Annotated in this window: 61 protein-coding genes, 1 tRNA gene and 1 pseudogene; 50 read left to right on the plus strand and 13 right to left on the minus strand. The window is 43.1% G+C overall.

The window, feature by feature from the left end; all coding sequences use genetic code 11:
* Positions 1–230: 230 nt before the first annotated feature.
* The 3 genes from bamE to ACKPQ5_RS02985 all read right to left on the minus strand — a co-directional run bounded on the left by bamE (position 231) and on the right by ACKPQ5_RS02985 (position 3,291).
* Positions 231–764, minus strand: a complete 534-nt coding sequence (gene bamE, locus ACKPQ5_RS02975) for an outer membrane protein assembly factor BamE domain-containing protein (protein ID WP_407677608.1) — start codon at positions 762–764, stop codon at positions 231–233.
* A 92-nt stretch (positions 765–856) separates the two neighbouring features.
* Positions 857–1,951 carry a DNA polymerase III subunit delta gene (holA, locus tag ACKPQ5_RS02980; protein ID WP_407677609.1) on the minus strand — a complete coding sequence of 365 codons (1,095 nt, stop codon included), beginning with the start codon at positions 1,949–1,951 and terminating at the stop codon, positions 857–859.
* 41 nt (positions 1,952–1,992) lie between these two features.
* Positions 1,993–3,291 carry a competence/damage-inducible protein A gene (locus tag ACKPQ5_RS02985; protein ID WP_407677610.1) on the minus strand — a complete coding sequence of 433 codons (1,299 nt, stop codon included), beginning with the start codon at positions 3,289–3,291 and terminating at the stop codon, positions 1,993–1,995.
* An 80-nt stretch (positions 3,292–3,371) separates the two neighbouring features.
* Between ACKPQ5_RS02985 and ACKPQ5_RS02990 the strand changes: the two genes are divergently transcribed.
* The 15 genes from ACKPQ5_RS02990 (at position 3,372) to ACKPQ5_RS03060 (ending at position 27,922) form a co-directional block, all read left to right on the plus strand.
* On the plus strand, positions 3,372–4,853 hold the full coding sequence (locus tag ACKPQ5_RS02990) for an excinuclease ABC subunit UvrC (protein WP_407677611.1): 1,482 nt from the start codon (positions 3,372–3,374) through the stop codon (positions 4,851–4,853).
* A complete protein-coding gene (locus ACKPQ5_RS02995) occupies positions 4,846–6,123 on the plus strand; it encodes an outer membrane protein assembly factor BamB family protein (RefSeq protein ID WP_407677612.1) in 1,278 nt (425 codons plus the stop codon). Before ACKPQ5_RS02990 ends, ACKPQ5_RS02995 begins: the two co-directional genes overlap by 8 nt.
* A 33-nt stretch (positions 6,124–6,156) precedes the next feature.
* On the plus strand, positions 6,157–6,993 hold the full coding sequence (locus tag ACKPQ5_RS03000; protein WP_407677613.1) for a fumarylacetoacetate hydrolase family protein: 837 nt from the start codon (positions 6,157–6,159) through the stop codon (positions 6,991–6,993).
* A gap of 27 nt (positions 6,994–7,020) precedes the next feature.
* Positions 7,021–8,586, plus strand: coding sequence for an aldehyde dehydrogenase (NADP(+)) (locus ACKPQ5_RS03005; RefSeq protein ID WP_407677614.1), 1,566 nt, complete (start codon positions 7,021–7,023; stop codon positions 8,584–8,586).
* 171 nt (positions 8,587–8,757) lie between these two features.
* The gene (locus ACKPQ5_RS03010; RefSeq protein ID WP_407677615.1) at positions 8,758–10,485 is read left to right on the plus strand and encodes a hypothetical protein; all 1,728 of its coding nucleotides are present in this window, start codon (positions 8,758–8,760) and stop codon (positions 10,483–10,485) included.
* 19 nt (positions 10,486–10,504) lie between these two features.
* On the plus strand, positions 10,505–14,254 hold the full coding sequence (locus tag ACKPQ5_RS03015) for a GAP1-N2 domain-containing protein (RefSeq protein ID WP_407677616.1): 3,750 nt from the start codon (positions 10,505–10,507) through the stop codon (positions 14,252–14,254).
* A 55-nt stretch (positions 14,255–14,309) separates the two neighbouring features.
* Positions 14,310–17,756 carry a hypothetical protein gene (locus ACKPQ5_RS03020; RefSeq protein WP_407677617.1) on the plus strand — a complete coding sequence of 1,149 codons (3,447 nt, stop codon included), beginning with the start codon at positions 14,310–14,312 and terminating at the stop codon, positions 17,754–17,756.
* Between the two features lie 2 nt (positions 17,757–17,758).
* On the plus strand, positions 17,759–18,883 hold the full coding sequence (locus tag ACKPQ5_RS03025; RefSeq protein ID WP_407677618.1) for an RDD family protein: 1,125 nt from the start codon (positions 17,759–17,761) through the stop codon (positions 18,881–18,883).
* 43 nt (positions 18,884–18,926) lie between these two features.
* Entirely contained in the window at positions 18,927–19,898 is a 972-nt protein-coding gene (locus tag ACKPQ5_RS03030; protein ID WP_407677619.1) for a MotA/TolQ/ExbB proton channel family protein, read from the plus strand.
* A 42-nt stretch (positions 19,899–19,940) separates the two neighbouring features.
* Positions 19,941–20,987: a hypothetical protein gene (locus ACKPQ5_RS03035; protein WP_407677620.1), complete on the plus strand. Its 1,047-nt coding sequence runs from the start codon at positions 19,941–19,943 to the stop codon at positions 20,985–20,987.
* Positions 20,988–21,027: 40 nt separating this feature from the next.
* Entirely contained in the window at positions 21,028–21,942 is a 915-nt protein-coding gene (locus ACKPQ5_RS03040) for a hypothetical protein (protein ID WP_407677621.1), read from the plus strand.
* A gap of 261 nt (positions 21,943–22,203) precedes the next feature.
* Positions 22,204–22,458 carry a hypothetical protein gene (locus ACKPQ5_RS03045; RefSeq protein ID WP_407677622.1) on the plus strand — a complete coding sequence of 85 codons (255 nt, stop codon included), beginning with the start codon at positions 22,204–22,206 and terminating at the stop codon, positions 22,456–22,458.
* A complete protein-coding gene (locus tag ACKPQ5_RS03050) occupies positions 22,412–24,967 on the plus strand; it encodes a DUF5011 domain-containing protein (protein WP_407677623.1) in 2,556 nt (851 codons plus the stop codon). Before ACKPQ5_RS03045 ends, ACKPQ5_RS03050 begins: the two co-directional genes overlap by 47 nt.
* 78 nt (positions 24,968–25,045) lie before the next feature.
* Positions 25,046–26,941 (plus strand): prenyltransferase/squalene oxidase repeat-containing protein, encoded by a 1,896-nt coding sequence (locus ACKPQ5_RS03055; protein ID WP_407677624.1) that lies wholly within the window; start codon positions 25,046–25,048, stop codon positions 26,939–26,941.
* 96 nt (positions 26,942–27,037) lie between these two features.
* Positions 27,038–27,922: a hypothetical protein gene (locus ACKPQ5_RS03060; RefSeq protein ID WP_407677625.1), complete on the plus strand. Its 885-nt coding sequence runs from the start codon at positions 27,038–27,040 to the stop codon at positions 27,920–27,922.
* 4 nt (positions 27,923–27,926) lie between these two features.
* Here the strand turns inward: ACKPQ5_RS03060 and ACKPQ5_RS03065 are convergent, their stop codons facing one another.
* Genes ACKPQ5_RS03065 through ACKPQ5_RS03075 form a run of 3 tightly spaced genes read right to left on the minus strand, consistent with a single transcriptional unit; the run spans position 27,927 to position 32,033 of the window.
* The gene (locus ACKPQ5_RS03065) at positions 27,927–29,219 is read right to left on the minus strand and encodes a toxin-antitoxin system YwqK family antitoxin (protein ID WP_407677626.1); all 1,293 of its coding nucleotides are present in this window, start codon (positions 29,217–29,219) and stop codon (positions 27,927–27,929) included.
* A gap of 45 nt (positions 29,220–29,264) precedes the next feature.
* The gene (locus ACKPQ5_RS03070; RefSeq protein ID WP_407677627.1) at positions 29,265–30,029 is read right to left on the minus strand and encodes a hypothetical protein; all 765 of its coding nucleotides are present in this window, start codon (positions 30,027–30,029) and stop codon (positions 29,265–29,267) included.
* A 21-nt stretch (positions 30,030–30,050) separates the two neighbouring features.
* Positions 30,051–32,033, minus strand: coding sequence for a PDZ domain-containing protein (locus ACKPQ5_RS03075; protein ID WP_407677628.1), 1,983 nt, complete (start codon positions 32,031–32,033; stop codon positions 30,051–30,053).
* 162 nt (positions 32,034–32,195) lie between these two features.
* On the opposite strand from ACKPQ5_RS03075, the gene ACKPQ5_RS03080 reads away from it, so the two are divergent.
* The 9 genes from ACKPQ5_RS03080 (at position 32,196) to ACKPQ5_RS03120 (ending at position 44,738) form a co-directional block, all read left to right on the plus strand.
* On the plus strand, positions 32,196–33,566 hold the full coding sequence (locus ACKPQ5_RS03080; RefSeq protein ID WP_407677629.1) for an AI-2E family transporter: 1,371 nt from the start codon (positions 32,196–32,198) through the stop codon (positions 33,564–33,566).
* A 261-nt stretch (positions 33,567–33,827) separates the two neighbouring features.
* Positions 33,828–34,520 carry a 3-keto-disaccharide hydrolase gene (locus ACKPQ5_RS03085; protein ID WP_407677630.1) on the plus strand — a complete coding sequence of 231 codons (693 nt, stop codon included), beginning with the start codon at positions 33,828–33,830 and terminating at the stop codon, positions 34,518–34,520.
* Positions 34,521–34,534: 14 nt separating this feature from the next.
* Positions 34,535–35,236 carry a PrsW family intramembrane metalloprotease gene (locus tag ACKPQ5_RS03090; protein ID WP_407677631.1) on the plus strand — a complete coding sequence of 234 codons (702 nt, stop codon included), beginning with the start codon at positions 34,535–34,537 and terminating at the stop codon, positions 35,234–35,236.
* Positions 35,237–35,315: 79 nt separating this feature from the next.
* The gene (dnaE, locus tag ACKPQ5_RS03095; protein WP_407677632.1) at positions 35,316–38,912 is read left to right on the plus strand and encodes a DNA polymerase III subunit alpha; all 3,597 of its coding nucleotides are present in this window, start codon (positions 35,316–35,318) and stop codon (positions 38,910–38,912) included.
* Between the two features lie 54 nt (positions 38,913–38,966).
* Positions 38,967–39,167 (plus strand): 30S ribosomal protein S21, encoded by a 201-nt coding sequence (gene rpsU, locus ACKPQ5_RS03100; RefSeq protein ID WP_407677633.1) that lies wholly within the window; start codon positions 38,967–38,969, stop codon positions 39,165–39,167.
* Positions 39,168–39,230: 63 nt separating this feature from the next.
* The gene (locus tag ACKPQ5_RS03105; protein ID WP_407677634.1) at positions 39,231–41,186 is read left to right on the plus strand and encodes an adenylate/guanylate cyclase domain-containing protein; all 1,956 of its coding nucleotides are present in this window, start codon (positions 39,231–39,233) and stop codon (positions 41,184–41,186) included.
* Between the two features lie 12 nt (positions 41,187–41,198).
* Positions 41,199–42,668, plus strand: a complete 1,470-nt coding sequence (locus ACKPQ5_RS03110; protein ID WP_407677635.1) for an SUMF1/EgtB/PvdO family nonheme iron enzyme — start codon at positions 41,199–41,201, stop codon at positions 42,666–42,668.
* A gap of 83 nt (positions 42,669–42,751) precedes the next feature.
* Positions 42,752–44,242: a lysine--tRNA ligase gene (lysS, locus tag ACKPQ5_RS03115; protein WP_407677636.1), complete on the plus strand. Its 1,491-nt coding sequence runs from the start codon at positions 42,752–42,754 to the stop codon at positions 44,240–44,242.
* Between the two features lie 25 nt (positions 44,243–44,267).
* Complete coding sequence (locus ACKPQ5_RS03120) at positions 44,268–44,738, plus strand: hypothetical protein (RefSeq protein WP_407677637.1); 471 nt, start codon at positions 44,268–44,270, stop codon at positions 44,736–44,738.
* Here the strand turns inward: ACKPQ5_RS03120 and ACKPQ5_RS03125 are convergent.
* The 4 genes from ACKPQ5_RS03125 to ychF form a co-directional block, all read right to left on the minus strand.
* Entirely contained in the window at positions 44,730–47,099 is a 2,370-nt protein-coding gene (locus ACKPQ5_RS03125) for a cytochrome c biogenesis protein (protein ID WP_407677638.1), read from the minus strand. The two genes, ACKPQ5_RS03120 and ACKPQ5_RS03125, sit on opposite strands and share 9 nt — an antisense overlap.
* A gap of 1 nt (position 47,100) precedes the next feature.
* Entirely contained in the window at positions 47,101–48,378 is a 1,278-nt protein-coding gene (locus tag ACKPQ5_RS03130; RefSeq protein WP_407677639.1) for a cytochrome c biogenesis protein ResB, read from the minus strand.
* 2 nt (positions 48,379–48,380) lie between these two features.
* A complete protein-coding gene (locus tag ACKPQ5_RS03135; RefSeq protein WP_407677640.1) occupies positions 48,381–49,448 on the minus strand; it encodes a hypothetical protein in 1,068 nt (355 codons plus the stop codon).
* A 92-nt stretch (positions 49,449–49,540) separates the two neighbouring features.
* On the minus strand, positions 49,541–50,647 hold the full coding sequence (ychF, locus tag ACKPQ5_RS03140) for a redox-regulated ATPase YchF (protein ID WP_407677668.1): 1,107 nt from the start codon (positions 50,645–50,647) through the stop codon (positions 49,541–49,543).
* 119 nt (positions 50,648–50,766) lie between these two features.
* On the opposite strand from ychF, the gene ACKPQ5_RS03145 reads away from it, so the two are divergent.
* Together ACKPQ5_RS03145 and ACKPQ5_RS03150 are read left to right on the plus strand one after the other, a co-directional pair.
* Positions 50,767–50,843, plus strand: a tRNA-His gene (locus ACKPQ5_RS03145).
* 11 nt (positions 50,844–50,854) lie between these two features.
* The gene (locus tag ACKPQ5_RS03150; RefSeq protein ID WP_407677641.1) at positions 50,855–51,721 is read left to right on the plus strand and encodes an alpha/beta hydrolase; all 867 of its coding nucleotides are present in this window, start codon (positions 50,855–50,857) and stop codon (positions 51,719–51,721) included.
* Here ACKPQ5_RS03150 and ACKPQ5_RS03155 read toward each other — a convergent pair.
* Entirely contained in the window at positions 51,718–52,938 is a 1,221-nt protein-coding gene (locus ACKPQ5_RS03155) for a 3-deoxy-D-manno-octulosonic acid transferase (protein ID WP_407677642.1), read from the minus strand. The genes ACKPQ5_RS03150 and ACKPQ5_RS03155 overlap by 4 nt on opposite strands.
* Before the next feature lie 146 nt (positions 52,939–53,084).
* On the opposite strand from ACKPQ5_RS03155, the gene trpA reads away from it, so the two are divergent.
* From trpA to ACKPQ5_RS03185, 6 genes are all read left to right on the plus strand, one after another.
* A complete protein-coding gene (gene trpA, locus ACKPQ5_RS03160) occupies positions 53,085–53,897 on the plus strand; it encodes a tryptophan synthase subunit alpha (RefSeq protein WP_407677643.1) in 813 nt (270 codons plus the stop codon).
* Between the two features lie 21 nt (positions 53,898–53,918).
* Positions 53,919–54,860, plus strand: coding sequence for a tRNA (adenosine(37)-N6)-dimethylallyltransferase MiaA (gene miaA / locus ACKPQ5_RS03165; protein WP_407677644.1), 942 nt, complete (start codon positions 53,919–53,921; stop codon positions 54,858–54,860).
* A gap of 61 nt (positions 54,861–54,921) precedes the next feature.
* Positions 54,922–55,740 (plus strand): NAD(+)/NADH kinase, encoded by an 819-nt coding sequence (locus tag ACKPQ5_RS03170; RefSeq protein ID WP_407677645.1) that lies wholly within the window; start codon positions 54,922–54,924, stop codon positions 55,738–55,740.
* A gap of 31 nt (positions 55,741–55,771) precedes the next feature.
* Positions 55,772–57,439, plus strand: coding sequence for a protein kinase domain-containing protein (locus ACKPQ5_RS03175; RefSeq protein WP_407677646.1), 1,668 nt, complete (start codon positions 55,772–55,774; stop codon positions 57,437–57,439).
* Between the two features lie 30 nt (positions 57,440–57,469).
* Positions 57,470–58,240: a hypothetical protein gene (locus tag ACKPQ5_RS03180; protein ID WP_407677647.1), complete on the plus strand. Its 771-nt coding sequence runs from the start codon at positions 57,470–57,472 to the stop codon at positions 58,238–58,240.
* A gap of 82 nt (positions 58,241–58,322) precedes the next feature.
* A complete protein-coding gene (locus ACKPQ5_RS03185; protein ID WP_407677648.1) occupies positions 58,323–60,830 on the plus strand; it encodes a hypothetical protein in 2,508 nt (835 codons plus the stop codon).
* A 16-nt stretch (positions 60,831–60,846) separates the two neighbouring features.
* Here ACKPQ5_RS03185 and ACKPQ5_RS03190 read toward each other — a convergent pair whose 3' ends face one another.
* Entirely contained in the window at positions 60,847–61,602 is a 756-nt protein-coding gene (locus tag ACKPQ5_RS03190) for a TlyA family RNA methyltransferase (protein WP_407677649.1), read from the minus strand.
* 164 nt (positions 61,603–61,766) lie between these two features.
* Between ACKPQ5_RS03190 and ACKPQ5_RS03195 the strand changes: the two genes are divergently transcribed.
* The 17 genes from ACKPQ5_RS03195 to ACKPQ5_RS03275 are packed head-to-tail and all read left to right on the plus strand — an operon-like array spanning position 61,767 to position 80,961.
* A complete protein-coding gene (locus tag ACKPQ5_RS03195) occupies positions 61,767–62,213 on the plus strand; it encodes a division/cell wall cluster transcriptional repressor MraZ (RefSeq protein ID WP_407677650.1) in 447 nt (148 codons plus the stop codon).
* A complete protein-coding gene (locus tag ACKPQ5_RS03200) occupies positions 62,210–62,395 on the plus strand; it encodes a hypothetical protein (protein WP_407677651.1) in 186 nt (61 codons plus the stop codon). Before ACKPQ5_RS03195 ends, ACKPQ5_RS03200 begins: the two co-directional genes overlap by 4 nt.
* On the plus strand, positions 62,376–63,347 hold the full coding sequence (rsmH, locus tag ACKPQ5_RS03205) for a 16S rRNA (cytosine(1402)-N(4))-methyltransferase RsmH (protein ID WP_407677652.1): 972 nt from the start codon (positions 62,376–62,378) through the stop codon (positions 63,345–63,347). Before ACKPQ5_RS03200 ends, rsmH begins: the two co-directional genes overlap by 20 nt.
* Positions 63,347–63,709 carry a hypothetical protein gene (locus tag ACKPQ5_RS03210; RefSeq protein WP_407677653.1) on the plus strand — a complete coding sequence of 121 codons (363 nt, stop codon included), beginning with the start codon at positions 63,347–63,349 and terminating at the stop codon, positions 63,707–63,709. The genes rsmH and ACKPQ5_RS03210 overlap by 1 nt, the downstream gene beginning before the upstream one ends.
* Positions 63,709–65,505: a peptidoglycan D,D-transpeptidase FtsI family protein gene (locus ACKPQ5_RS03215; RefSeq protein ID WP_407677654.1), complete on the plus strand. Its 1,797-nt coding sequence runs from the start codon at positions 63,709–63,711 to the stop codon at positions 65,503–65,505. Before ACKPQ5_RS03210 ends, ACKPQ5_RS03215 begins: the two co-directional genes overlap by 1 nt.
* Positions 65,506–65,522: 17 nt before the next feature.
* A complete protein-coding gene (locus ACKPQ5_RS03220) occupies positions 65,523–67,061 on the plus strand; it encodes a UDP-N-acetylmuramoyl-L-alanyl-D-glutamate--2,6-diaminopimelate ligase (RefSeq protein WP_407677655.1) in 1,539 nt (512 codons plus the stop codon).
* Entirely contained in the window at positions 67,061–68,482 is a 1,422-nt protein-coding gene (locus ACKPQ5_RS03225) for a UDP-N-acetylmuramoyl-tripeptide--D-alanyl-D-alanine ligase (protein ID WP_407677656.1), read from the plus strand. The genes ACKPQ5_RS03220 and ACKPQ5_RS03225 overlap by 1 nt, the downstream gene beginning before the upstream one ends.
* Positions 68,476–69,612: a phospho-N-acetylmuramoyl-pentapeptide-transferase gene (gene mraY / locus ACKPQ5_RS03230; protein ID WP_407677657.1), complete on the plus strand. Its 1,137-nt coding sequence runs from the start codon at positions 68,476–68,478 to the stop codon at positions 69,610–69,612. Before ACKPQ5_RS03225 ends, mraY begins: the two co-directional genes overlap by 7 nt.
* Position 69,613: 1 nt before the next feature.
* Positions 69,614–70,909 carry a UDP-N-acetylmuramoyl-L-alanine--D-glutamate ligase gene (murD, locus tag ACKPQ5_RS03235; protein WP_407677658.1) on the plus strand — a complete coding sequence of 432 codons (1,296 nt, stop codon included), beginning with the start codon at positions 69,614–69,616 and terminating at the stop codon, positions 70,907–70,909.
* A gap of 28 nt (positions 70,910–70,937) precedes the next feature.
* A complete protein-coding gene (locus tag ACKPQ5_RS03240; RefSeq protein WP_407677659.1) occupies positions 70,938–71,975 on the plus strand; it encodes a LysM peptidoglycan-binding domain-containing protein in 1,038 nt (345 codons plus the stop codon).
* A 40-nt stretch (positions 71,976–72,015) separates the two neighbouring features.
* Positions 72,016–73,161: a putative lipid II flippase FtsW gene (ftsW, locus tag ACKPQ5_RS03245; RefSeq protein ID WP_407677660.1), complete on the plus strand. Its 1,146-nt coding sequence runs from the start codon at positions 72,016–72,018 to the stop codon at positions 73,159–73,161.
* Positions 73,158–74,297 carry a UDP-N-acetylglucosamine--N-acetylmuramyl-(pentapeptide) pyrophosphoryl-undecaprenol N-acetylglucosamine transferase gene (locus ACKPQ5_RS03250; protein ID WP_407677661.1) on the plus strand — a complete coding sequence of 380 codons (1,140 nt, stop codon included), beginning with the start codon at positions 73,158–73,160 and terminating at the stop codon, positions 74,295–74,297. Before ftsW ends, ACKPQ5_RS03250 begins: the two co-directional genes overlap by 4 nt.
* Positions 74,294–76,501, plus strand: coding sequence for a UDP-N-acetylmuramate dehydrogenase (gene murB / locus ACKPQ5_RS03255; protein WP_407677662.1), 2,208 nt, complete (start codon positions 74,294–74,296; stop codon positions 76,499–76,501). Before ACKPQ5_RS03250 ends, murB begins: the two co-directional genes overlap by 4 nt.
* A 12-nt stretch (positions 76,502–76,513) precedes the next feature.
* The gene (locus ACKPQ5_RS03260; protein ID WP_407677663.1) at positions 76,514–77,449 is read left to right on the plus strand and encodes a D-alanine--D-alanine ligase family protein; all 936 of its coding nucleotides are present in this window, start codon (positions 76,514–76,516) and stop codon (positions 77,447–77,449) included.
* Between the two features lie 8 nt (positions 77,450–77,457).
* Entirely contained in the window at positions 77,458–78,378 is a 921-nt protein-coding gene (locus ACKPQ5_RS03265; protein ID WP_407677664.1) for a cell division protein FtsQ/DivIB, read from the plus strand.
* A gap of 40 nt (positions 78,379–78,418) precedes the next feature.
* Positions 78,419–79,636 (plus strand): cell division protein FtsA, encoded by a 1,218-nt coding sequence (gene ftsA / locus ACKPQ5_RS03270; protein ID WP_407677665.1) that lies wholly within the window; start codon positions 78,419–78,421, stop codon positions 79,634–79,636.
* A gap of 38 nt (positions 79,637–79,674) precedes the next feature.
* A complete protein-coding gene (locus ACKPQ5_RS03275; RefSeq protein WP_407677666.1) occupies positions 79,675–80,961 on the plus strand; it encodes a cell division protein FtsZ in 1,287 nt (428 codons plus the stop codon).
* Between the two features lie 142 nt (positions 80,962–81,103).
* Here the strand turns inward: ACKPQ5_RS03275 and ACKPQ5_RS03280 are convergent, their stop codons facing one another.
* Positions 81,104–82,258 carry a M23 family metallopeptidase gene (locus tag ACKPQ5_RS03280; RefSeq protein ID WP_407677667.1) on the minus strand — a complete coding sequence of 385 codons (1,155 nt, stop codon included), beginning with the start codon at positions 82,256–82,258 and terminating at the stop codon, positions 81,104–81,106.
* A gap of 246 nt (positions 82,259–82,504) precedes the next feature.
* On the opposite strand from ACKPQ5_RS03280, the pseudogene ACKPQ5_RS03285 reads away from it, so the two are divergent.
* Positions 82,505–82,815 (plus strand): annotated as a pseudogene (locus ACKPQ5_RS03285) (hypothetical protein); the annotation flags it as partial.

Raw genomic sequence — 82,815 nt, forward strand, 5'->3', positions numbered from 1 at the left:
CAGCGACAAATCCTGCTGGGTTTGAGAGTTTGCTTTTTCCAGGACAGCCATTCTTTTTTCTAAAGCTTCAATTCTTGGGAGCAAATTGGGGTCAGTCTCAGTATTTTGTCCGCAGAGTAAATTAGAGATTAGAAAAACGATAAATAATTTAAGTTTCATGTATTTAGAGGGGCTGGTGAGGAATTGTTAATGATAGGAAATATGTGAACGGTATCGGTGGCAGGTTTTGGTTAGCCGAAGGGTGACTCGAAAGAGACTACCCGTTTGTCAGAAAAGTTTACAGTACCTTCTTCTTGGGATCCATCTGCATTTAAATCGCCACTGTAGTAATATATTTGCTCAATGTTCGGTTTAACAGATGGTTTTATTCTTGTAGGTGTACCTAATACTTTCCGAACTTCATAATAAGACATTCTTTTTCTCATTTTTTTCCAATTTTCAGGATTTACCCAGGGACCGGATGCTTTGTCGGCATTGCTGTTGATTTCAAAGCGTAATTTATCGAGGAATGATTTCTTTTGATCTGGATCGCTGGGTAAAATTTGGGCAAGGTCGGTAAGCTTAGAAGCATCGGTTTGTGTAGATTTAACAATTTCTTTTCGTAGTTGATTATTTTCTTTTTCAACTGATTGAATTCTTTGCTCTAATTGTTTCACTCTATTGGAAATTAATTCAATTTTGGCCAAGAGTTCTTTGTTCGAAACCGCATCGTTGCCCCAAACCGAAATACTAGAAAAAATAATTAAGAAAAAATATTTATGCATCTTACCTTTTAAAAGTGCAGACCTAATTTAGCCAAGCAAAAAGCTAGTTTAAGCACAGTTTATAATTTTTTTTAATTAGTTCTAAAACTTAATTATTTTGTAAGGGTGCGGATGGCTAAGTCTTTAATAATATTAGGTTGTTCCTCTTTGCCTTGAGATAGGAGTTTTTCAAAGGCTCCGATCAGGTCGGCTTGCAGGTCAATTAATCGACGGGTATTGAAGTTTTTTGTAAGGGGGAGCAGACGACCTAAAAACCAAGGGTTTTGTGAAAAGAGATTGAGTGTCGTTTTATCTCCCGATCCGGAGAAGTGATGAGCGTGTTTCTGACCAATTCTTTCGAGTTGGTCTTTTCCCAGCCTGCCATTGGGATCAATTTCTTTGCCATCCACTAGGACGCGAAGTTGAATGAGTAAGCGATTGCGGTTTTGTAAGTTGCTGAGGAGTGGACGGGCATCTTTGGCATGGAAAAAGTGCCGGTCAATTGCCTCGAGTGTCCACTTCAAATTACCGGAAAAGAAAGCCTCCGTGGCTTCAAAAAAATCGCCCTCTCCAAAATCGGGAACGAGTTGCATGATTAATTCCTCGGTAATGTCACCACCCTCTTCTCCGAGGTAGGATGCTAATTTTTTTGTCTCTTCCACTCCGAGGCGGGAGTGTGCTCCAATCTTACCGGCGAGGAATTCGAGGGCACCACTGGCAAAAGTTACCTCGCAGGCTTGCGCTGTTTCCTGAACGAGGCGTCGAAATGCGACATCTTCCTTTTCCTGTTTGGCCACATCTTCATAGGTGGAATTTTTCTGTAACCATTTTACAAAGCTGTGCCCGCGGTGAACCGGGCAGGCAGATAAAATAAGGACAGTGTCTCCTAGATTTCCGAGAAATGGTTTCATTGAATCGAGGGCATTTTTGGAACCCTGAGCCGCCCCCACCTTGGTCTGGTTGAGAAAGTTTGCTTCGTTAATCCAGATCAGTTTTCCTCCGCCAAAAAGGGAGAGTGTTTGCCCGGCAGTACGGGCTTCATTTAAAATTCTTTCCACCTCATCGACCCGATCTGCCCGACCATCAATTTGTTCGCGGGAAAGATCATCGGGAAATTGATCGATGTGTTCTTCAAAAATTTCTTTTGCCCGCTGACGAACTAAAAAGTCATCATCTCCTAAGACTACAAAAAATCCACCGTTTGCCATTTTGCCGAGGAGTGAGTGTGAAAGGGAGAGTCTCGGATGAACTAGATATTAAATTCGCCTGACTCCGCTGCGGCAAAAACTTCTTCCAATTTATACTTGCGTAATTTTCTTCTCATCCAATCCAGTGCGGCCGTTGCAGCCCGCCTGCGGTTGGATGCCCGATCTCCCCGAAGTTGAATTTTTTTAGCCCATACTCCAACAGGAGAGGCATAACCGAGGTAAATTGAACCGACTGGCAGCACTTGTGTGCCCCCTGTTGGTCCAGCAAAGCCGGTTACACTGAGACCATAATCTGCCCCGTATTTTTCACAGGCACCAGTGGCCATAGCAATCGCCACTTCCTCGCTGACTGCCCCATGCTGTTCAATCATGCTTTCCGGAACATCAAGCATTTGAACTTTTGCATCATTGTGATAACAAACTGCACCGCCATGAAAGACTTTTGAAATCCCGGGGATCTCAGTAAAGGAGGAGGAAAGTAATCCACCGGTACAGGATTCTGCCACGGCAATAGTCTTATTTAAATTTCGAACTTCGCGAAAAATAACTTCGGCAATTGTACGATCGCCCAGGCAGACAAAATCTTCGCCCAATGCATCACGACAGGCATCGGCTAGATTATGCAAGTCTTGATCGTTAATACTATCTGAATCCAGTGAACTTAATCGAATGTCAACCATGCCCGCATGTGCGCAGTAGCCAATAATGAGACCTTTTTTTCCTTCGAATAAATGCTCCACTTTTTCCGCCACGGTGGATTCCCCAATACCGGCAGTACGAATTTGTAAGTAACAATCAATCTCCGGGAAAATGCCTTCTTTTTGTAGTCGGGGAATCACTTGTTCTTCAAACATGGGATGCATTTCGCGAGCGGGCCCGGGAAGCATGACGAGAATTTTGTTATCTTTTTTAAGCCAAATTCCAGGAGCAGTACCGTAAGGATTTTCTAAAATTTCTGAATTCCCCAGGCGGTAACATTGCCTGAGGTTTATTTCGGGCATGGGGCGTGCAAGTTGTTTGAATCGATCCTTTAATGCAGTTTCAATTACTGGATCAAAAACTAATTCCTCTCCCAGTGCCTGGGCAATATTTTCCCGGGTAATATCATCGGTGGTTGGACCGAGGCCACCTGTGGTGATCACTAAATCAGACCGTTTCCAGGCTTCGGAGAAAAAAAGACGAATATCTTCCGGATTATCCCGGATCACTAAATTGGCGGCGGGTTCCAGGCCGTGGTGGGCGAGTTGGTTGCCTAGATAAGTAAGGTGAGTATTTTCACGAATACCAAGGAGAAGTTCATCGCCGAGGGTAATTGTCTCGACGCGTATGTTAGAACTCATAGATAGTTGTATTTAGGATCAGAGGTTATAATTTGTATTCTTGCCAACTTCTAAAATACTCAAGATTTTATAGATTGCCAATGCAAAATCAGAAACTCGAACTTCATAGCTTTATCCGAACCCTTCCCCAGGGCTCAGGTGTGTACTTAATGAAGGACCGATTGGGTCATGTTATTTATGTGGGGAAGGCCAAAAATCTGAAGAGACGGGTGAGCAGTTATTTTCAGGGTTCCCGTAGGTTTGTGCGGGCACAACCTAAAATTGCCGCTATGGTAGAAATGGTTTGTGAAATTTCGATTCATGAAACCAAAAATGAAACCGAGGCTCTCCTCCTGGAGGGTAAATTAATTAAGGAATATAAACCTCGTTACAATACTGACTTTACAGATGACAAACAATTCTTGTTGGTTCGGGTTGATTTGCAGAATGAGCTTCCCCGTTTTCGCCTATGTCGACATAAAAAAGAAGACGGCTCTCATTATTACGGACCCTTTGCACAGGCCGGTTTTTTACGGTCGACTCTTTCCGAAATGCGAAAAAAATTTGGAATTCTTCTCTCGGACGCCAATCCTGTAAAATTAGAGGACGGTCGCTTTCGATTGTATGATGATGCACGAGCGGAGATCTTTGCCGGACATAATGAAACCACTCAGGAAAAATATCGCGAGCGCGTGGAAGAGGCCTGTTCTTTTTTGGAAGGAAAAGCAAAAAGTTGGCTGGCAGAACTGCGAGAAAAGATGCAAAAGCATGCCGAGGCGATGCAATTTGAACGAGCGGCAGAGTTTCGGGATTTAGCGGATGCACTTTCCAAAACGATTAAAAAAACTCGAAGGTTTACCAAGCAATGGCCCAAGCAGGAGGATGGGAATTGGCATGGGTTGGAACGCTTGCGTGAAGTTTTGGAGCTGGATCGTCCACCTGCGGTCATTGAATGCTTTGATATTTCTCATGTGTCTGGCACCTTTGTGGTGGCCTCAATGGTCCGATTTGTCTCGGGGAAATCAGATCGCCGTTCCTACAGGCGTTACAAGATAAAAAGTTTTGAAGGAAATGATGATTTTCGATCGATGGAGGAAGTAGTGGGCAGGCGGTATGGCCGATTGTCTAAAGCCGGCCGTGAGTTTCCTGACCTTGTCGTAATTGACGGGGGGGCAGGGCAGGTAAGTTCTGCAGTAAAGGCATTTACTTCGTTGGAAATTGACCCACCTCCAATGATAGGTTTGGCAAAGCGCGAGGAGAGCATTGTTTTTCCGGACGGACGTGAGGAAATGGTATTAGACCCGAGGGACTTGGGATTACGAATGTTACAACAAGTTCGAGATGAGGCACATCGATTTGCAAACCAGTACAATGCAGATCTTCGAAGCAAGCGTATAAAAGAGTCCATTTTAGATGACTTTAAAGGACTTGGTGCAGTTAGGAAAGTGGCACTACTAACCCATTTTGGTTCGATTGAAAAATTGCGAAAAGCCACCTCTCTTCAAATCCAGGAGCTAGACGGGATCGGAGCCAAATTGGCAGACCGATTACAGTTGTATTTATCATCGGGGAAAAATGAATAGGCACTTTCTTCCAATCTGTTGCCTTCTTTCTCTTGCGTTACAATCTTTTCTGCACGGTGATTGGCCACGATGGAGGGGAGCGCAGGGAGATGGAACATGGAATGGTCCTGAGATTTCCAGAGTGTTACCGACTGCCGGTCTTAAGCGAGTCTGGAAAACTAAAGTGTTTCCGGGTTACTCCGGAATAACGATACAGGATGGACTTCTTTACCTAATGGATCGGCCGAATTCTGAGGAGGGGAAGGGGATGGAACGAATAGTTTGTCTGAATGCGAGTACAGGAGTGGAGGTATGGAGTTTTTCCTACCCGGTTGATTATGGTGATATGGGGTACGGGAAAGGACCACGGTCTTCCGTTACCGTTGAAGACGGGCGAGTTTTTACTTTAGGAGCCAGGGGACATGCTTTCGCCTTTAATTCGCAAACAGGAGAAAAAATATGGATGCGTAATTTGGTGGCAGAGGAAAATGCCACTGTTCCAATCTGGGGATTTTCGAGTTCGCCCGAGCCTCATGCGAGTGAAGTTCTTTTCCATGTTGGCTGTCAACCCACTGGTTCTGTCTTGGCGTTGTCCCAGGCGAATGGTGAAACGAAGTGGAAGGTGGGAAGGGATGAGGGTGCGGGATACGCTCCTCCATTGTTGATAGAATCGAAGGGGGGACCGCAATTAATATGTTGGGGGCCAAATCGAATTATGGGTTTACCGATTGGAGGAGGACAGGCGTACTGGGAGGTTCCATATGAGGTGAAATACGGAGTCTCTATCACTAAGCCAATTTATCACGAAGACATTATTTTGGTAAGTGGATACTGGCATGGGACTCGTGCGATTCTATTGGGGGAAAAGCTCGGTGATGCCAAAATCCTCTGGTCAGACGAGATTAATTTGAGAGGTTTAATGTCGCAGGCTTTATATCGGAAGGGCATTTGTTTTCTTCTTGATCGATCCAGTGGATTATCTGCATTTGAATTGAAAAGCGGTAAGATTCTCTGGCGTGATCAACATCAACTCACTCCGTCTGAACGAAATCCCCAGGCAAGCATCGTATGGTCGGAGCAGGAAGCGGGAGACGCACTTGCTTTGAATGCCTATGGAGAACTTGTTTTTATCAACTTAGGAAAAGAGGGTTATACCGAATACTGGCGTGACCAAATTATCGGTAAAACTTGGGCCCATCCCGCCTATTCTAATAATCGAGTGTTCTCAAGAGATGACAAATCGGTAGTTTGCCATGAATTACCCCTTGCTACAAAGTCTGTAAGAAAGTAGTAAATTCATTTTTTCATTCTTATTTGTTGAACGATGCATTTGTATAAAACTGGTGACGGATTTATTATTAAAAAGGAGGAAGATCATCGATTTGTGAACAATATTGATGATTGGAACTCTCTGATTAATAACGATAATTTGTGGGAGTGCCTTGAGGAGGAATGGCAAAGGGGGAGTTCTATTTCTGACCCTCAACAAGCTTTGATTAATTTGCTCCCTCCTGTCGGGGTACAAGAAGTTTGGGCAGCAGGAGTGACCTACCGCTCGAGTCGATTAGCAAGGATGGAGGAATCCCGGGATGCTGGTGGTGGAGATTTTTACAGCCGGGTTTACCAAGCTGACCGACCGGAGATATTTTTAAAAGCCACTCCAAGCAGGGTAGTGGGGCATGGGCAAAATTTTCGAATTCGCAAGGATTCCGATTGGGATGTCCCAGAACCAGAACTAACTTTGTTTGCAACAACATCGGGAAAGGTTGTGGCCTACACGGTTGGGAATGATGTTTCCTCCCGGAGTATAGAGGGAGAGAATCCATTGTATTTACCACAGGCTAAAACTTTTGATAAATGTGCCTGCTTGGGTCCCTGCTTGTATGTTCCACCAGAACCTCTTTCTTTGGACACTACTATATCCATTTTGATTCATCGTGAAGAAAAGGAAGTTTTTTCCGGCAAGACGACACTTTCAGAAATGAAAAGAACGCCAAATGAATTAATCGGTTTTCTTTTTCGGGAGACCTCGTTTCCACAAGGGGTTTTTTTAATGACTGGCACTGGTATCGTACCGAGTAATAACTTTACTTTACAATCGGGCGATGTTGTCTCGATTTCGATTGATCTTATCGGTACTCTAGTAAATTCCGTGGAATAGCTTACTAAATTAAACAATTATATAATTATGACTGAAACTTCATTAATTGGTTTTTCTCGAGGAGAACAGACGAGTTCAACTTTTCGTGCGGTAGACCCGAAAACGGGAAGTGAATTGGGCACAGAATATTCGCATTCGTCGGAAGGTGATGTCCAGCGGTCCTGTGAACTTGCTCAATTGGCATCCCTGCCCATGGCTTCACTTTCGGGTCAGAAAAAAGCAGAATTTCTACGATTATTGGCCGATCGGTTGGATGGAGCAGTGGATTCAATTGTCGAGGTTATGACTGTTGAGACTGGTCTGCCAGAAGCTCGGGTTCGTGGCGAGACTGGCCGAACCAGTGGTCAATTACGAATGTTTGCAGATTTACTCGTAGAGGGTTCCTGGGTTGATGCGCGGATTGATCGAGCGGTTCCCGATCGCCTTCCTCTGCCCAAGCCCGATTTACGTGCCATGCTTCGACCGATTGGCCCCGTTGCAGTATTTTGTGCCAGTAATTTTCCATTAGCCTTTTCAGTGGCTGGAGGAGATACGGCTTCTGCCTGGGCTGCGGGTTGCCCCGTGATAGTCAAGGCGCACCATGCCCACCCAGGCACTGCTTTAATAGTGGGGAAATTAATTGTTCAATCACAAAAAGAAAGTGGATTGCCGGAGGGGGCATTTTCCCTTCTGTTTGGTGAGGGTAGAACAGTGGGACAAGCACTTGTGACTCATTCAGTAATCAAAGCAGTTGGTTTTACAGGCTCTCGTTCTGGTGGTCGTGCTCTTTTTGATCTAGCCTCTCAGAGAAAAGAGCCAATTCCCGTTTTTGCAGAGATGAGCAGTATCAACCCCCTTTTCTTACTTCCTGAATTGAAATCGGATGAAATGGAGAATATTGCCGATGGATTATATGCTTCAGCCACCTTGGGAGGGGGACAATTTTGTACTAATCCAGGAATTGTATTTTATCCCAATAATGGAGACGGGAAAAAATTTCGGGATTCCTATGTTGAAAAAATGAAGGACTATACTCCAGTCGCGATGTTGCACCAGGGGATTCGCGAATCCTATGCCCAGGGAATTGAGGAAATGGTAAAACAACAGGGAGTTGAGGTACTCGTTCTGAGCGACTTATCGGAAGATGGCAATGGCGGTTGCGATGCAAGTAGCTGTGTATTAAACACTAGTATTGAGTGTTTTTTGAAAAATCCTCAATTAACAACTGAAGTTTTTGGTCCCACTACTCTTCTTGTTTCTTACGAAGATAAAGAAGATTTATTAAGAGTAGCCCGTGAAATGGAGGGCCAATTAACGGCCAGTTTTTTCGGTCATAAAGAAATGTTACCCCAGCATGAAAACTTACTCGACCTGATGGAAACGAGAGCGGGCAGACTTTTATTTAATCAATTTCCGACAGGAGTAGAGGTGTGCGAATCAATTGTCCATGGGGGGCCTTATCCTGCTACCACAGACAGTCGGTCAACCTCGGTGGGGACTGGAGCCATTTTACGATTCGCGAGACCCGTCTGCTATCAGGGGTTTCCGGATGAATTTCTTCCCGAAGAACTAAAGGAAGAAAATCCGGGTGGAATCAAACGAAAAGAAGGTTGAAATTTTAGGAACCATATCGTGTATAATTGTTTTGCCATAAAGCACGAAAAATCACTAGCATCGGATTTATAATTTATTTTTATCTCTCAATGAATATAACACATTTTTTTAACTATGCTTGGTAAGAAAAGCACCATAGGTATTTACGATTGCATTGAAGGGCAATTTCGTATGCTCGATAAATTCCCCTTTATTGTGGGATGCATGGGAAATGCAGACTGGCAAGTACCCGGTGGAGAAGGGTGGGAGGGAGCCTGTATGGTCAAGAAGTCGGGCAGTGCCTTTCGAATTGTACCGAATAAAAAAGGAGATGAGCGCCTTTTGGTAAATGGGGGTCCATTTGCAGAGCCTTTTAATGTGGAAGACGATGAAGTTTGTACCCTTCAATTTATGGGGTATCCATTAGTTGTCTTTGCTGGAAAGGATCCGAAGTCTTGGGCGGATCAGATTCAAAAAGGTCAATGGATCCTTGCAAACGGACGCACGGGCACAGACTATGCACAGTGTAGTCGATATGAAATTTTAGAAAAGATACAGGAATTTGGTGCGGATCTTTCAGAATGTGCGATCAAACCAGTTGGGTTAGATGTTCCGTTCTGGGTGGTTCATTTGGTGGAATTCTTGCAAAGACCTGAGGAGGAGGAAGAGGAAGAAGAGGCATTATACCAAGAGGAAATTGTCGTTGATCCGGATCGTGGCGAATTTACATGTCCGACTTGTTGGCTAAAATTTGATCGGGCCGATGTGCTCAGTATTGCGGTTCATGAAGACCTAAGAGGGGACCGTAAATTGGGAGAAGATGCAATGCTTCGTTTCGTACCAACTGAGTTTAATTCAAAGGGACAAGCGATGGATGCAATGGGGTTACCCACTACTGATGTTGCCTGTGTCCATTGTCACCGAAAACTGCCCCCCGGTTTTATGGATGTATCTCACCATATTTTTTCTATTGTGGGGGCACCAAGTTCGGGTAAATCTTACTACCTCAGTGTGTTAGTCCGTCAGTTACAACGAACCCTTTTTAGAGAGTTTGGAATTGCTTTCCGTGATGCGGACCCGAGTTGTAATGCGATTTTAAACTCAATGAAAAATCGACTCTTCGCGGGGAGTAGTTCAGCGGATGCAATGTTGATCAAAACTCAACTTGAGGGTGAAATGTATGAACGATTACAGAGGCACGATCGAGTAGTGGCATTACCCCGTCCATTTATATTCAGTTTATCTGACCCACGGGGTACTGGACATGATTGTTCGCTCATTTTCTATGATAATGCAGGGGAACACTTTGAACCGGGGATTACCAACGAAGAAAGCCCGGGTACTTTGCATGTAGCGAGTTCTTCGGGTATCTTTTTTCTTTTTGACCCAGTGGCCAGTCCGGAATTTCGCCGTGCACTTAAGGGGCATGATGACCCGCAATTTTCTATGGATGGAGGAGGGAAGAGATTGGACCAGCAAGATACGATCATGGCTGAACTGGAAATCCGGGTAAAACAAAATCAAAATATCAGCATTGCAGATAAAATTGATGTACCCCTTGCGGTGATGATTGGAAAGTGTGATATTTTGCGCGACCAATTGGACTGGGAGCGAATTCTTTGGCCTGTTAAGGATAAGAAATTAGACCTTGATATTGTAGAGAAGAATTCCGAGATTTTACGGGAATACATGATGGATATGCATCCGTCGATAGTGGCCAATTCCGAAGCACTCTCCCGTAATGTACGTTATTTCCCTGTGAGTCCATTTGGGCACAGCCCTGAGCGGGTTGAATTAAATGGACAAAAATACATTGCCCCAGATCCAGACAAATTGGACCCTGTAATGGTAGAAATTCCTACCTTGTGGGTACTTCATCATGTCGAACCAGAATTGTTGCCCGTAGTCTCCGGTACCTAATTAGATTGGGTTTCCTTTAATGGCTCAACAACTCATTTTTACCAGTACGCCCCAGGGTTTAGAACCTGGACGTACTGGTTATTGTACCGTTGCTCGGCACAAGGACTTAAGGCATCGGCTCGTCCGGGAACTCGAAAGGTTGAGTGTCTATGATTTTGGACAGCAAGCGGGAGGCACCCGGGTTGCAATCTCAATTTTTCGAAAGATTATATTAGGGTCCGAGGAATTTTATGTTCTCACTAAAATTTGTGACGCGGGGCTTGATTATACCAATCGAACCAACTACTTGGCCCATCATTTAATTTTGGATGGCTTTGAAATTGCTACCTGTCCATCCCCCGCAGAGATTTTTCTTAATTGGAATGGATGGAAGAGTAAGTGGGAGGAGGATGCACGTTATCTAACGCCTGGGGAGGAAATTACCCTAACTGATTATAAATCCAGCGGATTGATACCCTGTAAAAATTGGTTAAGTTTTACCAATGACCCAGGCAATGCGGCGACCCTTGTTTCTCCGGGATTGGTCCCTCCCATTGTCTTAGAAAATAGCCCCGCAAAAAGTGAACATTTATTACAGTTATTTGCTGAATCTTCTGCTTTGTTGAAGTTATCTTTGGATGCATGGGATTATTCCTTTACCACATTCTTACAGGGGAATGATGATATAAAATCTTTTGCCTGGGTCGGGATTGAAGGACAGCCGGCGGGAGAACGATTGAAACAAGGAGGCTTGCGAAATTACATTGATTTACGAAATTGGACATCCAGTTCAATTGCAGATGAGGTGGACCCCGCTCTTGCCCATGTGGCTCGAAAAGGTCCGAACGTTGCCCCTACTAAGAGAGTGAAGAATGCAACCTCTTCCAATACCCGTTCTCCTCTCAGTCAAAAACAAGTTGAGCAAATTAAGGGTGCAAATTCAGGATACTTGAGCACCGCTCCGAGTGGGTCGACCGTTAAGGCTCAGGAGGCTTCCACCAAAAAAGAAAAAAAGAAAAGACCCTGGCTATTGCAATTAGCTGTTATTTCGACCGCATTGTGCTTGCTGGGTGCATTAATTGTAGGATTGGCGTACAACCTTGGAGATTGGTTTAAAAAAGAGGAACCCCCTGTAAATCAAGTAAATAGGGTAACACAAGAACAGGATGAAGGGGATAATCTTTCAACTGTAAATTCTATCGTTCCCGGTGCATTTGCTCAATTGGATCAAATTGAATATTTAAAAATTGCCCAAAAGCACCCCTATTTACGCTGGGTTAGTGTTGATGTGGGAACCGATGAACCTTTCCAGATTAATATTAATGACGACCAATTTGATCGGTTTGAAGAAACTTTGGAGAAAAGTCAGGAGGGGGATGAATTAAAAGTAGTGCTTACAGAAAGGGAGGGAGAGATTGTTTTTGATGAACTCTCTATGGCTCCTGCCCCCGAGGATCGTGGTCGAGCCCAGCAAATATCTTTTAATGAGGAGGAAACAATTGCCATTTCTGAAGAGGGGGATCAGGTCTCCTTCGTAGTGGGGGATGAAACTTTTTCCTATGACTTACGTCGTGCCCAAGGCAACGAAGCAAACAGGCTCAGAAAGTTAAACAAACTTTTACAGTCCGGGCAAAAAACGCCCCTTACTCTTAGGCTTGAGGGATCGCGGGTCGTTCACATCGAACCCTTTGAATTACCGGACGATAAAAAGATTGATGATTCAAATCTTGCCAACACTGCCAAGCAGAGGGGAAAGCCAATGGTACTTGAGCAAGTAAAAGGAAAAGGCTCTGCTTATTTTGAACCCGAACAAATGAGGATTCAATTACCAGTAAATGGTACTAGTCGAAAAGCCTACACCTTCAAAGAAGACGAGAGTGCAAAAATGAAAGACCTCTTCGACTTTCTTGAAAAAGGAGAAGAGGGAATCGATTTAAATATTCGCTTAAGCGAGGATGGTGAGGAAATTACTTTTCTTGATTTTGAGTTTCCGGAAGAGAAAATTCGTCCATCGGCTGAAGAACTTATTTTATCTCCCAGTTCTTTACTCTCAGAAAAAAAATTCCTCTTTTGGATACCGGGAGTGGAAAATAATGGAAAATGGAGAATTGATAATTCTAAAAAGTCATTCGTTTATAACGATTCCGAAACGGCCGATATTTTGCTTTCTTTATTTCGCGAGTTAGCGAAGAAATCGACTAATCCAGTTGCCTGGATGACGGACTACCAGAAAGGTTCATTATTTACTAATAATCAGTTTGAGAAAGAGTCTCTTGTCGAGGAATTCAGCTATGAATATAAATTGAGCCAGCACCCTTTAGACCCAGTCAAAATTGCCAACATATCTTTTAAGTCCGGGCAGAGTTATTCCTTTGATTTTGAAATAACGGAAGGAAAAAGCATTGAAATTTCATATGGCTCTAATCACGCTTGGAATTCATTAAACAATGGAAAGCTTATTCGATTGCCCCTGCTTTCTTCCGCTGGTGGATGTATTGATTTATTTTTATTATCTCATCAACACGCCAACCTGACAGACCTTTCAGAAGTGGGTCAGGATTATGACCTGACTCGAAAAGCGTTATCCGTTTCTGACGAGTTGTTGCGCGATGGAATGTTTCAATTTTTATCGGAGGGGGAGAATAAATTACACCTTACTTATTCAGTTCTGCCCAATTCCCCTCATGCCTCAAAGGTTTTCTTTAACGAACCTGTCTGGCGTGATTTTATCGATTCTACAACGATGAAATTAGCGGGATTACCGACTGCACTAGTTCAATTAAACCCATCCCGTCCCTTGGATGCACAGGTTGAACTGGACTTAGATTACTTTCGTGGGATTTCAGAAGATTTTCTTACAGAAAGGCAGAGGTGTGAAGAGAAATTAAGTCAGTTGGGCAGTGCATTTCCGAACCCTGAAGTTTATAAAAATTTAGTAACTTATGGAAGTGAGTACCCTAATTTGCTTACCTTTCAGCCTGGTACCCCCTTTTCCTCCTTTGCTTACAAATTACCCCTTTTATTGATTCAGCAAAGTTTTTATTCCTGGGATGAGGTTCGATTTAACAATTTAAAAGGAGAACTAGACCTCGCTTATAATAATGCAGAATTACTTTCTGACCCTGCCCTTTTTTCTTTGTACTGGACCCAATTAGGCGAAGTGGTGGACCAATACATCTCGGACAGCATACAAAAAGACTTTAATTATAAAGCGGACAAGGCATTGAAAGATATGAAATTGCTTTTTGACTTTTTGACCTTAATTCTTCGCACAGAAAGAACATTGGGAATAAACGAGGGCGAATTATTGAAAAACCTGCAGGGTATCCGTTCTAAACTTGCCTCGCCCTCCGTTGAGAATCCACTCGGGTCGATCAATAAAGAAATTCGTGGGTTATCGAATCCGCAGTTAAAAGAAGCTTTTGACCTGTACTACAAAAATTATCAGAATCAGCAAAGAGAATTGATTCCTCCCACGAAGCTTACTTTTGAAACTTTGGGTCTGGCTCTTTCGACAATTTCAGACTTAGGCAAAAATATAATCTACAAGGAAAAGGAATCGGAGATTAGGCAATATCAATTTTGGGTTCAAAATTTTGCTTCGATTAATCAAGAGATTTTAGCCAAGCAGGAAGATATTATTAATTCGCTTCCCTTGGACTCTGCGGAACGAATTAAAAGAATTATATCAGAAATCCCCTGGACACTGGCAGTCTATAAAAGGACCTCAAATGGACAATATGTAAAGCAATCCGATTTTTTACGGCTTGCTCCTCCGTCCAAGTTTTAACTTTTATAGGGAATCAACTTTACTAAAACCCAACACGAAACAATAATTTAGACCTGTGAATATTGACCGTTTAATTGATCGCATCGAAAAAGCTCTTCGTGAGGATGGAACTACCGATCCAGTATTTCATGCATTGGCGAAGGAATATGCGAAATTTCGAACTCAAATTGATGAAAGATTAGAGCACTGCGTAACTCTGATTCGTTCCGGTAAAGACTTTGCTGCCCGTGAACTTGCGGAACAATCTCCAGATGTACTTACACTTATGGAAAAACTTTCCTTTGCCAATGATGGTAAATGGAAAAAAGAATGTGAAGAGAAGGGACTTTATGTCGGACCCACATGGGCAGATGAGCATGTGGATTTGCTCAATGGATTATACGATAAGGAAATCACAGAGGACAGCCCACTTTTTCGTGAATATCGTACTGCGGCACGAAGCCGGGACCAGGAAAAAACTTTTAAGGTGTTAAAGATGATCTTGAAAGCAAATCCAGATCATGGTGCTGCCAAGAGACATTTCGGTCAATTAAGTGTAAAGATTCTAGAGGATAAAATTAAGGAATTAACGCAGTTAATCACAGCGGGTCGAGAAGCAGAGTTTCTTGATCTGATGATTGATATTGAGGATACCGATTGGGTGGTGCAACCCAAAGGAGATGAATGGGAAAATGCAATTGCAGTTCGAGAAGGAGTGGAGCGAAGAAATGCAAAGGTACGATTGGAGCAAATTTTGGTCGAGATTGCTTCCTACAGAGCTGCGGATGACTGGAAGGGATCCCTTGCTTTAATCGGAGAATTTTTTAATTTGGCCCAGGAGCATAACCTGGAAAATGAATTAGCTGAGGATGACATCAATGTATACAACGAATACAAGGAATGGTCTGAAGAATTAGCGGAGGACGCGAAATCAGAGCGTGAACTCGAGGGCATGATCTCTCGTTTTAAGAACCGCCTTGCTGAAATGCATCAGGTGGACAGTCAGGGAGGAAAAACGTTGGAGGTTTACCTGGAGGAACAAAACGAATTGCGCAAATTTCGTCAGGAATTTCAAGACCTTGGTAAATCGCTCTCTGCAGAGATTATGATGGACCTGCAAAAAGCAGAGTCCCATGTGAAAAATCGTATTCTTCGCCTTCGTGGCCGGACTAAGAGAATCTGGATGGCGGGTGTTTTTGCGTTCGTTTTAGTTGCGATTGGTGCAGTGGCAGGACTTTGGTGGTTGAAAGGTTTTTGGGATGCCCGCTCCGCTGCAGAAGCGGTTTTGGAGGTGCCCAATCCCTCACAACAGTGGGAGAAGTTATCTGCCTTTGTAGGGAATTACCCTGATTATCTAGAGGATGTCAAGGTTCGCAAGTTTGTGGATCAAGCAGTGGAGGAAGTTTTTCGAGATGCGGGTGCAAATTTAGTTTCAGAAAGTCAGGACGAATTTTTGCTCAATACTCAGGATAAAAGTCTTTTACCTATTTTAAAAAAGGAGGACATTGAACGGAGAAGGGGTAATGTGGTTGCCTCGATGTGTGGCAAAATCCTTGAAGATCTTGATAATGATCCAAATTTTCAGATTCGGGATGCCAAAAGATTTTTAGAATTATTTGAGAGTGCACCGCGAATTCGAAAGAATGATAAAGGAGAAGATTTACCCTTAAACGAGGTCGATTATTATCGTTTCCAGGACAATAAATTAGTCTTGGACAAATTACAGGAGATTGCCGCATTTTTGGCTCGGATCGAGGATACAAATGATCGAAAAGGAGATCGGTTTAATAATTTAAAGAAGGAGGTTTTAAACTTTGATGCAAAAGTGCTACAAGCATGGAAAGCCTTCCGGGATTCCGGAAAGGCGGATCATGGCATTCTTGCTCAGGAAAAATACCTCGAGGAATTGGATGAAGAAACCCGTGGTTTTTCCGGATCAGATGCGATTGACCCCAATGATTATCGTGAGGTCAGGGATGCGATTCGACAACTTAAGCAAACTTGGAAGGGTTATTCTAAAGAAGTGGAAAATAAGTCCGGTTCGTCTTACGATCAGTTGCTCAATCAAGCCGACCAATTACTGGGGAAAAGTAAAAAAGCCCAATCTCGGGATGAGAAACTTGCTTTCCTCAGGCAAATGTCAGACTCATTGAGTAAGATTACGGAATTGAACGGCAGTTCAACCGATCAGGAGCGAATGTCTAGCGCACAGGGCAGAGAATTTAAAGAATTAGTGAAGGCACAAAAGGAATCAGTCGGAGCGTTGGGCCAATTAGGAGAAGTGGAGGGAGATTTAGGGAAAGCTCAAAACTTGGACGAGTATTTTTTTGCTTTGGAAAAACTTTTGCAAAATGATGCATTTGAAAAAACAAAAGCTTCCCTGGTCCGTACTGTACTTTCTCATCGAAAGAAATTTTCAAATGAAAACGGTGAGTTAAGAAGCCGTCTCTTTATAGAGGGACCTGCCGAGATATGGGAAAAAGTGGAATCGGGTAAGATTACACTCCAGCCCGATGAATCTCGAACAGAATACGATCATATTATGGCCCTTCTTTCCCGCCCCGATCTTCGCTCTATTTGGAGCTATCAATTAGTGGAATGTACTCCATTCCAATCCGGTGCATCCGGGGTTTATTCAACCCAAAAAAAGCAGATGATGTCCTTGTACTCCTATGGTCCGGTGAAGGAGGAGGAAGTGGCACAAAAATTTGATGAACAAGGACAGCCTATTGCCAACCCGATCAAAACTAATGTGCAAGTAGGCGAATTTCATTGGAATGGAAAGGTGGAGGGCCGAGAATTTCAAACCACCATTTTTGGCGGAGGAATGAAGGGGCTTGCAGTAGAGGGGGGCGAATTGACTCCTGAATCTACTTTTTTGCAGCAACAAATCGAACGCAGACTAGACCCTAATACAAAAAGTGTTGCCGGACCTTTGATGGAAATGCTTGAGGTTGTGATTGCCGAACAATCAATTTCCCCCCTGCTCAAGGCATATCTCCATCGTGAGATAGTTGATTTGATGAAAAAAAAGCCTGCCTCTTGGGGAGTTGCTCTGAGCAATCAACTATTGAAAGACTATGATGCTCTTGTAAGTCAGGTAAAAATAAAAATCCGACCGACAGATTGGATGGATAAGAAAGCGAACGAATCCCTTTCCCAAAGTTTGGCACAGTATTACCGTGTAGTGGGTAAGCGAGATTATTTTCCCGAAGCAAAATTTACACTTGGGGTTTTACAATCCTTACAAAAAGTAAATTTTTCTTATATTGGACATGTTGATATTCAAAAGAAGGCCCGATTTACCGGAAGTAAGCCAGCTTTGTATTGGGGTATTTCTCAAGTTAATGGTTCTTTTGAATTAACCAAGGGGGCACGGGCCTCCTTTATTTCATACAGTCCCTTAGTTGGAACCAACCCCAATATTGGAGCAATACTGGCACAAAATTATTCGAAAGCGAATGTGACGAATGGAAAATTTGGAGGAGTGGAGGATTTCCTGCCAGTAGATTTTTCAAATTGAGTATGTCTTATCAAGAAAAATATTCACTTTCAAAAAGAGGACAAATCTCGGGTCCCTTCACGGCTTTGGAAATTATTGACCTTCTTCGCATGAAGGAGATCAGCACTATTCATAAAGTTAAATTAGGAAAGGATTGGCTCACCGTATCCGATTTTATTGACCAATATGAAAAAGGACTTCTTCCAGAACAGAATTTAGATCAGGTATTTGAAGATGAGCCTGAGGAGGAAGAAGTGAAGAAAGAAGAAGAGGAGACCGTCGAATTACCTGAACCTGAACCGAAACCTGAACCGGTTGAAAAAGTAATTGAAGTGCCCAAACCAGGTCCAGCAACTGAAATTCACATTAATCGATCCGGGACTCAATTTGGCCCATATTTATTAAAAGAATTAAAAGATTATTTAAAAGCGGGTAATTTAAGATTCAGCGATTTAGTTTGGTTTGAAGGAGTTTCAGAATGGGTTCCTTTATCAAGAATACCTGGAGTTGCAGATGATCTAAGTTCATTGGGTTCTGCTGCACCTCCTCCCCCTAAGCCGCCCCCAGTACCTGCTGCTCCTGCTGCTCTCCCTCCTCCCGTACAGTCTGTCCCATCCAGTCCATCTCTTTCTTCCGCGAAGCAATCGAACACAGTGTTGACGGATTCCGATCAGTCTGCAGAAAAGGAAGCGGGCGAAGATGAGGTAACTCCGGATAAGCCCAGCATGGAAATTGAAAACATTGCCCCGCATGGAGCACGGGCGATTGCGGGGATTGTGGATAGTGCTATTTTACTATTGGTAGTGGTTATTTTAATTGGTACTGCCGGTGCATTTTCAGATTTCGATAATACTCTGTATCTTGCCGGTGTATGTGCTTACTTCTTATTGGGTTGGCTTTATTATGGACTGGGAGAATCTTCTCAAGCGGGCGGATTTATTGGAAAAAGAATAAGCAAAATTAAAGTGGTACGATTGGCGGATGATGAAATTCCAGGATTTGGTGTTTCTTCCTTACGAGCAGTCCTTAAAATTTTGATCTCCCTGACTATTATTTTACCCTTTATTGTATTTTTGACTCCTCGCAGACAGGGTCTGCATGATTTAGCCTGTGGTACGATCGTAAAGAGTGAAGGAGAAGAGAATTAATTTTCAAAATGCCTTATTTAATCGTGTGAAAGGAAAAAAATAAATGGACGGAGGAGTAGGATTTGATGAACCTGAGTTAAGTTGGTCGACGCAAGATATTGAGAACAAAATTGGATTTAGTGGCGGTAGATATACCGATACAAATGCATTTTTCACTTTTTTAGTGGGGCTCATATTATCAACACTCTTTTTTTTAGTATTGGAGTTTGTGATTGGAGATTCTGGTACTGCCGCCGAGTGGAAAGAACAGAACTCGGAAATGGTAACACTTGAAGATGGTACGCAAGAGGAACAAGTGAGGGACATTCCCTTACACATAGCATTATCTGATAAATTTATAAATCGAGGACTCGGGGGGTATTTAATGGGTGCGGGAATCACCATGCTTTTTTTCTGGGCTCTTGCGATTCTGTTTGTAAAGGGTAGGAAAGTGAGTTTTCAAAAGAAAATTCTGGCTCTCAATCTGATCCCCCAGGACCCCAACTTTTTTCTTAATAATGCGACTGCCCGAGATGCGTTGTTACGAATTCGTGGTCAGGTTGATGACCCGAAGCACTTTTTGCTTTTAAACCGAATTGATGTCGCCTTATCGAATTTGCAGAACATCGGAGAAATTAGTGAGGTCGCAAGTTTGACCAATGCACAGGCTTCAATTGATGAAGATCAAGTCTCAGCCAGTTACAGTTTAATCAACGGATTTAATTGGGCGATTCCAGTTCTCGGCTTTATTGGTACAGTTCTTGGATTGGGGTCTGCGATTGGAGAATTTGGAGTGACCATACAGCTCGCTGACGATGTTGACAAATTGAAGAATTCATTGACTGATGTGACCGGGGGTCTATCCACTGCGTTTGATACTACCCTACTTGGATTGGTAGGCTCGATTGTTGTGCAAATGGTAATGACCTTTCGAAAACGGCAAGAATTTTTACTTTTGGACGAGTGCAATGAGTATTGCCAAACTTATGTTTTAGCAAAACTTAAGCTTGAAAAAACGGGAAGAACTCGTTCGTAAATCAATTTGATCGTAGCAAGCTTTCACCTACAGTAAGTCAAGATGGGGAGAAGTAGTCGAAATAGCGAGCAGAGGGTTAGTTTCTTTGCCTTTCAGGATATTATAACTGCAGTAATTGGTATCCTAGTTTTAATCGCTCTTATCCTTGCCCTTCAGGTCAACCCAAAGCGAGAAAATGAAGGCGATAGTCCGGGTAATAATACTGCTCCTGTTGAATTAATTGTGGGAGCAAATGAGGGGGGAGGGAACGCCACAATTGTGGTGGCAAGTGAGTTTAATGCGACTCAAGTAATCGAAGAGATTGCAGCATTGCACCAAGAAATAAGCGAAGAGAAAAAAGAATTTTTAGTCAAAAGAGAGAAGAAGAATAGCGAAATTGAACAACTGTCGGAGGAATTGAGAAAGCTTAATTTAGAACTTCAAGTTTTTAAAAAAAAGCTTGGGATTGAAGATTCAAATGATTCGAAAGAAACAAAAGATAAGATTGAAAGTTTAGAATTACTTATGGACCTGGCAAGGGTTCAAAAAAATGAACTAAATGAGGAGAAGAAGGGACTGGAAGATAAAATTAATGCCCGGGTATTACGGTCTTTAAAAAACCTCTCCGAACTTGAATTACAGGAGCTTGATTCCAACCTTAATTCACAGGTCGAGCAGTTAGAATCACAAGTTGAAAATGAAGTCCGGGTAATTCCTAAAGAAAATAATCAGGGAGAAAAGCCGGTCCTGGTAATTCTAGGATCATCCGAATTTACAATAGGAATTTTTAATGGGGGGCAAAGAACGATACCAGTGAACTCGGCCAACTATTATCAAAAACTTGGTGGAGCCCTGACTTCCTATGATAAGAATAAAAATTTCTTTGTTTATTTCTTTCGTCCTTCGGCATGTCAGTTAACCATTACCAATGTACCAGGTAGAAATGGGACGATTGAAAAGAATTTATTTGATTTACTATGTGACCCTAAAAATAACCTGACCCGTATGCTCGGGTACAAATACGGATTCGAGCCAATCCATGAAGAGGCAGCTGTCTTGTTTACTGACAAGATTGCTGATCCATTTGTTGAGTTTTTTCCTAATCCATGAACTTTCAGAACTCACCAATTTTTAATTTGATGTTCAACTAATGGCACGCGAAGAAGAAGAGGGTGGAAGCTTGGATATGTTGCTCGATACTTTGTGCAATACATTTGGAGGAATTATTTTAATTGCTCTCTTACTTGCTCTCAGTGTGAACAAAAAAAGCGTCGAATTGTACGATAAATTAGTTCAGACCGATGACAATCAATCTGAACTTATCAGGGAACGTGAGCAGTTACAAAATTCATTACTCGACCTCACCGATGAAAACATTGAGATTTTAGAAGACTTGGAAGATGATTCTTATTCCAAAAGAGAGGAAATTGAAGAGATAAAGGATAATTTAGACGATTTAAATAGCGATTCTTTCGCCCTTGAAAAATTAATGCAGCGTGAACAAGTAAAACTTGATGAACTCGAGGATAGCGAAGTAACAATTGAAAAAGAACGTTTAAGTATGGAGGAAGAATTAAGTCGTTTGGAAACGATTCTTGCCCACCAGGAATTAAGTAAAGAGTTGAAAAAAAAGCCCTATCGTAAGGTCAGCCTTCCTCAACAAAAAGACACGCGTAAAAAGCCACTCCCTGTTATTGTGGCACATGGTAAAATGTATCCGATGATTTCTCTGGGGATCGGTTCGGTTGAAAAGAATGAAGATGGATTGGTATGGAATCAAACTCCCGACAAGCGATTCCAGGTAAAAGTCGATCCAAGCAGGGGAGTCGATCCGATGAATGATGATGCATTGGATTTGTTTCTCTCCTCGGTTGGAGATGCCCCCCGTTTAGTTCGTCAAAATTTCTTTTTGAACCTCTTTGTATTTTCCGATTCAGAAAATTTTGCGATTTTTAATAAAATTCGAGACGAAGCAGTTTTAAGAAAATTAGATTATAATTGGATTCCCATTGCTGAACTTCCCCTCGTTCTGCGCTCGGACAATGTTCCTTGGAAAGTGCAATGAACAGAATGTTTTTCTTCAATTTGGCCGGGTAAGAATCACGAAATTTTTGGTAAGAAATCAAATTTTAGAGTAATTCCGATTATTTGTCCAAATTTGGTTACTACTGGCAGAACTATTAAAATGGATTTACTCTTACCAGTTCAGTTTCCGAACGATCTTATTCGGTCCGCATTACTATTTCTTTTTCGTAATGTTTAAAATGACTCAAATGACTGCTCTTTTACCTTGCCTAAGCTACCAACTGCTCGAATTATAATCTTTATGTCGAAAGAACTTCTTATTTCTCTTATTTTGGGCACATTTTTACTGGGTTGTGTCCTTTTGGGTTTGGTTCAGACGAGTTTACTTTCCAGCCCGTTTTTTCTGCTATTTGGCTTCGCAATTATACTCGGTCAAATCGTTATGGCTCACTTAGCATTTAATCAGTATAAAAACCTTTCAGTCCAAACCACTAAAGAAAGTACCAAAAATGAAGAAGGAAGAGAAGAACGAGGAAGCGACGGATTCGACGATTGAAGAGACTGCGGTAGACGAGTCGCAGTCTGAAGAACGGGAACTCAATCCAAAGCATCGAACCGTTGCATTATCCAGCTTAGCGGCAGGTTATGCTTTGGCATTAGGTTTTGGAGCCCTTCTCTATTGGGGATCCCAACAAGACCCACAGGTCGTAGTAAACGAAACTATTACCGAAGAGGGCGAAGTCGTTGGTGCTTCTGAGGGAGCAGAGATAGAATCTTCTGTCATTACCTTAACGGGAGGCACTAGCATACCTTGGCCGATCGGCAAACTTTGGGTAGACCCTGGGTACACGGCGATTGATGGAGATGAAGATCTAACCGCATTTGTCGAAACAGTCTCTTTCGTTGATGTTTCTACTCCTGGGCAATACAAAGTTATTTACACTGTCAAAGATCCTAAGTCTGGAGAGGTATCAGATTCAGTGGAGCGATTTGTTACGGTTAACGCAGGTGGCTTTATTGCTGGTGCAAATGTCGCTTATAATGACCGACTTGATGGTGTGATATTGGATGATAAAAGAATAACCGCTGTGATTGGTGACGACGATGATGATATCGTTTATGTGGACAACGATGATCGCCATCTCCGACTCGCAGGGAATGACTTAGGTAACGGAAGGGTAGTCGGAGGAAATGGTGGGAACGGTCGAATACATGGTGGCCGAAATCGCACTGTGATTGAAGACGATGTTGATGTCGGCTTGTTAGATCGTAGATTAGCTAGATTAGACGACAATGAACTTATTATCATCGATGATAATGACGATGACTTAGTGGCCCGATTGGATCGACAGGATATCGGATTGGACCGGGGCGGAAATGATCGGGTTGATGTGGGAAATTTTGTTCCCGATGCTCGCCGCGGAAATTTTAATGATGAAGAACTGGGTGCCGTGGGAGAATTTGATAAAGATGGTGCCGGTTTTGGAAAGGGCTCGATGCCTGGAGTAGGGAAAGGGTCTGAGGTTTTTGCATACAACTTTCCTTCACAGGGTGTAGGGGCAGGAATTGGAAGTCCAGCCGTGGGAGCTGCAGCTGGATTTGCTGGGCTTGGAGCAGGAATTGGGCAGGCGGTAATGAATGGTGAAGCAGTTCCCGCATTGGGAGGAATCGGAACCTACACGCCCGCTGCACCCAGTCAACCGGAAGGTCCTGATTCAGATAACGATGGAATTTCGGATGCAATGGAATCTACTTTTCGGACGAACCCTCAATCCAATGATACGGATAAGGATGGGGTAAGTGATGCGGATGAGGTCAAGGGAATGTCCAATCCGCGTGATCCCCGTAGTAAACCGGGCACACCTGCTCCCGGTGCTGACAGTGATCAGGACGGAGTCCCCGCCTCACTGGAAGCTCTTTACGGTCTGGACCCATCCAATTCGGACAGTGATGGCGATGGATTTACTGACGGAGAGGAAATCTCTGCGATGACTAGTCCCACAAACCCGGCCAGCAACCCTGGTGAAATGGGGGGGCCAGCTCTTGCAGTTGCACCCGGAGTCGCGGGTGGAGTGGCCGGATTGGTCGGAGGTGCCGGAGCCGGTGCAGCAGCCGGTCTGGTTTCAGGTAGGGTCACTCATCCTCTCGGATTGGGAGTGGCAGATGTCGGCGTCGGGGTTGGAATCGGTATTAACGATGGCGACGGAGTTGGACGCGACGATTGGGATTACGATCACCTTCCCAAAGACGGAAATCTTTACATTATGATGCATGTGGATGGAAGTGGCTCAATTCTAAGCACAAGAAAGGCGTTGGACGAGATGAAAGATACTCTTCTTAAAAATGCCTTACTTCCTTATTACAAGAACGACGAAGATCTTTACAATCGCCGGGTACTCGTGGTGGATGGTGAAGGAGAACGCACACTTAAATTCTTTGCAGATGCGGCAAAGAAAGAAAATGTGTTAGCACTTGTCTTCCAAGATGAAGCCCAACCCGCATATCACCTTCCCAATTTCAATCGTAAACCAGAAGATCACTACATGGACGATTTGAATGATCTTAAAAAAGGGTTAAACGGATACGGTGGACTGTACCGTGGAATCATGTTCCAAGTCGACCGAGGGAAGACTTTTGCCAAATCATTTAAGGAATTTGTGGAAAACGCCTGGCGTGGAGATGGTTATCTTTCCGGTGCAGGTGAAAACTTGAAGCCGTACTACTGGCAGGAAAATGGTGACAATATTCGCAACCGTGATGGGATTGTATTCAGTGACGAATATCATGTAAATTCGGAAGGTGATCCCGCTTATTACATGAATTTGATCATGGAAGCATCCCGTAAAATTGGTTTGGATCTTGGGAAATACGGCGGAGGACAGGAAGATGGTCGCTATAATGCAAAACTAAGCGGTAATTCTTCCAGCACTTCTTCTTTGAACGAAATGTGTCCCATCAAAAAGGACCGCAAGGCAAACCCATCAATAACTGCGAAGAGTGCTAATGGTAAGACAGTCGCGTTTTGCTGCAAGGGTTGTAAAAATAAATATGCATCGGCTGATTGATCTTCACAATCTCTGAGCTCTCCTTTTTACTTCTCCTATAAAAAGGGAGCATACATTTTTTACTAGGAGAAGTTTGGTATGAGTACCAAGACCATACTTTCTCTTGTTCTTTCTTCGACCCTTGGGTTGGCGTTAATCGGTAATCTCATTGCCGGGAACCTGATTCTCTCTTCTGTTCTAGTCTTCACTGGTCTTGGTACCGGGATTCTGTGCCATCTTGCTTTTTTTGAAGAGAAGAAAAAAAAACCGCAGGGTACTGGCCCGATTCCCTGGCTCAACTTAGGAATGTCCTATTGTTTACTTCTTCTCAGTTTGGGAGCTTTTCTTTTTCTTCTGATTTCTCCTTCTGAGTCTCGCCAGACAACTATCGCCAAAGCGGGTCAAGTGGCAGGAAACGAAACGGAGGGTTCCACCGTTCCCCAAAGTGAGCGTACGGATGTGGAATCCGGCGGTGAACGTGCCCGTTTAGGCAGCAGTGGACGAGGGGAGGGTTTGGACGCACTTGGAGGTGCGAACGAGGACAATCAAAATGCCATGCGTGAAGCACAGGTTTTTAATCCGGCAATTGCAGGAGCAGATGACGGTGTTTCTGATCAGACCAAAATATCTTCTCAAAATATGGAGGAGAACATAGAACCGGGTGAGTTCGATCAAGGATTGGTCGACTCAAAAGATTTACTTCTCTCCCGGATTGGAATGGATGAAGAGAATAAAGATATTGGTGATCCTAATGCTTTGATTTTCGAAGAAAATGAAGATGATGCCCTTGCATTTGATTCGACAGTATTTAACGGGGCGGAAGACCCCAATGAAATTATTTCCAAAGCGAAAGGAGACAAAATAACTAATCTACGGGCTGCGGTAAACTCACTGGGAGTTTCCGTACCGAAGTCAATGAGCGGGCGATGCGACAAAGTGGGTCGGGTGGCAAGACTTGCCCGGGGAGGAGTGAAGAATCCGGATCGGGTTGAAACTTCTGTGATTAAGGCACTGAACTGGTTGAATCAGGATCAAAATGCAGACGGGTCTTGGGGGAATAATGCGAAAGGAGCGATGACTGGATTTGCCCTTCTTTGTTATTTGGGACATTGTGAACTGACTGACTCTCCCGAATATGGGGAGGCGGTAGCGAAGGGGATTAAGTATCTGGTTGAACTTGGTGATGAAAAGGATGGCTGGCTTTACATTACCAACAATAAACACGGATCCGCCTACGCGCATGGCATTGCAACCTACGCCCTTGCGGAAGCTTATGGCATGACTGAGAAGGATTTCATACTCCCGATCTTGCAAAAAGCAATCCATCGAATTGTCGCCGGACAAAAACAGGATGGCGGATGGGTCTACATGGAAGAAAGGCCCGGTGTGGATAATCTACGATTCGTAGATTTTGGAAAAAATGAAAAACAATCGAGCGATACATCCGTGAGTGGTTGGCAATTCCAGGCCTTAAAGGCGGCGTATAATACGGGAGCAATTTTCCCTGGTATTGAACCTGCATTGGAAGCTTCGGTCAAAAATTTTTATCGGGTCTATTCCTCTGGAAATGGAGGGTTTGGGTATCGTAAGGCATCCGATGCAAAGAGTATAAAACACAAGCTAACCGGAGTGGGTTCGCTTGGTCTTCAATCATGGAAGCATGGGCATCCTTCCGAAGAGGAAAAGAGGGCAACTTTAAAAAAGGCAATGGAACATATCTTGAAGAATAACTTGGCAATGGATTATACGAGTGCGGATGCAAATTTATATTCCTGGTATTATGATGCCCAGGCCCTTTTTAATTATGGGGGAGCCTATTGGACTGCCTGGAATCGAAAGATGGAACCCATGTTGCTCAATTCTCAACTCGCAGACGGAAGTTGGCCTAAAGAGGGTGGGGGAAAGACTTCAAGTCAGGGTGGACAGGATGCAGAAGTCTATCGCACTACTCTTTGCACATTGATGCTCGAAGTTTATTATCGTTACGTCTATTGACGATTTTTAATTTTTTTTTAGTATGAAACTAGGCTTATGAAGTTTCTTCCAATCGTTTTCTTCTTTTTCTCTTTCTTTTTATGGGGAGAAGATTTCATGATTAAAAAGGCAGGGAATTTAAAGGGGATTCTTAATGCCAAAGGAGATGCTTGGATCGAGGTTAAGGAGGACAAAGGTTTGCTCGAACGTTATCTAGCACCGTGGCAGGGAGGTTCGCCTGCTCGAGGGGGCGGTTTTGATTTAAAGACGCTTGGTGTTTTTAAAGAACTCGTGGTCGGAAACCGGGTACGATTGGATTGGTTTTGGGATGGTCATCTAAGAGTTCGTTCAATCAAAATTATCAATCCATTTAAAAGAAATGGGGTTATGAACGGCATTCTTGTTCAAAAAGGAGACAGATGGATTGACGTGGAAAGTGAGGATAGTTTTTTACCCTGGCGGTTTTATCCAAAATGGGTTGGTGGTATGCCTGAATCTGGTGGTGGGTATAATCCGACCACCTTGGCATTCTTTGATAAGTTTGATGTGAACGAGCCAGTTCGTATCGTTTGGAGTTATGACCACCGTCCCCGAATCGAGCGATTTATAGAACAAGAAATAGAGGATGTATTTGTACCTTTTTATGAAGGCAAAACAATTCCTGTCGGTGTAATTAATTCACAATCAGTTCGTCCCTCGGTTAATCCATTTGACCAAGCGGTCCCGGCACCCCAAGCCAATCCATTTGATCAAGCGGTTCCGGCACCTCAAGCCAACCCATTTGATCAAGTGCCTAACTCCAGCCCTTTTAACCCCTTCGATTCACCAAGTTTACCTTCGAGTAATCCGTTTGATGAGACGGGCAATAGTAAGCAACAACCTAAATCGCCCTTGAGTAATAACCCATTCGATAATGTTCCTGCCCCAGCGGGGAAGCAATCCAATCCCTTTGAAAATGTTCCCTTACCGGGAAACCCATTTGATGCTTTGCCTAAGAACTAAATTCTTACCGTAAAAATGGGTTTGAATTGAAAGTTGAATTCTCGTTTTTAATGGTAATTTGGGAACCATTGGAAAGGAGCCAATTTGCTTCGCTGGTCATGCCTTTCTGCCACATTCTCTTTAACTTCGTTCTTTTCCGATCAATTCTTTCGTCGAGAGGAATGATATCATTGGATTGTTTGCTAGACCACAGAATGTCAATAATAACACCCCTTGAATCCAACCCCACAATCTCAACTGCTGCTCCCTGTTTTTCGAATTGAGATAACATCTCAGGATCTAAAGTAGTGTCAATGGCAAGCAAGGTTTCATTCGCCAAATTCATCGCATCAAAGACAAAATCTTCGTATGTTGCGTTGAAGCGAGCATTAAGAAGGAAGCCGTCCATATTTCGGATGGCGATTGCCTGAATATGTGAGGACCAAATGGGAGTAATTTCATTTCCTCTTTCGTCAATTGCACAAACTAAAGCCGGTGCATTATTTGGGTTTCGGTAGGAAGGAATCTCCAATATCTTTTTTGCTGCTTCATCAATTGCTCGTGAAAACCCGTCTGAACTAGCCGGGTGAACGGTATCCAATCTTTTATTATCCGGCATGTTAACAATTAAAGCATGAGTTTGTGGATAGTAGGTGTATTGTTCCGCTGAAAGCACGCCATTTTCATTAAAACTACCTTCTTCCCGAAGGAGTTCATCTAAAGTTAGTATTTTACCTCTAGGGTGGAAATAGGAGCGGTATGGACCGACTGGTTTACCATCTGAGAAAGAAGCATCGAGACGAAGATGATTGGTTACTTCCAATTCACCAGGATCCATTCCTTTATCGTTTAATTGATCGTGGTAACGATTTACATCACTCGGAGAACTAGGATAATACAGTTTGAAAGTGCCATCTAATTCTCCATTACTATACGATTTTTCATAGACCAATTCTCCGGTCTTTCCGTACGCGATAAATAAACCGTTTCGTTTCCCTTTTTTGAATGCCCCGCTTACTAATTCTAAGCCATTTTCTTGCCAGAAAGTAAAGTTTCCATCCTTTAACCCATTTACAAAACCAATTTTGAAGTGATCGTTTCCATCTGGGTAATGGTCGACAATAAAAGCTCGTTTAGTGCTCCCGAAAGGTTTCTCACTACCTAACTGGTACAGGATTTGTGTTCCATTCTCATCCCTCCTGTATTCAACATCATCGGGGTGAAGTTCTTTATCTGAGCATGCAGCAAGCAAAAAGAAAAATACTAAATAAGCGGTCCGGTAGAATTTTCTAAATGTATGATTGAATTGAATGCTCATGAGATAACATAATATCTACAAGTTAATAACAGTCGCAAGGAAAACTTATTGAGTCCTTGTTCGAACTTGTTGGGCAATTTCAAGGACATCGCTCGCCGGTAAAGTGACAATTTCTGATGGTCTGCCACCGACCATTTTATATACCACTACTCCCAACCATTTTCCACTCTGGTCAAAAACTGGAGTACCTGGGCTAGTATTTTCGATTACAAAGTACTTGCGTGGTTTTTGTATGACTGCATTTACCCAACCTCGTTGAAGGGTGGATTGTCGATAAAGAGTCTGTCTTAACTTTCCAATTGAAACTACCTCGTCTAAAATTAATGGATCGGCCTTTTGTTTTGCTTGGGATGGAACTTTCGAAAAAATAACCTCTTTATATTCATCCTTTCTCTCCTTAATCGGAAGGACATAAGCGAGGTCGAGGTCTACATCTTTTAATAGAAGCTTGGCGGGTACCTCGGTCCCGTCCTGCATTAAAAGCATCACTTCCGTGTAGTTTACATTCACGGATGCACCAGGGGTGCGGATTCGCGAAAGAATATTGGCAGTCGGGTCGACTTTATTCAGAGAGAGCACGGTAAGACCATCCTCTGCAATAATGGTTCCGAGTGCTTCCAGTTTTTGTTCTTGGGGAGGAAGGCTTCTTCCCCCCGCACTAATTTCCAATTTTACCGTTACTGAAACCCAGGTAACGCAATTCGCATTTTCCTTGAGCAATTTTCTCCACAGTATTTCCGGTTTTTTTCCCAATGCTTGAAATGAAACTCCAAGAAAAAGAGCGAGTGTGAAAAGTACGAGTTTTTTCATATAAGTTTTGTCAGACTCCGTTTACGTGTTATCCCAATCGGGTTCAAGTTCAAGAAACAGGGTATGAATGCCTCTTTTCACAAAGAATATAATTCGTTTCTCTTCGTTTTTGATCCATTGATTCATTTTCTTTTCGAACAAATCAACCTCACTCATACTCTCTCCATTAATATTGAGAACTAAATCGCCCTGTCTCAGACCAGCAAGAGATGCCCAACCTGCAGGTTCCACATTCTCGACCACCAATCCGGGTTCCTTTTCCTTGAGCCTTTTGCTTACTCGGTCACCAAATGATAATTCACGAACTGTAAACTCGAAGGTCTCTTCTTCATAATCCGGTAGTTCATTGGAAGGATCCGGGCGTTTTTCCAAAGTAACATTAAGGTCAAGTTTTTTTCCGTCGCGCATTCCGGAAAATAGGGCAAGTGAGCCAGGTTTATATTCTTTGATCATATTTCCAAAAACTTCTGCATCTTCAGTTCGGTAAGCTTGGATAATCTGCCCATCAATTCGAAACAGAAGATCTCCCGCTTGCATGCCAGCTTTTTGGGAAGGTGTTCTGGGGTAGACTTGTGCAATTCTAACTCCTCTTGTTGTTTTAGGCATATTAAGGGCTTCAGCAAGTTCACGGGTTAATACTTGTGTGGATACCCCTAACCATGGTTTCCAAGCCTGAACTGGGCGATTTTCTTCCGCTTCCGGTCCAATCTTAACTACCGTTAACAACTTGGCCATGTCTCGTTCAAAACTGACCAGAGTAGAAACCGGTTCATTTTTCCCTTCGGTTATTTTTTTGGATAGGCGAACCAGATCTGCTATACCAGTTACCGGACTTCCGTTTATTCCAGTGATCACATCCCCGCGGTTTAGGCTAGGTTTTGCACTGTTGGAAGGCCCTCCCCGGCCAACCGAGTGAACCTGTGCACCCTTCTTCGATGAGCGCCGTGCTTCAAGTGATGACATTAAGGTGAAGTCCCGAATGGTAATACCCCAACTTTTCAATTCTCTTTCTTTGGCAAATGCAGATTCGCGAGTGGCCGTAGTCAGTACCCATGACATCTTTTTATTTTTCCTAAGCCCCGTTATCTTCAACTTCTTACCAACCTTCATTCCATAGGATAATTGATTGAAAAGAGGAAGGTCCTCTGCAATTCGAGCCATGACTGTACGACCGTCGTAAGTTTTGATTAAATCCCCGGGTTTCAAGCCGGCATCCTCAGCAGGGGATTCTTCAATAATACCAGCAACTAATATTCCCTTCTCATTGGGATTCAGTACGGGTTGACATTCCAGTCCAGTCCAACAACGGGAAATAAATCCGTTCTCGGCTAATTCTTTGGAAACGGTGCGTGCTAAGTTGGACGGAATCGCTCCGCCCAAGCTACCAATTCCGACTTCGTTAATACCAATAATATATCCCTTTTCATCGACAAGTGGTCCCCCGCTGTTTCCAGGGAAAATGACTGCATCATGCCCCAACCAGCGCACTAATTCCCCCACATTCTCTCCATCCAGCCTAAAAGAACCCTTATTGGGAGAAATGAGTGCGACATTGGAAACGATGCCACGGGTTACGGATTGGGAAAGTCCTGCCGGGCTTCCCATTGCAAAGCATACATCTCCAATCTCCACCTTATCCGAGTCTGCAAAATTGGCCACAGTGAGAGGTTTACTATTTGCAGGGCGATCCTCCATTCTTAGAAGTAGTACTGCAAGGTCAGTCATCGGATCTGCACCTAATAAATCGGCCATAACTTCCTCGCCGTTATGTAGCCTGCAGGTGATTCTGGTTGCTTTGCCCGCCACATGGTGGTTAGTCACCACGCGTCCATCCTTGGAAATAATGACTCCACTCCCTGTTGCCCGTGATTTCATCATCCTTCCACTCGAACCCTGTTCTGAAACCACTTCGATTCGAACAATTGCGGGGTACACATTTTCCACTGCTTCAGCGAGGGGCAGGGTGGGGGCGTTTTGAGTTTCTGCCCATGAATAGGAATTCAATAGTAAGCAAAAAAGTAGTATGTTTCGGTATGTATTGAGCATAATGGAATAATGTTTAAGCGTAACGGAGTAGTTCTTTCGTTTGACTACGAACTCGACATCATTCAATTGATGTCTATCCTTGAGTAAAGGCTCAAGCAAGAAAACAAAAGGAAAAGATACATGAAAGACAGTTCAAGTGCCTCACCAATTCTTTCCGACAGGCAACGGAAGTTTCTAGGGTTCGTGGCTTGTTTTGCCGGTGCATTATTACTGGGATGTTTACTGGCCTCAGTCATTTTGATATTGAATCGTGCCTTTGACTTGTTTGGCGGGGTCATCTGGTCATTGGCAATCTCGGGTATGCTCGCCATTTTGCTTCGCCCGATCGTGACCTTTTTAGAGGAGAAGATTAAACTGGGTCGTTTTTCCTCCATACTCTTACTTTACATACTAGTAATAACATCGGCTGGTTCTGCGACTTGGTTACTAGGAGGGAAAATAATTTTTCAAACCAAAGAATTTTTGGGAACCGCAGCAGATTGGCCAGATCAACTCGAGGAAAAAGCGAAGGACTCACTTCCACCTGAAACTTGGGAGTCGATTTCCGGGCAGGTGGAATCTTTCAAAGAATACTGGAAAGGAATTGTAGGAGAAGAGACTAACAGCATTCTGGTTTTACCCCCCCCTGAGCAGGAGATTTATGATACCCTTGGAACTGATCAAAGGGAAACTTTTCGCTTACTTGATTCGGAGGAAAAGCATGTCTTTTTTGCAATTGAAGAAAAAGTCGAGCAAATCGAATACTTGGATCGCAAGGCAAGCGAGATTCACAACCGTGCGATGGAGACAATGGAAAAGCAGGGTGGTGAAATAGCTGAAAAGTCGGCGGCTGTTATTCAGTCAGCTTGGAGTGGATTGCTCGGATTCTTTGCCCAAATGACTTACCTTGCCGTTATTCCTATCTATCTTTTTTATTTTCTTAGCTCCAATCGTAATCTAATTGATGAATTAGACCGGGAATTAAGCTTTCTTTCTGATTCAGTAAGAGAGGATGTGCTTTTCTTAATCCGGGAATTTGTAAGTATACTGGTTTCCTTCTTTCGTGGACAACTTATGATTGGACTGCTTATGGGGGTCGGATATGCAATCGGGTTTAGCATTAGCGGATTAAAATTTGGGATTACTCTAGGACTACTCTTTGGTTTGTTAAATATAGTACCCTATCTTGGATCGATTGTCGGAATTATCACCGCGCTTTTGGTTGCTTATTTGCAACCAGAGGGAATTGCAGAGACCGGCGAATGGAATGTTTTGATTGGGTGTGGTATATCTTTTGTGATCGTCCAGGTAATCGAGAGCTATTACCTGACACCCAAAATAATGGGACAGCAAACTGGTCTTCATCCCGTTGTGGTTATGGTCTCAATCTTTTTCTGGGGTACTGCCTTAGGAGGTATTCTAGGCATGATATTCGGTATCCCACTGACCGCATTTATTATTGTTGCTTGGCGGTTATTGTGCAGAAAATATTTTAATCGTTCTTTTTGTTAAGGTTTACCTGGGGGACGAACCGGTTAGATCGCTTCACATGATTCTTTTTATTATTGATACACCAGTTTGACATGCCATTTGACAAATTCGTTAAAAGTTTCCAAAAGGTACTAAAATAAGGGTCACTTAGACAGTAAACTAGGTTAGTTCGAGTTCTGTTATTTAAATTACCTAACTAGAAGTTAAAAAAGGTCTGAAGTGGGTGGTTTCTGATTGGCAGAAAAGCGATAAAATTTTTTGATAGAAATCAATTATAATACTATGAAAACCATCTACTTCTTTTTTCTACCCTTCGTCATTCTATACTCCGTTTTAGGGGCCAGGGAAAAATCTCAATCTCTTTTTAACGGAAAAGATTTAACTGGCTGGACGATGGATATTCCGGCCTGTGATAAAAAACCGGATTTGCCAAAACCATTTATTGTTCGGGATGGTATGCTGGTGAGTCTAGGGAAGCCATTTGGGCATTTGCTGACCGAAAAGGAGTTTGAGAATTATCGATTGATTGCGGAGTATCGTTTTGCCGGTAAACCCGGAAACTGTGGCGTTTTGGTCCATGCATCAAAACTGCGAAACTTGTACAAAATGTATCCCCAATCAATTGAGGTACAGATGAACCATACTCATGCGGGAGATTTTTGGTGTATCGTGCAAAATATTGAAGTTCCCAATATGATAACAAGGAGAGGGGCCAAGGAGAAATGGGGAATTACCGAGGGAAAAGCCCGACGAATTCTTAATTTGACTGACGGATCCGAAAATCCGGTTGGGGAATGGAATCGAATGCAGATTGAGTGTTTGGGGGATGAAGTAAAAGTCTGGGTAAATAGTGAACTGGTAAACCATGGTCATTCCTGCACTGCGAAGAGGGGAAAACTTTCCATTCAGGCAGAAGGTTCAGAAGTGGAATTTCGCCGACTCGATCTGACTACAATTCAAAAACTTAGTAAGTAACAAGGAATTAAACTATGACTTTAATTTACCTTGTTATGGCACTTGCACCGGCTCTCGCCATTGCACTTTATATTTACTGGAAAGATAAGCATGAAAAGGAACCCGTGGGTGTTTTAGTCATGTGCTTTATCCTAGGGGTCTTAATTTGTTTTCCTGCAGGCTTTTGGAATTCAGGGGTATTTGAAATATTCAAGTTCGACTTGGCGGACAAAAATAATGACATGCTGGTGTCTTTTTTTATGGCTTTCTTTGTGGTTGGACTGGGGGAGGAGTTGTTGAAATATTTAGTGGTGGTTTTGTATGCTTTTCGAAAGCCAAGCTTTAATGAACCCTTTGACGGAATTGTATATGCGGTAATGGTCAGTCTTGGATTTGCCGCGTTTGAAAATGTTATTTATGTGATGGAAGGGGGATTGGGGGTGGCAATTATGCGGATGTTTACTGCTGTTCCCATGCATGCAGCTTTTGCGGTGATCATGGGATACTACATCGGATTATCTAAATATTACAAGGGGAACGCCCGAACTGAAAAGAGTCTCAAAGGATTATTGTATGCTGTCCTGCTCCACGGCTTTTATGATTTTGTTCTATTCCAGGATGATATACCGCTGTTAAAACTTTTGATCTTCCCGATAATTGTATGGGCATTTTTCCTATGTCGGAAAGCGATGAAAAAACACTTGGATGTTTCTCCATTTCATCCTGATAGGAAGTAGGGGTTTGAAAATGTGCGCAAGATTGCCTTGAAACCATTTCATTCTTGGATGATGGATAGGGGAAAACAATTACTATTTAATGGCTACAAAGGATAAAGATTTTGTTCATTTACATGTCCACTCGGATTTCAGTCTGCTGGATGGATGTTGTCGGATGGATCGTTTAATGGGGAGAGCACAGGAACTGGGGCAGTCCGCCATGGCACTTACTGACCATGGGAACTTATTTGGTACGATTTCGTTTATTAAACAGGCTGAAAAACATGGGATTAAACCAATCGTTGGTTGTGAAGGTTACATGGTAACGGATCATAAAAACGATGAGAAACCCGGAAGAGAAAATCATAAATCGTACCACATCGGTATGTTGGCGAAGAATTATGAGGGCTATCAAAATCTATCTAAGGTCGTATCAGATGCCCATGTGGACGGATTTTATTACCGGCCACGAACGGATTTGGAAACCTTGGCGGAACATTCGAAAGGCTTGATCGGGTTTACCGGTTGCATGCAGGGTTGGGTGCCCCAATTAATTCTGCGGGGAAAAGAGGACGAGGCAGAAAAAGCGATGGGGCAGATGATCGATATTTTTGGAAAAGAAAATTACTTCGTTGAGCTCCATAATCACGGGATTGAAGAACAGGCTCAACTTGTGCCTGTATTATTAAAATTTGCCAAAAAGTTTGATTTAAAGGTAATCGCATCCAATGATGTGCATTATGTGAAAGAGGAGGACTGGGCTCCCCATGATGCTCTGCTTTGTATACAGACCGGTTCCAAGATCGACGACGAGAATAGGATGCGGTACGATGCGAAACAGTTTTATTTGAAGTCGAGGGAGCAGATGGAGGAGTTATTTAGAGAGGCTCCTGAGTCAATTACCAATACATTTGCCGTGGCGGAAATGTGTGAACTTAAGCTGCCCTTTGGGGAGAATCATTACCCGGTCTTTACTTTACCACCCGAGATTAATACCAAGGAGGTGGATAATGTGAAATACCTGAAACTTCTTTGTATTGAGGGATTAAAGGGGAGGTATGAAAAAGAGTACCTGGCTGAGGAACTTCGCGGGGAAGATACCGATGAAAAAGTACGCGAGCTCAGTGAGCGGGTGGATTATGAATTGAGCGTGATTACCAAGACTGGTTTTAATGACTACTTTTTGATCGTTGCCGATTTTATGGGATGGGCAAGGGACCAGGATATCCCGGTAGGTCCGGGAAGAGGATCGGGAGCGGGTTGCCTGGTGGCCTATGTTTTAGGAATTACTGATATTGATCCCTTACGATTTGGTTTATTATTTGAACGATTTTTAAATCCAGAACGGGTCTCACCCCCGGATTTTGATATCGATTTTTGTATGAGACGGCGGGGTGAGGTGATTGAATATGTCCGTGAAAAATATGGTCGCGATTGTGTGGCCAACATTATTACTTTTGGCACTTTTGGCGCAAAAATGGTGGTGAGAGATGTGGCCCGTGTGCGCGATGTACCCTATGCAGAGGCAGATAAACTGGCGAAAATGGTGCCCGATGATTTAAATATCAGTTTGGAGCAGGCCCTGGAAAAGAGTCCTGAGTTTCGACAGGAGTGTGAAACGAATCCAATTGCCAAGCAGATTATCGAGACGGGAAAAGTGATTGAAGGAATGGTGCGCAATGTGGGAACTCATGCGGCGGGAGTTATTATTGCTGACCGTCCATTACGGGAATTAGTTCCTTTAACCAGTCAGGATGGAGTTTTGACTACCCAATTCCCCAAAGACCCAGTGGAGGATTTGGGATTGCTCAAAATGGATTTTCTTGGGTTAAAAACTTTGACTGTTATTGCGGCGGCAGAGAAACATATTCGCGAAAAAGAAGGATTTGAAAAATTTCGGGTGGCCGATGTATCGCTTGAAGATGAAAAGACATTCGAAATATTAAACGAAGCCCGAACAATTGGGGTCTTTCAATTGGAATCAGATGGAATGCGTCGTTTGTGCAGGCAGATGAATATCTCCAATGTGGATGAGATTATTGCATTGATCGCACTTTACCGCCCTGGTCCGATGGAGTGGATTCCGGATTATATTAAAGGCAAGGAAGATCCCTCGACGATTAAATTCCCACATCCTTTATTGGAAGAGGTCTGTGAGGAAACCTATGGAGTGATGGTCTATCAGGAGCAAGTAATGGAGGCAGCCCGTCGAGTCGCGGGATATTCATTGGGTGGGGCAGATATTCTACGTCGGGCGATGGGAAAGAAGAAGCCCGAAGAGATGGCCAAGCAAAGAGAGATATTTGTAACTGGTGCAAAAGAGACGAACGAGATTGCCGAAAAGAAGGCCAATGAAATTTTTGATATTCTCGAAAAATTTGCCGGGTACGGTTTTAATAAATCCCACTCGGCTGCCTATGGAATTATCAGCTATCAAACGGGTTATCTGAAGGCTAATTTCCCCGTTCATTTTATGGCAGGTGTCCTCTCCTGTGAATTGGGTAATTCTGATAAACTATCCCATTTTATAGGCGAGTGTACCGAGATGAAAATCTTGGTCTTGGGACCGGATGTAAATGAATCAGGGGAGAATTTTACTCCAGTCGAGGGAGAAGAAGATAAAGCGGATTCAATTCGATTTGGTTTGGCCGCGGTCAAAGGAGTAGGGGATGCCCCGTCTGGTGTGATAGTAGAGGAGCGAAAAAATGGTCCCTATCTTAATTTCTCTGATTTCGTTGAACGAGTGGAAGGGAAAGCGGTAAATAAAAGAGTGCTTGAAAATTTGATCAAGGCGGGGGGATTTGATTCCTTGGAGGATAGCCGCTCCGAATTACTTGCCGACTTAGACCGGGCGATGGGGGAGGCCCAATTGCGGAGGAAAGATAGGGAAGCGGGCCAAGTTAATTTATTTGATATGATGGGGGACGATTCCAGTGGGGGGAACTCGGCTGAAAACGGCGGATTTGCCCCGATTACGGATCGGCCTTCGGTTCCGAAAATGGATGAGTTGGAAAAATTGGGCTATGAAAGGGCATTACTCGGATTTTTTCTTTCAGGTCATCCAGTTGATACTCTTGGTGGATTAGGACCTTTGTTAGACGACATTACTTCTGATCAATTAGATAATTTGGAAAGTAAGCGATCTTTTCGTTTATGCGGAGTATTATCTGAAATCGAACGACGATATACCAAAAAAGATGCCAAGCCCTGGGCCCGATTTACTTTAATTGCAAAAGAAAAGGACTTTTCAATCCCCATGTTCCCGGAGGCTTTTGAGCAATATGGCTTACATTTGGAAGAGGGGAAAATTGTCGTGATGGAGGGAGTTGCATCGAAAAAAGACGGTGAGTTACGAACCAATGTGACCAATGTAAGACCGGTTGAGGATGCGATTTCGTCGCTAACCGAGGAAGTTACTTGGTTATTGGACCCGGAGCATAGAGGGGCAGAACAATTTACAAAGGACATGTTTGCCCTGGGAGAGAAGGGAGAAGGAGGGACTTTGATTCGCCTTGCGTACGCACGAAATGGTGAGGACGAAGGTCTTGTGGTGGAAACCGATAGTCGATTTTCAATGCGTTTTTCCTCTTCGATTTTTAAGGATTGGCGTAAGCATGAATGCGTCAAGGGGGCACGGGTGCTCATACGAACTCCGGAACCCCCTCAAGAAAGAAAGTATGGAAAGAAAAATTTTTAAGCTATCTTCCGCCTTGACCTGTGGGCGTGAATCTTTACTTTAAACCTTTCTTATATGACAATTGAAATTAAATTACGTAAAGGCGAGCCTATCGATCGGGCAATTCGTCGTTTAAAAAAGCGCCTCGACCGTGAAGGTACAATACGAGATGTGCGTGACAAGCGTTACTTTGCAAAACCTTCCGATAAAAAAAGAGAAGCCCGAAAGGTGGCAGCTTTTACCCAGATGCTTCGTACTCGTTACGAGAAAATGTAGTTTCAAGGGAATCCTAATTGGATTTCTTGGTAAAAGTTAATTGAGGGGAGATCAAAAAATAAGATGTCCCAATTAAATAATAGAATAACTCCGAGTCTTCGTGCGGAGTGGAAGTTATTTGATCAGGAAAATTCTTCTTCGATTGAGTACCTTATTCTTTGTGAAAAAATGATCTCAGTTGGTGAGTTTTTGTTAGCCCATGATGTCGCAAAAGCAGGTCTGAGTATTCACAAAAATGACCGGAAGTTATGTCAGCGAGCTGCTCATGCATTAAGCAAGGCAGGGTCTCCCAAACTTGCCTCTAAATTGCTAGAGGAGTTAGTTGGCGGAGGAGACAGGGGGGTTGAAACACATAGCTTATTAGCCAGTGCCTACAAAGATTTGTGGGAGCAGGCAACCGATTCAGAATCCAAAAAGCAGTATGCAGAACTTGCAATTGCTCGATACGAGGAGGGCTTTTCCACCAATAGCTTTGATAATCTAAGGACAAGTCAGAGACAGGATTTGGAAACCCAATATTACCCCTGCATCAATATTTCATTTATGCATTTTTTCTCCGGTAATGATGAGGCTGGAAAAGAATATGCAGAGAAAGCCTGGAAGATATGTGAAAAATTAAAGGCCGATGGAAAACATGATTATTGGATTCAAGCCACTGAGGCAGAAGCACTTTTACTACTAGGCTCGGTGGACGATGCGGTTTTTTCTTATACTGAGGCAGTGAAAATGACCGATGTTAAGCCTTCCTGGATTGCCAGCACTCGTAAACAGGCACTTCAAATTGCAAGTGCCTACGACGAGGAAGAGATCAGGCAGAAAATACAGAACGCATTCCCCACATTAGGAATTGTGGCATTTTCTGGACATGTCTTGGACCGTCCTGGTTCAATTCCTCGTTTTCCACCCGAAGCAGAAGAAATTGCGAAAAAAGAAATTGTGGAATCCTTGGAAGAAATGGAGGCAAATTGTGGTTTTAGTTCTGCAGCTTGTGGTACAGATATCTTATTTCTTGAGACAATGAATGAGAGAGGTGGGGAAACACATATTTTTTTACCCTTTGCAAAGGAAGAATTTATTGAGACGAGTGTGAGACGGGCGGGGGGGAATTGGGTTGCTCGATTTGAAAGTGTTCTTGATCAGGCGACCTCCATTCATTTTGTGACCAAGGATGGATACAATGGGGAGGACACTCTGTATTCTTTCTGTAATGATGTGCTACTTGGATTTGCTGCGATGCGAGGCCGTGGATTGGATGAAGATCCCAAGTTGCTCGTATTTTGGGATGGCCAGCCCGGCGCGGAAGGAGGAACTGGAGAATTGGTGAAAAAATGGCAAAAGAATTTTAATGACCCTGTTATTATTGATGCAAATCGAGTGTTAGATGCAACTCCTGTAGCAAACGAGTTACCCTCTCACGGCGGAGAGACAAATCCGACATTCCTAATGGGGGGGGATGCTTCCTCAGTATTACCGCGTACAATCAAGACTATGCTTTTTGCAGATGTGGAAGGTTTTTCCCGTTTAGACGAAAGTAAAACTCCGTACTTTGTGGAAAAATTCCTGGGAGGGATATCCAGTATTATTGAACGACTTTCTGTACCTCCTGCCTTCGTGAATACTTGGGGAGATAGTTTTTTCGCAGTTTTTGATAAATTAGAAGACGGGGTTGAATTGGCTCTTGAATTACGAGATTATTTTTCTAAAGGAGACTGGACTCAATTGGGAATGATGGAGGGGATGGAGGTTCGCATTTCAATGCATGCAGGACCGGCTTATGAAAAATTTGACCCCATCCTGGGAAAGTTAAATTTTTTCGGAAGTCATGTGAATCAGGCTGCCCGAATTGAACCAATCGTACTGCCGGGTTCTGTCTTTGTTTCCGAAACAGTTGCGGCATTACTTTCTTTTGGACATGACGGATTTGATTTTGAATATGTGGGGAATTTAGAACTCGCCAAAAATTTTGGAAGTTATCCGATTTATATTCTACAACGAACTGGTTATCATTATGATGAATGAGAACTTTTTAAAATGATTTCCTCTGCTGACATACCCGAACCTTTTGAGAGTTACTCAGGGGAAGGACCTTATGTATTTGTGAGTTATGCTCACGCGGACAAGATTCCCGTTTATCAATCTATGCGAGAATTTCGTGATGCTGGGGTTAATATGTGGTATGATGAAGGCATACAACCTGCTGGAGAATGGGTGGAAGAGATTGCCCATGCCATTAAAAAGTCGGCAATATTTGTTGTCTTTGTATCTCCTCGATCCGTTGATTCCCGCTTTGTTAAAAGTGAGGTGGGATATGCCCTGAGTGAAAATAAAGATATTCTCACAATTTATCTCGAACATACCACATTGCCAGCTGGACTATCTCTTTGCTTACAACAATTCCAATCGGTCTTTGTTTCGGAGAAGAATTGGCAGAAAAAAGCCGGCGCAACCTTGTTGGAAAAACTGAATGAAATCCCCAAGTTGGAAAAAGAAACAACTATAGTCGACCGGGGGCCAGTACCAGTAGATCATGGGGCTGAATTGTGGAAGTCCTGGGACCGGGTATGGATGGTCCAATTAAAGAGAGGTCTACAAAATGCTGAATCAAACGGAATACATTCGGAAAATGTGATCTCGAGCAGCCAGACCAATGAGATTAAAAGACCCGTTCAGGAAACGATTCCAGATAAGAGTTCAATTTTAAAGCTTCGCGGTCGTCCAGGTCGTGGGAAGACAAGGCACCCGCTCGCATTTGATGTATCGATTAATGAAGAGAGCCAGGGCCAGACTGACTTTCCCCAAGGGAATCATAATGATTACTATGCGGGAACTTTTTCGTGGATTCCATCCGGTAAGCTATCGATTTGGGTACCCTATGCAGAAGAACAAAGAGTGGTGGAGGTGGAGCACGGTTTTTGGCTCGGGCAATATTTAGTGACTCAGGAGGTTTACACCCAAGTAATGGGAGCCAATCCCAGTTTTACAGATTCTGAAAGTGATTTATCGAATCAATCTTTACCGGTAAATAATGTATCCTGGCTGGATGCAGTTGCATTCTCCAAGGCATTATCAATTTTATCATCTACACAAGGAACCTTGCCCGCGGGGTATGAATATCGCTTACCTTCGGAAGTTGAGTGGGAATATGCCTGCCGTGCGGGGACATCGAGTTCCTATTATTTTGGCGATGAACCTGCCCAATTACATAACCACGCATGGTTTCGTGGAAACAGTGGAAAAAAAATTCATCCAGTTGGATTAAAAAGTCCCAATCCATGGAAATTATTTGATATGTACGGAAATGTTCGTGAATGGGTGGGGAATTCTTTTGTAAATACATTGTTGAATGATAGTGAGCAGGATGAATTTCGTATTAGTCGGGGGGGTGCTTACATGAAAACTGCGGTGGAATGCCAATCATCGACCCGGTCCACAAATTCTTTATACCATCGATTTAGAAATTTAGGGTTCCGGGTTGCTTTGGCTCGTACCAATAATACTTGAAGCAGCGGTATTAATTCATCTGCAATTTTGAGGGATTTCCGTTGCTCTTTTGGGAAAGTAAATTCATTTTCTAGTCTTTTGTGATGAGCGAAGATAAGCCAAATAGTACCCCTCAACAAGATACTCCACTTGATGGAAGCGATCAATTTGCTGTCCGGCAAGCCAAACTTGAACAGATTCGTGAAAACGGGTTTGATCCATTTCGGTCGAATTGGGAACAAACGCATACCTCCACTGAAGCACAATCACTTTTGACTGAAGACATGGAAGAAGGTCCAGAGGTCTCGGTTGCCGGGCGCATAGTGGCATTTCGTTTGATGGGAAAAGCATCCTTTTTAAAAGTCCTCGACCGAGATGGTAAGGTTCAGGCTTATGTGAGAAAAGATGAAATTGGAGAAGAGGAATATGCCACTTTCAAAAAATTGGATTTAGGCGATTTTATTGGTATCCGAGGGAAATTGTTTCGCACTAAGACAGGGGAAGTAACCATCCGTGCACAGGAATATCGCTTGGTTTCAAAAGCCCTTCGTCCACTTCCTGAAAAGTGGCATGGATTAACTGATAATGATCAAATTTATCGTCAACGTTATTTAGATTTAATTGTGAACGATCAATCCCGTGAACGATTTCGTACACGGAGTCAAATTATTCGAGAAATTCGAGAATTCTTTTGGAATCGGGATTTCTTGGAAGTGGAAACTCCGATGTTACAATCAGTTTCTGGTGGAGCAGCAGCCCGACCTTTTCGGACTCATTTTAATGCTCTGGATTGCGATTTTAATATGCGGATTGCCTTGGAACTTCATTTGAAAAGATTGTTAGTAGGTGGCTTCGATCGGGTTTTTGAAGTGGGCAGAGTTTTTCGAAATGAAGGACTTTCGAGGAGGCATAATCCAGAATTTACTATGTTGGAGGCTTATCAGGCTTATACGGATTATCGTGGAATGATGGAATTAACTCAGTCCTTGATCCAACAAGTTGCGGAACGTTCTCTTGGTACTTTGCAGTTGGAGAGAAATGAGGGAGATGTAATTGACCTTTCGGGTAAATGGAGAGAAGCCAAGTACAAAGATTTAATTATCGATGCGGTGGGAAGGGATGACTGGTTTGAATTGCCTAAATCCGCCAAGTTGGAAAAAGCCAAAGAACTTCGAATTGAAGTTGATCCAGAGTTAGAAGATTTTGAAGTTACTAATGATGTGTTCGAAAAAATTATTGAACACACCCTTATACAACCCACTTTTGTGACCCATATCCCCAAAGAACTTTGTCCTTTGGCTAAGATCACCGAAGATGATTCCAGTACCATCGATGTGTTTGAATTATGCATTAATGGCCAGGAGATCGCACCGGCTTATTCTGAACAAAATGATCCTGCCGTTCAGCGTGATGCATTTATGAAACAAGTGGGTGAGGAGACTCAGGAATTAGATGATGATTTTCTTCTGGCTTTAGAACATGGCATGCCACCGGCCGGCGGCATGGGTTTAGGGGTTGATCGATTAGTTATATTTTTGACCAAGGCGGCCAATATTCGGGATACAATTCTTTTCCCTACCCTTCGACCTTTTTAAGCATCTCCGTTCAATTCCCTCACTAATGAAGGTTAAAAACAAGGGAGATCAACAAAAGGTTATAATCAAACCAGTCCTTTGGAGACAGACGGCGTTCACCTTATTTTTGTGTATTACGGCGTTCTTTTTTTCCATGGTAAATTATTTTGGAGTTCTTTTTAGCTGGGTAGCTATGATTGTCTTTTTTATTTTAGCACTGCTCAATCTATTGGATCAACTTTTTCAATGGTCGCGATTATTGATTGATTCGGAGGGTTATTCCTTTCGCGGATGGTGGAGGAAACAGCATTATCGTCATGAAGAAATTGAAAGTTTTGATACTGAAATCTACGCGGCCCGCCCGCTTATTATAGTGAGTCTAAGAAAGAAATCTCAAAAGTTAAGGGGACTCAAAGATGAACCCATTGCATTTCCGTGTACATTTGGAAGACCGGTCGAGGATATACTGAAGGTTTTGCGTGACAACCACGACAAAACACCTCGTGCACTAGTCTAGGGAATTATAATCAGGAAGTTCCTTTTCCTCTTTCGGTTTGTTAATGGCTCCGAAACCGAAAAATCGTAATATTGGCGTGGAGTATGCTAATCCTATAATAATCAATTGGGACACGATGAAGGCCATAAGATAATCAAATGCCTTATCCATAAACCCATAGGAGTGAAGCCCAACACCAAGCATATTGGTTCCGAACCAAGACCAGGAGGTGACCACATTTCCAAAAATTGCAATGCAGGCAAGACCTTTGGTTTTCGCGATCCCAGAAAAGCGGGCATGGAGAAGGAGTGCATTCCAGATTACAATCAATAGGGCACCATTTTCCTTGGCATCCCAACCCCAAAATCTTCCCCATGACTGATCTGCCCAAATTCCCCCAAGAATAGTTCCCACCAGGCTGAATAGTAGTGAGAAACAGGTGATACCGTAAATCATTGAGTCTAAAGTTTTTTTCAACTTTTTTTCCGGTTTTTTGAAAACAAAACAACCGAGGTGATAAAAAACGTAAGCAATCCCAAGAAAACCGGCTAGGTAGGTCGTGGAGTAGCCAATACTTATGCAGACCACATGAGTAGCTAGCCAAAAGTTGGAATCCAGTACTGCGCGCATCATTTCCATCGTGTCACCCGTTGGATTGAGTGATGCATCCAAGCTTAGGCTGTGGGCAATTACCAAGCTGCCAAATCCGATCAGGGCACCCATCGCCGAGGCTATTCCCAGTCGGATATATTTTTCAGTAGCCAGGCAGAGCAGAACGGAAGCCCATCCAATAAAGAGGGCGGAAGAATATAAATTAGTAACCGGGGGGCGACCTTCAATCCACATTCTCGCTACCAATCCAAAAGTATGACAAAAGAATACTATGATGGTTAAATAATATGCTGCATTACGAAGCGATTTAACCATTGCAGAGTCCCCTAGAAGTGCTGCAAAAAACCAGGAGAAGCTGGCAACCAAGAATATCAGACCGTATGCAATTGCGCTTCGGTAAAATGGTTCAAACCCGTTGAAAGTTTTTTCAAAAGAGAGTGTGGATGTGGCTGAACCTGCACGAAGTGTAATTAATTGATACATTTCAGTGACAAGATTATTGAATTTTTCGAAATGGTTACCCTGATACGCGAGTGCAAGCTCCTCGTATTGGAGGATAATTGGATCCACTCCTTCTTTTACTTTAATGGCTTCGGCATACTGGACAGCAAAGAGTGCGGAAGGATTGAGCTTTTCATTCTCTTTGATGTATTCAACTCTTTCCTTGAGAGAAGTTCTGTCCAAAGAAAGGAGTTCTCTTAAAATAAGGGCAAATTGTCCGGGGTCCATATTTTGTTTTTCCCTTGATTCGAGAGGTTCTGCCCCAACAAGAGATTCAGTAACTTTCAACCATTTTCCATCACCCTCTGAAATGATGGGTGGTATGGGAAGAAATTCAGTCCATAAATTGGCTTGGTTATAGCGGTCCACGAAGAATACCACCTTGGCGAACTCTTCACTTCCTAGTTTTACTACCGATGGATTTTGGGACAACTTAGCAGTCAACTCACGAAACCTTATAAATTCATCGCTTACCGCACGGTCCCGTTCAGGGTCATACACTAATTCAGTAACTCCTAATTGCTTCAATACCTCGGTACGATCCGGCGTAGTGGGAGGGGAAAGGGAATGTTTCAGCTTTTTATAGATGAGGAGCGACCCATAAAGTTCGATAATGTTTTGTTGAAAGCTGTCCCGAAGTTCGCTTTCTACTTCCCCTGCTTTCCTCGCAGAGGAATCGATGTTAGAAAGAAAAGGTTTAAGTTCTTCGTAGGAATAATGTTTTCCATTCGTGCTCAACTTTTGACTAAGTAGCCCCAGGACTTGGTCGTGATCGATAAGAAATGTTTTTAGTTTATCTGCTTTTTCAGGTGCGAAGAGAACCTGAGCAAGCCAATCAACTGCTTGCACTTCGACCGCGACTACTTCGACACCGTTTTGTGGTATTTTTACTTTTTTTAACTTTTTGTACTCTTTTAAAATGTCTACCTGTTCTTCACTAAGTGAATTTCCCGATTTTTTCTGTTGAGTTATATTATCTATTTCCTCCGACTCCTCTTTTTCCAGAACTCGAAGCGCAGTTCGTTTATTTCGGAGAACAAGCAGGATATTTCGAGCTACACTGTCGAGTGGTTTAACCCTTCCGCCACGCAGCACAGGGAGTTGGGAGAACGAGTCCAGATTAAACGATTCATTGGATTCGATTGTGCTTGGATCACCGGAGCTTAGAAAGTCAAAGATTGATGCCTTAGTCCAGGTGTTTGGCAAAAAGGAAATATACAAACCTAAGAAAAGGATAACGGAGAAAACAATGGTATGGAGTTTGAACATATTACGCTTTCGCAGGAGTTTTCGAATTTTTCCTCAGAAATTTAAATAAGTGGAAACTAAATTGCCAAAGCATTCCTATCGAAACTAATATACAGGCAATGTAAGGAACAAGCCAACTGGGGTTACTGATCACCTGAAAGACAGTGTAGTTAGCAGAATCATTCATTTGGTACTGGTAAAAGGTCTTCCCTCCATGGCGCAGCGGGGTGTTCATGTAGACTAATGCCCGGCGTGTTTGATTTTCATCGAGGTGTAACTTGATGTCGCTTTCAAAATTAAAAGGTATTTCGGTACCTTGGTAATTTTCATGCTCAATATCGAGAAGTTCGATTGAAAAGGGAAGATATTCCCGCTTCTGTCGGAGAGTGATTCCCCATAGTTTTCCATTGTGTCGGATAGATTGAAAGGAAAGGTCAGCGAGCTTGGGCGATATCTGAGACCATACATGACTGCCAGCGGGGTGAGAAATCGTCATCCAATTCCCGAGGCTTTTTCCTTGGTCAGTCAGTTCAAATACTAAGTATCCAAAATTCATTCCATCGCCACTAAAGTCTTCATCTTTATCGGTAATATTCAAATTGGCAGATTGCCCAACCCCTCGGTTTACCATTTGTGCAATTTTTGACTTGGGTGTTCCCGGAGCAACAAAGTCAAAATTACAGTTCACTCCAAAATGATGAACTTTGAGAGTAAAGGGAAGGGATTGATCTATCAATGTACCGCCTTTTTCCAAAAGATTTTGGGGAATAGTAACCACTCGTTCCTGGTCTGGGTCAGTCACATTGCGCAGGGCAAGTTCAACTCCATGAAATCGCTCGATATAATTACTACGTTCGCCTTTATTAATGGTCATGCGCGATTCTTCCTGAATTGCCTGAGTCACTAATTGACCGACAAGGAGAAGAATAATTCCCAAGTGAATGAGCTGAATTCCAATTTTCTTTCCGGTCCATTGAAAACGAACAATATAGGCGGCGGTCAGGTTAATAATAAGGAGCCCACCCAAAAGATAGCCACCAGGAATTGGTAAAGGCAGACTGTGTAAATATTCTCCACCCCAGAACTTTTCAGGGTAATACCAAATACCATAAAAAGATTCAAAATATTCTGCAAGGGCTCCTCGAATTCCAATCCTTACCTGTTCGAGAGTAGCCACGAAAATAAGAATCATGGATAAGCTCAAGAGCGTAATGGTCAGTCGAAGAGATGCAAAAGGGATGAGGAAGCTGAAATTTTTCCTTCGTTGGCTGAGTGAATTTTTTCGTTTTGATTCTTTCATTTCTATTCAGTCTCCCCTCGTAGTGAGATAGAATTAAGAAAAGAGATAAAGTTACTCTTTTCTTTTTCAGCAAGTGTGCGGTTTCCAATTAATTTGAAAAACCACGACTCTTTTTCTAAAAAGAGAGTACCAGCAAGAACTGCTTTTTCTTCTCCGTAGGCTTCGACTAAATGAGCGGAGTTTCCCGCCAGGGTAATGGAGCTACAGTACTGGTCGAGGGAAGCCTCTTGGATTGGGGCGAGATCAATCTGTCCAATCCATCTGTTCACATTCGCAAGTAATCCACCCACGTCACCGGGGAAAGAAGTCACTGAAATATCTAGCTGCGTTCCATTGGGACCCGCTACTTTATAACTTCCGATTCTCATCGAAGAGGCCTTGCCTTCACTCCAAGTGGACGGTTTTGACCAAGACCAAGGATTTTTGGGTGGTTTGGCTGAGTTGGTATTTCCCGTTTTGGGCAACGGGGCAGGCGATCTGGCAAGGATCGGCTTATTTTTCTCAGACCGGAGGGAGCAGGATTCAAGAAACTGAATAAAATTTTCCGATTCTTTCAGTACCAATTTTTGATCTGCGATAAAGGGAAAGAGCCATGTGTCTTTATCCTGCCTTAACAATGCGAGCAGAGCAGTTCGCGGTGGTGAGGATGCAGTTTCTACTTTGCTATTGAGATACACCCATTCAAAGGTTCGATCCCCTATTTTTTTTTCCTGTAAAAAAGGGGTTAGATTTTCTTGATTAAAAGGGGGGTATCCCATTTCGCGTCCAAACATATTTGCCACATCAACAGTGGATACATTTTCCCGAAATGGCATAACTCCAATTCGTCCTTGCGGACCGCTTTTCGTTTTTACATGAAAAGAACCTGCCATGGGTCCTGATAAGTCAGGGTTTTCTCCCCAGTTTGGAGGGAGTTTCCAGGATACAATGGGTCCGTCATATTCAGATGGAATGGAGAAGGATTCGATCTTTGGTTCCTCAGAACAAGATAGAATAAATAGGAGTACAGGAAGAGGGTACAGAAACCGAAAGAGGGTGTAATTAAAATTTTGGATCAAGGTCGAAAGCATAGTAGTTTAATTTTCCTTTTTGAGCAAAGGAGATGACTCAGGTTTATAATTCTATGAAAATAAACTTTCGAGGCAAGCGTGGGGAGCCAAAATCATGCATTACATTTGAAGAGGGTGACATCCCCATCTGCAAAAATGTATTCTTTTCCTTCTAGCCTAAGTTTACCCGCCTCTCTTGCCGCTTGCATTGAACCTGCTTCGAGCAGTTCATCATAGGAAACCACCTCCGCTTTGATAAAAGATTTTTCAAAATCAGTGTGAATTACTCCGGCACATTGAGGGGCGGTCATTCCTTTTTTGAATGTCCATGCTCTGGCTTCCTTCTCTCCAGCGGTTAAGAATGACGCGAGTCCGAGCAAATTGTAGGAGGATTGGATTAATGTGGATACTCCGGAGTCAGAAACTCCAATTGCTTCGAGGTATTCTGCTACATCATCCTCTCCCAATTCGGATAGTTCTTCCTCCATTTTAGCCGAAATCACACAGGAGTCAGCATCCTGTTGTTCGGCCGCCCAATTCCTAAGGTTAGTCACATGTACATTCGTGGAAAAGTCTGCTAATTCATCTTCTTTCACATTACAGGCATAGAGCATGGGTTTTGAACTCAGTAGGCAAAAACTGGGAAGTCTTTTAACTTCATCTTCATCCATTTCTAAAAGGTTGGCAGGTTTTCCCTCGTCTAAATGCGGAATCAACTTCTCTAGTAGAGCGACATTTGCCTCCGCATCCTTGTCGTTTCCCCGTGCTTTCTTGGCGTTCTTTTGTAATTGGCTTGAAACGGAATCTGCATCCGCTAAAACTAACTCCGTCAATATGACCTCGGCATCATTCACTGGGTCGACTCGGCCCATATTATGAATAATATCTTCATCTTCGAAGCAACGGACCACATGAACAATTGCATCGACCTCACGAACATTTGCGAGAAATTTATTGCCTAAGCCTTCGCCTTTGCTTGCTCCTGCAACAAGACCGGCGATATCAACCATTTCGATTGCGGCAGGTATAATGGTTTGTGTTCCTGCGATTTTCGCCAGGCGCGTAAGTCGATCATCGGGTACCTGAACTACGCCCACATTTGGATCGATGGTGCAAAAAGGATAATTTGCCGCCTCTGCTTTACGGCTTTTAGTAAGGGCATTAAAAAGAGTACTCTTGCCTACATTAGGTAGGCCAACAATTCCGGATTGTAACATAATATTAAAAAACCACTGAATATGTCTTGAGTTGGATGATTGGTCAAGAAAGCTCGGTTGATTATTGTGTGCTTTCTCATTGACGGAATTGTGTACTTCTTTAGTTATAGAGCTCTTATATGGCGATAGTAGCTCAGTTGGTTAGAGCATCGGCTTGTGGTGCCGAGGGTCGCCGGTTCGAATCCGGTCTGTCGCCCCATCCCTTTCTTCTTGAGGTTATCAACTACATTTTACCTTTTTATTGTACCGCTTTTTGTAAGTGGAATTTTAAATGCTGTTCCTTCCTTATTTCCCCAAAGCAAGGACACTAAAGAAACCTTAAATCTTCCTTATGGGAGTGATCCCAGGCAAATTCTTGATGTGGTGAGTTCTGAAAAGTGCCATGATTCTCCGGTGATTATTTTTACTCACGGTGGAAGTTGGCGATGGGGACAAAAAGACTATCACCGGGAAATTGGTAAACAATTTGCGCGAAAAGGAATCGTGTTCACTACGATTAATTACAGACTTTATCCCGCCGTTCGTTTCCCCGCTTTTCCAAAAGATGTTGCGTTAGCCGTAAAATGGGTAAGAGAAAATATTGCCCAATTTGGCGGAGACCGAAATAAGATCTTTTTAATGGGTCATTCTGCGGGTGCACACAGCATAAGTTTAGTTGGCCTTGATTCAAAATACCTCAGTGAATTAGGGGGTAACTTAGATTGGATAAAAGGGGTGATCCCGATGTCCTGTCCTTTTCAGTTTGAACCCTCGAAAGAATTTCTCTACCGGGATCTTTTTCCTTCGGAATTCGATGTTTCTCTGTTCATGCCAATGGGAATTAAAGTCGAGGGAGAAATCCCCTCTTTTTTCATTATGCACGGCTTTTTTGATCCCATTATTCCGCATGAATTGGCGACTGAATTCGCTGAAAAATTAAGAAGTGCAGGGGGACATGCCCAGACTAGGATTTATCATTCTCACGGACATTTTTCTTTGGTGAGACGAACTACTTCCTGGCACATTTGGCCTACTCCTTTACTGACCGATGTGGTTTCTTTTATTGATTCTGAATCTCCGTCCACCAGGAAGAATTAATTTTTGCAGAATTCCAAGAGTTTATCTATCGTTTTCTCTGTAGGTGATCCCTGTTCTTGCCTCCATTTCAATCCGGCTTTTTTCATTTGAAGTCTCAGTTCTTCGTTTTCAATTAGAGAATGAAGGTGTTCCATGACTGACTCAATCGAGTCTCCCTGTTGAGCGGCTCCGCAAATTACTAATTCTTGGCAAGTTTCTGGAAAATTTGTGCAGGCAGGGCCAATGACCAAAGGAATTCCCATTGAAACCGGTTCGATTGGGTTTTGTCCTTCATCACGTGGGGGGAGAGTTTTTCCGAGAAAGCCAATATCAGCGCCCTCGATTAAATCAATAAGTTCGCCCGTTGTATCGGCCAGATAAACAATGCATTCACTCGTGTTATTCGATGGAAGGGTTCTTTGCCGATAGGAAAAAGAAAAAGTAGATAGCGTGCTTTTTACCTCATTTCTTCTTTCTGCATGCCTGGGGATAAGAAGAAGTCGGGCATCAATCTTTGTTTGGCGAATTTCTTGCAATACATCCAAGAGTAGTTTTTCTTCACCCGGCCATGTCGAGATTCCGGCCAGTACGAGAGAGGAGGCAGGAAACCCGAGTTCTTTTTTCCTCTGGTCTTTCTTCGAATCAGAGGGTGGGGTGGCAGGAGAAATATCAATTTTTAGGTTTCCCGTGGAAAAAGTGTTATCCTTAGCGACTCCAATTTCCTGCCACCTTTTTTCTTGAGTTGCCGAGGCGGCGAGGATTTGTAAGTGCTTTGGAATCAATAAATTTTGGAAAATGCCCAACTTACGAAGTCGATTATAAGATCGATCCGACAACCGGCCGTTGATAATGCAAAATGGAATCCCTTTCTTTTTTGCTTGGTACATATGTTCGGGCCAAAGTTCACTATCCACGCAAATCGCAAGGTCGGGTTTGATTCGAGACCAGGTGAGCCATGAAAAGGGGAACCAATCGAGGGGGAATGGACCGGAGGCGAGGAGTTCTTTTGAATATTTTTGCTCAGCAATTTTCTGCCCGGTACTAGTTGTACCACTGAGTACAATTTCAAAATTTGAACTGGAAAGAAAAGAGTGAAGGATTGAGTGGATAGAAGACAGTTCACCCACACTGACTGCTTGAATCCAAATTCTTGTTCGTTTTGAATCTTTGTCCGGTAGCCGTGGCCAGAAACCGAGGCGGTATTTCAATTTTTTACCATAGCCTCCCCGTTTAATCATCCTCTTTAAATAATAGGGAGAGAGGATCAGAAAAAAAACAGGATAGATAATACGATAAAGAAAAATCACTTAAATAAAAAGCAGTTTGGAAAGCTTTTCCATTGCCAAAAGGGCCGTTGATAAGAATAGATGCATTGTAATTACTTATGGAGACTATTGATCGAATCGCGAAACTATTTTCAAGTTGCCAAGAAAAAAAGCGTGCTGCTTTTGTGGGTTATGTGTGTGCATGTGATCCCGATTTTGATACATCATTATCGGTTTGTAGAGCTTTGATTGAACGAGGAGTTGATATTTTAGAATTAGGAGTTCCCTTTTCTGACCCGCTTGCAGATGGCTTGACGAATCAATTAGCCGCACAACGTGCGTTAGAGGCGGGATGTGGTCGAGATGATGTCTTTCGCTTAGTGGAAGAGATTCGAAAGTTTTCAGAAGTACCAATTGTTTTTTATACTTATTATAATCTTATTTTTTCGCAGGGCATCGAAGAATATGTTGCACGGTCGCGTGAGGCGGGCGTGGATGGTTTACTGACTTTGGACTTACCGCCTGAAGAAGCGAGCGAATTGGTTGCTTCATGCCGTCAGAACGGACTAAAAAATATTTTTATTATTGCTCCTACCACTCCCGAGAATCGTATTCCTACAATTGTCGAGAGTTCGTCCGGGTTTATTTATTATGTCTCAAGAGCGGGAGTTACCGGCGAGAGAAAAGATTTAGCGGATGATTTAGACATTCGAGTCACCACTATTAAAAAATACACGGATCTTCCCGTTGTGGTTGGGTTTGGAATTTCGACGCCCGAACAGGTGAGTAAAGTCAGTGCAGTTGCCGATGGGGTTGTGATTGGAAGTACACTGGTCAACTGCATCTCTGCAAATTTGGGGAATCCAGATTTAATCGTGGAAAAGATTTCTGCCCGTACTGAGTCTTTATCTACAGGTTTGTCTAAAATGTAAAATTGTCTTCCTTTACCGGTGGTGAAATCTGGAACGCCAAACTTATATTTTTTAGCTGGGGTAACTGCTTCAGGAAAGTCTGCAATGGCGTTAGAATGGGCCGAGAGAAATGAGGCCGAAATTCTTTCTTGTGATTCGGTTGCACTTTACCGAGGAATGGATATCGGTTCAGCGAAACCCAATCATGAGGAACAAACGAGAGTCAAGCACCACGGATTGGACCTGGCAAATGTCGATCAACGATATGATGTTTCCCAATATAAAAAGTATGCTGAGGCAATTATAGAGGAAGTATACCAGCGAAATGGGACAGTTTTAGTGGTAGGAGGAAGCGGCTTTTATTTACGGTCTTTTTTTTCCGCCGTAGTGGACGAGGTAAAGGTAAGCAATGAAATTAAGAATTCCGTGGAAGAATTATATCAGATGGAAGGACTTGATGGATTAATCAAAAAATTAAAAAATCTCAATCCATCTGGACTTGGTAAACTGGATAATCTCAATCCGGTCCGGGTAATAAAAGCACTGGAGAGATGCATGGCAACTGGATCTACTCTTCTGGAATTAAAGGTAGAATTTGAGAAAAAACCGACACCCTACTGCAATTTTCAAAAAAAGACATGCTTAGTGGACCGAGGAGACGAAGACATTGAAAACCTGATCAAGCTTCGAACACAATCAATGTTGGCAAATGGATTAATTGAGGAGGTCGAAGGTTTAATTGATCAAGGATTATTGCATAACTATCCCGCCTCTTCCTCTGTGGGTTATCGTGAAATATTGTCTTATTTAAGAGGAGAACTTTCTCGGGATGAACTTGGACCCGCCATTGCATTATCAACAAGGCAATTGGTTTCAAAGCAAAGGAAATGGTTTCGCAAATATTATCAGGCAGATCAGATTTTAGTTCCAACCGGGGGAGAACCATTAAACTTAGAAGATCTAATTTGGCATTCGGACACTTGACCGATGAGCCAACTTTTGGCTAGATTATAAATAGAATATCAAACGAACCCAATCTACTGTATTGAAACCCCTCCAAAAAATAGCAATTGTAACGAATGCATCAAAGCCTGGTGCAGAGGCGTTGGCATCTGAACTGGAGCAAATTGCCAAAGAAAGCGGAGTATCTACGGTCGTGACTTCGGATTTTCCCTGTCAAACCGGATTGATTGAAGGATCGGATGCCTGTTTTGTGGTGGGAGGTGATGGTACTTTACTTGGAATGATGAACGAAGCCGTTCGATATAATGTTCCCGTGGCCGGAATCCGACATGGGAAACTTGGATTTTTAGCCACCTTTTCTCCGGAGGAAATGGATCACTTCCTTCCCTTGCTTTTTGCGGGGCAATACCAGGTGAGGCAAAGAAGTATGATTGCATATAAGGAGGGGGGGGGCGAATCGAGGTTTGCCCTCAATGATTTAGTAATCAAGAGCGGAAGTAATGCTCGTTTGGCACGATTTTCTGTTTATGTTGAAAATGAAAGAGTGGCAGATTACGCTTGCGACGGAATTGTTTTTTCTACTCCCACTGGTTCAACGGCATATAATTTAGCCGCGGGTGGCCCGATTGCTCACCCAGACGCCCAGGTCGTTCTCATGACTCCTATTTCAGCTCATACTTTAACGAGTCGCAGTGTGGTATTTCCTGCGGGGGTTACCTTACAGGTGAAGGCCCTGGCAAATACGGAAGAGCCATTTGTTTCGGCTGATGGACAACCTGCTTTTGACAAAACTCCAGATTTCCCGGTACAAATATCGTTAGCGCAGGAAACGTTTCCATTACTTGAAGTAAAGGATCATTCTCATTTTCGTGTTCTACGAAATAAATTAAAATGGGATTAATGGAAAAGGAATGAACTTTTAAAACCGAACCATGCTTTCTTCTGGTACCCGTATTGAATCTACTCGCATTTTAAATTGGCTAGGGGAGGGTTCGTGTGGACAAAGTTACCATTGTGAGGGTTCGGAGGGTGAAATTAAGGGACAAGAGTTTTATGTAAAGTTAATCCCCAGGGAAGTTTCCGAAAGGAAGGGCTTTCAAGATTATTTCATTCAGGAGGGACAAGCCTTAGAGCAATTAGATGGACCGGGTATCTGGCCGGTTTTAAGCACCGGTGTGACGAAGTGGAAGCATTGGTTTCGATATTCCTGGCTCGCAGGAAAAGAGATTAAAGTTGAAATCAAGCAGGAGGGGGAAGAGGGCGAGACTAGTATCGAAGAGGTTCGATATATTCGATCGCTTGAAGATCTTTGTGACTACGCGATAACCGAAATCTCACCCGAACAGTTGTTGACTATTATGATCACCATGCACCAGGGGCTATACAAAGCTCATTTGTCTGGTGTCTGCCATGGAAACTTAAAACCTTCCAATATTTTGGTTCAACAAAATAAGGACGGAGAGTGGGAAAGTTCAATTACAGAATTTGGTCTTTATCGATTGAATTTATTTACTCCCTATGGATTGTCTGATGAAGAGAAAAAAGAGGTTACGGTGATGAATATCGATGGTCGTGCCTCTTTTCTTGAAGGAGAAAAATTTCGTCCCGAGGACATCGATCATCAGCAATTACCCGAGGAAAATTGGGATTTATTTGCCCTTGGCAAGATCGTTTTTGGGATCATTGAAAAAGCAAAGCACAATTCTGATTCACTTCATGAATGGAAAGACTGGGAAGAATGGGCATCACGGGCGACAGGAAAAGAACAACGGGAACCTTTCCCTTCCTCCGCTCATTCAATGGATGCAATGCCTCATGTGGGTGATATTTCTCGTTTTGGAATAAAAGTGGAATCAGATTCGACTGAGTCCAATGTTGACTTAGAGGAACTTCGGTTGAAAAGAGAACTGAAGTTTCAATTAAAAGAAAAACTGAGCACCCTAAAAGCAAAGCGTGGAATAACCGCATTAATTGGAGGAGTTTGCTTTGTGTTTTATTTAATTTATTCGATTTATCTGTTATTGGCTCCTGCTCCATGGACAGAGTATTCACTCGAAGGTTTATTGGACAGCTATCAAATGGGGGCTGGTCTTTTTAGCGGCCAAGCATGGGGTATTGTGCCCGGTAATTATGATGAAGAGGGAGATGGTGGGCAGGATGTGGTCGGAGAGTGGAGTAAGGAAGATGGATTTTTTGTTTTAAAATTTAAGCGCTTTAAAAAAAGCAGGGAAGAAGAGAGCGGGAAAAAGTTATGGCAATTTATAGGCGATGGAAAAACTTCGGACGAAGATTATTTCATTTGGGAGGATTTTCTGCGGTACGATCGTGCAAGAGATGCACTCCTCCTCATCAAGAGGAAAGATTCTCGTTCTACTTATTTGCCAGGGGTTCGGGAAAATGGTGTGCCCCGATTATTTCCTGAAGGACGAATTAAAACGAGCTTAGGTAAGATCAAGAAATCTGAACTTCTTTTCGTGAAAGAAGAAAAGAGTAGTACTCGCTGGTCTTTGTTTTTTGCCTTAGGTTTTATTCTCGCCAGTTTAATGTATCACCGAGAATTAAAAAAATTAGTTCTGACAAACGGAGAAATGGTTGAATAAACTAAATTTTCCCTGTTAACTCATTCTCTAATGTGTAGTACCAAGAAAAGGGTGGAATGGAAGAAATGGTTATGGGCTCTTTTTTTGAACCTTTTCTTGGTGTCCTGTTGGCAGAAAGATCCGAGTGGTAGTTATCAGGGGGAAATTAAGGACTGGGTTTACGAGGTCTATGAGGCTCCATTAATTACCCAAGGAAATGTATGTGAAATTGAGGTAATTCTTAAGCAAGTACCGGAAGGTTTCCTTTCACAGCTCATTTTTCAACACCCAAAAATGGAAAAGGTAACCAGGACAGGAAAATGGAAGGTGGAGGATGGATATCGAAGTGTATTTTTTAATGATGGTAAATCCCCTTCCGAGTATTTTCTTGTCAAAAGCGGTGCTCGATTTGCCTTTCAGACGAAAGAGGGGCTTAGCAATGATGACGGCAGTCCTATTCTGTTAATGAGAAACGAAGGAAAGTCCCGCAAGGCATCTTATCCCTTCCAAATTTCATTTTTGGAGGATGATGTTGTTCGTATTGAAACCTCGGAGGAGGATATTGCCTACACTGGAAAATGGAAATGGGGAGGTAATCAAATTTCTGTCAGCGTTGCTATGGCCGAAGAAAAGAAGGAAACTGGAAGTAAACCGGCAGAAACTTATAAATATTTTTTGACCTGGGAAGAAGAGGGGGGTGACAATCTTTATTTAGAAAAAATGGTGATCACCCGGCCCTTTTTAAACGAAGATGGAACGAGGCGTCAAAGTTGGATGAGTTCCTTGGTTTTTTCGGATCGTCCTGTACTTAAACCAAGATAATTCAGGATTTTTTGAATATTCAAAGGTTTGACGTATTGTGCATCATGTCCATGATCTTCTCTTTTAAATTATACAAAACCTCATGATTACAGCATTACAAAATTTTATTTCAAAGAAAGGAAAGTTCGTCTTTGTACTTTTACTTTTCGTGGTGGTTATTTCTTTTGTTCTTTACCTAGCACAAGGCACCTCGATTTTTGATCTCTTGCCTGATCCCAACCGGGAAAAGAAAGAATTCTATGGTTCCGATCTTAATAACCCGGATGAAATGCGTTTTTTATCAATCGAGAATCGGGTTGCTTCTGACTTTGGCGCAGTAGTTCCGCCTCTTGAAGATAGCATGCTCGAGGCCGATAAAAAGTTCTTCGAGTCTTTACAGGCTCAGTTACAGGCTGCCTTCCAGGCAGACCAAGGAGATATTGACCGTTCCGCGTTGCAAAGACTTTTTGGTTTTATGCAATCGTGGCCTAACTTACCCAAGAATTTTAAGGTCCAGGAAATTGCCCGTTCCGGTATTTACGATCCCGTTTTTTCGCAAGCAGCAATCCGGGCAAAATTAGTTATGGAAGGTCAGGCAAAGTCGTGGTCTTATTTGTCAGATACTGAAAATCATATTGGGATAAACGACGGATTTAATCGTTATGTTCGTGAACTCGTTCCCTCTTTAATTTCGGATGAAAATCGATCTCGTGCCTTGAAGCTTGTTGGTGTTCGCCAAGGAGTTAGAACAAGTTTTGTAGAGTCCACATTATTCTCTCATTTTCGTGCGAATCAAGTAGATCGGATATATTCTGATGGTGGTTTCACCTTGGATAAAGAGGGTGAAATTGATTTGTATAGTAATCAATTTGCCTGGAAAGCTGAATTACTCTCATTGAAATTATCAGAAATTGAAGATACTCCTCCTGCACTTTTTAGGTTCAAATTTTTCAAGCAACCCTCAGTTGATGACTCGATTAGTATTTCCTACGGTACGAATTCAGAAAAGATCACATTTGTAAATCAATCCGCAGATCAGAATTCTTCTGATCTGTCGGTTCAATTGGGAGCCAACCTTCAAGCCACCATCATCAATTTTATTGAAGCACTCAATTCGAAAGATTTTGATTTTGAATGTACCAAATCGAAAGAAGAAGCAGTTATTATTACCCCTCGAATAAAAAGCCTTCCTCGAGTGACTCCGCAGCTTTTTTCGACCAGTGAAGCAATCGCAGTTACCAACTTGTTAACAGAACAACTGAAGAGTTTTCATGATGAGAGTAAAAATGATCCCATCTTTACTGAACCGGCACGAACCTTTGCTACGATGATCCGCTTTCCAACCAATGACTTCTTATCGATTCCGCCTGAGCCGGAAGAATCCAGGCTGCGTGGCTATTACGATCTTAACCGAGATCAATTTGATCCCGTACCCAGTGCACCCGAACCCGATTTGTCTGTTGAGGGTGAGAAAGGCCCCAAGGGAGAGAACGATTCCAACAACAGTGGTGAACAACTTGATTTTATTTCTTCCGCTTTGAATGATTCGAATCAAAGTAAAAAGAAAGAAGTGAGCTTTGAAGATGTGAGAGAGGAAATTCGCTTACGAATAATTGAGGAAGATCGATTAGATGCGGAAAGAGATGCAAAAGAACTTGCCCGCGAGGCGTCCTTGCAATTCTTGGATCAAATCAACTCGTTGCGAGATCAGCTTAATTCAAAATACTCAAATTTCATACAAAGAAGAAATTCGAATGAGTTAAAATCCCTGATTTCCGAGAGTGGGGGAGTCGCAAGAGAAATTTCTTTTACGGAAAATGATATGAATGTCCAATCTGCTATTCTGGGTATTGAAAGAAGGGAGAGTGAAAGAAGGAATAATCGTGAACCACTGCAGGAAGTTTTTGCCCTCAATGAAAGACTCTTCTTTACCCGATCAAGCCGAACGGTAAGGGATGGCTATGCTGTCTTCGTTCTCGACCGTAAAACAAAAGAAGAGGCGGGTACTTTTGAAAAAGCTTCCTTTGCTGACCTTTACAGAGAATATTCGAACAGCCTTCGTAACGATGCTTTCAACGATTGGACCGAACAAACTTATAACGGACTGCTACAAGATGAAAGTAATCAAACTTTACTAAAGCGAGGGAGCCATATTTCAATTGACGCGAAAAGTTTATCGGCACTGCAAAGTTCATTCGAGAGTCAGAATCAACGATTGAAAGCTCGTCTTGGTAAGCTCGAAACCGAGCGCGGGGAAATTTCTAAAGCGGAGAGGGACTCAAATGCCACCGCTACACAAGTGGCAAGGAAAGTAGTTTTAGATCAATTAATTGATGATCTTCGTATTGAACAGGACGAATCGAATGAAAATCGTACGCTTTCTGTGCAGTTGGCCGAGGCTTGCCCCAACCTTAAGATAGGGAGTGGTTGGTCAGAGTTAGAAAGAACGGAAGACCTTGCCACGTTTGTGAAGCTTTCTGACGTCTATTCTTTAAAGGCGACAGAGGTGGAAAAAGCAGATGTGACAACTCGGGTATCCGAGATTGAAAGAGCCCGTGCAGAGAGTGCACGCGATCTTATTTTAGAAAACTTACTTCAGGGAGCACTCTAGGAGAGAAACCAAGTAATTAATCCTTCTTTTTCCATCCGAGGAAAAACTCCAAATTACCATCTGCTCCCTTCGGACTGGATTCGGTTTGGGCAAAAAGTTCTGAGTTCGCTAGGTTTTGATTTGCAAAGTCAATCATATCCTGGAGCACTCTTTTGTGGATTAATTCATCTTTAATTATACCCCGGCCAAGATCAGCTTCCTTTTTTTTGCATTCAAATTGGGGTTTGATTAAAGCAATCAAGTGGCCTCCAGTATCCAAAAAACTCCATGCCCGGACTAGTACTTTTGAAAGCGAAATAAAGGATAAGTCCATTACCACTATTGGAAATGGGTAAAAAGTTAACCGGTCTGCCGATAAATTACGCAAGTTAGTCTTCTCTAAATTAGCGACCCTTTCGTCCATTCTTAATTTGTAATGGAGTTGACCGTGCCCAACATCGACGCAGGTCGCAGTTTTTGCTCCCTGCTGTAATAAATAATCGCTAAACCCACCAGTCGATGCACCAAGGTCGAGAATGTCGCTTCCCTTAATGGGGATAGGGAATTTTTTAAAAAAACTTTCAAGCTTCAATCCTCCGCGTCCAACAAAGGGTGGGGGACGAACTAAAGTCAATTCACTATCTTGACTCAGCATCTTACTTGCTTTGTCAATTTTTTCGGTTCCCAGTTTGATTTGCCCCGCAAGTATACAGGCTTGGGCCTGGGTTCGGCTTTCGCAGAGGCCATTTTTTAATACCAATTCATCTGCTCTGATTTTTCCTTTTTTCTTCATTAAGAGTCTCCTAATAATGGACTTGTGAAGGGATAATTGAAAGAAAATAGAACCCTTGAGTTTTAGATAAAAGAATAAAAATATAAAAAAAACTTGACCATGGTGGGTTAAAATGGCAAGAAATGGGTAGGAATGGAATTTAGTGGATAAATATTGGATTGGAAATGGCAGAAGATAATACAACTTATTTTGTCGGTGAATTTGTGCATGCACTTGATTCCAAAGGCCGGGTTACTATTCCTTCAAAATGGAGAATATCGGGGGGGGATAATACCTATCTCGCTCTGCCGAATCCCGGTGGGTATGTGACCGTTTATCCTCCTAAGATGGTTTCTCGTCTAGAGGAGAAGGTGTCGGCTGCAAGTCTTAGCGATGCGAGGGCTCAATCTTTATTAATGGAGTTGTTCTCCAAGGCGCATTCTTTTGGATGCGATAAGCAGGGTCGGATTAATTTAAATGACAAGCTTTTAGAACATGCGGGAATATCTGGTAAAGCTGTTCTTGTAGGTAACTTTTCCGCTTTTGCGATTTGGTCTGAGGACCGGTACGGCAAACGTGAGGCAGCGGATGAAAGAAATATTTTTGATGCGATGAGGGAGTTGGGGTTATGATTCTAGAACACATTCTGCGGGCAACTTTTAGGGTGGTTGCTTGCACAAAGGGAGGATGTGTTGAACTGCCCCGGTTCCCTCGCGTTTCTTTTTCGGGTCACTCAGGTGATTTTCTCGCAGCTAGAAAATTAAAGAGTCAAGAGGGAGGATTGGATTTTTCTGATGTATTGTGGTGCTGTTGAATTTGTGTGTGCTCCTTCTATGGTAAAGCATGTTCCAGTTTTATTGGAGGAGAGTTTGGGCTTTCTTAAGCCTGAGAATGGAGGCAGATTTGCAGATTTGACTTACGGCGGTGGCGGTCACTCAGATGCGATTTTAGGAGCAAGTGAGGAGGCGGAGCTCGTGTCCTTTGACTGTGATCCCGATGCTCTGGTTCGTTCCGAAAAAACATCCAGTCAGTTTGGGGATCGTTTTACTTTTCACGACTTAAGCTTCCAGAAGATGGACGAAGTATCATCGCCAGAAGATTTTGACGGCGTGCTGATGGACTTAGGGATTTCTTCTTTCCAATTAATGGAGCCGCTAAAAGGTTTTTCTTTTAGATTGGATGCACCTATTGATATGCGCCTGGATCCAAGAGAGGGTCAAAGTGCAGCAGAATTTTTAGAAACTGCATCCCGTGAAAGCTTGGTGCGTGCGGTTCGAGAGTATGGCGAGGAGCGCCGCTGGAGTCGCGTAGTTAATGCCATACTTGATGCTAGAGGTACTGGGGTGCTGCAAAGAACAATGAGTGCTGCAGAGTTAGTTTCCAATGCGGTGGGTGGTCTCAGGATTAGGCAGCGAATTCATCCCGCAACCAAGACTTTTCAAGGAATTAGGATTGCCATTAACGGTGAAATGGAGGCATTGGCAGTGACATTGCCTAAGGCATTCCGCTCGCTCAAGCCCGGTGGAGTTCTTGCGGTAATTTCCTTCCATTCATTGGAGGATAGGATGGTCAAGAGGTTCATGAGGAAAATGGCGGGTCGCCCCGTTCACAGATGGGATAGGAGTGTATTGGATGATCGAAAGGTATGTGCAGAGATGTTGAATACCAAGATCATTATTCCATCCAAGGAAGAAGTAGAGGCTAACCCGCGCAGTAGATCCGCTAGAATGCGTGTATTGAAGAAAATAGAGCAACCTAATCTGTAGTGAATAGTAAGACAAAAAACTTCAGTCGATATATTTTTGTTCTCGGTTCTGCCTTATTGTTGTTTTTTGGAGGAGGTGCACTTTCGATTGTCTGGTTGAGGATGGAGATTTCTGCAGTGGCAAAGAATTGCGGTCAACTGGAGGGGCAAATGGAGATTGTGGGGCGAGAGGTAAATCAATTAAGAGGGCAGAAGTCGAAGTCGCTCCGGCCTTCTTCATTGGCTGTTATGGTGGAAGGTCGATTATCGATGCCTGTGGCAAGAAATACTTTTCATATTTCAGGGTCGGATTTGGTGGACCGGGTAGGTGATGGTAGACCTAGACTCTACAAGGTTCAGGGAGAATTTGCCGGAACGCGGTAATGAAGAGCGTTTTTATTTCTCCTTTTCGTTTTTACCTCGTTTTCTTTGCTGTCTCTATAACTTTTTGCTCGTTGGGGGGCAGACTTGTTTACCTCCAAGTATTCAAAGCAAATGAATTTGTCGGTTTTGCACAGGGTGCCCGTAAGAATTTTGTTACCTTAAAGGCAAGGCGGGGAGATATTGTAGATCGAAAGGGGAATCTTTTAGCGACTACCCGTTCGGTAGTAAATGTAGGAATGGATCCGTATTCAATTAAAGAGGAAGATTATGGGAAATTTGAAGAGCTTTCAAAATTACTCGAAATCCCGCTCGATAAAATTGAAGACGCGGTCGCAAAAAAGATAACCAAAGGAACTCAATTTAAGGGAGAGATTAAGAAAGTGCGTTGGGTTAAATTAAAGGAAGAAGTGGATGAAGAAACCTACCGCAAAATAAAAACTTTAAAATTGGATGGCGTATATGGAAATTTTAAGCATTCCCGTCTGTATCCAGGTAACCGCCTAGGGAGTCATATATTAGGATATCTGAACAAAGAAGGACTGGCCACCATGGGAGTTGAGAGATTTGCAAATTACTACTTAAAAGGGCAGGATGGATGGAAGGAGAGCGAGAAAGACGGTAAAAGAAGGGAAATGCCTCAGCATCGAATTTTAGAAGTTTCCCCTACAAATGGTCTGAATGTTGAATTAACAATTGATTGGATGATTCAAGATATGGTGGAAAAAGAATTAGCCAGGATCGTCGAGGATTATAATCCATTAAGTGCCAGTATGATTGTGAGTGAACCTCGATCGGGGAATATACTTGCACTTGCAAATGTACCAGATTTTGATCCGAATTTTTATAATAAATCAGATTTAGCATTTCAACGAAATCGAGCTTTATCAGATTTATATGAGCCTGGTTCGACTTTTAAGATTGTAGCAGTGAGTGGTTGTATGAATGACGGATTAGTAGACGCTGATGATATAATTGATTGTTCAGTTTCAACAGTTCAGAAGGGAGCAAAAAAATTAAGACTCCCAGGGGATCATCACCCACTGGGGAAAATTAGCGTGAAAAAAGTAGTGCAGAAATCAAGCAATAGGGGAGCTGCTCAATTAGGGATAAAATTAGGATCTCAGCGATTATACGAATATTGTCGAGCATTTGGCTTTGGTGAAAAAACGGGGTTTGGCATCGGTGGGGAAAGGAAGGGAATATTACATCATCCCAAAAATTGGGATGGGTTAACAATTACCCGACTACCCATGGGGCATGCTGTTAGTGCGACCGCAATGCAGGTACATTCTTCAATGTCAACAATTGCAAATGGCGGAGTTTTAATGAAGCCGAAATTTATTTCTCGAGTATTTGATGAACAAGGAAAAACGGTGACCCCATTTAATTCAAAACCAGTACGAAGGGTGATTCAACCAGGTGTGGCAAAATCATTAACAGAAATGTTAGTGAGCGTTGTTTCCAATGAGGGAACGGCACGGAAAGCACGAGTGGATGGTTTTGATGTGGCCGGGAAAACAGGTACAACTCAAAAGCTAATTAATGGAAAATATTCGAGAAGTCACCATGTGGGTTCATTTGTAGGATTTTTTCCAGCAGAAAAGCCAAGAATTGTAATTACTGTGGTGGTGGATGAGGCAAAGATGAAAAGAGGTATGTTGGGGTATGGTGGAACGGTTGCCGCACCCGCATTTCAAAATGTTGCCAGAAAAATAATTAGCTATCTTGGCATAGAACCAAAGAAAAAAGATATCAAAGTAGCAGTAAACAATAGAAATGATCGACAGGCATATTAGGGAATAATTTTTTTATCATGAAAAGCAAAAAACAAAATAGTGAATCATTGGTTGATGTTCGTAACAGACTCGCAAAGCCAAGCATGCTGAAGGATTTATCAGACAGTGATATGGTGGTGTCTAATGGACCGTTAAACACTGTGGTAACAGATTTAATTACGGATAGTCGTCGAGTAACCCCGGGATCTGCTTTTTTTGCGATTCCAGGTCAAAGGACTGACGGTAATAATTATTTAGAGGAAGCCATCAGTCGAGGTGCAAAGACAATAATTTCAAATCAAAAAAATGAAGATTTGCCCTTGGGCGTAACTGCAATTCACACCAAAGACCCTCGACTTGCCTTAGCAAAATTTGCAAAAAAACATAATGGATCACCCGATAAGTCTTTAAATATTATCGGGGTAACTGGAACCAATGGCAAAACAACGGTTACTGCATTAGCTCGACATTTTTTAGAACGACCAGGCCGACCAGTCGGTTTAATTGGTACGGTAAAATACCATCTTGGCGACCGTGATGTTCCTTCTTTTAAAACCACGCCCGAAGCTTCTGATATCTATCCATTATTAAAAAGTATGCTTGCTGCTGGTTGTTCAGAAGCAGTAATGGAGGTAAGTTCCCATGGTATTCACCAAAATCGAGTGGCGGGACTTGATATGGAGGTCGCAGTCTTTTTGAACCTGACAAGAGATCATCTTGATTATCATGGAAATATGGAAAATTATTTCCGGGAAAAAAGAAAAATTTTTAATGGGGAAAATGGACGATTGCCCAAAGTTGCGGTAATTAATGCAGATTGTCCATATGGAAGACGATTGATGGATGAACTTCCTCCTTATGTGCATATTTTATCATTTGGAGAACATGAGAGAAGTACATTTCGTGCAAGAAATATATCCTTATCTTCAGTAGGTTCAGAATTTATTTTGGATGGGCCATTTGGGTCAACTGTAGTTTCAAGTCCATTATTGGGAAGGTATAATGTAATGAATATTCTAGCCGCATTTTCTATTGTCCATGCTTTAGGAATGCCAGTTTCGAACGCAATTCATAAGATAAGTAGTTTTTCTGGAGTGGATGGCCGAATGGAAATGGTGGATCGTGGGCAGGGATATAAAGTAGTGGTTGATTATGCCCATACACCAGACGCATTACGAAACGCACTGAGTATGCTCAGGGAGTGTACAAATGGAAAATTGCACCTGGTCTTTGGATGTGGGGGAGACCGTGATAAAGGAAAACGATTAGAAATGACAAAGGTTGCATGTGCTGGTGCTGATCGGGTATGGGCAACTTCTGATAATCCGAGGACCGAATCTCAGGGAAATATTTTTAATGACATGAGGAAGGGTATTTCAAAAAGTTCGAAAGTATATTTTGTGGATGACCGAAGAAGAGCAATCAGTATGGCACTTGATTCGGCAGGAAATGAGGATTGCGTTTTAATAGCCGGTAAAGGACATGAAACTTTTCAGGAAGTACAATATACTGCGATTCCTTTTGATGACAGGACTGTCGCGGGAGAATTATTAAGTGCAAAGCAATTAACTGACTAATGCCGATCTTCGATCCAGATAAGTTAGAGAAATGGTCCTGCGGGACATGGAAGGATACTCCGAAGGGGAATATCTCTGGATTTTCAATTGATAGCCGGAATTTACATTCTGGAGATCTCTTTGTCGCAATAAAAGCAGATCGTAACGGGCATGATTTTTTAAGATCTGCAGCCGAGAATGGTGCCTGTGCTGGCATTGTAGAAAATGTAAAACTGGATATTCCATTACCCCAACTATTGGTCAAAGACTCACTACGTGCATTTCATCAGATTGCCCACCAGCACCGCTTGGAATTTGAAGGTGAAGTGGTCGGAATCACTGGGAGTTGTGGAAAAACATCGACCAAGGACATATTGGGTTTGTTGCTCGGAGAAGGGAATGCATTGTGTACGGAAGGTAATTTAAACAATCACTTAGGCGTTCCATTAACTCTTTTGCGTTGCGATAATAAAAAACACAAATTTGCTGTGGTGGAGGCTGGAATTAATCAACCGGGCGAGATGTCAATGCTCGCAGAAACAATTTCGCCGAATATTGTACTAGTCACAATTGTTGCACCTTCTCACTTAGAGGGTTTGGGATCGGTTGAGAATATCGCATCCGAGAAAGCAGAATTATTTTCCCGACCCGATAATGTGCGAAAAGTGATATTTCCACAAGAATGTCTGGAATACGAAAAGTTTTCTACACTTTACAATACTGGTGAAGGGGTAGTGGTCCTCCGCGAGGGAGAACCAACCTCTGAACCCAGTCCGATTGAAGCATTTTACTCCATTTGGACTGAAACAAACAAGAACGGGGACTCGTCGTTGCTAAGGCTTTGGCGACACGGGTCCCCCTCTTTTTCTTTATCATTACCTTATTTATCTAAGGGAATGGGGAAGAATGCTGCACTTGCAGTACTAGCTGCACTTGAGCTGGGTGTTTCAGTCCAAGAAATTTCTGAACGCCTACCCCGCTTTCGTCCTTCGACCTTGAGAGGAAGATGCTTTCAAGGTCGAGGGCGATCCTATCTAGTGGATTGTTACAATGCAAATCCGGCATCGATGATGGATTCGATTGAGTTTTTCAAAAATCAATTTTCGGATTCACCCAAATTATATGTTTTGGCTGGAATGGAGGAGTTAGGTAAAGAGGGAAAGAATTTACATCATTCCGTTGGGCAGTGTATTGAACTTGATCCATCCGATCTCGTAATCTTGATCGGAGAGAAAGCAACTTGGATGGCCCCCGCTTTATTGGAAAATGGGTACAGTGAAAGTCAAATTATTGTCCTTCCAGAAATAAATGATGCGATTTCATTAGTGGAGGATTTCGACGGAGCGATTCTATTTAAGGGCAGTCGTTCTTATCAGTTAGAAAAACTTCTTCCTGCCTGGGCAGTGGAAGAAAATGAGAATGGAACAGATGAGCAATGCTGAGTTACTTACAATTCGGCGAGGATTGGTTTGGCCCCCTTCGATTATTCCAATTTATTTCAATCCGTGCAATTCTAGCGGGAATAACTGCTTTGCTATTTGGATTCGTTTTAGGGCCAAAGTTGATAAAAACATTAAGGAGTTTTGGGGCAAGACAGGCATTCAGGGGAAAGGACGAAGTGGGAAAGTTAGCAGCACTCCACGAAGCGAAAGCAAAAACACCAACAATGGGTGGACTCTTAATTTTTGGATCCGTACTCTTCTCAACACTCTTGTGGGCAGAACCCAATATTTATGTGGTCACTGCAATGGTGATTTACATTATACTAACGGGAGTAGGTTTTGCAGACGATTACCTCAAGATTTCAAAAAAGAACAGCAAGGGTTTACCCGGAAGGTACAAACTGCTTGGACAACTCTTCGCCACTGCCGTGGCACTTATCTTATTACTCGGCCCACTGGGAGATATTCTGAGCGGTGTGCAGGGGAAAGCAATGGGGAGTTCGGCAAAAATGTTGGAACTGTGGCTGCCATTTTACAAAGATATTGTAATTACAAGCATGCCAATTGTCTTAGTATTTACACTTTTTTTATTTACCTTAACCGGATCAAGCAATGCAATCAACTTAACAGATGGCTTGGACGGGTTGGCAATAGGATGTACTGTGACAGTGGCACTCACTTATGGCATTATGTCCTATGCATCTGGAAATTTTGTAATTTCAGAGTACCTTCGTATCAGTTGGGTTCCGGGTACAGGAGAGTTAACCGTGGTATGTGCTTCTCTACTGGGGGGAAGTCTTGCCTTTTTATGGTACAATGCACACCCGGCAGAGATCTTTATGGGAGACACCGGTTCATTGGCAATCGGTGGATTAGTCGGAATTATCGCGTTAATGATACACCAGCCATTTACTCTAATCATTGTGGGCGGTATTTTCGTAATGGAAGCAGGTTCAGTAATCTTGCAGGTAGCATCTTTCAAAAGTCGGGGGAAAAGAATTTTTCTAATGTCTCCCATTCATCATCATTTCGAATTAAAAGGATGGAAGGAAACCAAGGTTGTTATTCGATTTTGGATTCTATCTTTACTTTTTGCACTAATCGGTTTGGCAACCCTGAAATTGCGATAAGATGAATGATATTTTGGAAAATGGGGAGGAACTGCGACAAAACTATGTCGCAATTCTTGGCGCGGGTATCAGCGGAAATGGGGCATCTGCCTTATTGAAGCAATTAGGATGGGATCACAGGATATACGATGAGCAAGGGCGTGCCTTCACTGATGAGGAGGCACGTAAATGCTCAATCGTGATCTGCAGTCCAGGATTTAAGAAAGATCACAAATGGAGAAAAATTGCTCAGGATTGTAATAAAAAAGTAATTACTGAAACTGATTTTGCTTCTCGTTATACAAAAGCAAAAATAATCGCGATTACGGGCACTAATGGAAAGACAACATTAGCAACATTTCTTACTCATTTGTGGAATGCAGTTGGAAGAACTGCAGTATGTGCGGGTAATGTAGGGGTACCCTTAAGTCAGTTAGTTGCGGATGGCATAGAAGAGGAGACCACGGTGTTCTTGGAAGCAAGTTCGTTTCAGTCTGCGGATTTCGAGTTTACAAAGCCTGAGGCAACTTTATGGACTAATTTTGATGAGGATCACATCGATTATCATAAAACGAGGGAGAACTACTTTTACGCAAAAGCAAAATTGCTCGAATTAACAGCGAATGGATTGGTAATGGTGGGCCGAACAGTAAATGATTTTGCAAAAAAGATTCACTATAAACTACCGGTGCATTGCGAGGTGGTGGATCGTTCAGAGGTAGATAACATTAATTTTGATTCTGAACACTTCCTCTCTACCTATCCGCAACGGGAAAATATGGCATTGGCCTATTCCTTTGCGAGGAAAGAAGGAATTGATGACCTATTGTTTCGTAACGCGATAGAAACTTACACCCCAGAACCGCATCGCTTACAAAAAATTGGAAGTGTGGGAAAAGCAACTTTTTGGAATGATTCAAAAGCGACCAACTTTTCTTCGGCATTAGCTGCCTGTAAAAATTTCAAAGGGAATTTATTTTGGATTGGGGGAGGACGAAGCAAGGGGGGTATTCTCCATGAGTTTGCCAGTAAAATTAGGCCACTCGTCCAACATGCCTTCCTAATCGGAGAAAGTAGACAAGCCCTTGCCCAACTTTTTTCAGAAGCAGGATTTTCAAGTGTGTTATGCAACTCTCTTGAAGAGGCGGTAAGAAAAGCATTTTTTACCGTAACCGAAAAAACAAATATTTTATTGAGTCCCGGATTCGCAAGTTTTGATGATTTTAAAAACTACGAGCATCGAGGAAATTCTTTCAAAAAGTTTGTTTTGGATTTGAAGAATATATCATCTATGACTACCCCTGAAAGACTCGCTTAATTTCGTATACCAGTAAGAAATAAATACTATGAAACTCACAAAAATATTTGGAATTGTTTTATCACTACATGTGGGGGTTATCCTGCTTGTTATGTTTCAACCAGGTTGCCAAACGGGCAGCCAAAAAGATCCGGCCAGTACCACTGAAAAGAAGGTCGATCCAAAAGAAGAGATTGGTTCTTTTAATCAAGGGTTGTCGAAGCCATCCGTTCCGGCAGAGGTTCTAAAACCACCCTCTGGATTGAGTGAACCAACAAGACCGGTTGCAGGCGAATTATTTGTCCCCGGCGAAAACCTGGGCATTGATCCGGCACCCTTACCATCGATCATAGGAGAAGGTAGCGGAACCTCTGATTCTTTTGATCTCAGACCCACTGGTCTCACTGTTTATAAAATTGTCAAAGGAGATACCTTATGGGGCATCGCACGAAAAAATAATGTTACCTTACAAAGTATACTAAGTTCCAATCCGAGTTTATCGAAAAATTCAAGGTTGAAAATTGGTCAGGAAATTATGATATCAGAGGGCTCTGGTGTATCGGTTCCGTCAGTAATTTCTGCACCCGTGCAAACGCCTGCAGGAAGTTCAACTTATACGGTAAGGGGAGGTGACAGTCTCTCCCGGATTGCCAAAAACAATTCGGTTTCACTAAGCGACTTAATGAACGCGAATGGGATGAATCAAAATTCGATAATACGACCCGGTCAGGTCTTGGTATTACCGGGTGGGGCTGTGGTTTCACAATCTGCCCCCATTGCTCCGAGTATTGTCCCCCCAGGTTCCAGTATACACAAGGTCCAAAAAGGAGAAAACCTTACTCGAATCGCTTCAATTTACGGAACAACAGTGAAGCAAATCATGGAATGGAATAACTTAATTGATGCCGGTAAAATAAAGGTGGGCCAAGCTTTGGTAGTATCGGGAACGGGAGTTTCTGATAGTAGTCTATCTCCACAAGCGGATGCATTGGTAATTCCGGTAGTAGAGGAAGAATCCAGGGTGGAAGACTTTTTTAAGGGCGTAGTGGAAGAAAAGCCTATTATTGATGTGCCTGAACAACCGTAGTCGTTAGAGTTATCAATTTGGTGAATGTGGAAAGAAAAGAGTGGCGGAGACAATTCTAAGTAGAGGCGTAGTAAAACCCACTAATTGGATCACGGTCTACCTCATCGCAATTGCGCTGGGCTTGACCACCCTTGGTCTGGTTATGCTTTTTAGTGCCGGTGTTGTGCGCGATGCCCACTCTCTTTTAACCAAGCAGATTGTATGGGTGGGATTATCCGTTTTGATTGGTCTCTATGTTTCATTCATGAACTTAGAGTGGTTAAAAAAGAGGTCGTGGTGGATTTTTGGCTTTTGTGTGCTGGGACTCATTTTGACCTTGGTCCCCGGCATCGGAATTAAAGTAAATGGTGCCCAGCGTTGGATTGGTTTAGGGCCTTTACGAATACAGCCATCTGAATTCGCGAAAATTGGCTTGGTTCTTGGCTTAGCTGCTTATTTTTCTTCCCGACAGCGAGAAATTAAAACATTTGTTTCTGGCTTTTTAATTCCTTCACTTCTGATCGGGGTAATTTGTGGATTAATACTCAAGCAACCTGATTTTGGAACCTGCTTTTTATGTGGTGCAGTTGCCGCCACCATGATGTTTCAATCCGGAACAAGTTTGAGGTGGCTATTACCAATCGCATTTCTTGCCATTGCCGCTTTTAGCGTGCTTGTATATTTTGACCCCGTCCGTATCAGGCGGGTAACTTCTTTCTTGGATGTGGAGGCAAATGCAAATGATAGTGCCTACCAACTTTGGCAAGGTATGCTGGCCTTTGGAGTGGGAGGATTAGATGGGGTAGGCTTAGGAATGGGGCGCCAACAAATGCATTTTCTACCGGAAGCACATACCGATTTTATTTTTCCAGTTATCGGCGAAGAACTTGGCTTAATTTGTACATTGGGAATCGTGGCATGTTTCCTTTTCCTTTTTGTTTTAGTTGCATGGCGACTCAGGCAGGCACCCAAATTATACGATTACTTACTCGCCATGGGTTCCCTTCTTTTTATCTGCTTGCAAGCGATTATAAACATGGGAGTGGTGACAGGTTCGATGCCAACCAAGGGGATGTCGTTACCTTTTATCAGTTATGGCGGGTCGAACTTAATGGTTACTTTTGTTTTCTTAGGCATCATTATCAATGTCTTTCGCAATTGGGATAATCCAAAACTTCACCAACCAAGAGAAATAAGAGAGATATGAGGAATATTGTCATTGCATGTGGTGGAACCGGTGGCCATTTAACACCCGGTATCGCACTTGCTCAAAACTTGGAGGAGCGCGGTTATCCGTCCTGGCTTTTTATTAGCCAAAAGGCAGTGGATACCCGCTTGTCACGAAAGTACCCAAAACTAAGTTTTGAGGCAATGCCTGGGGCACCTCTAATTAAATCTCCTTTGGGAATGGCCCGATTTGGTCACGGTTTTCTCTTCTCTTTTCTTCGATCCTATCGTTTTTATGGTAAAATAGGGGCCGATGCGATGGTTGGGTTTGGAGGATTTTCTTCTTTTGGTCCGGCCATGGCTGCACGGGCAAGAGGAATTCCAGTTTTTATCCATGAGGCGAACCGGGCAGTTGGAAAAGCGGTGCGATTTTTGGCAAAACGTTCTACTCGCCTGTATCTACCTGAAGGGATGCATTTGGAAGGAATATCTCCCGATGTAATTCGCAATGTGGGCTATCCTTTACGCAAGGAATTTCGTAGAATTCCAAAAGAACGGGCCAGAAAGCAACTCGGGATTTCGTTGAGCGACCGCTTATTGGTCGTCTTGGGCGGGAGCCAGGGTGCAGCATCATTAAATCGGTGGGTAAAGGATCAATTAGAACCACTCGCTGCAGAAGGAATTTCGACTTATTGTTTGACTGGAATGAACAAAGAAAGTTCAGGAGTGGTACAATTAGAAGGCATGGGAGGCCAGACAGTAACCAACCGGTTTGTTTCGTTTACCGATGAAATGAATGCCGTTCTTTCTGCCGCAGATTTGGTTATTTCTCGGGCAGGTGCCGGGGCAATTGCGGAGATCATCCGTTGCCGAATTCCATCCATCTTAATACCGTATCCTTTTGCTGCCGATAATCACCAATTTTTAAACGCAGAATTTCTGGAAAGAAAAGGAGCCACGATTGTCTGCCCAGAAGAAAACATGGCAGAAAATCTTTTGAATGAAGTCCGCGAAGTAATGTTCAATGAAGAATTTCGCACCACTATACGCCGAAATTTATTCGCATTAGATAATGGTGATGTGGCCAATCGAATTTCAGACGATATTTCTCAGTGCTTAAAAAAACAGGCTCTCCACGATCCCGTTCAAGGTGGAATCCTTCGAATGATCGGATGAATAACCCCAAACGAGTACTGCTCTTAGGTGCGGGTGGAATGGGCATGGCTCCACTTGCCCTTTATCTGCATGGTGCTGGCGTTCAAGTAGAGGCTTATGATGATCGCTTTCGCGAGCCTCTACGCTCTCATTTACAAAGTGCTGGAATCGATGTACTTAGCGAACCCACTCCATTAAATAAACCCGATTGTATTATTCGATCGAGTGCCATTCCCTTAAATAATAAGGGAGTCCAAGGTTGGGTTGCCCAGAATATCCCGGTTTATCAACGAGGTGAATTCCTGGCTCGTTTTACGGCCAAAAAGAAGTTTTTGGCTGTTGTAGGCAGTCATGGAAAGACAAGCACTACCGGTATGCTCTGTTGGGCATTAGATCAGGTGGGATTCCAGTTTTCTTATCTAGTGGGGGGAATGTTTACCGATAATCAACTTCCTTCTGGGCGCTATGTTAAAGAGAGCTGGGTCATTTGCGAGGTGGATGAAAGTGATGGCACGATTGATTATTTCACACCCTCCGTAACCTTGGCGTTGAACTGTGATTGGGATCATGTCGATCAGTATGATTCAAAAGATTCCATGGGAGAAACCTTTCGCACATTATTTTCACGGACCACTTCTTCAATCATTACCCCCACGAATTCGGAACTGTCTGAATGGGCAAAGCTTGAAAATGAGTCCCTGTTGTCGACTTTTGATTTAAAGAGCGAACCTTCTGCATTCTTAGAAAATAACATTGCCGCTGTGGTTGCGGCAGGAAAAGTATTGGAGGTTGATTTATCCACATTGGACTACAGTAAATTTCCTGGGATCGAACGTAGACAATCAATACTCCACCAAAGCCCGACCCGGACAATTGTGGAAGACTATGCCCATCACCCCACAGAAATTAATGCATTTCTGAGCCGGCGTCGATTGGTACTTCCCCAGCATTCCTTACAAGTTGTATTTCAGCCTCATCGATTTTCCCGGACCCAAGCATTAGCCCAGAACTTTGCGGAAGAGTTATCTCAGGCAGATGATCTTCACCTCCTTCCGACCTATGCCGCATTCGAAGAATTTGACCCAGCAGGTTCTGTAGAGAGCTTGGTTGGTTATTTACCACCCCGGCTTCGGGAACATACCAACATCTTTTCCGATTTCACACAACTGTGTGACGAATTAGGACCCACTCCCTTAGAGAATAAAAAAGATCAAATTCTTTTTGTGGGGGCGGGAGATTTAGAAAAGTGGGCCCATGGTTTTTCGGCTTGGGAAAAAGCGAAAGGTAATAAATTGGATGCATTTTCTTACTACCTCGAAAAGAAGTTGTCTAAAAGTACTATTCTTCGTTCCTACGAACCATTGGCAAATAAAACCACAATAGGAGTGGGGGGAAGTGCAAGATGGTACGCAGAACCCGCCCACTCGGAAGATCTGCGTTCCTTGGTGGAGGCATGTAAACTTTTTAATATCCCCCGCGCAATGATGGGGCGGGGGTCCAATTTAATTGTACCCGATGATGGATTTGGTGGACTTGTCCTTCGCTTGCGTGGAAAATTTTGGAAAGAAATTACTTTCCGCGCCGAAGAATCCCTCGTGGTCGGAGCGGGTGCACGGTTAAATGAAATTTGTAGTTTTGCCTGCTTAAATGGCTTAAAAGGATTTGAATTTCTGGAAGGAATTCCCGGTACATTAGGAGGTGCATTGCGAATGAATGCAGGGGCAATGGGCTGGGAAACATTTGACCTTGTCGAATGGGTTTCCTTTCTATTACCAGACGGAAGTATTCGGGAAATCCTTGGTACCGATTTAAATGTGGGATATCGATATTGCCGGGAAGCATTTGACGGAATTGCACTGCGGGCCAAGCTCAAATCGGAAGGGAAGTCCGATCACAGGGCAATTCGTAAAGCCATTGAGAAATTAGCGAAGCGCCGGCGCTCGACACAGCCTCGGGAAGCAAGTGCGGGTTGTATTTTTCGTAACCCGGAAGATGTTTCCGCTGGTTTCCTCATTGAAGACAGTGGATTGAAAGGCGAACGGGAGGGCGGAGCAGTCATCTCCAACCAGCATGCTAATTTTATTCTTAATCAAGGAGGTGCAACTGCCGATGAGGTAATTTCTTTAATCCAACGAGTTCGTGCGAGAATTAAGGAATCAAAAGGACTGATTCTTGAACCAGAAGTCACTCTGATGGGGAAATCGTGGAATGAATATTTATCTTAGAAAGAAATGATTATGAATAAAAATTTTAAGATTGTTGTATTAGCTGGCGGTGTTGGACCGGAGCGTGAGATTTCAAACCGTACTGGAAAAGCACTTTCTGAAGCATTAAAGAAAAACTTTCAAGTTGAACTAATTGAATTAACCGAAGAGCAACTCCCCACTGGCATTAATCCGGAAGAGTGTATCGTTTTCCCTGCCATTCATGGTACTTTTGGAGAAGATGGCCGATTGCAAAAAATGCTGGAAGGCAGGGGAATCAATTATTCTGGAAGCGATTCCCAATCAAGTCGTCTGTGTATGGATAAGTTTGAGTCCAAAAAAGCAGTCGCCAAATCTGGGGTTCGAGTCGCTCCCGATGTTGTATTTCATCATCCAAGTGAAGTGAATATACCGGAAGTTCTTTCTTCTCTTGGTCAGGATTTAATTATTAAACCAACCGATCAGGGGAGTAGTGTTGCCTTGTATGTTCTTCATGGGGAAGAAGAATTAAGGAACACGCTCAATCAAATCGATCCGGGGAATTGGATGGTGGAGAAGCGTATTTTTGGCCGGGAAGTTACAGTGGGGATTCTGGGGGACTGTTCCATGGGCATAGTGGAGGTTATTCCCAAAGGGGGAGTCTATGACTTTGAAAGGAAATATTCTTCCGGTTCCACAGAGTACCGGTACCCCGCCGTACTGGATTGTGAAATTGAGAACGAGGTAAAATCATTTGCACTGGATTCCTTTCGAGCCTGTGGATGCAGAGATTTTGCACGAGTCGACTTTATCATTTGTGAAGACGGGCATGCTCATTTTTTGGAGGTTAATACTTTACCCGGACTTACCGAAACAAGCTTACTGCCGAAAAGTGCCTCTTGTTCGGGGTATAATTTTGAACAACTATCCAATCAACTTCTACTCCCTGCATTGGACCGCTTCAATGAACATGTTCTTCTCAGCGTGTAGAATTTACCATGACTAATAAAAAGAATAAAAATCAAGACGGACTTTCCGGGAACTGGAAGAAATTAGCCCCCAAATCTTCTCGGAAACCAGCGTCCAGAGCCGCATTTCGAAAAAGATTACTGGGTATCACCAAGGTGTTTGCACTAATTGTAGTGCTATGCTTAGTGGGAATTGTCGTTCAGTTTTTTCAAGAGCGTAGCCAACCGAATTCGGGTCCCCTTGATATTACTGGTTCTGGTATGCCCGTTTCCAAATTGATGTTCGTGAGCGATGGGGTATTACACAAGAACTGGTTCCAAAATTGGTTCGGTCCATTACGAAATCGAACCCTTATGGATTTGGATATCGAAAAAATCCAAAAAGAATTAAAAAAAGAATCTCAAATCTCATTCGCCCGGGTAAGCAGGCAATTTCCTTCCACCCTCAAGATCGAATTGAAGGAAAAAAAGCCAATTTTGCGCCTCTGTTTACGTTCCAAAACAAAAGGGGAACAAACATGGTTGGTTTCCTCGGATGGATCACTTTATCTCGGTACCTGCTATAGTAATGCCAGCCTGGTTCACCTTCCTTTCTTGAATATAGAACCGTCTCTCCTTACTCCAAACCCAGAGGGGAAGGGCTATGCAAAATTGGAGGGCATCACTGCGGTCGCACCCCTCATGGAACTCGCCCGTAGGGAATATCCGGGATTTTATCAGAATTGGAAGATTATTTCCTATCAAAGACCCCATGATAATGATCCTGGTGCACATATCCATATTAAGTCAGGAAAAGTTCGAAATTTACGATTTGCACCACAGGGTTTTGCGGCACAATTACGTCGTTTAAAATATCTTTTAATGGAATCCGATTTTCGAAGGACCCCCGTTATTGAATCAATTGATTTATCCCATGACCGCTCGGTCTTTGCAAAACTAAACCCCTCGTAATTTTGTCCTCTAAGAACACAAAATTGAACCCGATCACAAAATGAGTAAAATTATTGGTGCTGTAGAAATTGGAACTTCCAAAGCGAAAGCTCTTATTGGCGAGGTTGCAGAGAATGGAAGTTTAAATGTGGTGGGAATGGCTTCTCGTCCGAATGAAGGAATGCGAAAGGGAGAGATTGTTGACTTTCGAAAAGCCGCGGCTGCAGTTCACTCCGCCTTGGAGGATGCGGAAAAGATGTCCGGTACAACAGTGGATGAAGTGTACCTTGCACAGACTGGTTCTCATTTAAAAGGTCACATGCTTCGGGGTTCGGCATCGGTTGCCTCTTCAGATAACCGAGTGGATGTATCGGATCTTCAACGAGCCGCGGAAGAAGCAAAGCGTAGAAAACCAGATGATGGACGAACCTATGTCCATCATGTCCGCACTCCTATTTTATTGGATGGTCGTATCGTACAGGATCCTGTTGGCATGTTTGGATCGAAGGTCGATCTGGGCTATTGGTCTATCGATGGGGACGACCAGGCAATCAAACAGGCACTCCATGTGATCAGTAATTACAGTTTGGAGGTAAAGGACTTAATTCTTTCTTCAATTGCATCTTCCACCATGATGGCCGGCCCCGATTTGAGAAGAGCGGGTACTTTGGTTATCGATATGGGGGCGGGAGTAACAGATTTTGCTCTCTACCGGCAGGGCTTTGTTGCCTGTACTGGCGTCATTCCCGTCGGAGGGGATCATGTAACCGGGGATTTAAGTATGGGGTTACGTGTACTCGAGCCCTATGCCGAAAAGTTAAAAATCGAACATGGAAAAGCAATTTCAGACCCCATGGATGAAGGGGAGGATGTCTGGATTATTGGTAACAAAACAATTGGAGACCGTTCCATTCCCAGAAAAGCAATTACCGATGTCATTCATGTTCGTATTGCCGAATTATTTGAAATATTAAGTAAGGAACTGGAAGGCTTATTGGATCCGGATGAATTAAAGGGAGGAATTTTATTAACGGGAGGTGCTTCTCTTCTCCCTGGAGTGGAACAGATCGCCAGTAAAATATTGGGTTTTACTGCCCGACGGGCTAGTTTTCCAACCGGTATTGATTCGGAACTCGCACAGCCAGAAAATGCAACCGTCCTCGGACTTTTGCATTATGGATTGGAAGACCATGGATTACCGGGACGCAAGAAAGAAGAAGTGGAAGCTGGCTTCCTCGGTAAATTTCGAAAAATGGTGGGACTCGGAGCACAGAGCTAAACCGAATAAAAATAGACATAACACTGAAAGAATATCCTATGAGCCAAGACAATTTATTTCCCCAAGAAACCAATTTCTCACCCGAAAATGAAATCCCGGGCATACGGGCTAAAATAATTGGAATCGGAGGGGCAGGACTTTCTCTCGTGGATGGTTTACGATTTGATAACTTTCAAAGTGTCGAGCACCTGGCTGTGGATGTGGACAGTCGGGCACTCTCTGATTCGATTGCAGGAGAAAAACTCGCCTTTGGCCGTCGACATACCCGTGGCATGGGAACCGGGGGGGAGCATACCCTTGCCCGCAAAGCGATGGAGGAGGAAAAAGATGTTATTCGCAAAAAACTCGAAGGGGTTGACCTGGTCTTTTTACTGGCTGGATTAGGGGGAGGAACGGGTGGTGGAGCTGCTCCGGTAATTGCCCGATTAGCAAGGGAGGCAGGTGCACTTGTCTTTGCCTTTACTCCACTACCTTTCAGCTGGGAAAAAAGCAGACACTCCATGGCCGAGGAATGCCTCGCCGATCTGCGTAAGTTTGCCAATGCCGTGGTTCCATTACCCAACGATTCACTATTACAAATGGGAGGTGCCGATGCCACTGCCCTGGAATGTTTTGCCGAAGCGGGGAGAAATGTAAGTAAGGGAATTTCTGCCATCTGTTCACTCGTATTCCGAAGGGGAATGATCGATGTTGATTTTGTTCACCTTCGCAAAGCCTTTAACCGCAGAGCCGGAAGAACTTTATTTGGATATGGAGAAGGAGATGGAGAAGATGCAATTCGGCAGGCCGTTCGCGAGCTCCTTTTATGTCCCATGTTACACCTTCCAGATGTTTCAAAAGCAGCAGATGCATTGTTAATACTGATAACGGGAGGTACGGGTATGGGAATGGCTGCTCTTCAACAGGTCTCCAGTGAAATTCGCGAGGAATTCAAAGCGGGAGAACATATTGTATTTGGTGCTCATGTGGATGAAAATATGGGCAACCGGGTGCAAATTACAGTCTTAGGCGCCACTGATTTGGAAGCGGGTATACCTACCGCCGATGTGGCTCCCACTGCCAAAGAAGTAATTGCGGTTCTTCCCAAAAGTAAAGTGGCACACACTTCCAAATTAGCGAAAGAGAAAAAAGGATCGAAATTAAAGACAGTTCCTGCAGCACCTCGGAATAAGAAAAAGGATGACCTGGATCAAAATACCTTTGAATTTATGGAGGCAGAAAATCAACGGGGGATCTTTGGCGATTTACCTTCCCGAAATATTTATGCGGGAGAAGATTTGGATGTTCCTGCCTATCTTAGGCGAGGCGTAAAAATTTCGATCTAAAATCGATTTCCGGCCCTTGATAGGGGTGAAAATGTATCCAAGTTCTGATTTTCCATAAAAAACCTGTTCCACAACTCATCCCATTGGGGTCAGTTTATGGATAGGGCAACCATCGAAAAATTGTCACGTCCGTAAAATATTGTTACGGAGTTAGTTCAATCCATTCTTTTTGTTTTTCGTCGTAGAATCCCTTTTCGCTTAGGTAATAGCGCCATACTTCGTCGGTATGGAAATAGAGCCACGGATACGCACTCTCCTTCGTCCATATCCACTTTAGGTTGTCATTGTATAACCAGACGGACTGGTCGGATAATTCGACTGGATAAACCCATCCCAGGCCAATATGGAAAATCCACGACTTCGCCGGGTCAAACATCGTACCGAGCCATGAACCGGTTCGCCATTTGGTCTTCCCGTCCCTTTGCGTCCCGATTCGCAGGGCAGGGGCCAGACTGGGATCCTGGTAGTCTCCGCTTCCAAAATATTCATCATCCTCCTCCAAACTGAGGATATTTCCATCCCTATCACTAAACTGGGTTGGAATCGATGTAGAATTAGTGGGAGATTTTTGCTGTTTTACAATAAAGTGAAGATGGGGCCCGGTTGAAAATCCCGTATTTCCCGAGAGACCGATCACCTGTCCCAGACTTACCCAGTCGCCCACTTCTACCAATGCCCCGTTTTGCTTTAGGTGGGCATAATTTGCCTGGCTCCCGTCCTCGTGTCCGATCAATACAAAATTCGCCAGTGCGGTGTATTCCTCGGTCAGTCCTGCCACATTGGAATCCTCCTTTAAATGAAGCACCCGGCCCTCCCGGGCAGCATAGATCGGAGTGCCGATGGGAAGGGTCCAGTCAATCGCATAGGTTCCTTCATGGCTAAAACTGCCAAAGTATCCCTGTCCGATCGAATAAGAGGAATCGGAAGAGTAGGGGAGCCGGTAGATATAATCATCATTATGATTCTCTCCTGAATATCCAAAATTCCATACATATTTCCAATTGTAACTAAACCCCTTACTTAAACTGATATAGTTCAGCGACATTAAATAGGTATCTCCCTTTCCTTTTACATTGAACAGAGTCTGACTGGTAGAAGGGGCGAGATTGTCCAGAGTGGTGAAGGTAATGACCACACTGTACTCGGTATTCACCGTGGTGCGGGCAATCAGATCAATCCGAGATCCCACATCATTGGTAATGATGGTCAGTTCATCATCCGCCCCGTGGACAGGGGTGATTCCCCAGCAAATGGAGAAAATCAGAAAAATCTTACCGGTAACTAAATAATTTTTCACTTTAATATCTATTTTATTCTAATTTTATAAACCTGGCAAAACAAAGAACCCATATTGTAACTCTGTAGTATGCAAAAACCTTATTTTACGATTGTCATATTTTACCAAAAAAAATTTCAGGTATGTTTCATAAAAGGTGAAAGATGAAATTTAAAATTACATTGTAAATATTAGATAAAAAACCTTGCTCATACAAAAAGATATACATTTACTCTTTTTTAAGCCCTTTTCGTCTACTTTTTACTCATGAATATCCTTAAATTATTCCCTTTTCTTGTTCTTTTAAATGCCGGTTTTGTTCACGCCGCTCCTGAAATCCTTTCCTATTCCGGGAAGATGAGCGTATCTGGACAACCTTACAATGGAACGGCCGAGCTCAAGATTGCCCTGGTAAATCGAACCGGTACTTTTTCGTACTGGACCAATGACGGAAATTTCACCACTCCACAGGAACCGGCACAGGCCGTCTCTGTAAATGTAGCCAATGGGATTTATACCGTCCGCTTGGGAGATAGCACAATCACCAACATGCAGGCATTACCTGCTTCCGTTTTTAA

Source organism: Candidatus Seribacter sulfatis (genome assembly GCF_964187635.1).
In the GTDB taxonomy this organism is placed as follows: domain Bacteria; phylum Verrucomicrobiota; class Verrucomicrobiia; order Opitutales; family Seribacteraceae; genus Seribacter; species Seribacter sulfatis.

Coding starts and splice junctions, on each gene's coding strand:
- ACKPQ5_RS03035 (WP_407677620.1), top strand. CDS start 19,941: ATGGGGAGAAGTAGTCGAAATAGCGAGCAGAGGGTTAGTTTCTTTGCC.
- holA (WP_407677609.1), bottom strand. CDS start 1,951: ATGGCAAACGGTGGATTTTTTGTAGTCTTAGGAGATGATGACTTTTTA.
- ACKPQ5_RS03180 (WP_407677647.1), top strand. CDS start 57,470: ATGTGTAGTACCAAGAAAAGGGTGGAATGGAAGAAATGGTTATGGGCT.
- bamE (WP_407677608.1), bottom strand. CDS start 764: ATGCATAAATATTTTTTCTTAATTATTTTTTCTAGTATTTCGGTTTGG.
- ACKPQ5_RS03015 (WP_407677616.1), top strand. CDS start 10,505: ATGGCTCAACAACTCATTTTTACCAGTACGCCCCAGGGTTTAGAACCT.
- ACKPQ5_RS03250 (WP_407677661.1), top strand. CDS start 73,158: ATGAGGAATATTGTCATTGCATGTGGTGGAACCGGTGGCCATTTAACA.
- ACKPQ5_RS03030 (WP_407677619.1), top strand. CDS start 18,927: ATGGACGGAGGAGTAGGATTTGATGAACCTGAGTTAAGTTGGTCGACG.
- dnaE (WP_407677632.1), top strand. CDS start 35,316: ATGGCTACAAAGGATAAAGATTTTGTTCATTTACATGTCCACTCGGAT.
- murB (WP_407677662.1), top strand. CDS start 74,294: ATGAATAACCCCAAACGAGTACTGCTCTTAGGTGCGGGTGGAATGGGC.
- ACKPQ5_RS03090 (WP_407677631.1), top strand. CDS start 34,535: ATGACTTTAATTTACCTTGTTATGGCACTTGCACCGGCTCTCGCCATT.
- lysS (WP_407677636.1), top strand. CDS start 42,752: ATGAGCGAAGATAAGCCAAATAGTACCCCTCAACAAGATACTCCACTT.
- ACKPQ5_RS03080 (WP_407677629.1), top strand. CDS start 32,196: ATGAAAGACAGTTCAAGTGCCTCACCAATTCTTTCCGACAGGCAACGG.
- ACKPQ5_RS02995 (WP_407677612.1), top strand. CDS start 4,846: ATGAATAGGCACTTTCTTCCAATCTGTTGCCTTCTTTCTCTTGCGTTA.
- ACKPQ5_RS03200 (WP_407677651.1), top strand. CDS start 62,210: ATGATTCTAGAACACATTCTGCGGGCAACTTTTAGGGTGGTTGCTTGC.
- ftsA (WP_407677665.1), top strand. CDS start 78,419: ATGAGTAAAATTATTGGTGCTGTAGAAATTGGAACTTCCAAAGCGAAA.
- ACKPQ5_RS03175 (WP_407677646.1), top strand. CDS start 55,772: ATGCTTTCTTCTGGTACCCGTATTGAATCTACTCGCATTTTAAATTGG.
- ACKPQ5_RS03220 (WP_407677655.1), top strand. CDS start 65,523: ATGAAAAGCAAAAAACAAAATAGTGAATCATTGGTTGATGTTCGTAAC.
- ACKPQ5_RS03275 (WP_407677666.1), top strand. CDS start 79,675: ATGAGCCAAGACAATTTATTTCCCCAAGAAACCAATTTCTCACCCGAA.
- rsmH (WP_407677652.1), top strand. CDS start 62,376: ATGTATTGTGGTGCTGTTGAATTTGTGTGTGCTCCTTCTATGGTAAAG.
- murD (WP_407677658.1), top strand. CDS start 69,614: ATGAATGATATTTTGGAAAATGGGGAGGAACTGCGACAAAACTATGTC.
- ACKPQ5_RS03060 (WP_407677625.1), top strand. CDS start 27,038: ATGATTAAAAAGGCAGGGAATTTAAAGGGGATTCTTAATGCCAAAGGA.
- ACKPQ5_RS03215 (WP_407677654.1), top strand. CDS start 63,709: ATGAAGAGCGTTTTTATTTCTCCTTTTCGTTTTTACCTCGTTTTCTTT.
- ACKPQ5_RS03010 (WP_407677615.1), top strand. CDS start 8,758: ATGCTCGATAAATTCCCCTTTATTGTGGGATGCATGGGAAATGCAGAC.
- ACKPQ5_RS03000 (WP_407677613.1), top strand. CDS start 6,157: ATGCATTTGTATAAAACTGGTGACGGATTTATTATTAAAAAGGAGGAA.
- ACKPQ5_RS03045 (WP_407677622.1), top strand. CDS start 22,204: ATGTCGAAAGAACTTCTTATTTCTCTTATTTTGGGCACATTTTTACTG.
- ACKPQ5_RS03260 (WP_407677663.1), top strand. CDS start 76,514: ATGAATAAAAATTTTAAGATTGTTGTATTAGCTGGCGGTGTTGGACCG.
- ACKPQ5_RS03225 (WP_407677656.1), top strand. CDS start 67,061: ATGCCGATCTTCGATCCAGATAAGTTAGAGAAATGGTCCTGCGGGACA.
- ACKPQ5_RS03085 (WP_407677630.1), top strand. CDS start 33,828: ATGAAAACCATCTACTTCTTTTTTCTACCCTTCGTCATTCTATACTCC.
- ACKPQ5_RS03130 (WP_407677639.1), bottom strand. CDS start 48,378: ATGAAAGAATCAAAACGAAAAAATTCACTCAGCCAACGAAGGAAAAAT.
- rpsU (WP_407677633.1), top strand. CDS start 38,967: ATGACAATTGAAATTAAATTACGTAAAGGCGAGCCTATCGATCGGGCA.
- ACKPQ5_RS03050 (WP_407677623.1), top strand. CDS start 22,412: ATGAAGAAGGAAGAGAAGAACGAGGAAGCGACGGATTCGACGATTGAA.
- ACKPQ5_RS03065 (WP_407677626.1), bottom strand. CDS start 29,219: ATGAGCATTCAATTCAATCATACATTTAGAAAATTCTACCGGACCGCT.
- ACKPQ5_RS03185 (WP_407677648.1), top strand. CDS start 58,323: ATGATTACAGCATTACAAAATTTTATTTCAAAGAAAGGAAAGTTCGTC.
- ACKPQ5_RS02985 (WP_407677610.1), bottom strand. CDS start 3,291: ATGAGTTCTAACATACGCGTCGAGACAATTACCCTCGGCGATGAACTT.
- ACKPQ5_RS02990 (WP_407677611.1), top strand. CDS start 3,372: ATGCAAAATCAGAAACTCGAACTTCATAGCTTTATCCGAACCCTTCCC.
- ACKPQ5_RS03240 (WP_407677659.1), top strand. CDS start 70,938: ATGAAACTCACAAAAATATTTGGAATTGTTTTATCACTACATGTGGGG.
- ACKPQ5_RS03025 (WP_407677618.1), top strand. CDS start 17,759: ATGTCTTATCAAGAAAAATATTCACTTTCAAAAAGAGGACAAATCTCG.
- ACKPQ5_RS03110 (WP_407677635.1), top strand. CDS start 41,199: ATGATTTCCTCTGCTGACATACCCGAACCTTTTGAGAGTTACTCAGGG.
- ACKPQ5_RS03055 (WP_407677624.1), top strand. CDS start 25,046: ATGAGTACCAAGACCATACTTTCTCTTGTTCTTTCTTCGACCCTTGGG.
- ACKPQ5_RS03040 (WP_407677621.1), top strand. CDS start 21,028: ATGGCACGCGAAGAAGAAGAGGGTGGAAGCTTGGATATGTTGCTCGAT.
- ACKPQ5_RS03155 (WP_407677642.1), bottom strand. CDS start 52,938: ATGATTAAACGGGGAGGCTATGGTAAAAAATTGAAATACCGCCTCGGT.
- trpA (WP_407677643.1), top strand. CDS start 53,085: ATGGAGACTATTGATCGAATCGCGAAACTATTTTCAAGTTGCCAAGAA.
- ACKPQ5_RS03005 (WP_407677614.1), top strand. CDS start 7,021: ATGACTGAAACTTCATTAATTGGTTTTTCTCGAGGAGAACAGACGAGT.
- ACKPQ5_RS03070 (WP_407677627.1), bottom strand. CDS start 30,029: ATGAAAAAACTCGTACTTTTCACACTCGCTCTTTTTCTTGGAGTTTCA.
- ACKPQ5_RS03190 (WP_407677649.1), bottom strand. CDS start 61,602: ATGAAGAAAAAAGGAAAAATCAGAGCAGATGAATTGGTATTAAAAAAT.
- ACKPQ5_RS03120 (WP_407677637.1), top strand. CDS start 44,268: ATGAAGGTTAAAAACAAGGGAGATCAACAAAAGGTTATAATCAAACCA.
- mraY (WP_407677657.1), top strand. CDS start 68,476: ATGCTGAGTTACTTACAATTCGGCGAGGATTGGTTTGGCCCCCTTCGA.
- ACKPQ5_RS03125 (WP_407677638.1), bottom strand. CDS start 47,099: ATGTTCAAACTCCATACCATTGTTTTCTCCGTTATCCTTTTCTTAGGT.
- ACKPQ5_RS03135 (WP_407677640.1), bottom strand. CDS start 49,448: ATGCTTTCGACCTTGATCCAAAATTTTAATTACACCCTCTTTCGGTTT.
- ACKPQ5_RS03265 (WP_407677664.1), top strand. CDS start 77,458: ATGACTAATAAAAAGAATAAAAATCAAGACGGACTTTCCGGGAACTGG.
- ACKPQ5_RS03105 (WP_407677634.1), top strand. CDS start 39,231: ATGTCCCAATTAAATAATAGAATAACTCCGAGTCTTCGTGCGGAGTGG.
- ACKPQ5_RS03195 (WP_407677650.1), top strand. CDS start 61,767: ATGGCAGAAGATAATACAACTTATTTTGTCGGTGAATTTGTGCATGCA.